We start from the raw sequence: 110,264 nt of genomic DNA, 5'->3' as shown, positions 1-110,264 counted from the left end.
ATCCGAGCTCTTGGACGTAGAGCGTATCCGCGAGGACTTCCCCATCCTCCAGCGCGAATTCGACGGCGAGCAGGTGGTGTACCTCGACAACGCGGCCACAACGCAGACGCCCGAGCCGGTCGTCGAGACCATCGCTGACTACTACCGGACGACGAACGCCAACGTCCACCGCGGCCTCCACCAACTCAGCCAGGAGGCCAGCGTCGCCTACGAGGACGCCCACGACCGCGTCGCCGAGTTCATCGGCGCGTCGGGCGAGCGCGAGGAGATCATCTTCACCAAGAACACCACCGAAAGCGAGAACCTCGTCGCCTACGCCTGGGGCCTGAACGAACTCGGGCCAGAAGACGAGGTCGTCCTCACGGAGATGGAACACCACGCCTCGCTGGTCACCTGGCAGCAGATCGCCAAGAAGACCGGCGCGACGTGTCGGTACATCAGCGTCAAGGAGGACGGCACGCTCGACATGGACCACGCCCGTGAAATCATCACCGACGACACGGCGATGGTCAGCGTCGTCCACGTCTCGAACACGCTCGGCACGGTCAATCCGGTCTCGGAGCTGGCGGACATCGCCCACGACCACGGGTCGTACATCTTCGTCGACGGCGCGCAGTCGGTCCCGAACCGCCCAGTCGACGTGGAAGCCATCGACGCTGACTTCCTGGCCTTCTCGGGCCACAAGATGGCCGGTCCGACCGGTATCGGCGTCCTCTACGGCAAGAAGCACCTGCTTGAGGAGATGGAGCCGTACCTCTACGGCGGCGAGATGATCAAGAAGGTCACCTTCGAGGACGCTACCTGGAACGACCTCCCCTGGAAGTTCGAGGCCGGCACGCCCGTCATCTGCCAGGGCATCGCGCTGGCGGAGGCCTGTGACTACCTCGACGACATCGGTATGGAACGAATCCAGCGCCACGAGGAACAACTCGCCCAGTACGCGCTTGAACAACTCCGGGACGAAGGCGACGTGGAGACGTACGGCCCGTCCGCGGGAACGGAACGAGGCGGTCTGGTCGCGTTCAACCTCGATTCGGTCCACGCCCACGACCTCTCCTCGATCCTCAACGACTCCGCCGTCGCCATCCGCGCCGGCGACCACTGCACCCAGCCCCTCCACGACAAGATGGGCGTCCCCGCCTCCGCACGAGCCTCGTTCTACATCTATAACACGCGTGAAGAAGTGGACAAGCTCGTTTCAGCTATCGACGACGCCCGCCAGCTGTTCGCGTAATCCCACTCGCAGTCTCCGTCGGAGTTGCGGAGTGATTTATTGGCAATTTTTTACATTACCGCGGTGCACGCCACCTATATGACACACCGCCGATAACTTTCGGCGGAACAATGACTGATACCGATGAAGCGGAGCGGCCGCTGACGCCGGAAGCCCTCGATTACACGCACCTTCCCGATCAAACGATGTACAAGGTGTCGCTCGACGACGCCAGCCACTTCGAGCAGGGTGGGGACGACATCCGGACGTACCCGGTGTGTATCACGAACGAATTCAAGTTGCTGTACTTCGAGATGGACCCTGGCGCGGTCATTGACTGGCACACGCACGCACCCAGTTTCGACGAGGTGTGTCTGTGCCTCGATGGTGCCGCCAGATACACGCTGAAACGCGAAGACGGAAGCGAGCAAGTAATCCGGGCTGAACGACGCGAGTTCGTCTATCTACCCGGTGGGGCACGACACAAGATAGAATCTGTGGGAGAAACCAGTCACGAGGGACTGGTCGCAATGCCGTCGGACTCGGTCGGACGCCTCGAATTGCTCGAAGGGAATGAGCCGTACCAGACAGAGGACTGGCCGGTTGCGCTGTGGGTCGACCAAGTCCGCGACGAAGTCGTCACGAAAGACGAGAACGCCGTCACGGAGTAGGTCCAATAGGTACGTATCGGGAAATCACGGGTCCGTAGCGAGGTAAATGACAGCTAGCTCATAGAGAGCGGGGTTCGGCGTCGCAATCGGCCGGGCCTCCTGTACAGCCGCCAGCGCGTTCGAGAGCGGGCGGTCCTCCTCGGCGGCGATGGCCGTCGCAAGCAGCGTCGAACTCCGGGAGACGCCAGCCTTGCAGTGAATCAGTGCCGGACCGTCCGCTCGGACGAAGCGCCGGGCGGTATCGACGGCCGCCTCGAACGCCGCCCACTCGTTCCCCGGGCCGTCAGTGAGCGGATGGTGGGCGGTCGTGAGCGGGTACGCCTCGCTCGTCGCTGAAAGCACGTAATCGAAGGACTGGTCGTGTGTCTCGGGTCGTGCCGCGTGTTTGTTTCCGAGATACAGCGACCGGTCGCCAATCTGTCGGATTACCGGCGCATCGCTGACGAACCCCACGGGTCGGACAGCACAGTCGGTAGAAGCCGAAGCGTCGTTCTGCCCCATGTGTTGACAGAACGAGCTGCGATAGTAAATACTGCCTACTGACGGGAGAGCGTCGGTCAGTGCTCACAGACCGTCGGGGCGGTCCCTGGCGAAGGAAAATACATGCGAACCGATACCTCGGAACGCTTTTCCGACTGACAGCCGTATCATAGTTCAATTATGGGTATCGGTGGCTCGGACATGTACCGGCAGCAGATCCTCGATCACTACAAGAACCCGCGGAACTACGGGGAGATCGAGGACCCGACGTTTACCCACATCGGCGAGAACCCGATGTGCGGCGACGAGATACGGATGGATGTCGTCCTCGACGAGAGCGAGGAGACCATCGAGCGGGTCGCCTTCCAGGGCGACGGCTGTGCCATCTCTCAGGCTTCGGCGTCGATGCTTTCACAGGAGCTAGCTGGGATGGCGGTCGAGGACCTGGAAGCGATGGACCGTGACGACATCACAGAGATGCTCGGCGTCGACATCTCGCCGATGCGGGTGAAATGTGCCGTCCTCGCCGAGAAGGTGGCCCAGGACGGAGCGGAGATCTACTTCGGCGAGAAGGACATCGACCGGACGACGACCGAAGACGACGACTGAGACGGAATCACACACCGGCAGTACGCTTTTCATTCCACTCGGGTGATAGCCCAGTCAATGCCGGAAAACGAGTGGGACCCCGACGACTACGACGGGGGACACAGCTTTGTCGCCGAGTACGGAGCGGACGTGGTCGAGTTGCTGGACGCGCAGCCGAGCGAGCGCGTCCTCGATATCGGCTGTGGCACGGGCCACCTGACGGCCGAAATCGCCGACCGGGGTGCGGCTGTGGTCGGCATCGACGCCGCCGAAGAGATGGTCGCTCAGGCTCGCGAGCAGTACCCCGACCTGACGTTCGAGGTCGCCGACGCCCGGGACTACGACCCCGGCACGTTCGACGCTGTCTTCTCGAACGCCGCACTGCACTGGATACCCAGCGACGACCACGACGCCGTGTTGTCGATGGTCGCCGAGGCCTTGGACGAAGGCGGTCGCTTCGTCGCGGAACTTGGCGGCCAGGGGAACGTCTCACAGGTCGAAACAGCGGTCCGTTCGGTACTCGCCGAACGGGGCTACGAGACCGGGAACCCGTGGTATTTCCCGAGCCTCGGCGAGTACACGTCGCGTCTCGAAGCGCACGGACTGGAGGTCACCGCAGCGTGGCTGTTTGACCGTCCGACACCGCTTGAAGGCGGTAGCGCGGGCTTGAGAGAATGGCTCGAAATGTTCGGCGATTCGGTGCTGGCTCCGGTCCCCGAACGCGACCACGGAGCCGTTCTGGACAGTATCGAGGACCGGCTGCGACCGACGTTATACGACACCGAGACTGAGACGTGGACCGTCGACTACCGGCGGCTGCGGTTCGTCGCCAGTCACTAACGAACAGTTGGCCTCTGATTCAGGCCAGGAAGACGTGCCGCGGTCGGTCAGCCAGTACGTCGCGACCCCAGTCGACCGTCTCCGAGAAGTCGTCCGAGCGGAAGAACGCCATCGCATCCTCCTGTGAGTCCCACTGGCTCGCGATGAACATGTCGTTCGCGTCGTCGTGGTTGAACAGCAGCGAGGTCTCGCGGTGGCCGTCCATCTCTTCGAGCAGGCCGCCGACAGTGTCGAACTTCTCGACGAAGTCGTCGTGGTACTCAGGCTTGACCGTGTAGAACATCCCCATCGTCCCGAACCCGTCGCCCTCGCCGTGGCGGCCGACGACACCGGGCAGGTCGGTGAGGTAGTCGCTGGCGGTCTGGGCGGCGTCTTCGGTGTCCCACAGCGACGCGACAGCCGCGACATCGCCGTCGGTGTCGCCGTACACCGTCGTCTGGACGTGGGTGTCGTAGCGGTCGAACGCGCTCCGGAGGTCTGCGACTTCCTCGTCGAGCGTTTCGGCGTCAGCTTCGGAGTATACGACCAGTGCGTACACGTCCTCACCGTGCGGTTGCCCGGCGTAGACGCCCGCCGATTCGAGCGTCTCGCGGATCGACTGCGACGACTCGGCGGTCTGGGCGTCGCTGTTGGCCTCGGTCTCGCTACTCTCGGCACCCTCGCCGAGCGGGCCGCCGAGTTGCTCCTCGACGCCGTCGATATCGGACAGGAACCCGGCCGCCGTCTCGGCGGCGTCTTTCGCCGTCCAGATGCTGACGACGTAGGTCTGGCCGCTGTCGGCGCGCACGGCCGTCCGGACGTGGCGGTCGTAGTGGTCGAAACTGCTCTCGAGGTCGGACACGTCGTCGACGATGTCCTCCGCATCCGCCGAGGAGTGAAACACCAGCGCGTAGTCCCCGGCGTCGTACGCCTCACCTTCGTGCAGTCCCAGCCGACCGAGCCGCTGTGCGGCGTCGTCGACCTCTTCGAAGTCGGCCGAGACGTCCGGCCGGCCGCCCGAACTGCTCGACGACCCCGAGTCATCCCCGTCGGACGATTCCTCCGAATGCGGATGGTCACCCTCGCTGGCGCTGCCGGGGTGGGCACCGCCGTGACTATCGGTGTCCCCGCCGGCGTGTGCCCCGGCCTGTGCGTCGCTCGCCGTCGGCTCTTCGGCGTGGCTGTGACTCGTGCCGGCATCAGTCGGAGCGTGCTCGTGTTCCGCAACGTCCGCCGGCGTCTCCGGAACCGACTCGTCGTCGGTCGGCACCCGCTGGCCGGCCAGCACGGCCGGCAACTCCGAGGGATCGAACCGCCGGCCGACGTAGAAGGGGCCGAACTCGGCGAACTGCGAGGTCGAGGGGTCAAAGCGCATCTCGGTCAGCAGCTCCTTGATGTGGCGCATGTCGTCGCTCCAGAGCGTGATGCCCCACTCCCAGTCGTCGAAGCCGATGGAGCCGGCGATCATCTGGTTCACGTCGCCGCCGTAGGTGCGGCCGATGTCGCCGTGGCGTTTGATGTGGGCCGCCCGCTCCTCGAAGGAGGTGTCGTACCAGTTCTGGTCGGGCTGGCGGCGCTTGCTCATCGGGTAGAAGCAGACGAACTCGTCGTCGGGCACGTCGGGGTGGAGTCGGGCCTGGATGTACTGGGCCAACCCGGAGTCGTCGTCTACCTCACCCTCGAAGTACTCGCGGGACTTCTCGGTGTAGCCTGAGGCCTCCGTCACGGAGACGTACGAGAACTCCTGTTCGGTGAAGGCGGCGAACTCCGTCTGCTCGAAGTGCCGTTCGGCCGCGTCGAGGTCGCCCATCGTCGGCCGCAGGTGGAGGATCATGATGTCCGCCTTGTGACCCATGACGGTGTACACTGCCGTCTGTCCCTCCTCGGCGTCTTCGACGGCTTCGTACGCGTCGAGGAAGCCGATCCCCTCCGAGAGCGCACGGTCGCGGACTCGCTGGGGGGCCTCGCGCCAGGCGTCCCAGTCGATACTCCGGCAATCGTGCAGCGCGTACCAGCCCTCTTCCGTGGCTGGCGGCTTTCGTTGATCCATAGATATCAGTTGCAGGTCGACAGTAAGGAAACTTCTCATGTCGTTCCGGTCCGGCGACTTCTGACCCAGCAGTTCAGGCTATGCTTTTATTAGGCTAACGTGACAGCGAATCTATGTTGTCGCATGAACAACCCAATCGATAGACGGGTCGCAACTGCCCTCCAATCATATACGGTACTTGCGGTTATCGCCATTCTCATTGGTGCCGCCGTCGTGCCGTATGCGGCGTCGGTCGCCGAGGGTGACGAACAGTACGTCGCTGTAGTGAACATCGACGAAACAATCTCCGGCTCTAGTTCACAGGACACGATACAGGAGCTCCGCGAACTCCGCAGCAACGAGTCGGTCGAAGCGGTCGTCCTCCGGGTATCGAGTCCAGGGGGAAGCGCCGCCGCCAGTGAATCGATGTATCTGGCGGTCAAGCGGCTCTCGGCCGAAAAACCGGTGTATACGAGTGTGAACCAGTACGCCGCTTCCGGCGCGTACTACACCGCGGTCCCGAGCGACCGCATCTACGTGACGCCGGCCAGTCTCGTCGGCCACGTCGGCGTCATCGGAACCGCGCCGAGCGACGGTCTGAGCTCCGCCGCCACCACTGGACCCGACAAAGCCCATCGAGGTATGACGCGCGACCAATACTACGCCAGTCTCGAATCAATGAAGCGGGCCTTCGTCGGGGCAGTCATGACCGAACGCGGTGACAGGCTCAACGTGTCCCGCGAGACTGTCGCTGAAGCGTCAGCCTATCAGGGCGGTCGCGCGGTCCAGACCGGCTATGCGGACGAAGTCGGTGGACTCGAAGCCGCGATAGCCGGCGCGGCCGAAGCCGCCGACCTCTCGGAGTATCAGGTCGTGTACCGCAACCCCGCGGACCCACGGGGGCTGTTCCTGCTCAGTGGCGGGAGTGAAGCCGGTGGGAACGCTACCGTCGCCGCCGAAGGCGCACCGTACACGTTCCAGGGCGTCGACACAGTCCACTTCCTCATGATATACGGCACGCCGGAAAATCAGCAAGTCGTCTACAACAGCAGCGCACAGGGAGGTGCCTGAAATGGCAGCCAATAGCTCAAGTACGGTCGTTCGAGCAGGATTCTTCGTCGGTATCCTCATCCTCTCGGCGGTCGTCGGCACCGTAGCAATCGGCGGTGGTGGTGGCAGTCAGGCGGCCCCCGATGTAACCCAGGTGAACGCCCCGTCGTTCAACAGCGACGAGTCCGTCGCGACGCCGGCAGCCGAGAGCGGTGACCTCTCGATGTCGGCTGACGCGTCCGGGAAGGTCGTCGTTATCGACGTCGCTCACGCCGGCGACATCGACCGCGAAGCGCTCACACCGCTCGTATCGACCCTGACCGAGAACGGAGCGACGGTACGCTACCACGTCGGTGAGCGACAGAGCGGAAGCCCGCTCAACGAGTCACTGCGTTCGGCTGACGCCTTCGTCGTTCTCGGCGCGGAACAGCGCTACACCGAGAGTGAGATGAACGGTCTGACCGAGTTCAGCGATGCAGGCGGTCGCGTGCTCTTGCTGAACGAGCCGTCACAGGCGAGTCCCGCCGGACTGGGGCTGTTCGGCCCGGTTCGCTCCGATAGCGTGACCATGCCGATGGCCCCACTGGCGAGTCAGTACGGCCTCTCGTACGGGAACGGCTACCTGTACAACATGCACGAGTATGACACCAACTACCAGAACGTCTACGCGACGCCGACGGGCGATACGGAACTCACAGAGGGCGTCGACCGAACGGTCTTCTACGCCGCACTCCCCGTTCAGGGTGGCGACACCGTGGTCACTACGACGGAACAGACAACGCTCTCGAAGACCCGGCGACAGGACACGTACGGCGTCGTTGCCCGCTCGGGGAACGTCGTCACCGTCGGTGACACGAACGTCTTCACACAGGAGTTCCTCTACCGGGCCGACAACGAACAGCTAGTCGGGAATCTGCTTGACTTCCTCGTTACAGGCGAGAAATCACCCGCAGACGCACCACAGCCCGCAGACTCCGGCGAGTCCGGACCTGGCGGCTCGCTCCCTGGTGCCGGAACGGGCGGTGGCGGCGCACTGCCGTCCGAGCCGGATTCAACCCCAGCGCCCGAACCGAACGAGACCATGAGGGCCGACCAGTAGGGCGTCACCGCCCGCTCTCGTCGGAGATACCGGCAGAACAGGAATAACGCAGCAATTGCCGAACCGCGGCGAGTGCAGTCAGTCGTCGATGTCGAAGACGCGGCGCAGTTCGCGCTCAATCTCGTCGACGTATTCGGAGAGCACGGCGTCGAGTTTCTCGTCGTCGACGATGATCGCCGAGAGCCGCTCGGTCGGGTTCTCCGGCAGTTCGACACTGAACTCGCCGTCCTCGTAGAACGGCTCCGACTCGTTGAGGACCTGCTGGTCGATCGCGTGGACCAGTTCTGAGTCGTACGCGTCGTTCATCCGCTCGAAGGCGTTCTTGTAGGCCTTCTGGAGCTCCGGGAAGTAGTTCGCGTACTTGTCCTCGAACTTCTCGGGGTCGAACTCTGTCATTGTCAGAACGGTACAGGGCTGGGGATAAAGATGGCCCGATGTTCATACTGTCGGCTGTACGTCTGTGACGAATTTCGCCTCCCAGGGGTGGCGACTATCCAGACATAGTTACGGCCGACAGTATCACCGTTGTATCGTGCGTGCGTCCTTCTGGGGGAGATACATCGTGAGATACGCGACGAAGCAGATGCCGAAGATGCCACCCAGGACGAGAAAGACACGGATGTCCAGCCTGGCGATAGCTGCGATAATCTCTTGCAGCGTCGTCCGCGGATTCGCGAAGCCGAACGTCTCAGTGTAGGCTAGCAGGCCGGCGACGACGACGAGCGCGATATCGAACAGGCCCCGAGAGTCCATCGTGGGGTGTTCGGAGAAGCGGACGTATAGCTTTTATTGCTGATACTGGTGGCAGCGTCGTCAGTCACCCTACCGCGCTGTTTGTGACGGCTTGGTTACGATACCTGCTCGCTGATAATCTCGTCGGCCGCCTCGATGAACGCCGATTCCTCGCCGGTCGGGATAGTCGCGCCCGCCGCGATGTCGTGCCCGCCGCCATCGCCGCCGACGGCCTGGGCGGCGTCGCGCATCACGACCGAGAGGTCCACGCCTCGGCCGACCAGCGGGCCGGTCGCCCGCGAGGACACTTTCGTCTCGTCCTCGTCGGTGCTGGCAAAGGCGATGATTGGCTTGTCCGAATCGACGCCGTCGGTCCCCAGCGCCATCCCGGCGACGATGCCGACGATGGTCTCGCGGATGGCGTCACCGGCGTCGAACCACTGGACGGTCCCGGCCTGGGTGACGCCGCGCTCCTTGACGAGCGTGAGTCCCTCCGAGAGGTTCCGGCGGTGGTTCGACAGCAGTGTCCGCGCCCGCTCCAGCGGTGCGTCGCGCTCGCCGAGACAGACCGCCAGTCCCACGTCCGCTCGTTCGTAGCGGGCCGTGGCGTTCAGGAGCGTCGAGAACTCGCTCGCATCCCGGAGTTCCGTGCCGCGCGGTTCCGCAGTCAGCGTGTAGGTCGTGCCGATGAGCGTCTCGATCTTGTCCGCCGGGACGCCGCGCTCGACGGCACGCTGGACCAGCCCGCTGGCGACGGTCTGGCGCTCGTCGTCGGAGAGGTCCGCCCACGTCCGCCAGTCTCCATCGGCTTTCAGGTCCAGACCGAGGCCTTCGAGGAACCGCGTCGCGCCAGCCTGATCGTTCGAAATCCCTGGAATCGGAACTTCCGTGGCGTACTCAAGTAGCTTCGGCAGCGGTCGGGTCTGTTTGCCATACAGCGAGAGGTCGGTGCCCTCCTCCAGCACGTCGGCGGCGATGCCCTCCTCGACGAGACCGGCGTTGGCTCCGACGAGTTCCCCGCCGACGGCCTGCATGTCCCCGACTGCGCCGACGACCGCCAGCGCGGCGAGGTCGCGGTTGTCAGTCTCCCCGGTCGAGAGCGCGCGGGCAAGGACGTACGCTGCGCCTGCACCCGAGAGCTCCGACGCGCCGTTGATACCTTCGAGTAGCGGATTGAGATGCGTCTCGAAGTCGGCGTAGCCGTCGGTGTCGACGACCGCGTCGGAGTGGCAGTCGTCCGGGGCCGACGGCTGGTGATGGTCGGCAATGATCGCCTCAAAGTTGCCCGCGGCGACGTGTTCGGAGATCACGTCGAGCTGGCCGGACCCGAAGTCCGTGAACAGCACGGTGTCGTACTCCCGAGCCGCGATGCTCTCGATCTCAGCGGCGTCGAGTTGCTTCTTGAACACGGTCTCGACGGGGATGCCGGCCCGCGACAGCGCCGCGGTGGCGATGGCGGCGCTGGTCAGCCCGTCGGCGTCGATGTGGGAGGCCAGCAACACGCGGTCGGCCGCCCGGAGTCGGTCGGCGCAGGCGGCCGCGCGGTCGGCGAGCGCTGGAACGGGGCCGGTCGTAGTCATCGTACCGAGGATAGGTGCGCTCCGGCATAAAAACGTTCAGACGCGCAGTCAGTCGTCCCGGAGCGGCCTGCCCCGTCAGGCGACCTTCCGCTGGTCGCTGAGCGTGACGGTCCGGTCGGCCGTCTCGACAGTCGTCCGGATGGTTATCCAGCCGTCCGCCTGTTCGATAGCGTAGGCGTCGCGGAACGACAGGTCGACGCGCCGGGTCGTGGTGTAGGACTCGTCAGCTTCGAGCGTCCCCACGTCCTCGGAGCCCTCCCAGACCACGTCACCGTCGTCGGTGGAGTTCCCGGCGTAAATCCGCGTGTAGACGGTGATTTCCGCCGCCGTACTGTTCTGCTGATTCGTCAGCGTGGAAGTCACGTCACGACAGGTCTGGCCACACTCCTCGATGGAATCGACGGTGAACGCAAACGGCGGGGTACTGGCCGCGCCGCCGTCAGCATTGGTTCCGTCCTCAGTGCTGGCGGTATCGCTATCAGGCGTCTCCGTCGGGAACTCCGAGAGGTCCTGCCCGCTGCTTTCCGCCTGGAACGGGCCGAGGCCGGCGACGAACGCGCCGCCGACACCCGCGAGCAGGAGCACGACAGCGCCGCCGACGGCGAGCAGCTTTCCGTTCATCGGTCTACGTCCCGGCCCCTGTCGCCGCCCCACTCACGTCCGAGCCGGGGCTGTCGTCGCTCCCACCGGCGAGGAACTCCTGAATCGCTTCGATGATCGTTGTCACAAAGTCAGGGACCTGATCCGGGAGACCGCCGGGCGGGCCGACGGCGTTCGTCCCGTCGTCACCGTCCACCGCGGGCGCAGCCGCGGCCGCCGCTGTGAAGAGTGTCAGCGCGAGCACCAGCGTGCCGACCGTGCGCAGTAGGGTTCGTGTCATCGTCGTCCATCGATTGATTCCGGCACCCCATCAAGTAGTCAGACGGTAAGCTCGAATAACCGCGGATTTCCGTCGTTTTAGCCGATTAACCCCGTATTAAATCGAGTAATACCCTGTTATTATAATGGCTACAGTCATACGAGGTGACATGAGTGTTGTCACGACCGAGCCGCAGTCGGTATCGCTTCGAGTTCCTGTCCGACCGGAGCAATCCCGATGAGTCTGCTCCAACGGTTCGCGTTCGCCATCCGCGCCAAGCTCAACGCCCTGCTCAGTCGGACTTCGGACCCGGCGGCGGAACTTGACTACTCATACGAACAGATGCGGGACGAACTGCAGGACGTGACCCGCGGTATCGCCGACGTGACGACCCAGAAGAAACGGCTGGAGATACACCGAACCCGGTTGCGGTCGAACGTCGAGAAACACGACACACAGGCCCGGGCCGCCCTGCAGGAGGGGCGCGACGACCTCGCGCGCCGGGCGCTTGAGAAGAAGCAGGTGAACGTCAGCCAGATAACAGATCTAACGGGCCAGATCGACGACTTACAGGAGACCCAGGACCGGCTGGTCGGCAAGCGGGCCGAACTGAGCAGCCAGATAGAGCAGTTCCGGACGAAAAAAGAGACGATGAAAGCCCGCTATCAGGCCGCCGAGGCGTCGGCGCGGGTTTCGGAGGCGTTTACCGGCGCTGGCGACACGATGGCCGACGTGCACCGCTCCATCGAGCGCGCGACTGAGCGCACGGAGCAGATGGAGGCGCGCGCGGCCGCGCTCGAAGAACTCGAAGAAAGCGGCCAGCTCGAATCGGTACTCGACGACGGTGACTCCATCGACCAGGAACTCGACCGGCTCTCCAGCGAGCGGGCCGTCGAGAACGAACTGGCGACGCTGCGGGCCGAGATGGACGAGCGCGAGGCCGTCGAAGAGGCCGCAGAATAGCTCCGAAGAAACGCCGAAACCGCCGTCCGAGTCTCGTTACTCGTAGTGTGTCGGGGCCGCCGCCTCGACGGCCTCGCAGGCCAGCGCCTCGAAGTCGGCCTGGTCGGGGACGACGTCGACCGAGATGCCGGCGTTTTCGGCCGTCTCCCGCGTCGGCTCGCCGATTGCGCCGACGGTTGCCTCGTTCAGCCCATCGATTGCGGCCTCGCGAACGCCGCGGTCCGCGGCCGCATCGAGGAAGTGCTCGACAGTGAGCGAGGAGGTGAACAGCGCGGCGTCGAGGTCGCCGCTGGCTGCCAACTCCGCGGACTCGCCCGATCCCGCTGGCCGGACCAGCCGGTACAGCACGGTCTCGTGGACGTACGCGCCGGCCGCCTCCAGTCCGTCAGTCAGCACCGCAGAGCCGTGGTCCGACCGGGCGACTTCGACTTTTGTGCCGGCCACCGCCCCGGACAGCGTTTCGACGAGTCCCGTCGAAGAGTACTCCGCGGGGATGATGTCGACGCCGTAGCCGGCCTCGTGAAGCGCCTCGGCGGTCGATTCGCCGATGGCACATACCGTCATCTCGCCGGGGTCCCAGCCGGCTTCGGCGGCGAGTTCGACGCCGGTCTTGCTGGTCAGGACGACGTAGTCGGCGTCGGTGCGCGGCGTGACCGGGCCGTCGTCGCCGTCACCGTCGGTGTCGCCGGCCGCCGCTGGTTCGACCGCCAGCATCGGGTCCGGGACCGGGTCGGCGCCGAGCGATTCCAGCAGTTCGACCGCGCTATCGAGGCGGTCGTCGGCAGGCCTGAAGGCAGCCACGCGGAGGCGCGGTTCCTCGCGCATCAGTACCCCTCCAGGAACTCCACCACCCGCTCGCGCTCGCCGGCCACCTCGCCGATGACGGTGATCGCGGGGGGTTCGATATCGGCCTCATCGCGGACCGAGACGATACTGTCGAGCGTCCCGGTAGCGACTTGCTGGTCCGGCCAAGTGGCACGTTCGACGAGGGCGACCGGCGTATCGGGGTCCATCCCCGTCTCGCGCAGGGCCTCGGTGTACTGCGGCAGTTTGCCGACGCCCATCAGGACGACGAGCGTGCCGCCGGTCGCGGCCAGGGCCTCCCAGTCGACGGCCGATTCGTCCTTCGTTGGGTCCTCGTGGCCCGTGACGAAGGAGACCGAGGAGGTGTAGTCCCGATGCGTGACCGGAATCCCGGCGGCTTCGGGGCCGGCGATAGCGCTCGTAATTCCCGGAACGATCTCGACGGGAATTCCGTTCTCCGCGAGATGGGCCAGTTCTTCGCCGCCGCGGCCAAACACCATCGAGTCGCCGCCTTTCAGTCGGACAACGGTGTTACCCTCCTCGGCGAGTTCGACCAGTCGGGCGTTAGTGTACTCCTGGGGCGTCCACTCGCCGCCGGCGCGTTTGCCCACGTCTTCGCGTTTCTCCTCGGGAATCATCCCGATGATTTCGGGGCCGGGGAGCTTGTCGTGCAACACCACGTCGGCCTCCTCCAGCAGGCGCTTTGCCTTGACTGTCAGCAGGTCCGGGTCGCCGGGACCGGAGCCGACCAGATACACCTTGCCGGGTGCAGCGTCCGTCATTCCTCGTCTTCCTCCCGTGCCGTCGCGGCGTCGTCGTCGGCGCCCGTCGAGTCCCGCTTGGCCTCGGCGATGAGATCGTCAGCACCCTGCTCGGCGAGTTCCGCCGCGAGGTCCTGTGCCGCGTCGATATGGTACTCGGCCGGAATGTCACGGCCGACCGACACCTCCTCCGTCCCGTCCTGTGAGAGTACGCGCACCCGCGTGTGGACGACACCGCCCTCCAGGTGAGCGTGGACGCCGATAGGTGCGACACAGCCGCCGCCGAGCTCTTCGAGGATCGTCCGCTCGACGGTCGTCTCGACGCGCGTCTGGGGGTCGTCCAGCCGGTCTTTGATGTCCAGCGCGAGGTCGCCGTCGACAGCGGTCACCGCTAGTGCGCCCTGTCCCGGAGCCGGCACAAACTGGTCGGGGTCAAGGTCGGACATCCCGACGTAGCGCGTGAGACCGGCCCGGTGAAGGCCTGCCTTCGCCAGCACGATGGCGTCGTACTCGATGTCCGGGTCCCGCTCCATCGCCCGCCGTTCGAACTCGGTGAGGTCGTCGAACCACTCCTCGACCGTGCGGTCGTAGGGGTGTTCTTCTTCTTCGTCAGTGTCGGGGTCGCCAGCGTTGCCCTTCCGCTCCTGTTCGGCCTCGTGGCGCTCCTGATGTTCCTGCTGGAGCGACGGGGCCAGCAGCTTCGCGATGCGCGTGTCGACGTTGCCCCGGAGCGGTTCGACGGTGAGGTCGTCGTGCTCGGCGAGCAACTGTGCCTTGCGTCGCAGGCTCGACGTGCCGACGGTCGCGCCTTCCGGCAGTTCATCGAGCGAGCGGCCGTCCGGCGTCACCAGCACGTCCTCGGCGGCGGCCCGCTCGGGGACCGCCGCGACGACGAGGCGCTCGGGCCGTTCGGTCGGCATGTCCTTCATCGAGTGGACCGCCGCGTCGAGTTCGCCGTCGAGCACCTTCTCGTCGAGGCTGCGAACGAACGCGCCGGTCTTGCCCAGTCGGTGGATGAGTTCATCCCGTATCTGGTCGCCCGTCGTCTCCACCTCGACGAGTTCGACCGACAGCCGGCGACTGCTCAGCGAATCCCGGACCGTCGCCGCCTGGCGCAACGCGAGGTCAGAGCCCCGCGTCGCTAGTTGCAGTGTCTCCCCGCGTGTTGTCATACCCGACACTCCACGGTCAGCGCGTAAAAACGCACTTCTTCGTCGATTCGATGTCGTTACGCAGTCGTCTCGGGGAGCACAGTTCCGAGCACGCACTGCGAAACGAATCCCGCGGCGAACGTCGTCGCGCCGCCGGCGACGAGGGCGAAGTCGATCAGTCTGTTGAGCGTGTCGACGGGACCGACGCTTACCGTGAGGACTACGTACGCGTGCAGGAGCACGTACATGATCGGCAGAAAGACCGCCGTACAGAGCACGCCAGCAGCCGTCGCACGTCTAATGGTCGGCGGGGCACGTCTACCGACCGGGAGGGAGGTGGCCAGGGCCATCGAGTGTGCGTTGTGGGCGATAGAAGTAGTTCTATTGGAAAACGCCACGGGCCGCTACAACTGTTACCACGGCTCGTTTTTCAGCCCGAGCAGGTAGGCGAGACCGTTGGTGACGACGTGTAACACCGGCGTCGCGACGACAACGACGACCAGCGCCGGGAGCGTGAACGTCTCGGTGAACCACGACGGCGCGGCCACAAGCGCACAGAGCAACGCCCCGACGACGAAATCCAGTTGATCCAGTCCGGGGAACGCGGCGCCGCGCTCGCGGCCCGTCCGGCGTTTGAGGAATGACGCGCCGATGTCCCCGAGCATCGCGCCGAAGGCGAGTCCAAGCCCCGCACGGAGCGGAAACGTCGGGAGGTCGGTTCCCAGGGCAGCGCTCACGCTGGGCGCGGCCTGTGTCAGTCCGAGCGCGAGCAGCGTCCCGGCGGCGGTTCCGATCAGTGTCCCGCGCCAGGTCTTGCCGTCGCCGAGCACCCGCCGCCCGCCCCAGGTCCGACCGCCGTCTATCGGTCTGCCACCGCCAGCGAGTACCGCGGCGTTGTTCGGGATGTACGCCGGCAACATCGCCCACAGCGCCCAGACGACCGTATCGACCGTCTCCATATCCCCGCCGTCTGGCCCCGTCGTCTTAATCTGTGTGACTCGCTGCTGCAGTGATGGTTGCTTGCGCTGGTTCGGATGCGACGAGCCAGAGACGGCGACTCACAGAGACGCTTCCACACCTGCGGCTAGCCACGAATCTAAAAAAGATCGAGAGCTGGCCTCAGAACGGCGCTTCGGGGCCTTCGTCTTCGTCGCCGCCGACGTCGCCGCCGCGGGACTCGCCGGGGAACGAGGGACTCATGCCACCGCTGCCGCCGGACATCCCTTCCTGCTGTTCCATTCCGGTTCGGGCGGTGACCTCGTTTATCTCCGGAATCTCCTTGGTCATGCGCGTCTTGATGGCCTGAATGGTCATCGGCGAGATGCCACAGCCGGAACAGGCGCCGCCGAGGCGGATGGTGACGCTGCCTTCCTCGCGGTCGATCTCCTCGATGGCCGCGCTCCCGCCGTGCATCTGGATCTGGGGGAAGTTGCGACGCAGGAAGTTCGTGATTCGCTCGCGCAGGTCGTTGGCGTCCTCTGTGTCAGTGCTCATAGTGAATTGTATTCCGTCCCGGGAGGGCTTAGACCTTTGGACTAACATCTATATGACGGGCGAGAAACCGCGACCCGCCGGCACCCGCCCGTAGTTACTCCGACCATACCTGAAGCTTCTACCGGCGGGGTGAGTAGCCCGTCGTATGACACCCTCCGCCGACGAACCGCGACTGTTCGAGTGTGCGACCTGCGGCGGCATCGGTATCGGCGAGAACCGGCCGGAGTGCTGTGGCCAGCCGATGGCGGCGACCGAGGCGACGGACGCGGCGGTCAGCGAGCCGTCGCTCGAAACCCTGCTGCAGACCGTCTTCGAGATGTCCGGTACCGAGCTGGACGTCTGTCTCTGCGTGATGGAGGGCGGTGAGTTGACCGTGGCAGCACTGGCCGAACAGATCGGTTACGACCGGAGCGTCGTCGCGCGCCATCTCAACCATCTCGCGGAGTTCGGCGTCGTCGAGAAGCGCCGGCGAATCAGGCCGGAGGGCGGGCATGTGTACGTCTACACGCCACAGCCGCCTGAAGTAGTGCGTGAGCGGCTCCGCGGGGAGTTCCTGTCGTGGATTCGGCTGGCGACTGCGCAGTTGGACGACCTGCAGCGCGAGAAGGTCGAGGCGATAGCCGACGCCAGAACCGACGAGCGACAGTGGACCGTGTTTCAGGAGCAGTAGCGGCGACCGCGACGGCTCAGGTACGGCCGATCTCAGATGCGGTCCGCGGTCACGGCGTAAACGACCGCGAGGACGCCCCCGTAGACGACGTGCCACAGCAGCGACGGCGGCGCGAAGTTCGGGAACGGCGGGGAGGCCGGCGAGCCGACCGCACCGAGCCAGACTGGCATCAGAAGCGCGGCAAAGAGCACCCAGGTGGCGACGCCCCAGCCGACGCCGAGCCCAAGCAGTTTGCCGGACGATTCCAGATTGAGGACCCTCGCCAGCCCGGCGAACATCACGCCCATCACGGCCCCATGGGAGAGGTGGACGACGAGGCCAGCCGCTGGGCTCGGCGGCGGCGCGAGCCCGTACAGGGACGGGATTGCGACGGCGAGCGTCGCGGTGTTCATCACGAGAATCAACGCGCCCATGACGGCGCTCCCGGCGATACCGCCGAGCACGCCGGCTTTCCAGTTGCCGGTACTGACGTCGTACGTCTGTGTCGTCTCTGTCGTCGTTGACATGCATACGAACGGTCGCGCCGCCTAGCAAAAGAGCCGGCGTGGCTGTTCGACCTCGTGCCACGTCCCCGGAAGAACTATACACCAGCTCTCGCCAGCCATGGCCAGACAGGCAGCTAACTTTCAAGCCGCGGCCGGACGGACGTGTGGTATGGCAGACTCCGACACAGTGATGGCTCGGTTCGAAACCCCCGACATCGACGACCTCCCCGAAGACCTGCAGGAACGCATCGAAGAGGAGACCGAACGCGCCGGCTTCACGCCGAACATCTTCCCGGCGATGGCCTATCGTCCCTCGCACTTCCGGGCCTTTTTCGCGTACCACGACGCGCTGGTCGAGCAGACGGCGCTGGAACGCGAGGAAGTCGAGCTGATAATCGTCGCCGTCAGCGGCGTCAACGACTGCCTCTACTGTATCGTCGCCCACGGTGCGCTGCTGCGTATTTACGCCGACGCACCCAAGCTCGCCGAACAGGTCGCCGCGAACCACCGAACTGCGGACATCAACGAGACGCACAAGGCGATGCTTGACTTCGCGGTGAAACTGACCGAGTCGCCCGCCCGTATCGAGGACGCAGACCTCGAACGGCTGGGGGACCACGGCTACAGCCGCCGCGCGATCTGGGACATCGGCAGCGTCGCCGCCTTCTTCAACCTCTCGAACCGGCTGGCACAGCTCGCCGACATCCGTCCGAACGACGAGTTCTACGATCTGGGCCGCTGACTCGGGGCTTAGTGGCACCCCAACCTCACGCTGCTTCGGCCGGCCGCACCGCCCCAGCGCCACACTCCGGACAGGTCAGGTCCTCGACTGTCGCCACGCGCTGTGCGAACTCGGTCCCGCAGTCGTCACAGCGGAACCGGTAGTGCTGGTCCCCGGAGCCGAACAGCTCGGAGACCGTGTCAAGCACACCCATACTATGTACTCACTATCCGGAGCCCCCAAAATCTTCCGGCTGAGATACATCTCCGCCGGGATTTGATACATATAGCATACATCACAGCGCGTATCTATACACCTAGTAGTTCTGGTCTTGCCTATCAGGGGCATCCACAGGTGTATGAACAAAACACTCTATCTGATGCAGAAGGACAGCGAAACCCGAATCGAAGTTGACGACGATGGCTACGACCGGATCATGGAGAACGGCAACGTCGTCGGCCACCACATGAGCAACCCCATCGTCAAGCTGACGTAAGTTGCCACACGCGGTCCGAGCGTATCGTGACTGACGCGCAACATCCGGGAGTTTTTGCCGCTGGCTGTTGAAGCCGACAGCAATGAGTGACGCCGACGGCGGTCCGAAGCAGGTCTCGGACCCGGCCTACCACAGCGAGAACCACACGGCCGCCCAGACCTGCGGCTGGACGAAAAACGCCCTTCGCGGCGAAGGGAAGTGTTACAAGTACATCTTCTACGGTATCGAGTCCCACCGCTGCATCCAGATGACGCCGGTCGTGAAATGCAACGAGCGGTGCGTGTTCTGCTGGCGGGACCACGCCGGCCACGCCTACGAACTCGGCGACGTGGAGTGGGACGACCCCGCGGCGGTCGCCGACGCCTCCGTGGAACTCCAGCGGAAACTGTTGTCGGGCTTCGGGGGCAACGATGAAGTCCCGCGCGAGGTGTTCGACCAGGCGATGGAACCGCGCCACGTCGCCATCTCGCTGGACGGCGAACCCACGCTCTACCCGCACCTGCCGGAACTCATCGAGGAGTTCCACGACCGCGACATCACCACCTTCCTCGTCTCCAACGGGACCAACACGGAGATGCTGGAGCGGTGTGACCCCACGCAACTGTACGTCTCCGTCGACGCCGCCGACCGCCAGACGTTCGACTCGACGGTGCAGGCGATGGAGGACAACGCCTGGGACTCGCTCATCGACACGCTGGACGTACTGGCCGAGAAAGACGACACCCGCACCGTCATCCGGACGACGCTGGTCAAAGGCCACAACATGCACCACCCCGAGTGGTACGCGGCGATGTGTGACCGGGCCGATGCGGACTTCGTCGAGATGAAGGCGTACATGCACGTCGGCCACTCGCGGGGCCGTCTCGACCGCGACTCGATGCCCGACCACAGCGAGGTCCGGGAGTTCACACGAGAGATGGGCGAGTACCTCCCCGACCACGACGTGCTGAAGGAGGTCGAAGACTCCCGCGTGGCGATGCTCGCCGAGGACGAGAACACATGGGTTCCGAAACTGGAGAAGTCGAGCGAGTTCTGGGAGCAGGATTCGCTCGTCGAGTACTGAGTGCCATGTACGACATCGGGACGCAAGTCGAGCGGAGTGGGACCACAATGCGAACAGCGAAACCGTGAGCGAAGGCAGTCGCTTTTTCGCCTGCTCCGTTGAATAGCGGTTAATCCGCTTGTTCTTACAGATCCAGAGGAATGGAACCGGTGGGTTTGATTCTGTCCTATCGAGAGCGCTCTTTTCGAGTTTGCGTAGGAGTGGAAAGAACTGGCCAGACACCACTCAGGAGTGCCACTCGTAGTGAAAGATCGTAGTCCGAAAGAATAGTATTAAATACATAAGGGGGCGTATTTTCAATCGCGTGAATATTAATGGATCTAAAAAGTAAGCGAAAAGTAAAGGAGTTTCAGGAAGAAGAAATGCCGTCGCTAAAGGATTCAATTGACGACGCAGCGGGTTTTGAGGTCGATCTCGATATCCAGTGGGAATCACTTATCGACGAGAGAGTCAACGAAGAGCTCTGGTTCGAAGGGTGGACGAAAGTCTATTTTCTACCGACAATCAGTGCCTTCGAGGCAATCTGTAGCGACAAATTGGGGCGGGAAGCGCTTGAAGCAGAGCTGGAGTCGGTCGTGTTCAAGAACGTCGCAGGGATGACTGGTGAGATCAACTACAGCGATGGAGTCCTCACGGTTGATAAAGAGCCATGCACCAACATGGACAAAGTCGACAAACGGACAGAGTCCATTGTCTCGTTGCTCGAAGGCAGCCTCTGAATAGCCCAATCGAAACGAATCGGGGCCGATACCCGGTTTCGCGGTCTCATGATGCATTTTCGACCAGTGTCTCCCAGCCGCGTCTTATCATCTATCACAGCAGTGTGATAGGGCCGAACGTGTTAGGCAGCGGCTTGAATTGTATCCAGTAGAAACGGTAAGACGCGCTTCTGCTACCAACCCCGTACCAGTTTTTCTCCGTTCCAAAAGTGGAATGCATTCCACCTTCGGTATGCTTATCCGGCGGGAATCCCTACTGCAATGCATGGCTGAATCAACGGGACAGGGCGTCGGTCGGGACGAACTGGCGACGCTGAAACTGCTCGCCCTCGACGGTGCGCTCGATGAGTCGGCAAAGGTGTCCTGTGCCGATCTCGCGGAACGGCTGGACGCCTCGAACCAGACCGCCTCGCGGCGGCTCCAGCGGCTCGAAGACGCCGGGCTACTGGCCCGGGACATCGTCAGCGACGGGCAAGAGGTCGAACTGACCGGGGACGGTGAACGCCGCCTCCAGTCGGAGTACGCCGACTACCGGCGGATCTTCGAGTCCGACGCCAGCGTCGACCTGACCGGCGTCGTCACCTCGGGGATGGGAGAGGGACGACACTACATCACGCTGCCGGGCTACATGGAGCAGTTCATCGAGCGACTGGGGTACGAGCCGTTCGCGGGCACGCTCAACCTCGAACTCACGGCCGAGAGCGTCCGCAAGCGAGCGCGGATGAGCGCCATCGAACCGGTCACCATCGAGGGGTGGGAAGACGACGAGCGGACGTACGGTCCCGCGTACTGCTACCCCGCCTCGATAGAAGGGAGCGATGGCGAGTACGAGCCGGCCCACGTCATCGCCCCCGAGCGGACCCACCACGGCGAGGAGCAACTCGAAGTAATCGCGCCCGAGAAGCTCCGCGAGGTACTGGAACTGGCCGACGGTGACGAGGTGATCGTCCATGTCTCGGAGTGAGGAAACCGCCGTCGACGCCGACAGCGTGGCCGACGCCGTCGCCGCCTTCGCTCGCGGCGAGCCGGTGCTGATCCACGACGCCGCCGACCGCGAAGGCGAGACCGACCTCGTCTACCCGGCCGGTGCCGTCACCCCCGAAGCCGTCGCTCGGCTGCGGAACGACGCCGGCGGGCTCGTCTGCGTCGCGCTCTCGGACCGCGTCGCCGAGGCGCTGGAACTGCCGTTCATGCAGGAGGTCCTCGACCATCCGACGGCGGCCGACCACGACCTCGCCTACGACGAGCGCTCCTCGTTTTCGCTGACGGTGAACCACCGCGACACGTTCACCGGGATCACCGACGACGACCGCTCGCTGACGATCCGAGAGTTGGCTGCCGCCGCGACGGACCCCGACCCAGAGGCGTTCAGCGAGGCGTTCCGGTCGCCGGGCCACGTCCACCTCCTCCGGGCAGCCCCGGACGGCCTGGCCGACCGCGAGGGCCACACCGAACTCGCGCTCGAACTCGCCGACGCGGCCGACCTGCCAGCGGCCGCCGTCGTCTGTGAGATGCTGGACGACGAGACCGGCGCGGCGCTGCCCCCGGCGGCGGCGCGGGCCTACGCCGAGCGCGAGGGCCTCGTGTACGTCGAAGGGGCAAGCCTGCTAGAGCGGTTCGACTGATACTGGTGGCTGTAGCTGAGACAGAGTAGTCGCCACTCCGTGCCGCAGAATTATTGAGAGAGCAACGTCCGACAGTGTGGGAAGCAGACAGCCAGTGTTTATTTCCAGCAATCACGGGACTGGACCGGTTTGCGAGTCAGAAGGGAGTATCCGCCGCCGCTGCAAGTTGTCTGAGACCGCTGGCGACGAGGTACAGCGTCGCTCCAGTGAACAAGGCGATACCCACGGCCCGAGAGAGCCCGGGCACCGGTGATTCGACGACGCCGGAGAGATTTCGCGTGATGACCTCGGCCTGAATCAGGAGCAGGCCCAGCGGAAGCAACAGGACAGCGACGCTGCGGTGGAGCGACCGCTTCAGGGAGGACATGTGCGGTGCGGACGGCCAGATTCCACTAAAGCGTTTGTGCTCGCCGGGGCAGTGCTCCGTACTGGCCGTACGAGACAACGCGACCCTGACCCGCGGGGGTATCGTCAACACTCTTAACCAAGGGAATCAATGGGGTAGATATGACACACGACGAGACAGCAGGAGGCATCACCCGCGGGCATCACGACTGTCAACTCACCGGAGGGGTCGTGCGATGAGCGACCGTCCAGAGATGTTCGAGGGAACCGACCGCATCTGGATGGACGGCGAGTTCGTCGACTTCGAGGACGCTCAGACCCACGTCCTCACGCACGCGCTGCACTACGGGACCGGCGTTTTCGAGGGCGTTCGCTGTTACGACACCGAACAGGGGCCGGCCGTCTTCCGCTGGGAAGAACACCTCGACCGCCTGTACAAGTCCGCGAAGCCCTACGACCTCGACATCGAGTTCAGCAAGGACGAACTCACCGAGGCGACGACGGAACTCATCGAAACGGAAGGGTTCGAGTCGTGTTACATCCGCCCCATCGTTTACTACGGCTTCGATTCGCTCGGCGTGAGCCCGAAGGACTGCCCGACGAAGACCACCATCGCCGCGTGGCCGTGGGGCGCGTATCTGGGCGAGGAAGCGCTGGAAGAGGGCGTCGACGTGATGGTGTCGTCCTGGCGCAAGCACGCCTCCAGCCAGATTCCGACCAACATCAAGACGACGGGGCTGTACGTCAACAGCATGCTCGCCGGCGAGGAGGCCCGCCGGAACGGCTACACCGAAGCTATCGTCCTGAACAAGGAAGGCAACGTCGCCGAAGGGCCGGGCGAGAACATCTTCATGGTCCGGGACGGAGAAATCTACACGCCCGGACTGGCCGAGAGCATCCTCGAAGGCATCACCCGCAACACCGCAATCACGCTCGCCGAGGAGATGGGCTACACCGTCCACGAGGAAGCGACCATCTCCCGCGGTGAGCTATACACCGCTGACGAGCTGTTCTTTACCGGCACGGCGGCGGAGGTCACGCCCATCCGAAGCGTCGACGACAACGAGATCGGCGAAGGGACCAAGGGACCGGTCACCGACGAACTCCAGTCAGCCTTCTTCGACGTCATCGAGAGCGGCGACCGCGAAGAGTGGTTCCACTACGTCTGAGCGGGTACTGAACCGCGCGGCTAATCGTCCGCGAGGTCTTCCTCGTCGGCGACCGGAATCGGCGTGGCGGTACTACGGTCCGTATCGCCGAACCCGGCGCTGAGAATCCGTGTCAGCGCCTCTTCGACGCGCTCGTCGATTTCCTCGTAGCGGTGCGGTTCGACCTCGACGACGTAGCCGGTCGTGATGTTCGGCGCTGTCGGCAAGAAGAGCACCTCGCGGCCGTCCTCGGTCGTCTGGCCCGTTTTGAACGCGGTCATCCGCATCCCGTCCCACACTTCGAGTTTCACCGGCGCCTGGAGTTCTTCGGTTCCCCCGACAGCCGTCTCGACCGCCATCTTCGAGGCGTTGTACACCACCCGGAGCCCGGGGACGTGGTTCATCGCGTCGTCGATGGCCCGTTCGACGATGTCGCCGAAGGCCGTCCGCATCAGATAGCCGATAGAGAACACGATGAGGATGAAGATAATCAGCGTCGTGAACACCCGTGCGAGTTCGACAGACGACGTTCCCGAGGGGAGTCCGAGCGCCGCTAGCAGTTCGCCGTCAATCGCCGGGATGACCGCCGCGGACGCGAGGATAGAGTAGAGATAGATGATAACGTAAACCGTCACCAGCAGCGGCAACAGGATAATAAGGCCGCTCGCGAAATCGCGCTTCCACGACGTTGAGGAGGCCATACAGGTACGTATCGGGCGCGGAATATGAGCCCTTTCCTTTGGTGCGTGTCCGTGCTGCCGGTCTCACAGTTGTCCGGTGAGAGAGTGCGAGAGGATAGCCAGTTACCGATGGGGAGCCGCCGAGCTACCACTCGGCGACGCTGCCGTCGTCGTGTCGCCAGACGGGGTTGTGCCAGTCGACGTCCTGCTGGGACTGCTCCCGGAGGAACGCCTCGTCGATGTCGATAGCCAGTCCGGGGTCGGTGGGGACAGTGACGAACCCGTCCTCGTAGTCGAACACCGACGGGTCGGCAAGGTAGTCCAGCACGTCGGTGGTTTCGTTGTAGTGGATGTCGATGCTCTGCTCCTGGATGAGAGCGTTGGGCGAGCAGGCGTCGACCTGAACACAGGACGCCAGCGCGACCGGGCCGAGCGGGCAGTGCGGGGCCATCGCCACGTCGTAGGCCTCGGCCATCGACGCGATCTTGTACACCTCGGTGATGCCGCCGGCGTGGGAGAGGTCCGGCTGGATCACGTCGACGGCCCCGTCCTCGAACACCGCCTTGTAGTCCCAGCGCGAATACATCCGCTCGCCGGTCGCAATCGGAATGTCGGTGTGAGCCGCAAGCGCCGGCAGCGCGTCGTTGTGTTCGGGCAACACCGGTTCCTCGATGAACATCGGTTCGTAGGGCTCCATCGCGGACGCCAGGCGCTTGACCATTGGCTTCGTGACGCGGCCGTGGAAGTCGACGCCGATGTCGACCTCCGGGCCAACGGCCTCCCTGACCTCCCGGAGTCGCGTCGCGGCGGCCTCGACCGTGGCCGGGTTATCGACGCGCTCGATTTCGGGCGTTGCGTTCATCTTCAGCGCTGTGAACCCGGCGTCGACCTGTTCCCGAGCGGCGTTCGCCACGTCGGAGGGCTCGTCACCGCCGATCCACTGGTACACCCGAATCCGGTCCCGGGCCTGCCCGCCCAGTAGCTGGTGGACCGGCGCGCCGAGTTGCTTGCCCTTGATGTCCCACAGCGCCTGGTCGATGCCGGCGATGGCAGACATCAGGACCGGGCCGCCGCGGTAGAAGCCACCGCGGTACATTGCCTGCCAGTGATCCTGAATGTTCTCGGGGTTTTCGCCGACGAGATAGCTGTCGAGCAGTTCCTCGACAGCCGCACGCACGGTGTGGGCCCGTCCCTCGACGACGGGTTCGCCCCAGCCAACAGTACCGTCGGCCGTCTCCAGTCGAAGGAAGAGCCACCGGGGCGGCACCTCGAACAGTTCGTAGTCGACGATGCGGTTCCCGGCCGCGTCGTCGGCTGTCATGCCAGTGGTCCCCTCGCTGTAGTACACGAAGCAGTCCCGCTGGGAGCACTACGCGGCGCGTCGAGCCGCGCTCCGTCGGTCTGTGGAGTCATGTGAGATACACATAGGAGACGTGTATATAGTCGTTGTGTGATTCCAGAACCTACCGCTCGCGGTGTCGCTCCCACGTACGGACGAGCCCGGCAAGCGTCTCGTTGACCGGGACCCGCTCGGTCGCAGTCTCGGCGACATAGCCGTTGATGGCATCTATTTCGGTTTGCTGACCGGCCGAGATGTCCTGATACATCGACGAATGGTTGGCGGCGGTGTCGTCGACCACACGCTCGACGAGCGACACCGCACGCTCGTCGGGGAGGTCGATGCCCTGCTCCCGGGCGACAGCGGCCGTTTCCCGTACAGCGTCCGCCGCGATGTTGTCGGCCGGCGAGTCGGCCAGCGCGCCGTTCGCCACGCGGGCGAGCGCGGTCACAGCGTTGATACCGGCGTTGACCGCGAGTTTCTCCCAGAGGCGGGTCGGCATATCCGCTGCGACGGTTGTCTCGATACCGGCCGCACGGAACGCCGCCCCGACGTCGTCGGCGGTTGCGGACCGGCCGCCGTTGCGGTCCCCGAGTACGATGTCGCCGCGGCCGGTGAACGCCACGGTGCCCGGTTCCCTGAGCCGCGCGCCGTAGGAACACGTCCCCGCCAGCACCGGACAGTCGAGTTCGGCGGCTAACCGCTCCTCGTTGCCCATCCCATTCTGGAGCGAGAGGCAAGCGTCGAGCGTGCAGTCCGCGAGGTCCGCTGCAACGGCGGCGGTGTCGTAGGCCTTGACCGTCACCAGCGCGAGGTCGGCACGCTGTGGAATCGTCGTCTGTGCGCCCGGACGGACCCGGAACTCCTCGGTTCCCACCACCGACAGACCGTTCTCGCTAACGCTGCCGGCGTGTGGCTCGCGGCCCACGAGCGTCACGTCGTGTTCGCGGGCGAGCAAGCCACCGACGAGGCTGCCGAGGCTTCCGGCCCCGACGACGACGATATCCATACCGACGAGCAGGGACGGCCCGAACAAAAACCTACCACCGGCGTGCCGGAATCAGCACGCACTTGACCGGGAGCAACGAACGAGCGGCCATGGGCGACTCCGACGACGCCGAGGCGGTAGTTCGGGCCATCGACGAGATCGGTATCGACCGGCTGACCGAGACAATCGTCACGGCGTGGGAGGGCATCGGCGGCGGCGTCGAACCGGGACCGACCTGGCCGGAAGACGAAACCAGGCGTCGGTTCGAACTGTCCGACCCGGACGAAGCGGTCGGGCTGGACGTGCTCGCGGCGGTGCTGGACGCGTCACCGCGGTCCTCGGAAAAGGCGTTTGTCCACCTCGGTGTCGGCCGGCGAGACACCCCCCAACACGAACGGTTCGCTGTCGAGACGCTCGCGGGCCACACCGACGTGTCGGCTACCGACACCCACACGACCGGAACGGTGCCGATGACGGCAGAAACGTTCGACGCGCTGGCGCGCGTCTACGGGGGGACGCTGGTGTACGTAGTCCTCGGTGATGCGGACGGGCACGCGGTTCTCGAACTCGACTGGACGACACTTCGGTTCTCGCTCCCGCCGTCGGCCGTCGAGACCGTGCGGGAGTCAGTCGGACCGGCCGTCGCCGAGCGATTCGAGCGGGCGTAAGCCCGGCCTGTCACGCGGGCGTCGCCTCAGTCCTCCTGCCAGTAGTAGATGTCTTCCTTGGGCGCGTTACAGGACGGGCATTCGTCGGGGATGTCCTCTATCTGGCCCATCTCGCCGCATTCCCAGCAGCGCCACATCAGTTCGGCCTCGCCCGCGGCCCCGGCGCTGAGATGCTCGCTCGACAGCGACTCGATGCCGTCCTCGACCGTGACGTAGAAGCCGTGTTCGTCGAACCCGCGGATGGTCCCGAGTGCGTCCCCGTCCTCGTCGTACACCGTCTGGCCGAACGAATACTCCTCGCTTTCGATGTTCGTGGTCATGTCAGCCATACATAGAGCTAGTCGTTCCGAAATATGTTAAATGCTACCGTAAGACAGAATATGCATGATTGACGAGCCGAATCGGGGCCAGCGAACCCGCCTGTCGGCGAACGGCACTCGCGTCGCTACTGCGAGAACAGGCTGTTGTGGACGGGTGCGAAGTCACTCTCCTGGCTGTCCTCGACCACGGAGTCGGTGACGGCCTTGCCCGCGACGCCGTCGTCGAGGAAGTCCGCGAGCGGCGGCCCAACGTTGTCTGGTTCGACGAGGAACGCGTCGTGGCCGTGGTCGGAGTCGATGACGTGGTGGGCGACGTTCGCGTCGGCCGCCCGGAGCGAGTCGGCCAGCGCCTCCGCCTGCTGGGTGGTGAAGTGCCAGTCGGCGGTAAAGGACATCACCAGCGCGTCGCCGTCGAACGCCGCCAGCGCGTCCGCGTCGGACTCGAACCCGGCGGCGAGGTCGTAGTTGTCCATCGCCCGCGTCAGGTAGAGGTAGCTATTGGCGTCGAAGCGCTCGGTGAACTTCTCGGCGTTGTAATCGAGGTACGACTCCACGTCGCGGTACGGGAAGAACGCGCCCGCGGCGTCGGTGGGGAACGTGCGGACGGCGTCCCGGCCGGCGGCGCGGCGGCCGAAGCGGCGCTCCATCGACGCCTTCGAGAGGTACATCACATGGCCCAGTTGGCGGGCCAGCGCCAGCCCGTCGCTGGGCGGGTCCTGGTCCTCGCCGTAGTAGTGGCCCTGGTTCCAGTTCGGGTCGGTCGTGATGGCCCGTCGGGCGATGGCGTCGAGCGAGAGGCACTGTGTGTCCAGTCGCGCGGCCGCGGCGATGGGAACGATGCGGTCGACGTGGTCCGGGTGGCGCTTGGCCCACTCGATGACGTTCATGCCGCCGACGCTGCCGCCGACGACCGCGTGGAGGTGGGGAATCCCGAGTTCGTCGAGCAGCGCGCGCTGGGCCTCAGTCCAGTCCGTGACAGTGACCGGCGGGAAGTCGGTGCCGTAGGGCTCGCCCGTCTCCGGGTTCTCGCTTTTTGGCCCCGTCGACCCGTAGCACGAGCCGGGCACGTTCGCACAGACGACGTAGTACTCCGTGGTATCGATGGCCTTGCCCGGGCCGACGATGTCGTCCCACCAGGCGCGGGCCTGGTCGGCGCTGTCGACCCGGTCGCGGCCCGCGACGTGGGCGCTACCGGTCAGCGCGTGACAGACCAGCACCGCGTTGTCGCCGTCGAACTCCCCGTAGGCCTCGTAGGTGATTTCGAGATCCGGAATCGTCTCGCCGCAGTCGAACTCGAACTCGCCCAGCGAGACTGTGTTGTGTTCGACGTTCATGTGATTCGCTCGATTGTGTCGTCGATGTCCGCGATGATGTCTTCGGGGTCTTCGATGCCGACGCTGAACCGGAGGAGGTCCGGCGTCACGCCGCTGGCGCGTTGCTCTTCCTCACTGAGCTGGGCGTGGGTAGTCGAAGCCGGGTGGATGACCAGCGTCTTGGCATCGCCGATGTTCGCAAGGAACTGGGCGAGGTCCGTCTCCTCGCAGAACCGTCGACCGGCATCGTAGCCGGCTTCCAGCCCGAACGTGACGATGCCGCCGAACCCACCGGAGAGGTACTGCTGTGCCAAGTCGTGGGTCTCGTGACTCTCCAGTCCGGGATAGGTGACCCAGGCGACATCGGGGTGGTCGTCGAGGTGCTGTGCGACGGTCATCGCGTTCTCGCAGTGGCGCTCCATCCGCAGGGAGAGCGTCTCGACCCCCTGAAGCGTCGCCCAGGCGTCGAACGGTTTCTGGCCGTCGCCCAGCGAACGGAGGGCGCGCTGGCGGGCGGCGACGGAGAAGGCGCGGTCGCCGAATGCCTCGGTGAAGTTCTTGCCGAAGGCCTCGTTCTCGCCGCCCAGTTCCGGGAACTTCTCGGGGTACTCGTCCCAGGGGAACGAGCCACCGTCGACGAGGACGCCGCCGACGGTCGTTCCGGAGCCGTGGATCCACTTCGTCGTCGACTCCCAGAGGAGGTCCACGCCGTGGTCAAGCGGGTTACAGAGCGCCGGCGTCCCGAACGTGTTGTCGACGAAGACGGGGACGCCGTGGTCGTGAGCCACCTCGGCGATGTCTTCCATCGGCGGGACCACGAGCGAGGGGTTCCCGATGGTCTCGAAGTGGACGTAGGCCGTGTCCTCGTCGATGGCCGCGGCGTAGGCGTCCGGGTCGAGCGTGTCGACGAACCGCGTCTCGATGCCCCGCCGGCTGGCGGCCTTCGAGAAGTACGAATGCGTGCCGCCATAGATAGAGGAGGCCGTCACGATGTTGTCGCCGTTGGCCGCGAGGACGAACGTCCCGGCGTCGAGCGCGGCCATCCCCGACCCCGTCGCGACGGCGTCGACGGCGTTTTCGAGGGAGGCGATGCGGTTTTCGAGCATCCGGACAGTAGGGTTGTCGAACCGCGAGTAGACGTTGCCGTCGTCCTCCAGCGCGTACCGGTCGGCTGCAGTGTCGGCGTCCTCGAAGACGTACGACGAGGTCTGATAGATGGGCGGCGCGCGAGCCCCCGTCGCCGGGTCCGGCTCCTCCTGGCCGGCGTGGACACAGCGCGTCCCGAATCCGTAGTCGTTGGTCATGTGCAGTATGCATATATCCCTAGCTATCTATAACTCAGAGTTACGGCAATACTCTCTTATTGTGATAAGATGGCATGGTATCGGTACGCCGACCGGTGGACCCGAGGGAGAGGGTATTTGTCGGTGGCTGTCTACACGCCGGTATGGACCACGACACTGCCGGACGAACCAGCCGACAGATCCTCGACGCGGTCGGCAGTGCCGTCATCGCCGACGACCACTTCCTCGAAACCGTCATGACCGGGGTTCTCGCCCGGGGGCACGTCCTGCTGGAAGACGTACCCGGCACGGGGAAGACGCTCACCGCCCAGTCGTTCGCGACGGCGCTCGATCTCTCCTTCAAGCGGGTGCAGTTCACGCCGGACCTGCTGCCGTCCGACATCACCGGCTCGAACGTGTTCAACGAGGCCACCGGCGAGTTCGACTTCCAGCCTGGCCCCGTCTTCGCCAACGTCGTGCTGGCCGATGAAATCAACCGCGCACCGCCCAAGACGCAGGCCGCACTGCTCGAAGCAATGGGCGAGAAGCAGGTGACCGTCGACGGCGTGACCCACGACCTCCCCGAGCCGTTCTTCGTCATCGCCACGCAGAACCCCGTCGAACAGGAGGGGACCTTCGGCCTGCCCGAGGCCCAGCGGGACCGCTTCATCGTCAAGACGTCGATGGGCTATCCCGACTTCGGCGGCGAGCGGGAACTCATCGACCGGCGGGCCGACCGGACGGCACAGGCCCCGAGCGTCACCAGCGTCATCGACGGCGAGCGCCTGCCGGCGCTCCAGCGGACTGTCGAATCAGTCACCGTCGACGGCACGCTCCGGGACTACGTCGTCGAACTCGGCCGGGCCACCCGCGAGGACGACCGCGTGGACGTCGGCGTCTCCCCGCGTGGTATTCAGCGACTGTTCGAGGCGACTCGCGCCGCCGCGGTCCTCGACGGCCGCGACTACGCCGTCCCGGACGACGTGAAAAGCGTCGTCGGGGAGGCGTTCGCCCACCGACTCGTCCTGACCGCCGACGCGGGCGTCCGCGGCGTCGACCCGTCGACGGTCGTCGATGATGTGCTGGACCGCGTCGAGGTGCCTGCAGTCAACCCTGGCCGCTGAGACGGGGGGCCGTCAGTCGGTTCCGGATTACCGCCCCAGCAACGGCTCCGCCTCGACCCACAGTCGCTCGAAGCGGGCCTCGAACGCCGCCGCGACCTCCGAATCGGTGATCCCGACCACGCCGAGCCTGTCGGCGGGCGAGAGCGGATCCGGAACGTCGACCGTCACCGCCGCGGCGTCGATCACGTCGAAGGAGACCCCGACCGTCGGCACCGCCCGGACCGCCGCGTTGCGGTCGGCGAGCAGGTCGGGGAGCGACTCGGGAAGCACGTCGAGTACCGCCTCGCTACAGAGCAGGTCGACCCGCACGTCCTCGCCCACACCGTCGAGGAACGCGTCGACCTCGGTCTGGAGCGTCTCCCACGACGCGCGCTCGTACGGCGGACCGACGGTCGCCCGGACGTGCTCTCGGGCGGTCCTGACGTGCCGGCTCATCGCCGCCCGCATCTCCTCGCTTCCGAGCGATCCGAGCCAGAAACTGCTGTCGACGGGCGGCGCGGGCAGGAGGTCCGCCCTGACGGACGCGGCGACGGACCGGTACCGATCGAACTCCGATGCCAGTTCGCGGGTCCGCTCCGAGAGCAGCCTGTCGACGACCGTCTCCGGGTCGACGGGGGTGTACCGCGTCGGGTCAGTCGACTGGGTCCGGACTATCCCGCGGGCTTCGAGGCCGTTGAGCACGTCGTAGATCCGCCCCCGGGGGACGCCGCTCGCGTCGGAGAGGTCGCTCGCGGACACCGCACCGGTCACTAGCAGCGTCCGATACGCCGTCTCCTCGTAGTTCGAGAGCCCGAGTTCGGCCAGTTCGGTCATCGTCGGGTGGTCGAGCGGCCGGTACAAAGGTCCACAGGACCGGACTCGACGCGGGTGCGGCCGGCGCGAGGAGCGCCCCCGACGTGGGTTCCCTGCCACCGGAAGCGCCGCCAGGGCCGCCGAGCGGCCGAAACACACCGAAAGTGGCGGGGCGTTTCAGTACGTTCATCCCACCGCCGGCCGGCGTTCTCACTATGAATCCGTACGTGTTACTCGGGGCCGCAATCGCCTCGGAACTGCTCGGAACGACCGCGCTCAAGCTCTCAGAGGGGTTCTCGAAGCCCGTTCCCAGCCTCGGCGTCGTCCTTGGCTACGGTGTGGCGTTCTACCTCGTCTCGCTGACCCTGGAGGAGCTCCCCATCGGCGTCGTCTACGGGACGTGGGCCGCCCTGGGTATCGTCGGTGTCGCGGCCATCGGAACCGTCGTGTTCGACGAACCGGTCGACCCCGTCGGCGTCGTCGGAATCACGCTCATCGTCGCCGGCGTGTACTGCCTCAACGTCCTGTCCTCGATGGCCGCCCACTGACTCATAGGCGGCGGAACCCATCGCTTTCGCCGAGGAAGTCGATGCCCGGCACCCGCTCGGCGTGAGAACGACACCGACCGGCGACGCTACTCACACTCAGCTCCGCTCGAACTCCCGTTCCCGCTCGTCCCGAGTCGCGTCCTCGACGTCCTCCAGCGTCTCCGTCTCCAGCAGCCGCTCCAGTTTCCGCTCGAACTGCTCGTCGGTCAGCTTCCCCTCGGCGTACCGGCAGCGCAGACGCTCCAGCGGTGTTTCGTCGCCAGTATCGCTCGACGGTGCTGGGTCCGCTTCCTCGATATCTTCCACCTCCTCGTCCGCATCGCCGTACAGCAGTTCGGTCAGCGGAACGACCACGACGTAGCCGACGAGCAGCGCCACGAGCCACCACTCCTGCCCGGTGAGGAGAGCAACGAGCCAGAACCCGGTGACCGCCAGAGAGGCGAGTTCCGTCACGTTGTCTCTGGCTCGCTCCAGCGGGGACCGGTCGGTCATACTGCTTGCTTGTCACCACACCACAATGGATTGTTCGGTGCGCCCTACCGTATCGCACCCACGAGTGCCAGCACGGCGACGAGACAGACCACGAGACCAGCCACGGCGACCGACGGCTCGACAGCGACGGAACCCCGGGCGACGCCGGCCAGACCCAGCGTCGCCGCCGCGCCGACGCCGCCGACCGCGACGGTTCCGCCGGTGTGGACGAGTTCGGTGCGGCGCGTCGCGGCCCCGGTGCCGACCTCGTGTCCCAGCGTCGTCCCGAAGGAACCGGCATCCCAGACGACGACCGCACCGACCAGCCCCGCAAGCACCAGCCACGTCGAGGTGTCAAGCGTCGCGGCGAACGCGCTCGCACCGAACAGGCCGGCCGCGGCGAGCGTGACACCGGCCGTCCGCTCACGCAGATAATTCGTCGCCAGCGCCAGCCACAGCTGTCCAATTGCGCCGACGACGGTAAACAGCGCCACGACGGCCAGTGACAGCGTGACGGTCTCGGGGCCGTACACGTCCAGTATCGGAACGAAGAACTGTTCGACGGCCGCCGCGGCCGGCGTCGCCCGGAGCGCCGTTTCGATGGCATCGACTGCCGGCCCCGCGACCACCACCGCGGCGAGCGTGATGACGCCCCCGCCGACGTACGGTGCGAGAACGGTCCCGACGCGGTCGGCCGAACTCTGGACCGTCCGCCGGAGGAACCAGACAGCCACCGAGACGGCCGTCCCACTGAGGAACAGCCACCAGAGGAGGCCGCGGAGGCCCGGCGCGGCCGTGACTGTGACGAGCAGGTCGTACAGCCCGACAGGGAGTAGTTCGGCCATGGATTCCTGGCCGAGGCCCAGTTCGAACAGGCCGGCAACCGGAGCGACCAGCAAGGCGAGTCGGCCCGTCCACCGGAGCGTTCGCTCGGCGGCGGCGACGGCCCTGTCGATATCGGGTGCGTCGCTCGTTTCCGGGACGAGTTCGGCCAGCGGCAAGGCGTCGAGCCCGTGAGCCAGCGCCGCCGCGGCGAGGGCGAGCAACAGACTGAAAATGGCGATATGCGTTCGCCCCGGAACCGGGTCGAAAATCGGTCCCAGCACCCGAGTGAGGAGTTCGCCGGTCAGTTGCTGGACGCCCGGCGTCCCGGTGTTGGACTGCAGGAAGTCGACGGCCCCTCGCGTGAACAGCACGAGGGCAACAGCGAACGGAACGGCGGTCGTCCGCACGACGAGGCCGCCGTAGGCCCCAACCCGCTCAGTGTCGACGACGCCGCGGGTGGCCGCGGTCGCACCGAAGACGGCGGTCAGGCAGCCGAGGACGACGACCACCTGCGACAGCAGTGTAACGACCGCCGGGCGGACGCCAGTCTGCGAGGAGACGGGAAACAGTTCGGCACCGAGCGAGGCGACCGTGCCGCCGGTGGCGACCATGAGCCCGACGGCGACCGGCAGCGCGAGGGCGCTGGCCAGAACCGTCCCGACCGCCTGCCAGTGATCCCAGCCGCTCAGCCACAGCGACAGCGCCAGCAAGACGCCGGTGGCCACACCGACGAGCGCGGCCCGGTCGGCGGAAACGGTTCCCAGCAGTCCCGCGACCAGCAGCGCCGTCACGCCGACGACGGTCACGAGGCTGGTCCAGGGCATCCGGGTCGGGAGCGAGATTGTGTCGTCCATAGTTACACGCTGAACAGGTCCGCGAGCGAGGCACGGAGCGCCACGTCGATGGGGCTGTCGAGGTCCCAGTCGATGACGGTCGCGCCGGACAGTTCGGCCCGCTGGAGCCGAGCAGTGCGTTCGGTGCCGGCGACGGCCGCGCCGAGCGAGTCCCCGCGGGCCAGCGACGGACTCACGAGCGTCGTCGGATAGTCACGGACCGCGAGCGACGACACCAGCGAGACGGGCCAATCGTCGGCGGCCGGCGAAAACACGACTACCTGCGCGGTCGGCGGGAGCCGAGCGAGCACGGCGAGCAGGCCCGGGTCCTCGATGGTCCCGCCGTCGGCCGTCGTCACCTGCGCGTCGCCCCTGTGAGGCTGCTGTGGGGACTCGTCCTCGGACGCGCCAGCGTCACCGGCCGCGTCGGTGTCCGACTGTCGGGCCGCGGCGCGACCCACGCTATCGAATATCTGTCTCGCGTGGGCGGCCGCGTGGCCACCCGAGGCGTCGACCCACGCCAGTCCGTCGGGGCCGAGCCCGCCGGGGACGTCCTCGGGGGCCAGTCCGACGGCACAGACGCTCGCGACGACGCTGGTCCGGGAGAGGGCATCGAACAGGCGCTCGGCGGCGTAGGCCGACAGTTCGGCTCCGGTCGGGAAGCCAGGCTCCGGTGTCACGCGGGCCGGCGGCCGCGCGTCGACGACCAGCACCGTTCTGACGGCCTGTTCCTCCCGGTAGTCGATGGTCGTCAGCTCGTCGGTCTTTGCGTAGCGCCGCCAGTCGATGCGGTTGACCGGGTCCCCGGACTGGTAGCTTCGGGTCGAGTGGAACTCAAGGCCGCTCCCGCCAGTATCGGTGGGAAGCGTTCCCGCCCGTGGGAGCGTGGCGTCGGCCATCGGCACCTCTGAGACGGTGTTCGAGCACGTCAGCGACCCGTCGCCGGCCACGGGCAAGTCGACGGTCACTTCATCGCTGGCCGACAGCGTCCGTACCCGCACCGCGGCGGCGTCGAACGTGTAGGTCCCGCGCTTGGCCATCACCGCGTATGACAGCGTCACGCTCTCGTCGGGCCGCAGTGAGGTACAGAGCCGCGGCGACCCCTCGACGACAGCCAGTTCCTCGGGCACGCCGTCGATGACCCGCACGTCGGTCAGCGAACTGCTGCCCGTATTGGTCACAGTGAATTCGACCTCGACCGGTTCGCCGGGCGTCGGCTGGGCGTCGGAGACGGACCGTGCCGCCTGCAAGTCGGTTCCCGTCGGCATCCGCGACAACGCGCCGTAGGCGACGTAGATGAGGGGGATTGCGGTCGCCGCGAGCAACAGCGGCTCGGCTGTCAAAAGCGAGACGCTGACGAGAAACAGCGCGGCCGCGAGGCCGCCGCTCCAGCGCCGCACGCGGCGATGCATCGTCAGCGCCCACCCCCCGACACCCGCTCGATAGCGTCGACCGTCCGGCGGATGCGGCGGCGGCGCTCGCTCTCCGGGTCGAGCCACAGCCGGAGTCGGGCCAGCAGCGACTGCGGCTCTGTCGGGGAAAGGAGTGCCGCCGCGACGGCGTCGTCGGTCCACGTCCCTGCGCGTACTGCCTGGTGGGCGGACGCCTGCGAGACACTGCTGCCGACAGCGTAGGCCGTCGTCGCCGCCGCGGCGAGTCGCTCGGTGACCGTGTCCATCGCCTCGTCGTCGCCCGCAACCGCGTCGTCGATGGCCGCGTCGATGTCGGCGGCGAACAGCCGACTCTCCGTGGCCGTCACGTCTTCCGGCGGGCTGTCGATGGCCACGTCGAAGGCGGTCGGGGAGCCACCGCCGAGGAGCCCACCGAGCCAGCCGGCAAGGACCGCACAGAGCCCGACGGTCAGGCTCCCGGCGAGGAGGGCGGTCGTCGGGGCAACACTGCCGAACACGGCGACCAGGGACTCGCCGGCGGCCGTCGGCGCGAAAACGAGAGAGGCCGCGACCCCGGTCGCCAGCAGCCCCACAGTTCCGAAAACGACCGTTCGCAGGCGCATCAGGGCCGCCCCTCCGTCCCGTCGTCAGTGCCGTCGGTCGCACTGGACTGCTGTCCGGCGGCCGCCTCGATAGTCCGAATCGCGTCCTCGACGGCCGCGACGTGCTCCTGTGGGTCTCGCTGACCGTACTCGACCGCCCGGAACGCGTCCCGGACCGTCCGAACCGCGGCCGGCGGGAGGCCGTCCCGTTCGATGGCATGGGTCGCGATTTCGCCGGGTGTCCGCGTCCAGTACCGCCGGAGGGAAACGTGGGTCAGGAAGCGCGTCCACGCCTCGCGGATGGTGACGCGGGCGGCGGGCGTTCCGTTGTCCCCGTTTGATTCAGTCGTAGAGACAGCCGCCACCGCATCGCTGGCTGCGTCTTCGGCCGCTGCAAAGCGTTCAGAAATCCACGCTCGCAACGCGTCGAGCAGCGCCGCTGGCGACCGGTGGCCGGCGAGCAGGTCACGGAGCGCCGTGACAGTGAGTTCGAGTCGTGTTCGGAAACGGCCCAGTAAGTCATCGGCCATCACCGCGATGCCGACGAGCGCCCCGACGGCGAGTTCGCGTGCGGCCCGAACCCAGCCCCATACCGTCCCCGGCGTGACGTTTCTCCGACGAGCACCGATGACCGTCCCAGCGACGAGAACACCGAGAGCGAGCACGACGCCCGCGGCGTTGACGAGCAGGCCACCGACCGTCGTCGTGGCCGTCTGGCCGTACTTCGAAACGGAAATTTCGGCGCTGGCCGCAAACGGCATCCCGACCGTTGCCTGACCGGCCGCGCCGGTCCGTGCTGTCGGCTCCCCGCCGACGGCGACTGTCGCGTTCGTGACCGGGTCTCCGCCCATCGTCGCGTTCACCGTCTGGCCAGCGACGGGCAAGGCCAGCGGGAGCGACGGCGACGTTGCCACGGAGAGCTGTTCGAGCACGACGGTCGTGTTCCCGCTGACAGCGTCGCGCTCGACGGCAATCGAGGCGTTGCCCGGCTCGGTCGGGAGCGTGACCGTTGCCCGCCCCTGTCGGTCCGTCGTCGCCACCTGCTCGCCGTCGAGCAGCACGTCGCCGTCCCGCACCGGCACGCCGTCGACGGTCGCGGTGACGGTCACCTCGCCGCCGGTGACCTGTTGGCCGGTGATGCTCACCGACGCGTTCGTGTTCAGTTCGTAGCTCGCGTTCGTCGACTGCTGGGTCTGCGGGCCGGTCACAGCGAAAGCACGAGTGCTGTCACGCGGGACCGACGGAGCGATGAGTGGGTCCGCATCGCTGGCTACATCGACAGTAATCGTCAGTTCGGCTTCGTAGGGGACCGTCCCGGAAACGGTGCCGGCCGGCCCCGTCGTTCCGACCGGCTCACCGTTGAACGAGACCGTCGCGCCTTCGACCGGTGCGCCGTCGCGGGTTACCGTCGCGGCCACCGCCGCGCCCGGCGTCGCCGTCCGATTGAGTTCGACGATGAACTCACCGGACTGCGAGACCGTCTGTCCGTCGCCCGAGTCGCCAGTTCCGTCGCTGTCACCGGTCCCGTCTGCACCGGTCTCAGTGCCCTCAGTTTCGTCACCGCCAGACTCCTGTCCACCTCCGTCGGTCGGGGTCTCGGTCTGTGGCTCGCCCGCCGGCGTCCCGACGGCGAACTCCTCGTCGGGGCTTCCGGACTCCGCGGCGCTGTAGTCCTGACTGCTGTTTTGCATCGCCTGCTGTTCGGACGCAAGGCGCTCCTGTCCCGGCGTTGGGTCAAACTTCACCCAGCCGACGCCCTCGAAGTACACCTCGACCCACGCGTGGGCGTTCATCCCGCGAACAGTGTACTGGTTCTGGCCGGTCCGCTCGCCAGTCGAGTAGCCGACGACGTAGCGCGCCGGGATGTCCTGACTCCGCAGCATCACCACCATCGACGTGGCGAAATACTCGCAGTACCCCTTGTCCATCTGGAAGATGAACTCCGAGGCCACGTCGTCCTCGGGCGGCTGGCTGACGTTCAGCGAGTAGTTCTTGTTCGCCTCTAGCCACTGCTCGATGGTCGCCGCGGTCTGATAGGGCGAGTCGCTGTCTTCGGTCAGCCGGTCGGTGAACGGGCCCACCTGCGCCGAGGTTGACGCCGGCACGCTCGTGTAGCGTGATTCGATGTCCGCAGGGTAGTCGCGGCCACTCGTCCGCAGCACTTCCGGGTCGTCGGGCGGCGTGACGCTGGTCGCGCTGTAGGTCGTCCCGGCAGGCAGCGGTCGCTCGGAGGTGACCGCGCCGTACTCGGTAACCATTACGTCGTCGCGCGAGACGGATTTCGGCCGCCAGACGGTCGGCAGCGACGTGGCGGGCTTGGCCAGTCGCACCTCGTAGTCGACTGTCGTGTCGGACATCCCGTCGACCGCCATCGGCCCCTCGTAGGCCTGCAGTTCCGCACGCCCGTCCCACCCCGTGCCGGTGTAGGTTTCGTACGCGCCGGTCCGCCAGTACGCCGGTTCCGAACTCGTGACGGTGAAATGTGGCTCCGTGTCCTGTGACTGGTACGGGCTGTCGCCGCTGTCGCCACTATCGAGCGAGCCGCCAACGCTGGTCTGGCTTCCCGGGTTCAGCGCACCGAGTTGCCCGCCGCTGCCGCCGGTCGAGGTGCCCCCTGCTGACCCGAAGGGGTTCTCCTGCGGGAGCGGAATAAGAGACTCCATCGGGCTCTGTGTCCCACCGGGTGCCAGAATCGGGAGCGTCGCCGTCGCCAACACCACGGCAACGACACACACGGCAGTGAGGAGGACACGGAGGTAGTCCCGGTCTGCCGATACATCGTCGAACGGCGAGTCGTCGGAGCCCACGTCGGATTGTCGTACTGTCCCGTCGCTGTCGGCATAAATCTGCTGTCAGCGGCGGGGACGGTGAGGCCTGGCGTCGCGTTCCGGTGATTGGAAACCCGTGTCGCCACCAACCGCACTCCCGGAGATTTGCCAGCTATGTAGGACTGACAGTTCAGGTATGGACGAGTACGTACGGGTCAGACTGCTATTATAAGCGGTTATTGCGAGCGGCCGGGCAGCCATACTTGAATGACTGTTGACACAAATGGAGCTAGTACTGGGTCGCGACAGTCGGACTGGGGCGCGTCACGACGGTCCGTTCTGTCGAGTATCGGTGCCGTAGCGGGCATCGGACTGTTCAGCGGAACCGGGCAGGCACAGACGGGCGCTGGACTATCGGGGACAGGGGCAGTGTACGTCGTCACGACGGGAGCCGGCCAGTCGAACGGGAACGGCAACGGTACGGAGTATCTGGTGCTTGACGGCAGCGGCAGCGTCGCGTTCTCGACCGGCGGTACTGCCGATGAGGCGTTCCAGTATGCATTCGACAACGTGCCGGACAGCGGCGGGGCCGTTATCGCGAGCGCCGATACTTTCCGATTTGGCGAGCCGGCGACGATGGGCGACAACACCACACTGACCGGACAGCAGGGAACCCGGTTCGTTGCGTCACAGACGGGAACGGGCGAGGACCCCGCACCGTCCGAGTCCCAGTCGAACCCGCTGCCGGCCGGCCACGACCTCGTTCGCGTGCGCGGTGACAACGTCGCCGTCACCGACATCGAGTTCGACGCCAACGGGACACAGCTGAACAACCAAGCCATTCAGGCCGATCAGTGCGACGGCGTCTACATCGCTCGCAACCGCACAGTGAACGGTTTCCAGATGGCGCTGTCGTTCACGCGGTGTACCGGCGTGATGGTCGGGCACAACGAGGTCGTCAATCCGAACTGGTACGGTATCACCAGCCGGGCCGCACCGACCGGCAGCGACCGCGACCTCCGGCAGTCCAGCGATGTGGTCATCGCCGGGAACCGCGTCGTCGGCGTGAAGTTCAATAACATCGCGCCGTATAACGTCGCGAACTTCGCCGTCATCGGTAACGTCACCGTCGACGGCGGCCACAGCCTCATCGCCTGCTCGCCGGCCCAGCGCGGAACCATTGTCGGGAACGTCTGTCAGGACCTGACGGAGTTCGCACCCGACCCTGGCGGCGAGGCGGGCATCGAAATCGAGTACAAGCAGACCCACCTCCGGGACGAGGTAGCCGGGACCCCCAAAGCCCGGTCGTCCGACATCACTATTTCGGGTAATCAGGTCGACAACTGTCCGGTTGGCATCCTTGCGCGAACGGTCCCAGCGGATGCGGACAACACCGACGCACGGAGTGCAGAGCGACCGTACAGTTTCACCATCACGGGCAACACGGTCAGCAACGCCTCAGCGGCCGGCATCCGACTCCGGTCGGGCAACGCGGGCGTGGTCGCGACGAATACGGTCCGGAACGCCGGGACTGCGGTCGACATCGACGAGGAGTTCACCGCGGACATTGAGCAAGGGCTGAACGTGACCCGGTGACGGCGGTCTGGAGCGTTGTAAGATATAAACCGCCGGCCCGCAAACGACACAGCAATGACCGACGACGAGGAGACGGTCCAGTGCTGGCTGGTCGAACGCTCCAGTTTCGGCGACGAGCGGATGGTGACGCTCATCTACGCGCCCCCAGAGGGCGACCGCCACCTGACCAAGCAGCTCTCGCCGAACCTGCTCAGACGGAAACGGATTACGGCAGCGACGGATGTCGAGGTCGACAAGCTCGAACCCGTAACCGACGAGGAGACGCGGGAGCGCTACGCCACGGAGGCCCAGCGGATGGCCGAGCGCCACGACCCCGACGCTGAGGTATAACCGACCCTGAGACGGTGTGTAGCCGCGTTCTGACTTTCTTGCGTGATAACTGGAACACGAAAGACTATACAGGCGGCCGTCACAAACCGGCCGTATGGCAGCGATAGAACTGGATGGCGTCACCAAGCAGTTCGGGAGTCTCACCGCGCTGCAAGGGGTCGACCTCACCGTCGAGGAGGGCGAAATCTTCGGCTTCCTCGGCCCGAACGGGGCCGGGAAGTCGACGACGATCAACATCCTCCTGGATTTCGTCCGCGCGACCGACGGGTCGGCGACGGTGCTCGGCCACGACATCCACGAAGAACCGAAGCGAATCCGTGCCCGCACTGGAGTCCTCCCCGAAGGCTACGACGTGTACGACCGGCTCACCGGTCGCCAGCACCTCTCCTTTGTCATCGAATCGAAAGACGCCGACGCCGATGCCGACGAACTGGCCGAACGGGTCGGCATCGCCGACGCCATCGACCGCAAGGCCGGCGGCTACTCCAAGGGGATGCAACAGCGGCTTGTGCTCGCAATGGCCATCGTCGGCGAGCCCGACCTCCTCATCCTCGACGAGCCGACGACTGGGCTCGACCCGAACGGCGCACGGCTGATGCGTGAGATCATCCGCGAGGAGAACGAGCGCGGCGCGACTGTCTTCTTCTCCAGTCACATCCTCGGCCAGGTCGAGGCCGTCTGTGACACGGTCGGTATCCTCCAGAACGGCCGCCTCATCGCGAAAGACAGCGTCGCCGGGCTGCGCGAGGCCGCCGCCGGGGACACCGTCCTCCGCGTGACGCTGGCCGACGGCGATGGCACTGACGACGTGATTGCAGCAATCGAGGGAATCGATGCGGTGTCGGGGGTGACCGCGGACGGAAATACGCTCTCAGTCACCTGCGACGGCGACGCGAAGATGGCGGTCCTCAACGCCGTCGAGAAGAACGGCCACGAGGTCGCCAACTTCGACACTGAGGAGGCATCACTCGACGAAGTGTTCGCCGCATACACCGAGACAGAACAGAGTCAGCAGGAGGTGGACGCATGAGTCCCGAGCAGAACCCCGTCAAGCGCTTCATAAGCGACGTCGATACGAGCATCAAGAACTCAGAATTCGCCGATTGGTACCCAATCGTGAAAAAAGAGTTCGCAGACATGATTCGCACGCGGGCAGTACTCGTATTAGCCATAATTTTCCTTACAGGTCTCGTACTGTTCCCGATTATTGCCCTCTACAGCCCATTAGGGAGTAACGCTAAAGCAGCCTCTGGAGTGCTTAATCTGGTAGTTACGTCTCCCCGAGTTCTCTCTGTTATCATCCCAATTGCCGCTATTGGGTTTACTTACACTGCGATTTCAGGAGAACGCGAACGCGGTTCGTTAAAGATCCTCATGTCGCTCCCATATACTCGTAAAGATGTAATTATAGGGAAGTTGATTGGGAGGTACCTTTCAATTGCGACGACGCTGGTAGTCATATTTGTGTTGCAGATACTCGTTTTCCTTCCAGAGGCTGGCAGTGATATTGCATTGGGGTTCTATAGTAAGCTCTACGGATTAACCCTAGTGCTGGCCCTGACATTCATCGGTTTCTCTCTCGGTGCCTCAGCCGCGACCGCAACCGCAAAACGGTCGCTTATGGTAGCAGCGGGAATCTTCTTATATCTCTTTGCGCTCTGGGGAAGGGCTGCAAGGGGTACTGGAAGCCTTCTTCAAGAGCATGCAAATGTTGCATCCGCGACTAGCATAAAAATCGAGCTATTTCTGAAACTTCTCAACCCGACGAGAGCGTATCAGGTGTTAGTTCAGTCAACTACCAACTCCGAGGCCACAGTTGCACAAGTGCGTGCACAAATGGTAAGCGGCGGAATCCTTTCAGCAGGAAGGGAGCAACAAGCATTCAATATCCTTGAAGGGGCTGTCCCGTGGTATCTTTCTGATCCGTTTGCATTCGTTATACTCTTAGCCTGGTGTATTGTCCCGCTCGCTATTGGCTACCAGCTATTCAATGGGGCTGATTTATAGTACGTTCTGCTGTTCCAACAGCTCTTCAAACGCTCGCTCGCTCAGCGTTTCCACGTCGTGTTCTTCCGCGTCATCGCGTTTTCGCTGGCCGGGATTGTCGCCAAGCACCAGATAGTCCGTGTTGCCGGAGACACTGCTCGTCGCTGACCCGCCGTTGCGCTCGATTAGGTCCTGTGCGTCGCTGCGGGTGTAGCCGTCGAGCGAGCCGGTGAAGACGAACGTCTGGCCCGACAGTGCATCACCGCCCGTTTCTTCGGCGGCCTGCGGGTCGACGTGGTCGAGCAGACGGTCGATGACGGCGCGGTTCCCCTCGCCCTCGAAGAACTCTACGATTGAGCGCGTGACGGTCGAACCTACGTCGGGCACGGCCTCGAAGGCGTCGGTGTTGCCCTCGTCGGCAGCATCCAGTATCGCCTCGAACGTGCCGAACTCCTGGGCGAGGTTTCGTGCGGTGACGGTGCCCACTTCGGGGATACCCAGCGCGACGAGGAAGTTCGCAAGCGGCGGCTCGCGGGCGTCGTCCATCCCTTCGACGAGGTTCCGGGCGCTGGTCTCGCCCCAGCCCTCCAGGTCAGTGAGGTCCTCGACGGTGAGTTCGTACAGGTCCGCGGGGTCCGAGACGAGGTCGGCGTCCAGCAGTTGCTGGACGGCCTTCTCGCCCAGGCCCTCGATGTCCAGCGCGTCGCGGCTGGCGTAATGTTCGACGCTGCGCTCGCGCTGGGCGGGGCAGGTGAGGCCGCCGGTGCAGAACGCCATCGGGCCATCGCGCTCGACCGGGCTGTCACAGGCTGGGCAGGTGTCCGGGAACTCGAAGTGGCCGTCGCCGTCGTCGTCGAGCACTTCGACGACGTCCGGGATGACGTCGCCGGCCCGCTTGATGCGGACACGGTCGCCCACGTCGACGCCGAGGTCGGCGATGAGCGAGGGGTTGTGCAGCGAGGCGCGGGAGACGGTGACGCCGCCGACCTCGACGGGGTCCATCAGCGCGACGGGGGTGAGCCGGCCGGTCCGGCCGACCTGCACGACGATGTCCCGCACCGTCGTCTCCTCCTTGCGGGCCGGGAACTTGTAGGCGAAGGCCCACCGCGGGGCGCGCGAGGTCGAGCCGAGTTCGTCGCAGGCGTCCATGTCGTCGACTTTGATGACGACGCCGTCGATCTCGTAATCGAGGTCGTCGCGGGCCTGCTGCTGGTCGGTCCGGTAGTCGATGGCGGCGTCGATGTCGTCGACGACAGCGGTCCGCTGGCACACCCGGAGGCCCCACTCGGGGAACCGCTCGTGTATCTCGCTGTGGCTCTCGAAGCTGACCGAAGCGTCAAGGACGCCGAAGAAGAACACCGACAGCGGGCGTTCTGCGGTCACCGCCGGGTCGAGCTGGCGGAGCGTCCCGGCGGCGGCGTTGCGGGGGTTCGCGAAGGGGTCCTCGCCGCGCTCGACGCGCTCGCGGTTGAACGCCGTGAAGGCGTCCCGCGGGATGTACACCTCGCCGCGGACGGCCAGGAAGTCGGGGTAGTCACCGCGGAGCCGCTGGGGGACACTGGAGATGGTCCGGACGTTCTCGGTCACGTCCTCGCCGATCTCGCCGTCGCCGCGGGTCGCAGCGCGCTGATAGACGCCGTCCTCGTAGACGATCTCGATAGAGAGGCCGTCGAACTTCGGCTCGCAGAAGTACTGAACGGCGTCGGTTCCCAGCCCGTCGCGAACCCGCTCGTCGAACTCCCGTACGTCCGCTTCCTCGCCGCCCTGGTCGATAGAGCCCATCCGGGCGACGTGTTCGACGTCGGGGAGTTCGTCCAGTGGCTCGCCACCGACGCGCTGGGTCGGACTGCCGTCGGTGTCGAGGTCGAACGCCGATTCGAGTCGCTGGAGCCGGGCAAACAGCGCGTCGTAGGCCCGGTCGCCGATGACCGGGTCGTTCTCGACGTAGTACCGGTAATCGTGGTAGCGGAGCGCCTCGCGCAACTGGTCGGCTTGCTCGCGGGCCGTCGCTTCGTCGAGAGTCGTTGTGTCCTCGAACTCGGTCGGGGGTCCCTCGACATAAGGGTTGTCCGCGAGATCAGCGTCGTCGGCTACAGCCATTACAGTCTGTTCTGGGTGCCGACCACTAAGCAACTCCGTCTGGGATTGCAGAGTGTTATACCAACAACAGCGGCCCTCGTCAACCAGCGCGCTGAGCGCCAGCCGACTCCGATGCTACGTCGGCAAAGCCGGTCCGGTCGACCGCGATAGCATCGACGTTGGCAAACAGGAACCCGGCGAAGCCGACGCGGATCAGGAGCCCCATGTACTCGCTGATGACGGTCAACACGAACGGGTCGAACACGTCCGCAACCGCAAGCAACGAGTAGGCGATGAGCATCCCGATGAGGAACAACAGGAGGTTCCGGGACTTCCAGTGCAGGAGCCGCTGGTCGTCGGGCAGGTCGGCCGCACGACGCCAGACTGGGCCGAGTAACAGGTACGCAAGCAGGAGCTGGCCGATAACGAGGACGCCAAAGCCGACGAGTCCGATAGCGCCGCCGACGATCGTCCCGCCGTTGAAAGCGATGACCTGTACCGCCGGGATGGCGGCGGCGACAGCCAACGTTCGGCGGGACGCCCCGGCTATCGCGACCGTGAGCGTCCACAGCACCGTGTACGCGACGAAGTCGTCGACGATGTTCGGGACAGTGAGCTGGGACCCGGGCACTGACAGGACGCCGGCCGCCGTCAGCGCGGTCGTCACGGCCGAAATCCCGACGACGGCCACCACCGGGTAGCAGTAGTGTCGGTGGGACGACGGAATGCGCCTGAGCCACCCAGAGAGCACGACGGCCGCGACGGCCAGCAGGACCGCGGCGATCTCGTAGACGGCCGACCCGCTAATCATCGTCGCCCCCGACGCGCTGTTGTCCGGCGGTCGGTGTCGCCCCGTCCGTTCCACCGTGACCGACTGCCCGCGTCTCGAACGCATCGAGTCGATCGATGAGTTCTCGGGTCCGTGTCGAGAGGTCCTCTGCCCGCTGCCGGACGGCACTCATCGTTTCGGCGGTTTCCTGGGCCGTATCGGCCAGGTCGTGGGACTGTTCGGCGACGTCGCTGGCGACCTCGCCGACGGTGTCGATAGTCGCAGCCAGTTCCTCGGTCGCGCTGGCACCGTCGTCGGTCGCCCGTGAGATCTCGGCCATCGCAGCGTCGACATCGTCGACAGTGTCAGTCAACCGCTCGACGGCGTCACCGACCTGATTGACCGTGGTAACGCCCGCGTCGATGCGCTCTCTGGTGTGGTCCATCTCGTCGGCCACCTCGTCGACTTCCCCGCGAGCCCCCTCAACGATACTCTCGATCTCGTCGATCGCCGCCTGGGTTTCCTCCGCGAGCGTCTTGACTTCCTCGGCGACGACAGCGAACCCGTCACCGCCGTCACCGGCGTGTGAGGCCTCGATGTTGGCGTTCAGTGCGAGCATATTCGTCTGCTCGGCGATATCATCTATCAGCCCGGTCGTGGCCGCGACGTCGTCCATGCGGTCATCCAAGTCAGTCACCAACTCGTCGAGGTGGGTCACAGCGGTTTCGATTCCTTCGATGGCCTCAATGGCCTCTGCCGTCCGGTCTGTCCCGGTCGCGCCTACGTTCGCGGCTTCCCCGGCCTGTCGAGCGACTTCGTCAGTCGTCGAGGCGACTTCTTCGACGGTCGCGGACAGGTCGTTCGTCTCTTCGATGGCCGTTTCGAGCTGGGTTGCCTGTGCTTCGATATCGCCGGCCAGTTCCCGGATATCGACGGCAAGAGACTGATTGAGTTCCTCGACCTCTGTCGCGTCGGCAGCGACGGCCGTGCTTGCTTCCTCAACATCAGTTGCGAACTGCCGGATATCGACGACAGTTTCCGAGAGGCCGTCGGCCATCTCCTCGTAGGCGACCGAGATCCGTTCGACGGCATCGACACCGGTGTCTGTGTCGAGACTTCGGGTGAAATCGCCGTCAGCCGCGGCCGTCATTGCGTCACCGATGTCCGTCGCATGATCAAGGAGCGTTTCGTTGAACTCCTCGGCCTCCTGTCGCGCCGCCTGTGCGTCTTGCTTGGCCTGTTCGGCCTCCTTACGTGCGGTTTCGGACTCGTCGAACGCGTCGCTGAGAGAGCGGCGCATACTGTCAAAAGCCGATGCGAGGCGACCGAACTCGTCCGCGCGGTCGACGTCCGGACTAGTCTCAAGGTCGCCGTCCTCGATAGCTGTCGCGGCGTCGGTCAGGCGCCGGAGTTCGACCGCCGCGTTCCCGGCCAGAACAATCGCGAGCAGTCCGAGATTGAGCGTTACCACGAACAGCGTCCCAGAAATGGCCGCGAGTCCAGCCCCCTGATTTGCCGCGTGCGCGGCAAACACAGCCCCGAACGCGAGCGTGACTGCGAGCGTCACACCGATTGCGACCCCGATTCGTCGGCTGTAGTGGGTCACAACCCTCGCTCGCACGTTCGTCCCAGTCATACGTACGAATTTCTGACCTCCTGACTTATGCCTACCTTTTCGAATTCAAACACTGATAATTGGGGTGTCGAGGCCTAAAAACGGTTTTTTTATAGATATTCGGAACTGGGAGTTTCGATCCTGCACAAGCACAATCGCTATGAGGGGAAAGCAGGAGAGGAAGAGCAAAAACTCTGCAAATCGAAAGTTATCGGCCAATACTTGCGCTTGGTGCCTTGATAACGAGTTCCCCGTCGCTTCGGACAGTGACCGAGTGACCGGCATATTCAAACGAGATACTGACAGGCGTCGAGCGGTTCGAGGAGGCGACGAGTGAGTCGAGCGCTTCGGGGTCGACAGTCTCGTACAGCGGTGCGAAGTCAGTTTGTCCCCGGCCGGTCATGGCGGAGATGTACTCAGTCACTGCCGCGCTCGGTCGCGTCTCGCTCCAGTCGAACTGTTTTCTGGTCACGTTCATCGGTGTTGAGGAGTCGCTGTCCCTACTCCGCCTGTTGCTTTTACTCATATGGTTTGTCTATCTACATCAAAGTAGTCGGCAGTAATATAGTCTTCCCAGCATTATCAAACTGTGAAAACGCCAAGTGGTAGAAGCGAACCGCCCCAGATCGGTCTATAGCCTCGGCCTCCGTCGGTTATTGCTCAATTTACAGATCGGCGACGTCCTCGATTGCGGCGGTTAGTTCTTTGATACTCTCGACGGTGTGTTCGCCCATGTGCCCGATGCGGAAACTCTCCTCGCTGATGTCGCCGTAGCCGCTGGAGAACACCATGTCGTATTCTTCGGAGACGGCCTCGACCGTCTCGGCGACGCTGATGTCCTGCGTGTTCTCGATGCAGGTCACCGTCTGGGACTCGTAGCCCTCCTCGGGGTAGAGGTCGAAGTGTTCGCGCGCCCACTCGCGCGTGTACTCGGCCATCTCCTGATGGCGCTGGTCGCGGGCGTCGTGGCTCTCATCAAGCATGTGTTTCATCTGCTTGCGGTACGCGAGCATGAGCGGAATCGCCGGCGTGGAGTGGGTCTGGCCCTTCCGGTCGTAGTAGTCCAGACAGCGCTGGAAGCCGCCGTACCACGACGCCGAGTCTTTCTCCAGTTCCCGCTCGTAGGCCGCGTCGCTGACGGCACAGACCGCGAGCCCCGGCGGCATGGCGAAGGCCTTCTGCGTGGACGTGAAGATGGCGTCGATGCCGTGTGCCTCGATGTCGATCTGGTCGCCGCCGAGGCAGGAAATCGCGTCGACGATGAAGTAGGTGTCCGGGTACTCCGCGACCACGTCGCCGATCTCCTCGATAGGGTTCCGGACGCCGGTCGAGGTCTCGTTCATCACGGCCCCGACGGCGTCGTAGTCACCGGATTCGAGCGCGTCACGGATGTCGCCGGGCTTGACCGCCGTGCCCCAGTCGTACTCGATGCGGTCGACGTCCTTGCCGAGGCGCTCTGCGACGTTGGCCTGGCGCTCGCTGAACGCGCCGGAGGTCGGCACGAGCATGCTGTCCTCAACCAGGTTGAGCGTCGTCGACTCCCAGAACTCCGTGCCCGACGCCGTGAGCACGATGACGTCGTTGTCGGTGCCGAGGAACTCCTTCGTGTCCTCGACGATGGTGGTGTAGAGGTCCGTCATCCGGTCCATCCGGTGGCCGAACATCGGTTCGGCCATCGCCTCGATAACGTCCTCGCGCACCTCGGTCGGCCCCGGAAGATACAGCGTCTTGTCCTGATAGTCGTCTTTGTATTCGCGTTTTTCGGTCACAGAACCACCTGTAGTAGATGACCACTCGAATCCGGGAGGCATGGTAGTTTTGATACCGGGCGAAGCGAACCGGCGTGCGGCCTGAGAAGAGCGGACCGCTCACGAGGAAAAGACACAGATGGCGGTTGTACCTTCCACGAAGTATTTATCAGTTGAATAACCACATTCGTCCATGGGCCGCCACACCCCGCTCACGGATGCCCAGCGAGCGGCCGTCGCGGATAGAGCGGTCAAGCAAGTCGCCGACACGCTGGTCGAGATGCACGCCAACTCGGGTTCGGGTCACCGCAGACCGCTCAGCGACGACGATACCAGCGGACGCCGTACATGACCAGACCGGCGTAAATTGCCGGGCCGAACAGAACTGTGGCACTGGTCGCTACCGCTCCGCTGAACAGATATCCGAGGAACACGTCGAGAAACACCAGCAGGAAGGGAGCGAGTGCGAGTGCCTTCCCGCCGGTTCTGAGCGCCGCGTCGAACGTCGACTGTGTCGCGGCAATTGCCCCGACACCGGCGACGACGAGGAGATACAGCGCGGCACCCGGAGGCGAGACGAGTGGGAGGGTAAACAGCGCGATACCGGCGAGTACGACACCGACGAGTGTCGGCCCGTTGTCGCTCTGTGCGAGTGCGTTCTGGATACCGTCGACGTCGCCGGCGTTAAGGGCCGCTTCGAGGTCCGACGTGGTTTGACTGCCGCCAGCGTCGAGGACCGTTGTCCCGGTTCCGGCATCGACCGGGCTCTCGAAGTCCCGGCCGCAGTGCATACACCACGTCGCGGTCGCACTGACTTTCTCCGAGCAGTGAGGGCAGCGGGGATCGGCGGTCATACTGTCATGTTCGAGGGCGCACAGTTAGCGGTTACGGGGGGAGAATATACAGGTGTCCGCGGTAAACGGGGTGTATGGATTGGGTCGCACGGGCCGAGAGCCTCCTGTACGATGGCGAGGTGATCGAAGCGGACGTCAGGCTGGACCGTGGCGGGGTCGTCGTGACGAGTCACCGCATCCTCGTGTTCACGCCCGACCGCGAGGGGTCGAACTACCGGCAGGTCGACCGCCCCAACGTCGAGGGCGTCGACGTCACCACCAGCGGCGACTGGTCGTTCCTCGAACTCGGCGTGAAGGCGCTGGTCGTCGGTGTCGTGCTTGTGGCCGCCGGGATGACCGTGAGCCTCGACAGCCTCGTGGGCAACGTCTCGCTGGACAGCGGCGGTGCCGCGAGCGCCGTCGGTATCGGGGGCATGCTTGGAATGCTCCAGACGATGCTGACGCTGATGGCGCAACTGGACGACCTGATGCGACTGTTCGGCGGTCTCGCACTGGCCTTTGCCGCCGTCGTCCTCGGTGTCTACCTCTGGAGCCGCGACCGACTGCTCGTCGTGCGCGTCGCCGGCGACGACGATATCGAGCTGACTGCACCGGACGACGAGAGCGTCGTCGACCGGATCGAAGCTGCCATCGTTCCGGAGGCTCCGCCTGCCGATGCCGGCAGTGCGGCCCAGTCGGCGCCAGACGACCCGCTCCCGTGACGTTCAACCCCGCCGAGCGCCAACCCCGTGCTAATGGACGCCGACGAGGTTCGAGAGCGCGCGGGGTCGTTGCCACGGGAGCCCGGCGTGTACCTGTTCGAACAGGGCCGGGACGACAAACGCCGGGTCCTCTACGTCGGGAAGGCTGTCGACCTGCGAGACCGCGTGCGCTCGTACGCCGACCCGCGGAGCGAGCGCATCGCCAAGATGGTCGAGCGAGCCGAAACCATCGACTTCGCCGTCACCGACACCGAGACGCAGGCGCTGCTCCTCGAAGCGAACCTCATCAAGCGCCACCGGCCGCCGTACAACGTCCGGCTGAAAGACGACAAGTCCTACCCGCTGGTCCAGTTGACCGACCATGCCGTCCCCCGAATCGAGGTGACCCGTGACCCCGCAGACGGCGCAACCGTCTACGGGCCGTTCACCGACAAGGGGCGGGTCGAGACGGTGGTGAAGGCACTGCGGGAGACGTACGGGCTCCGGGGGTGTTCCGACCACAAGTACAGCAACCGGGACCGGCCCTGTCTCGACTACGAGATGAGCATCTGTACCGCACCCTGCACCGGCGAAATCAGCGAGGGCGAGTACGCCGAGGACGTCGAAGCCGTCACGCGGTACTTCGAGGGTGAAACCGGTGTTCTGGCGGACCCGTTGCGCCGCGAGATGGAGGCCGCTGCACAGAACCAAGAGTTCGAACGCGCCGCAAACCTCCGGGACAAGCTCGGGGCCGTCGAGGCGCTCCACGGCGAGGGCGACACTGCCGTCAGCGACTCTGGGGGGTATCAGACAACAGACGTGCTTGGGGCTGCCATCGAGGGCGAGCGCGCCATCGTCGCCCGGCTCCACGCCGAAGGCGGCAAGCTCGTCGAACGGGACCGGCATACACTCGAAGCACCGGATGGCGAAGGGACTGCCGGCGTGTACCGGGCGTTCATCCCGCAGTACTACGCCGAGCGAGAGCTCCCCGACCGGATTCTCTGTGCCGAAGCCCCTGCCGACCCGGACATCGAAGCGTGGCTTGAGAGCGAGGGCGTCACGCTCGGCGTGCCCGGGGCCGGTCGGGAGGCGACGTTGGTCGACCTCGCGCTGAAGAATGCCCGCCAGCGCGGTGGGACCGACGACGAGAGCGGCCGTCTAGCCGACGCACTGGGTATCGACCGTCCGGGCCGTATCGAGGGCTTCGACGTGAGCCACGCACAGGGTCGGTCAGCCGTCGGTTCGAACGTCACCTTCGTCGACGAGACGCCCGAGAAGAGCGACTACCGGCGGAAAAAGCTCACCGAACAGAACGACGACTACGCGAACATGCGCGAACTCCTCCGCTGGCGGGCCGCGCGCGCCGTCGAAGGACGGGACGACCGGCCGGACCCGGACCTGCTACTCATCGATGGCGGCGACGGCCAGCTCGGGGCGGCCCGCGACGCCCTCGCCGAGACCGGCTGGGACGTGCCGGCCATCGCACTGGCGAAAGACGAGGAACTAGTTATCACGCCCGACCGCGTGCACGACTGGGACGACGACGCCCCGCAGCTCCACCTGCTCCAGCGGATTCGCGACGAGGCCCACCGATTCGCCGTGCAGTACCACCAGACGCTCCGGGACGAGGTGTCGACGACGCTCGACGACGTGCCCGGCATCGGCCCCGAGACGCGGAAGCGGTTGCTCCGGCGCTTTGGCAGTGTGGACAACGTCAGGACAGCCTCTGATGAAGAACTGACGGCTATCGACGGTATCGGCGAGCAAACCGCGGAGACGATTCGGTCCCGGCTGCAGTGATTTTGTATAGCGTTTAGTGGTTTATCGAGCCATAGCGCTCAGATTCACTAATCTGTCGAGAAGAGGCTAAAGAAGGCCGCTATATGGCTATTCCAGCGTCTTAATGCCGTTATATCGAAACGACCGAGTTCCGGAGCGTCCCGACACCCTCGTAGGTTATCTCGATTGTGTCACCGGGCGCGACCGTCCCCGGGTTGGCCGGACTGCCGAACGCAACAACGTCGCCCGGACGGAGCGTGAACCGCTCGGAAAGGTACGCGACCACCTCGTGGGGACCGAACAGCATCTCGCTGGTGTTGGCAGACTGCCGGCGCTCGTCGTTGATATCGGTGTACATGTCGATACCGGTGGGGTCGACATCAGTCTCGATCCATGGCCCCAGGGGCCCGGACCCGTCGAAGGCCTTGCGTGCGGTTCGGCCCTGCTGGTCCAGCGCGTCGACGTCGTTCAGGATCGTGTATCCCGCGACTGCGTCCGGAACATCAGCTGGGTCGATATCGTGGCACCGCTCGCCGATGACCGCGGCAAGCTCACCGGCGTAGGTCAACTCGTCAGTAAACGGCGGGTAGGAGATGTCCTGCTCGTGGGCGAGCAGTGACGTCGGCGGCTTGATGAAGAAGTCAGGCTCCTCGGGCCGGTCGTAATCCATCTGGTCGTTGGTCGCGGCGTAGTTCCGACCGACGCAGTACAGCGCGGTCGGTTCACACGGCGGGAGCAGTCGTCCATCGCGACCGACCACGTACTGGCCGTCGTCAGCGTGGACGACGCCATCGACGTATTCGCCGGTGAGCGGTCCATCCTCGGTCAGAAGTCGTGCGGTTCGCATACTGAGTGGTCCGTGTGGCGGTGAAAAAGGCGTGTCGGCTACAGTGTGCGCTGCTTCGTATCTATCACCGGCAGCAAGGCCTGAAACGCTGATTTGTCGCCGGTCCGGCGAAGTAGGTATTCCGTTTTTGGAGCCGAAGTAAATTTGATATCGCTATATCAAATCCTCGATGGCCGCGAAACTGGCATCGCAGTATTCGAAGGACGGAACAGTGGTGACGCCACCGAAGCGATTTTTTCGCACAGCGGCGTACCGACGAACATGGCTGTGACCCGACGGCTCCTCATGGCCGTCGTCGGAGTGTTGTCGTTGCTGGTCTATCTCTCGGCGGCATACGTGGGGTACGCGCTGCTTCTACCAGTGTGGGACAGCCGTCCGTCGCCGCTGATAGCCGCCCTTGTCGTTATCGTGACGGCAATTGTTTTCGGCATCGTGAACTACTGGGCTGCTACGGCGCGGCTCAAGCGGTCTCTCGACGCAGTCGAACTCTCGCGGGCGCGTGTGCCGGAGGTCTACCGCCGCCTCGACACGCTCGTCGATCAGATGGACGTCGAGACGCCGACGTTGCTACTGGCGGAGCTGCCGATCCCGAACGCGTTCGCCATCGGCGGCGGCGCTGGGGTCATCGTCGTCGACCGGCGGCTGTTCCAACTGTTATCCGTGACGGAGTTCGAGGCGCTGCTGGCACACGAACTCGCACACTTAGAGACCCGCGACGCGCTCGTTCAGACTGTCGCGTACAGCCTCGTCCAGACGTTTGTCGGGCTCGCTGGCCTCGTGGTGTTCCCCACCGTGGTGCTAACCGGCGGTATCGCCCGTTCGCTCGCGTTGCTTCGCGGCGACCCGTCGTCGTGGTCGCGTTCCTGGCTCGGGCGGGCACAGCAGTACGCGCTACAGGTCGTTGCTGGTCTCGGGTTCGCGGTAACGCTGCTGATACTCGGCTACTCCAGGCGTCGAGAGTTGGCAGCCGACGACCGCGCGATCGAGATAACGGGGAATCCCGTTGGACTCGCCCGAGCCCTCACGAAAATCGAGCAGGCGTCGAAGCCGGAGACCGGTCTCCTGCGACAGTTATACGTTCACAGCGAAGCGGACAGCGAGCTTTCACGTCTCCTATCGACGCACCCGCCGATAGACGAACGGATACAGCGGCTACAGGAGATCGCAGCACGGTAGTTCCGCGAGGGTGAGTGAGTCGTCAGGCAGCCGTCGGTAGCTGCGTCGTTCAGCGACGGTCGGTAGCGCCGTAGTATATGCAAACGATTACTTATAGAGATGGACAAACCCATTCAACAAACATATAGGAGATATATGACTAAGAATCGGTATTCTTCGTGGTAGATACCGGTCGAAACACGTCGGTTTTGGCGGGCGTGTCTGACCAACGACAGTCTCGTTTGAGGCGTGAGAGGGATACGAACATTGTACACCAATCTCGTCGAGGTGAGTGAGCAGCCGGATGTGTCGCGTCTGAGGCTGACACGGGGAGAGTCTCTATATGCACATTGAGAGCAACATAGCGGTCCTAGAAACCGCTATGTTCGGCAAGACCCTTACATCCGCATATGCAAGCCAGCATCCCGCAGCGAGCGACCGAGGGGGCAAAGAGCCACACATACGGATGCCCGCTGTGTAACTGTGGTGCGGACAGCGAAGACGACATTTACTGCCATCTGCTGGTCTCACACCGGAAGAGCGCACTTGTTGACGCCCTTCTCGAAAGAGTGGACAGCGACGAGTTGGCCCGGGTTTAATTTCGGTACGGGCGTCAGTATCATCTGGTAGTACTAAATAGTTAATTCTGGAGAGAGTAGTACAGTATTTGTGTTCACACTTGTCCACTTGTTACCCATATTCTGAAATCTGAGGGTAACACCGGCACCGTTCGTGTGGTAGATTCGACCCGGTTCAAGAGCCTTTGGGCGTACTACAGCGCATTGGCTGATATTTTTTCGTCGGTGCTGTTTATCGCTATAAATTAAATACCGCTATATCAAATGTCGGGAGAGCGACTCGGGCGGCGGCCAGTCCAGCAACTACCAGCAGCGGATCAATAACATACATACACATGTTATACTATGAGATGGATTTATATACTAGGAGGAGGCGCAGCAGCGATCAGTCGTAGCGACACGGCAACAGAATGCGAATAGCTCAGGGAGACCGGTACGGACCGACGAATAGTAATTTCCAAGCAACGCAGATACCGCAACGCGGCCACGCTGACGTTGTGACAGATCTGGCAACACACAGATCGTATTGTCGTGCTGTTTGACAGCGGTAGCTATTTTAGTGCCTTCAATTGCGGTTCCGCTGTGAGTCGGGCATCGCGAATTCGAGGTTGGACCGGCGACGCTGGGTACACTGGCTACGGTGCCTGTTATCCAGCATTCCCCCGTGACCCACCGGTCGTTCCATACCGTCGAACGACGCGGCACAGCGAAGGATGGGAAACGCGTAAGTATTGGGAATGAGATGAATCAAGCGTATGACGCAGACGTATGAGAACTATATCGGCGGTGAGTGGACCGGGAGCGGAGAGACACAGGATGTCACGAACCCGGCAGACGAGACTGACGTCGTCAGCACGGTTCCGGTGGCCTCGGCGGCGGACGCCGACGAAGCGGTCGCGGCCGCGGCGGAAGCAACAGACGAATGGGGCGGAATGCCTGGCCCGGAGCGCGGCGCGCTCCTGCGTGAGACCGGTGAAATCCTGAAGTCCAGGAAAGACGAGCTTGCGGAGACGCTGACCCGCGAAGAGGGGAAACCGCTCGGCGAAGCCGAGGGCGAGGTACAGCGTGCGATTGATATCTTCTATTACTACGCGGAGAAGGCCCGCGACTTCGGCGGCACTGTCAAACAGCCAAGCGGTGGCCGTGCCGGCCTGCAGACGAAGAAGGAGCCGATGGGCGTCGCGGCGCTTATCACGCCGTGGAACTACCCCATCGCGATTCCGGCCTGGAAGATCGCCCCGGCGCTTGCGGTCGGCAACACCGTCGTCATCAAGCCCGCGATGCAGGCCCCGACCGTCGGCGCGATGATCGTCGAGGCGCTGGACGAGGCCGGGATTCCGGACGGCGCTATCAATCTCGTCTGTGGCCCCGGTAGCGAGGTCGGCGAGCGACTGACCACCCACGAGGATGTCGACGTAGTGTCGTTCACCGGCAGCGCGGCCGTCGGCGAGCACGTCTACGAACAGGCGACGAGCAACGGGAAGCGCGCGCAGGCAGAGATGGGCGGGAAGAACCCGACCGTTGTCATGCCGAGCGCCGACGTGGACAAAGCAGCTGATATCGTCGGAGCGGGGGCCTTCGGCGGCACGGGCCAGGCCTGTACGGCCACGTCCCGGGCCATCGTCCACGAGGACGTGTACGACGAGTTCCTCGACGCCGTCGTCGACTATGCAGAGTCGCTCGAGATCGGAAACGGCCTCGACCGGGCCGGCATGGGTCCCCACGTCAGTGAGGATGAGCTCGCGGGGAGCCTGGAGTACATCGACATCGCACAGTCGGAGGGAGCAACCCTCGAAACGGGCGGCGAAGAGCTCGCTGGTGGCGAGTACGACGCCGGGAACTTCATCTCGCCGGCCGTCTTCTCCGACGTCGAACCTGACATGCGCATCGCACAGGAAGAGGTGTTCGGGCCGGTGCTCGCCGTGATTCCTGTCTCCGACTTCGACGAAGGTGTCGAGGTCGCCAACGACATCGACTACGGGCTCTCGGCCAGCATCGTGACCGACCGAATCGAGGAGGAAAACGAGTTCATCGAGCGCTCCGAGTCTGGTGTGGTCAAGGTCAACGAGAAGACGACCGGACTGGAACTGCACGTTCCCTTCGGCGGCCTCAAGCGCTCCTCGACGAACACCTACCGCGAGCAGGGCGACGCCGGGCTGGAGTTCTTCAGCTACATCAAGACGGTGTACCGCAACAGCTAATCGAGGCGGCCACCGTCGCTGACGGTGGAGTGTAGTTTCTGTTACAATAAAGTTATATAGTATTATTCTTAATATCCTGTTGCTCTTGTCCACCGCAAGAGCGAGCGTACAAAGTCATGGTCGTAGCCCAACCGGCCGACGATGGTGGAACGGTCCCAGCATCGACACTGTCTGTCCCGTACAGACGTTCCACTCTCGTTATTAGCGCCCCGGCATCCGAAGCAAGTTTCACTACCGCGAAGTGCCACTAGCCGGCCCGGTCAGAATACGGCGAGAAACGGGACCGGTATCCGATTGGGCGCAGCGCCGTTCTGTCGTTGGCAGTCATTGTAGACACCCCGTGTGAACACAGCGAGCGGGGCGGAGCTTCGAAGCGGCCCCCTTGTCAAACGAACCGTGGCGCTCCACCCTCGACAGTCCGTTCAGTATTATGGAATGTTCCCGTAACGGTTGTACTGTCGTTATTCTCGATACGGAAACCGGAGAGCGTAGACGAAGACAGTCCACAGACGGCCCGTGAAACAGTATTTTCCGCCCGGATTATCGACGGGTCGCTGTAGAATATATGCGGGTGAGACTGTCATATCGTTCCATAATACCAAACATCTATGTCATCTGCTGGGACTAGTTTACTCAACAGACGAACTACCATTCGCTACTCTGGAACAGCGGGAGCTGACACGGGCGTGCCAACACAAAAGATAATATCCAGCCAGTCGATGGCAGTGGCATGAACGTTGACGCGCTCACGGGAGGATTCGACCGTCGAGACTGGCAGGAACAGACAGAGACCAACGATCCAGTACGGTTCGCGATGATCGGCGTCGGCTGGTGGACCACCGAACAGGCGATGCCCGCCGTCGACGCGGGGGACCTCTGTGAAACGACTGTGCTGGTCAGCAGTGACCGCGAGAAGGCGGCCGATGTGGCCGCTGATTCGGAGACAGTCGAACACGCGATCACCTACGAGGAGTTCCACGACGGGGCTGCGAGCGACGCGTACGACGCCGTCTACATTGTCACCCCGAACGCGCTCCACCTCCCCTACGTCGAGACGGCGGCAGAACTGGGGAAGGCAATCCTCTGTGAGAAGCCGATGGAGGCCACCATCGAGCGTGCCGAGCGAATGGTCGAGGTCTGTGACGAACACGACGCGACGCTGATGATCGCCTACCGGATGCACACCGAGCCAGCCGTCCGGCGGGCGAAAGACCTCATCGACGAAGGGTACATCGGCGAACCGCTGTTCGTCCACGGGAATATGACCGAGCCCATCCTCGAACTCGTCCCCGACCCCGACCAGTGGCGGCTGGACGGGGAGCTTTCCGGCGGCTGTGCCGTGATGGATATCGGCCTCTATCCGCTGAACACGAGCCGATTCCTGCTGGATGCCGACCCCGTGGCCGTCCGGGGGACTGTCGCATCGGTACAGGAAGAGTTCGCCGACGTGCCAGACGAACACGGCGCGTTCCAGTTAGATTTCCCCGGCCACATGTACGCGATGTGTACAGCCAGCCAGAACGCCCATCTCGACAGTCACATCTCCGTACTCGGAACCGAGGGCAAGGTCCGCGTCGAACCGGCCTTCTATCCCTGGGACGACCGCGCGCTCCAGCTTTCTCACGAGGGAACGACGGTCGACATCGACTTCGAACAGATCGATCAGATGGAAGAAGAGTTCGAGTACTTCGCCCACTGTCTGCTGACCGACACTGAGCCCTACGCCGACGGTGAACACGGCCTCGTCGACATCAACACGATCAAGGCAATCTACGAGGCCTCCGAGACGGAGTCGACAGTCACACTCGACTGAATGCGGTACGAGATTTTTTGACCCGGCCAGGCGTAGTTCGGCGCATGGTTCAGTCAACGTGGGACGACTGGTTCGTCCACGACGAGATAGAGGCGACAGACCCCGGCGATGGCGTCGTAATCTGGTATCTCGGCTGTAACGGCTTCGTACTCCGGTCGCAGTCGACGACGCTGTACATCGACCCCTACTTCGGGACTGGCGATCCGCCGAACCTCATCCGCATGATTCCGGTACCGATGGACCCCGCCGACGCGACCCAGTGTGATGCCACGCTCGTCACACATGAACACATCGACCACATGCACCCGCCGTCGTACGGCCCGCTGGTCGAGGACCTCGGAGCGGACCTGTATGCGCCGTCGGCATCGTACGACTCTCCGGACTACGACGGTGAGATGCGGGTGCCCGACGAGCAGCGCAACGAAATCACCGTCGGCGACGAGTTCGCTGTCGGCGATTTCACCGTTCACGTTACTGGCACCAACGACCCCGACGCCATCGAACCGGTGGGGTACGTCATCGAGCACGACGCCGGGACGTTCTTCCACGCCGGCGATAGCCGGCCTGCCGAGGCGTTTGCCGACGTCGGCGAACAGTTCGACATCGACGTGGGCGCGCTGGCGTTTGGCACCGTCGGCTCTATCTACGAGCCCGAGCCGGACTGCGGTGTCAGAACGAAGTGGTACATGGACGAAAACGAGATTATCGAGGCCGCAAATCAGCTCCAGCTATCCCGGTTGCTCCCCTCACATCACGATATGTGGCAGGGCGAAGCCGGCGACCCGAAGGTGCTCCACGAGCACGCGGTGTCGTTCGACTACCCCCGAGTCATCGAGCCGCTGTACATCGGCTGTTCGGTTCGGCTGGGTGAGGCCGGTATTCGCCGTATTGACGCGCTGGACTGAGTGAGACCGTGGTTCCGGTCGCTGCTGTGCCGGCCGCTCAAACAGAGACGGCGTATCTGTCGCGGGGTAGCTTTAATATCCCCACCACAGTATGTCCGGCAAATGTCGCCAACGATAACGAGGATCGAAAGCCGAGAGTTCGAGTACCCCCTTAATGACGTCGGGACCGACAAGCACGGCTTCAATCTGGTCTATGCGCCGGGCGAGACAACCACGCGGAAACTGTTCGGCGTACAGATTCACACTGACGAGGGAATCACGGGCGAGTACGTCGGCGGGAACTCGCCGGCAGCCGCCCAGTACAACATCATCGCGAAGTACCTCATCGGCAAGGACCCGCTGAAACGCGAGAAGCACTGGTCCGAATGCAAGCGCGCGCTCCGGAAGTACGACCGGATGGGCATCGGCCCAATCGACATCGCGCTGTGGGACTTCGCCGGCAAGTACTACGACGCACCGATTCACGAACTGCTGGGGACCTACCGCGAGCGGATTCCCACCTACGCGTCGACGTACCACGGCGACGACGCGGGCGGGCTGGACTCGCCCGAGGCCTTCGCCGACTTCGCCGAGGAGTGCCGCGACGAGGGCTTCGGCGGCTTCAAGATTCACGGCTGGGGCGGCGGCGACGACGCCCGAAGTCTCGACCGCGAAGTCGAGGCAGTCCACGCCGTCGGCGAAGCGGTTGGCGACGAGATGGACCTGATGCACGACCCCGCCTGCGAACTGGAGACGTTCGCCGACGCGCTGGAACTGGGCCGGGCGCTCGATGAACAGGGCTTCTTCTGGTACGAGGACCCGTTCCGCGACGGCGGTATCTCACAGCACGCCCACAAGAAGCTGGCACAGAAACTCGACACGCCGATCCTCCAGACTGAACACATCCGCGGACTGGAGATCAAATCCGACTTCGCCGCCAGCGAGGCAACCGACTTCCTCCGAGCCGACCCCGAGTACGATGCAGGCATCACCGGCGCGATCAAGGTGGCTCGCATGGCCGAAGCGTACGGCCTCGACGTGGAGTTCCACGCGCCCGGCCCCGCCCAGCGTCACTGCATCGCCGCCTGCCGGAACTCGAACTACTACGAGATGGCGCTGGTCCACCCGGACTGCCAGAACACCCAGCCGCCAGTGTACGAGGGCGGCTACTCCGACCTGATGGACGCCGTCGACGACGACGGGACAGTCGGTGTCCCCGACGGCCCCGGCCTGGGCGTGGAGTACGACTGGGACTACATCGAGGACAACACCACCGGGAGCGTCCACATCTACGAATAGCGCCGCAAGCAGCCGTCACAGACCAAGGGTATGAGTCATTCCGCCGCGTACGCTCTGATGCCAGTTTCGAGAACCTCGCGGTAGCGGTCCACGTCGATGTCGACAGCGACACGATTGTTGGGGTCGTTGTCGGTCGTGCCGTGCTCGTCACAGATGACGGCCCCGTGGCAGGGACCGCCAGTCGTGTCTACCTCAATGTGGTACTCCTCGAAGGTGAGTACCGATTCGTCGATGAGATCGGCGACGACGGCGGCGTCGTGGATAGCCGGTGCGTCGGCCAGCGGGTAGGTCCCGGAGTCGGGTCGGTAGTCGAGCCACTCGGCGATGGTTCCGCGGACGCCGTCGGCCGTGCGGAACTCCTCGATGAACTCGGGGGAGACGGTGGCGCGGTTGGTCACGTCCAGGCCGACCATCCGCGTGTTGGCGTCCTGCAGGACGCGGCTGGCCGCCGCGGGGTCGTTGTGGAAGTTGGCCTCGGCCATCGGCGTCACGTTCCCGGTCGTCATCGCCGCCCCACCCATGAGATAGATGTCCTCGACGAGGTCGGGTAACCGGGGCTCCTTGGCCAGTGCGATCGCCAGATTCGGAAGCGGACCGACGGCTGCGATCGTCAGTTCGTCCCCGTACTCGTGGGCGGCTTCGACGATTGCGTCGGCCCCGTGGATGTCCCGCGTGTCGCCGTCGGCGTCGGGGATGTCGCCGTGGAGCCCGTTCTCGCCGTGAATCCACTCGGCGGTCGTGAGATCGTCGACGAGCGGACGCCCACAGCCCCGGGACACCGGAACGTCATAGCCACCGAGGCCCAGTATCGCGTGGGCGTTTCGCGTCGTGTTCTCGATAGTCGTGTTCCCGCAGACAGTCGAGAGACCGACAACGTCGATTGCATCGTGACCGAGCGCCATCGCCAGCATGACCGCGTCGTCGCAGCCAGGGTCCGTATCAAAGAAGACTTTGCGTGACATACCTCCGAAGTTCCGCCCATCGGGTCTTAAAAGCTGGTACGTACCGGTTGTGACACGGACACCGCCGGAGACAGACCTGTGGGCGATCTGTCGGGCCGTCGTCGCTACCACAATCCGTGTGTCGGAATGTGTGGCCGACAGACCAGGTGTGTCCGCCAAAGCCGTCTTATACTGCCCAAGCGGTGCGATACTGGGGGACAGCTGAGGGTTCATCCATCCCCGAAGTCCGGGCCACAGCTCAGGGGGAAAGTCGATCATTCGTTACGGAGAACAGTCAGTATCCGGCAACAGTGCGTCTATCATAAATTTTAACTATATAGTCACAATACCGTACAGGAAGTGATGGATAGAAATCACATACGGCCAGTACTACTCAGCGTACTACTCGTTTTGTCGGTTGTCAGCACCGGCTTCCTCGGAAGCGCCGCTGCTGCACCGAGCGAACAAAACGAGCTAGCAACGGCGAACAGTCAGACAGCAACACAGACGGCTTCGGCTGGTGGGGCGACCTGTCAGCTCGACGGGAGCTGTCCGGTTCCTGATGATTCCGTCGATCTCAACAACAGCGGTGCCGGCGTCGACGTGTTGATCGACGGGAGTCATCAGGGCTCGACGTTCACGAAGTTCGCAAACCGACTCAGCGAACGCGGGTACGACGTCGACACGAAACGGTCGACGACCGGCGGGCTGACCTCGTGGAACAGTTCGGCCGCGAACGGGCTGTCGGACTACGACGTGGTCATCATTCCCGTCCCCCAGACGGCCTATAGCGAGGCCGAGCAGGATGCAATCGACGAGTACGTCAGAAACGGCGGCAGCCTGTTCGTCGTCGGGGACTGGACCTCACCACTACAGGGCCACGCCGGCAAGCTCAACGACATCACCGACCCGTACGGCCTCCACTTCAACGGCGAGAGCGACAAGTGGCTCCGGAACGTTCAAGATCCGACCAACAAGACCGTCGAGGACTACGAGTGGCGGGTCATCCTGCACAACACGGGCCGCCATCCGATAATGAACAACGTCGACACCGTAGAGTACGACGGGGTCAGTCTCAACGTCACCGACACGGAAAACGGGACGCAGGCCCCGCTGCTGTACGGTGACAGCGATACCTACGAGTACACCTACTCCACGACAGAGAAAGAGTACCCCCGCGGCGAGCGCATCGTCGGTGCGGCCGCGACGTGGGACATCGGTGACAACGGCCGCGTCGTCGCCTTCGGCAGCCAGAAGTCGCTCACGACGTATCTCACCGACGAGTGGCAGGCCGAACACCAGCAGACCGATACGCGGCCGTTCCTCTTCCGAACGGTGAAGTGGCTGGCCTCGTCGGGCCACGTCGAGCGACCGGACAGGCCGGTCGCCGTCACCGGCGAGCAAATCAAGGGCGGCGAGACGCCGGCGAACGAGACCATCGTCCTGAAAAACAGCGAAGTCGCCGCCGCTATCGGCACTGAAACTAACGGTCCTTTCGGCACGTTGCCGGGCGGTATCTACGACGCCAACGCGTACGGGCTGACGACCGACCAGATCGGCGTCGCCGAGTTCGCGTTCAACAACTTCGGAACGTGGCCGAACTACGAGTCCTTCGAGCGCCAGAACGCAACCGGTCCGAACGACGCAGCAGTCGTCACCGCGACCGGCCACGTCAGTACGAACCCGAACGTTTCAGTCACGACGACGTACACGCTGCCGGCCAATTCCAGCCACATCTGGATCAACACCACGATGGAGAACGGCGGCGACCAGCGCCTTCCGGTCAATGATTCCGAGCGTCTCCAGAGCGGGGCAGCACTGAGTTCCGAGGGACAGTCGACCTGGCTCCCCGGTTCGGGGAGAATCGAGGAGACGCGCTCGCCGCCAGTGAGTGCCGACACACTCGACCAGCCCTGGGCCGCGCTCACTGGTGACCGCGTGAGCTACGGCGTCTGGGGCGGGAACGACTCCTTTACCTCGTACACGGGTTCCACGACCTGGATTGACCCGTGGCTCGAACACCGTCTCGACCCCGGCGAAACGCGGTCAGCGGAGTTCGCTCTCTTCGTCGGCGAGGACGGTTCAAGTAGCGCGACCAGCGAGTACTACAACAAGCAGCAGGGAACCGAGACAGGGACGGTGACCGGCAGCATCGAGAGTACGGACAACGAGTCCGTCTCACAGGCCACAGTCACCGCCTCGAAGGGCGACCGCGCGTTCACCTACACCGTCGGGTCGGAGACCGGAACGTACGAACTCGAACTCCCCGCCGGTGAGTACACGCTGACGGCCGATGCCAGCGGATTTGCGGCATCAGAGCCGAAGTCCGTCACCGTCAGCGGCGGCGAGACGGCCACCGCCGACTTCGACTCGCTGGAGGGGCCGGCCCCCGTCAACGTCACCGCAACGATAGACGACGAGGGCGAGGTCAGTCCCGCCGATGCCCGGATTACGGTGCTCGACGGCGGCACCGCGGTCCAGACCGTCTACACCCGGACGACGCCGGCCGGCACGGCCTCGTTCCAGCTCCCGCCCGGCAACTACACGCTGGTGTTCAACCACGGGACCGGCTACATCGCCGAACCAGTCGAGAAGAACATCTCGGTGACGCCCGGCGAGAAAGTCAGCGTCAACGCGACGTTCACCGAGGAGCTGGACCCCAGCGAGCGCAACTGGGTCGGCATCGATCCCCACGCCCACAGCAGCGTCAGCTTCGACGGCAAGACGCCCATCGACAACTTCGTCGCCATCCAGAAATCGGCGGGCGTCGACGCGGTGTTCATTTCCGACCACAACGCCATCGGCGGCTGGGGCTCGATGGAGTCACAGGCCGCAGAGCGCGACATCATGTTCATCCGGAGCGAAGAGATAACCACCGGTGACCTCGGGCACTTCAACCCCTACCCGATGCACGGCGAGGAGATGGTCGACTCCGACGGGACCCTCGTGGAGTTCATCGAGGAGTCCCGGAACCGACACAACGCAACGGTGTTCCAGATCAACCATCCGGGTGACCGCTTTGTCAGCCTCGACAGTGCGCCCGGCCAACACGAGGAGTACCTTCCGATGGTCGACGCCATCGAGGCGTACAACGGTCCGTACGGCGAATCCGACGCTGCCAGCGTTCAGGGGCTGTTCACCCTCTGGAACGAGGGCTACGAGATCACGGCGACCGGTGTCAGCGACGACCACTGTTCGCAGTGCTTCCCGGCGAAATACGGCACCGCCCGCACGCGGGCATACGTTGAGGGACCCGTCACGCCTGAGAAGTGGGCCCAGTCCGTGAAAGACGGACATACGTACGCGACGTACGGTCCCGCCGTCGAGTTCACCGTCGACGACAGGATGCCTGGCGAGACCGTGAACACGACCGCCGGGTCGTCCGTAGAGGCGTCCGCAACGGTCCGGAACCTCGACGAACTGGCCTACGCCGAGGTCATCCGGAACGGCACGACGGTCTCGAACGTCACGCTCGACGGGACGAACGACACCATGAGCACTGACGTGGACATCGACGGGAACGCCTGGGTCGCCTTCCGCGTCGTCGACGAGGACGGCGACCGAGCGCTGACCAGCCCGGTCTGGATTTCGACCGACCAGCAGGCCGAATCCGGGACTGACGGCAACGGCGAATCCGGCGGCACTACGGGGACTGCGACGCCGGCGGACACCGAGGGCGAGTCAGCGGCAACAGCAGCGGATGACACTGCAACCGCGGAGTCGGAGACGACCGCCGCGTCCGGACCCGGGTTCACCGCCGTCGTCACACTGTTCGCGCTCATCGGCGCGGCGCTGCTCGCAACACGACGGAGGACCTGATCCATGCGGGACACCAGCCAGCGACGGAGTCGGCGTGGGTTCCTCGGAACCCTCGCGCTGGCTGCGGCGACCAGCGCAGGCTGTAGCAGCCTCGGCGGGACGCAGAACAGCCAGTCGGACGACATCGGGGCCGGCGGCTCGACGCCAACGCCCGCGCAGGGAGACGATGGGCCACATCACGACGAGGCGCACGGCCACACGCACACAGACGGCAGTCACGACCATGGCGAGGGACACAGCCACGGCAACGAACACGCAGGTAGCGACGACGAAGCCGACGGTACTGCCGACACCGAACTGGCCGCGTTCGAGTCCAACCTGCGGAAGTGGTTCGTCGACATCGACTCGCTCGCCGTCGAAGACAGCCGCGTCAGGCTGACGTACGTCACGAAGAGCACGCGCGGCCACGAACTCGCGGCCGGCATCGAGACGGTCGTCGTCTCGTTCATCCAGGCGTACACGGACGACTGGGGGGTCGAGGGCCTCGACGCGGAGGTGATCGAGCCGTCCGGCGACGTGATGGGCTACTGGCGAACCGAATCGCGGTGGGTCGAACCGGTCGTCGAGGGCCACGAGACGCGGACCGCGCTCCTCGAACGGACGCTCGACACGTACCACGGCCGCCTCACTCGCGATCACGATCACGGGGAGGCTGGAACCGACCACGGCGAGAACGAAAGCACTCACCAGCACCACAACGGAACCGAGCACGCGGACCACTGACGGCGGCAGTGTCGTCACTGCCGTCACTGTCGTTCTGGTAGCGAGAAGCTAGGACGCTCAGGTCCGAAAAGCGCTCTATCGTCGTCAGACCTTCAGCAACGACAGCAGGCTGACGCCGACGTCGAAGTACTCGATGAGGCGATAACCGACGAGGATTCCGAGGATACCCATGACACCGGCGAGATTCGGTGGGGCCGGAATGGGAACGTCAAGCAGTCCGAACACGACGCCGGTTGCGACGCCAGTCATCGTCGCGACGATAACGAGTGAGAGATTCATCGGTCGGTCACCGCTGTCCCACAGCGAGGAGCCACGCAGTCGCGTGTCGGAACGGCCCGAGAGCGACCAGTGGGTGTGTTTGATGTGTGTGTCATTGGTGCCGTAGAGAACGGGTTCGAGCGATAAGTATGCTCCTCATCGAGCCAGCAGTGGTGAGTAGTAGCACACACCAAGCCCAGACAGTGTTGCAAGGCCGAGAAGGACGCTCGGATATCTGAATTAGCGTCTTTTGTGTTTTTATCTCCAGATATCCACAGTATCTCAGGCTGATATGGCCGCATATACGATAGATAATAATAGAAGTCGGCTAGATAGAGAGAAGATGTGTATTCTGTAACCATACAGTGCATAGACAGAATAGAATAAGCAATAGACACAGATTGAGCGGCGCTGGTAGACCGAACACTGGCGACGACAACCAGAATAGCCTCCGGGAGGCTGGCGTTTATAAGCGAGCCACGGGAAGTGATGACGATGCAAGCCGTTCAGTTCGACAGTCACGGCGATCGTGATGTGCTCGAGTATGGCGAGTTTCCCGACCCCGAACCGGGCCGCGACGAGGTCGTCATCGACGTGAAGGCGGCCGCACTGAACCACCTCGACATCTGGACCCGTCGCGGGCTCCCCGGCATCGACCTCGATATGCCACACATCCCGGGGAGTGACGCCGCCGGGGTCGTCGACGAGGTGGGCGACGGCGTTTCGCGGTTCGAGCCGGGCGACCGCGTCGCCGTCCTCGCCGGCAAGAGCGGCGGTGGCGACGAGTTCACGCGGAAGGGCGACCCGACGCTCGCGCCTGATTTCCACATCATCGGCGAGCACGTCCGGGGTGTCCACAGCGAGTACGCCGCCGTGCCAGCGGAGAATCTCACGCCAGTCCCGGAGGGCGTCGACTGGGAGACGGCCGCCGCGTCGCCACTGGTGTTCCAGACCGCCTGGCGTATGCTGCGCGACCGCGGCGACCTGAAGGCCGGCGAGTCCGTTCTCGTGCTCGGGGCGTCCGGTGGCGTGGGCCACGCGGCCGTCCAGATCGCCGACCACGCCGGCGCTGAGGTGTTCGCCACTGCCAGCAGCCAGGAAAAGCTCGACTACGCCGAGGAGTTGGGGGCGGACCACACCATCAACTACGAGGAGGCGGACTTCGCGAGCGAGATTCGGGACCTGACCGACGGCCGGGGCGTCGACATGGTCGTCGATCACATCGGCGCACAGACCTGGCAGGACTCGCTCAAGAGCCTCGTCAAGGGCGGCCGGGTCGTCACCTGCGGCGCGACCACCGGCGGCAACCCGGAGACGGACATCAACCGCATCTTCTGGAACCAGTTGCAGGTCATCGGCTCGACGATGGCCACCCCGGGGCAGGCCGACGAAGTGCTTGATCTGGTCTGGCAAGGAGAGATGGAGCCGCGAGTCCGCGAGACGCTGCCGATGAGCGAGATCGCTCGGGCACACGAGATAATCGAGGACCGCGAAGGCTTCGGGAAGGTCGTCGTCGTTCCCGACAGCGAACTGTAGGGCCGCCCCCACATTTTTCTCGTTACTCCGCCCCGAAGCGGGCCGTTGCAAAGTCCTCGAAGGGAGCAGAGTACTGCATCAGCATCGTCCCGAGAATACTCATCACGAGCACGTAGGCGACAGTAAAGGAGTAGACGGCGTTGGCTAGCTCGGACGACAGCGACGTGCCTGCGCCGGTCAGTGCGACGGCAGCGATGATCAGAGAGAACTCGCCGCGAGTGACCATGCCGAGGCCGACGCGTATCGACCGACGGGGGTCGAGGTCGTACGCGCGGCCGCCCAGATAGCCCGACAGGATTTTCGTCGGCGTGGTGACGACGACAGCGGCGGCGACCAGCCCCGCGACGCTTGCGAACAATCGGGGGTCGGTCTCGACGCCGATCCAGAAGAAAAACACCGCCGCAAACGTGTCGCGGACAGGCTCCAACAGGTTCTCCAGTTTATGTGTGTGGGTGGTCGAGGCGAAGGCCATCCCGACGAAAAAGGCAGCGACAGCTTCGCTGACGCCGATATCGAGGGCGATGCCGGAGACGAGAACCGTGATGCCGACGGCTCGTATCACTGTGAACTCATTCGAGTTCGTCTGCAGGGCCCGCTCGAACCACGGCGTCCCGTAACGGGCCAGCAGCAGGAGCGCGACGATGAACGAGAGCGCGACGCCGACGGAGGTCACGGCGGCCCCCACGTCGGACCCGCCGGCGACGAGAGCGGCGGCTATCGTGAGATACACTGCGATGACCAGGTCCTCGAACACGAGCGTCCCGAGCAACGGGTCGGCCTCGTCGTTGGCGATCCAGCCGAGGTCGATGAGCGACTTCGTGATGATGGCCGACGAGGAGATGTAGACGATGCCGGCGACCAGAAAGGCCGCGAGCGGGTCGCGAAACAGCGCGAACCCGAGCAGGAGACCGGCACCGAAGTTGATGGCGAGGTCGATGGTCCCCGCTCTGGTGATGCGCTCCCAGCGGTCCAGCAGCCGGTCGAGATTGAACTCAAGCCCGAGGAAAAACAGCAGGAAGACGATACCGAGCTCCGCGCCGAGTTCGATGAACTCGGAGGACTCGACGACGGGGAGGCCGTAGCCGGCGACGGAGAATTGCCCCGCAACCGACGGCGACAGCACCATCCCGATGATGATGTAGAACGGAATCACCGACTTGTTCAGCCACACGGCGACGAGGGTAGCGACCGCGACGGCGGCGAACAACACACCGATACCGAGCAGGTCAGCCACGGCGGTAGCCTCCCAACGAGCCGGCTACAGACATCTGTCTACAGCTCTCCGCCAAGGAGCTGCTCGAACCGCTCACAGTTGTCGCGTTCGCCGATGACGACGATTGTGTCACCGGCCTCGATTTCGGCGGTGGACGCGGGGGCGGCGATGACGTCGTCGTCGCGCTGTATCGCGACGACAGTGACGCCAGTCCGCTGACCGACATCAGCGCCGGCCAGCGTCTCACCGACCAGCGGTGAGTCGTCCTCGACTGCGTACCACTCGAGCAGCGTGCCCTCCGACAGCATCGTCTCGACGTGATTGGATTCGACCGGCTGGAAGTACGCGCCTTCGAGTATCGTGCCGACTATCCGAGCCATCCGGTCAGAGAGTTCGAGCAACTTCACAGAGTCGGCGTCCTCGCTCTCTCTCAGATACAGTTCGCGAGTGCCCGTGTTGTGGGTCACGACGACCAGTTGTTGGCCACCGCCGATGTCCACCTCGTGTTTCTTTCCCACGCCGGGCAGGTCACTCTCGGTCACGTCCATAGCCCGAGATTGCGGTCCAGCATCCATAAGACCCGGTGCCCGCTGCGCTGCACAGACGGTCGTCGATAGCCGGTACGACGGGGGACCCAAAGGTATTAGTGGGTTCCTGCCAACGTTCAGGCAAGCCAACTTTCGCTAAAACAAGCTGAGTTGTTTTAGCGTTAGGAGCTACCAATGCCACACGACACACTCCTGCTCATCGGTCGGGACACGTCACGCGCTACGCCCTACGAGACACACGCTCGCCGTCTGCGCGAGCGCGGGGTAGCCACCGACGTGAGGGTGCTGACCTACGACCACGAACCCCGTCGGGAGTTACGCGACGAACTGGTAGCCATCGATGCGGACCGGGTGTTTGCGCTCCCGATGACCGTCGCTCACGACCACACGACAGTCACGGACGTTCCGGCGGCGCTCGAGGAGGTCGACGCCGAGACGCATTACTGCGAACCGGTTGGGCGAAGCCCACTGCTGACCGAAGCGCTCCGTGATCGTGCCGCCGCTGCGGTACCGGAAGCTGCCGATTCGTCCGTCGCACTCGTTGCCTTCGGCTCCAGCGGCAAGCCGTATCAGCGGCAGGTGACGGAGTACCACGCCGAGCGCCTGCGCGAGCGGTCGGCCTTCGGCGAGGTCGAACCGTGCTATCTGCTGCAAAACCCCGCCGTCGAATGTGTCAGGTACAACCTCACCCACGACCACGCCGTCGCCGTGCCGCTCTTTCTCGCGCCGACCGACGCAACTGAGACGCAGATTCCCGCCAAGCTCGACCTCGACAGAGGCGGGCTCGCCTACACTGACACGCTGGGCGACCATCCGCTCGTCACCGAGGCCGTCGCAACCGCCGTCGAGACGGCACGGACGATGGCCGACACGCGCACGCCACAGACGTTCGAGGCGACGCTGGCCGCCACAAACCGGCCGATGGCGACCGACGGCGAGGGCGATTAGGGCTGTCGCGGCGGCAGTGCCGAGCTCCCGTCGACGAGAGGAAGCGATTTGTACCCACGGTACATTCTGGCACGTAGATGGTTCGCCGACGAGTAGCGCAGACGCGGGAACAGGTCAAAGAGAAGCTGGTGACCGCGCTGATAGAGGACCACTCTCCGCGAGAGGTCGCGATGAGCTTCAGCGTCGGTGTGTTCCTCACCGCGCTACCGACGCTTGGCACTGGGTTCATCGCCTTTTTCGTCCTCGCGTACCTGTTCAGACAGCTCAGCAAGGTCGCGCTGTTTGCCTCGGTGCTGATACTCAATCCGCCAGTCAAGTGGGGCGTGTACGCGTCGAGCTTCTGGCTCGGCAACCGGATTCTGGGGCCGATACCCGGGCTGTCATTCGACGGTGTGTCGATGTCGATGGGCGGCGACGTGCTGGTCCGACTGTGGACGGGGAACATCATCCTGGCCATCGTGTTCGCTGCTATCGGGTACGTGCTGGCGTTCCGTCTGATAAACGAATACAGGCGGCGGCAGCAAGAGCCCGCCGCAGTTAGCTGACCGCAGTAAAACGGCCTCAGTCTCGCCGCACGACGAACACCGACAGGTCCGAGAACCGCGTGTCGTCCCTGCCGCCACCGCCAGCATCTTTGGCAAGATCGCCGAGCGTCGTCGCGGTCCGGTCCTCGTCGTCGTGGGTCAGTCGCTCGTAGACCAGCACCGGCAGCTCGGGGTTGCCGCCAGCGTCCAGCAGTTCGGCTGCGACGTCTTCGGGCATCAGGTCGAAGGGGCGCGGCAACACGAGCAGGTGTCGGTCGCCCACGTCGCTCCGGAGCCGGTCGAGGTCGGTGGAGAGGTCGCCGCTCTTGTGGAGCGTCACAAAGGTCGTGTCCTCCATTGGCGTCCGGGCGCGACTGGCAGCCAGTTGCAGCGAGGAGATGCCCGGCACGATACGAACCGGCCGGTCGACGGCACGCTGGACCTTCCCGACGAACTGGTAGCCCGAATGGTTCGGGTCACCCATCGCCACCGCAGTCCCACGCTCGCCGTCGGCCACGCGTTCGGCGAAAGTCTCCAGCGTGTCGAGTTCGTCCCGGTAGCCACAGGTCAGCAGGTCCGCGTCGGTCCGGTCGGCGACGAAGTCGACGACCGTCTCGAAGCCGACGACTACGTCAGCTTCGCGAATCGCCTGCTCACCGCGCGGCGTCAGGAAATCGAGGTTCCCCGGGCCGATGCCGACAGCGTGGACCGGCCGGTCGGCGTCGGGGTCCTCGGGCGCGCTCGCCGCGATGGCCGCTGGGTCCGGCCTGCTATCGAGGTCGTAGTCGTCGCTACTCATCGAGCGTGAGTTCCCCGTCTCGTACGTCTGAGGCTACGTGCACCAGTTCGTTCGTCAGCCCGGCGGCCAGTCCGCTCCCGCCGCGGCGGCCGACGTTCGTGATGGTCGGCACGCCGTGCTCGGCGGCGACCTCGCGGAGCCGCTCTCGGCTCTCGGCGGCCTTGACGAAGCCGACGGGCGTGGCGACGACGACCGCCGGGCGCGTGCCGTCCTCAATGCAGTCCGCCAGCGCGAGCGCGGCGGTCGGCGCGTTCCCGACGACGGCAATCGCCCCGTCGTAGACGCCCTGCTTGTCGAGTTCGAGGACCGACGCCGCCGTGCGAGTCATCCCGGTTTCGGCGGCCAGTTCCGCGCCGTTACCGATGGCCTTCTGGACCGGACAGTCGTGACCGCGACCGGTGATGCCGGCCTTGACCATCGTGATGTCGGTGACGATGGGCTGTTCATCGAGGACAGCGCGAGCCCCCGCACGGACCGGTTCGTCGTCGTCCGTCCCGGTGAACCGCATCAGGTGCTGGAACTCGGGGTCACCGGTCGCGTGGACTGACTTCTGGCGAATCCGGTCGGCCAGCGTCTCGTCCGGCACGAGTTCGCGCACGCGGTCCATCGACGTCTCCGCGATGTCCATCGCGTTCGAGGTGGTCGCGCCGAGGTCGGCGTACTCCTCGAAGTCGTCGTCGCTGTTCGTCTCGTCGTCTGTCACGTCGTCTGTGTTAGTCGTCATCTGAGGTCACCTCTGTCGAATCGTTGCTGGAGCCAGCCCCGGCACGGGCCTCCAAATCACCGTCCACCTCCAGGTTCAGATCCCGCAGGCGGTCCCGCGTCTCGTCGTCGGCGTCCCAGAGCCCGCGGTCGATAGCTTCGAGTAGGGTGTCGGTGATCGAATCCAGCGCCCAGGGGTTCACGTCCCGGAGCCACTCCTGTCGGTCCGCGTCGAAGGCGTAGCGCTCGGCCACGTCCTCCCACAGCGTGTCGCTGACCACGTCGGTCGTCGCGTCCCAGCCCAGCACCACGTCAACCGTCGTCGAGAGGTCCCCGGCTCCTTTGTAGCCGTGTTTCTCCATCGAGTCGAGCCACGAGGGGTTCAGAACGCGGGCGCGCATCGCCTTCCGGACCTTTTCCTCGTTGGTGTAGACGTCGACGTTGTCCGGATCCGAGGAGTCCCCGACGTAGGAGTTCGGCTCCTCGCCGGCGATTTCCGTGACTGCGGAGATGAAACCGCCGTGGAAGGCGTACCAGTCCGAGGAGTCGAACTCGTCCTGTTCGGCGGTGTCCTCGATTTTGACCGTCGCGTCGACCGAGGACAGGCGGCGCTCGAAGGCGTCGTGGGCGTCGCTGACCCGGCCCCGGGACCCCATCGCGTAGCCGCCCCACTGGACGTACACGTCGGCGAGGTCCGAGCGGTCGTCCCAGTTGCCCTCGTCGACGGCCTTGTTGGTCCCGGCACCGTAGCCGCCGGGGCGAGTGGTGAACACGCGGTGTTTCGCCGCGCTCTCGGCGTCGCCCTCGTCCATGCCGTCGGCCACGAGGTCTTCCGTTTCTTCCTCGACGTGTTTCTTCACGTAGTTCATCTCGTGGGGTTCGTCGAGGTCGACAACGGCGTCGACGGCGTCGTGGACGACCCCCGCTGCCGCCGGGAACGCATCGCGGAACAGCCCGGAGACCCGCGTCGTCACGTCGATGCGCGGGCGGCCGAGTTCCTCGAGCGGAATCGGCTCCACGTCCTCGACGCGGCCGGCGTCGGACCAGACCGGTTCGACGCCCATCAGCGCGAGCACCTGCGCAATTGTCTCGCCGCGGGTCCGAACCGTCGGCGTGCCCCAGACGACGACGCCGATTTCCTCGGGGTACTCGCCCTCGTCGGTTTCATGGCGCTCCAGTACACCGTCGGCGACCTCGCTGCCCACGTCCCACGCCGTCTTGGCCGGGACCTTCCGCGGGTCCAGTGTGTAGAAGTTTCTGGCTGTGGGGAGCAGGTCGACACCGCCACGGGTCGGCGCGCCGGAGCCGCCGGGCGGGACGTACTCGCCAGCCAGAGCATCGGCGGTGCGGGGAATCTCGTCGGCTGCGCCGGCCACCCGGGGGGCCGCCTCCTCGCAGATGTAGGCCAGCGCCTCGCGGAGGTCCTCGTGTGCGCCAGACCGCACGCGGGCATCCCCGAGCGGTTCGATGTCGACCACGAGAAGGTTCATATTCACCTCCGAGGTGTTGTCTTCGAGTTCGCTCTCGGGCACGTCGAAGTCGTGCTCGGCCAGCGTCCGGACGAGGTCTTTGCTGGTCTCGTGGACGTGGTCGGCGGCCTCGGCGTAGGTCATCCCCAGCGTCTCGTCGTACTCGCCGGGGGCGTTGCGGAGTTTGTCGTAGTCGACACCGAGCACGGCCGCGACGCTCTCGCGGAGCGACGGCGCACCGGGGTTCTCCAGCCGCGTAAGCGCGACCAGATAGTCGACGAGCCGGTCGTCCGCCGGCGGTTCGCCCATCGTGTGCAGGCCCTTCCGAATCTGGGTCGTCTTCACGTCGGTGAGGTACTCGTGGACGCGCTCGACGAGGGCGTCGATGTCGAGTTCTTCACCGTCAACGTCGCCCTCCGCGAGCGTCGACCCGGCTTCGTCAGGGCCACGTACGTCGGCCTTCTCGTCAATCTCACCAGCGATGCCCAGCTCCACAGCGAGGTCCAGTTCGTCGACGGTCTGGCGGAGCTGCTCGGCGAGGTGCTCGCCGTCGTCGGTCCGAGCGTCTTCCATGCCGGCCTCGCGGTAGCGGTCGGCCAGTTCTTCCAGGTCGGCCAAGTCGTCGTAGGTCCCGGCATTAGCCATCACCGGGGTCAGGTAGTCGACAATGGCGGCGTAGGAGCGCCGCTTCGCCTGGGTCCCCTCGCCGGGGTTGTTGACGATGTAGGGGTAGACGTTCGGGATGTCGTCAATGAGCTGGTCCGGTGCGCTCTCGCCGTCCAGCCCGACAGTCTTGCCCGGCAGCCACTCCAGACTGCCGTGGGTCCCGAGGTGAACGACAGCGTCCGTCTCGTAGCTGTTGCGGAGCCAGCGGTAGAAGGCGACGTAGTCGTGTGGCGGCTGGAGGTCGGAGTCGTGGTACACCTTCGAGGGGTCCATGCCGAAGCCCCGTGGCGGCTGGACTGTCACGAGCACGTTTCCGAACTCCACGCCGGGAATTGCGAACGGGCGCTCGGGCGGGTCGCCCCACTCCTCGACGACGTTCTCACGGAAGTCGTCGTCAAGCATCTCGAACCACTCGCCGTACTGGGTCGGCGAGACGGTGTCGACGCTCAGCTCGCGCACGTCTTCGGCCGCAACCCAGCGGTCGTCGAGGGTCAGTTGGGCGGTGAGGCGTTCGACGAGGGACTGGCCGCTGTCGGGCATCGTGTCGCCCAGGTCATAGCCCCGACTGTCCAGCTCTTCCAGCAGATTCACCGTGCTCTCGGGCGAATCCAGCCCGAAAGCGGTCCCGATGCCGTCGTCGCTGGGCGGGTAGTTGTGGAGGACGACGGCGACCTGCTTCTCGTCGTTCGGGGTGTGGCGCAGTTCGGCCCAGTTGACCGCCAGCCGCGCGACGTGGTCGATGCGGTCGTCGATGGGGAAGTGCTGTTTCGGCGCGCTACCGATGCCGGCGTCGTCGTCGGTCCGCTCCTTGCCCGAGATGGGGTGCGTGATGACGTTGCCGTCGAACTCCGGCAGCGCGACCGAGAGCGCGAGTTCGAAGCCCATCACGCCCGTGTCGCTGCTGTCGTACCGGGACCGGGACCGCATCGTCGTCACGGTCTGGATGACCGGGACGCCGAGTTTGTCGAGGAACACGTCCTCGGCGCTCTGGCCTTCGTCGTCGGCGCTGCGGCCGCGTTCGTCCATCGACAGCGAGAACATGAACGACGAGCAGACTGCATCGACCAGCGGGTTGCCGTCGGCATTGAGGAGCCACTCCTCAGTGACCTGTTCGGCGTTCCACTGGCCCTCGGCGTCGGTCGCCGGTTCACAGAATATCGGGAGCGCGTTCGCCCCGTGGGCCTCAATGGCCCGGACCTGCGCGTCGACGTAGCGGGTGTTCTCGTGGGTCCAGTGGGACTCGTAGAACCAGACGGCGACGGTCGGTTTCGCCGGGTCGAACGTCACCCGCAGGTCGTCGATGCTCGCGCCCGGATGGTCGGGATGGTAGACGCCCTCCGTCGGCAGCGTCACCGGGTCGTCGTAGGATGGGTCGGCGTGCCCGTACTGCGCCACCAGGTAGCGCACGCAGTTGGCGACGTTGCTCGCCCCGCCCTTCTCGAGGTAGTCGTAGACTGTCTCGCGGTGCTCGTCAGGAACCGACGTGTCCTCGAAGGCGAAGGCGTCGCCCGTCGCTTTCACCACGAGCGGGACGCCGGCCTCGCGCAACCGCTCGACGGCCATCTCGTAGCCGGGCATGCTGTCCTCGGCTCCGTGGAGCCACAGGATTACGGCGTCGGCGTCTGTCAGTTCGTCGACGAACGCCTCGACCGCTGGCTCGTCGTCGAGGTCGCTCTCCGAGCGCACGACGAGGTCGGCGTCGACCTCGTCCGCGGCCCGCTGGACGGCCCCGAGTTCGTTCTCCGTCGCGGTGTAGAGTCCTAGCTGTGGCATAACGTTATTAAATCTCCGTTTGCACTAATACAAGTATGGTTGTACTCGGCGACGGCAAAAAAGCTTCGCAGGAGGCCTCCTTCGCAGCCGTGGTGGGCCAGCGGGACCTCAAAGACGGGTTGCTGGCCGTCGCGACAGACGACGACCTCGACGGCCTGCTGGTCCGCGGCGAGAAGGGGACGGCGAAATCGACGGCCGTGCGCGCCCTCGCCGACCTGCTGCCCGAGCAGCGCGCGGTCGCGGACTGTCCCTACGGCTGTCCACCGGACAGGCCGGAGGCCCAGTGTGACGACTGCCGGACGCGGGCGGACCCACCCGTCGAGACGCGGTCGGTGCCACTCGTCACGCTCCCGCTGGGCGCGACCCGGGACCGCGTCGTCGGGACGCTGTCGGTGGCCGACGCGCTCGACGGCGACCACGAGTTCGACCCCGGCTTGCTGGCCCGCGCGAACCGCGGCATCCTCTACGTGGACGAGGTGAACCTGCTGGACGACCACCTCGTCGACGTGCTGCTCGACGCTGCTGCGAGCGGCCAGAACCGGGTCGAGCGCGACGGCGTCACCGTTTCCCACCCCGCCGAGTTCACCCTCGTCGGGACGATGAACTCCGAGGAGGGCGACCTCCGCCCGCAGTTGCGGGACCGATTCGCCCTGCAGACCGAGGTGTCGGCCTGCGAGAACCTCGATGACCGTGTCGCTATCATCGACCAAGCACTGGGAGAGGACGGCGACGAGGAGATGCAGAGCGAACCCGACCGCGACCCGGGCGAGCGCCTGCGGACCGCCCGCGAACTGCTGCCCGAGGTCGCCCTCGCCCGCGAGTTCCGCGAGCAGATCGCCGAACTCTGTCGGGACGCCGGCCTCGACGGTCACCGCGGCGACATCGCCACCGCGCGGGCGGCCCGGACGTTCGCCGCGCTCGACGGGCGGACGACGGTTCTTGAATCAGACATCGAGCGCGCCGCCGAGTTCGCGCTCCCCCACCGGCTCACCTCCCGGCCCTTCGAGGACGCGCCGGACGTGGACGACGTGCTCGACGACCATTTCGAGGACGGCGAGGACGAATCCGAGGAGCAGTCCGACGACGACGGAGAAAACGGTGACGAGGAAGGTGACGCGGAAGACGATGGAGAGGAAGCGGGGGCCGGCGACGAGTCAGTAAACGACGGAGCCGATTCCGAAGGCGGTGAGGACGGAAGCGAACAGCAAGAACAGCGGCCGGACGACAGCGGTGACGCCGGCGAGGGCGGCGACGACGAGTCAGGCGAGCGCGGCGAGCAGCCAACGCCCACCTCGGCCGACAGCGACGGCGAGCGGCAGGAAGCAGAGGCCGGCGACGGCGAAGGAGCGGCCGGAGACGACGGTGGGGAGGGAGAGTCCAACCAGTCCGACGACCCGGAAAACGCCACCCCGCTGCTGCCGGGCCAGTCCCGCGCCACAGTCGGCGACAGCGGCGCACCCGACGTGGATGCCCCGTCGGTCGACACCGACGGTGGGAGCGCAAGCGGCCGTGCGAGCGCGACAGGGACGAAACGCGGTGCAACGGTCCGAACCGAGCGCGCCGGCCGGGACGATGAGGTCGACGCCGCAGCGTCGGTCCGGGCGGCGGCCAGTCGCGGGAGCGGCCATGTCGAGTCACGTGACCTTCGGAAGTCCGTTCGTGCAGGCGACGCCGAGACGCTGGTCGTGTTCGCCGTCGACGCAAGCGCGTCGATGCGCCCGGCGATGAAAGCCGCGAAGGGGACTGTGCTGGAACTGTTGAAGGACGCCTACCAAGCCCGCGACCAGGTCGCCTTTGTCACCTTCGCCGGCGAGGGCGCGGACGTGGTCCTCCCGCCGACCGAGAGCGTCTCGCTGGCGGCCCGACACCTGAAGGACCTCCCGACCGGCGACCGGACGCCGCTGCCGGACGGGCTGGCGGCCGCTCGGGAAGTGCTCGACCGGGCGGACCCGGACGCCGGCGTTGTCGTCGTCGTGACCGACGGCCGGGCGAACACCGCCGACGGGAGTCCGGTCGCAGCGACCAGAAACGCGGCGCGGACGCTCGGCGAAGCAGCCGACCGCACCGTCGTCGTGGATGCGGGCGAAGGGAGTCGCGCCGGTCTGCTCGACCTCGTTGCTGACGAAACGGACGCGTCGGTCGTCCCGCTGGACGCGCTGACCGCCGAGCGCGTCGACGCCGTCGCCAGCAAGCGATAACCCCCGGCCGGAGCTGTCTCAGGCGGAAGTTTTACAATCTTACTTGTTCTTAAGACAAACGAGATTTCAATGCAGGACGACACTGACACCGCACGCGCTACGGACAGCGTGCATGACCGTATCGAACGCGCCAGAGCGTCGCTGACCGGCCCGCAGATCGCCATTGCCGTCGCGCTGGTGGCGGCGCTCGGCTTCACGCTGCTGTTCGTGCAGGACCCGATGCTGCACGACTCGCTGCACAACTTCCGACACAGCGCCGGGATCACCTGCCACTGATGGCGACTGACTACCTCGAACGCGGCGCAGTGGCCGGCGTGGCCGGCGGGCTGGTCTACGGCCTGTTCGTCGCGACAGTCGGGAACAGCTTCACTGCCGGACTGGAGACGTTCGAACACGGGCACGGCCACGGCGGCGGCCCCGTCGTCTCCGGGCTCACGACGGCCGTCGCGAGCATCGGCGGCGGCGTCCTCTGGGGTATCCTCTTCGGCGTCGCAGTGTTCGGGATGGCGTATTTCTTCCTCGAACCCGCGATTCCCGGCTCGGGCGCGACGAAGCGACTGGCGCTCGCCGGAGCCGGCTTCCTCACCGTCTCCGGCGCGCCGTGGCTCGTCCTGCCGCCGCAGCCGCCGGGCGTCGAGCAGGCGCTCGGAACGGAGACGCGCCTCGCCTGGTACGCCGGCCTGATGACGCTTGGCGCGCTGGTCGCGGTGCTCGCCGGACTCACGTATCGACGGGCCGAGGGACGCCACGCGGCAGTTCGACTCGGGGCGACGGCGCTGCCGCTCGCGCTGCTCGCGGTTCCAGTCGCGCTCGCACCCGCGAACCCGGTCCACGGCGACGTGCCCGCCGCGCTCGTCGCAGCCTACCGCTGGACGGTCGTGTTCGGCCAGTTGCTGCTGTGGGCCACAATCGCAGGGGTTCACGCCTGGCTCGGGGACAGTGATACCCCAGTCGCGGACGACCTGGACTATCCCGCGACCGCGGACTAACGACGACGCGGCTCAGATTTTTCCGGCAACCGTTCCGAGATTCAGCGCCAGGCCGACGATAGCGACGACGGCGGCGATAGCGAGGTTCGTCGTCGTCCCGCCGACGCCGAACGACGCCGTACCGGCCGAGACCAGCGCGCCGAACCCGATCCCGGCAACGACGAGCGCGACACCGGTCAGCCCGACGAGCATCGTGCCGGTCGGACCGAACCGACCGGTCGACCGACTCGCCTCGTACTGGTCGAGCGCGTCGTGCATCGTCTCCCCGACGGCCTCCTTGACTTCCGCCATCTGCCCCGAGAGGTAGGTGTTCAGTGTCTCCTCGTGCTCGTCGAGTTCCGCGGCGCGCTCGGATAACTGCGCGTTGTACTCGGTCAGTTCGGCCTCGCGCTCGTCGAGCGCAGTCTCCCGGTCGTCGAGAGCAGCCTCGCGTTCGTCGAGCCGATACTCCCGCTCGTCCAGTTCCGTCGCTCGCTGGTCGAGTTCCTCCTCGCGGGCGTCGACTTTCTCCTCGCGCCGGTCGAGTTCCGCGCTCCGCTGGTCGAGGCCCATCTCCCGCTCGTTGAGCCGGCGCTGCATCTGCGCGAACTCCCGCTCGCGCTCGGTTGGGTGGTCATCGACAGCAGTGCTGTCGTCGTCGGCCTCGGAGTCCGCGTCCGACGGTCCCTCCTCGTGATCCGCGTCTGTGTCATTGGCCATACTCGGCTCCCATACCGAGGCGCTACGACTAGCGAACGGTTAGTTTGACACCCCATAACACAGTAACCGGAGCCAAACCGGGAACAGGACATCTGAATCAGAAATCGTTCGCCCGGACCGTTACCGGCCCAAATCGCTACCTCGGCGCGTCAACGACGCGGTCGGCCGGTGTCGGTTCCCATCTCGACTCGGTGCAACCGGTACGCCCCGCGCTCGCGGCCCTCGTCGTGGTAGACGACCGGCTCCTCGACGGCGACAGCGGTCCCATCGGAGACTGCGGCCGCCGTCACGACGCCGTCGGTGTCCAATATGTCGATGGGGCCGTCTGCGACATCGAACAGCCGCAGTGCGTGGTCGTCGGCGTCGCGGTCCCGGAAGTTCTGCGCGCCGGGGACCGCGAGTAACGAACCGTCGGTGCCGAGCCCGCTAGCGAAGCCGCCGACGGGCGCGTCCCAGCGACGGTCGCCATCGGGCGAGACGCCAACGACAGTGTGCTCGGTCGGATGCCGTGCCTCTGTCTCGCGGCCCTCCTCGGGGTAGGTGTTGCCGGTCACAAACACCGCGCCCACCTCTGTCGCGTGAACGTGGTTCGGGTACGCGTAGACGATGTCGCCGTCCACGTCGGTCGGCGTCGCCAGCGGGACACGCCAGCGCTCCCGGCCGCCGCTGTCGAGCCGGTAGCCACAGTAGTCGCCGTGGCTGGAGACGACAGCGCCGTCGTCCAGCAGGGCAACGTCACCGACACGCCGCTGGCCGTCGGTGCCGGGGTCCCACATCCAGCGCGGGTCACCGTCGGCGGCATCGAGGACGACGAGGCCGTGCTGGTGGTCGCCGGGACAGCGGTTGTACGCGACTGCGACGCGGCCATCGTCGGCGTCGAGGGATATCGGCGAACCGTCGGTCCGGTACGTCCAGTCGACGGTGCCGTCGGGCGAAAAGGCGTGGACGACGCTCTCGAAGTGGCGGAGGTCGTTCCCGTCATCGTCAGTCCGTCGCTCGTACCGTCTTGCGGCGGCGTACAGCCGGTCACCGTCAGTGGCGAGGGACGCGACAAAGGGGAGCAGGAAGCGCGTCTCCTGCTGAGCCGCGCCGAGGTCCGTCCTGGTTTCGTACCGCCAGCGCAGCGTCCCGTCGGTGTCATGACACCGAATTTCGCCACGGGCGCTGCGTTCACCGACGACGACACCGCCGTCGAACGGTACCGCCGCGACGACGCTGGGCTCCCCGTCTGTTTCGTACTGCCAGCGCCGACGTGGAGGGCCGGAACCTGTCGACACGTCGAACGCCTGCAGGTCCCCGTCGGCGGTCCCGACGACCGCGAGCCCGTCGGTCAGCGTGACCGCCGAACGGCGGCCCTGATGGCGCGAGCGGGCCGGCACTACGTCTCCGAGGTCGGCGGTCGGAGTGCCCTGGCTACTCATCGACCGGGAACGCCTCGTGGAGGACGTCGTGGGCCTCACCCAGCCCGTCGAGGACGTCCTCGCCCTGCATGGTGATGCGCGACACCGCCCGCTCGGCGTCGCGGACCGCCACGAGTCGCCCCCGGAGGTAGTCGTACTCGGGGTCGTCTTCGGGGGTCGCGGCGATCTCCTCTTCGAGGTCCACGAGCGCGGCGTCGAGGTGGCGCTCGATGGCGGCCAGCGTCTCCGCGCCGGCGAGGGCCTCGATGGGGCCGGTCATGTGACCCTCCAGCTCCTGTTCGGCGTGCTGGCGGGCGTGGTCGTCTTCGGTACCGAGAACGTTCATGAGGCCCAGTCGGAGGGCCTCGATTTCGTAGCAGCTCATGGTTGTAGTGTTGTAAGGGTGTACTCTCAAAGCGTCTGGTCGACGAGTTCGCTCACGATGCGGTCGCGGTCAAGATGCGAGGAGACGATGTCGGCGGCGTCCTCGTCTTCGACGCCGCCGTACCAGACACCGTCCGGGTAGACGGCGACCATCGGCCCCTCGCCGCAGCGGCCGAGACACGACGACCGCGTGATGCGGGCGTCGCACTGGTCGCTGTCGCGGGCGGCCTGGCGCAGTCGTTCGAGGACCGCGGGTGCGCCGTCCTGTGCGCAGGTCTGGTTCGTACAGACGGCGACGTGTTTCTCGGGGGCGTCGTGGACGTGGGGGTCGTCGTCGACGTTCTCGCGGTCGGCGTGTTCGGCCTGGTGGGTCAGCGCCCGGAGCATCGCGCGAGCGCCGCCCTGGTCCTCCTCGTAGCCGTCCAGTTCGACCTTGTACTTGCAGGTGTCACAGGACATCTCGACGCTCCCGGTCCGAGCTTCCTGCCAGCGGTCGCCCAGCACGTCCAGCAGGCGCGTGTCGGTCCCGAGCGGTTCGCCCGGCGCGGCGTCGACGTAGGGGTATTCCTCGTCGAACTCGCGCGCGCCGTCCTTGATACGGCCGGTCAGCACGCCGTCGCCGAGCATGTACGGGATGACGACGACGGCGTCGGGCCGGGTCTTGGCGATGTCGTGCAGGGTGTCGTCGAGGAGCGGCTCTGTAACGCCGATGAACGACGCTTCGACCCGCGAGAACTCGCGGCCCTCGTACAGCAGGCGAGCGAGCTTGTGCACGTCGGCGTTTGCGTCCGGGTCGCTGGAGCCGCGGGCGCAGACGACGGCAGCCACCTCGTCTTCTTCGCGGTCGACGCCCAGTTCGGCCTCGACGGCCGCCGCGCGGTCGTCCAGCAGGTCCAGCAGCGCCGGGTGGACGCCCAGGTGCGCGCCGTTGTTGATGGTCAGTTCCGGGTGGGCCTCGCGGGCCTGCTCGACGGCCAGGGGCACGTCGTTTTTGACGTGACTGGCGGCAAACAGGGAGAGGTGGACCACCGATACCTGCGAGACGGCTCTGGCCAGCCCCGCGATGGCCTCGTCGATAGCCGGCTCGGCCAGTTCGAGAAAGGCCGCGTCGACCGGGATGCCGAGTCGGCCCTCCAGTTCGACCGCAAGGTCGCGGACCTGTTCGTTCGACTTCTCGCGCCGGGAGCCGTGGCCGACCAGCAGCACCGCTTCGTCGTCCAGCGTGTCGGGGGCGGTGATGGCTTCGCTCATCGGACTCGTTCGACGCTTTTCTGGAGCTTGCGCCGGCGGCTCGGCGCGAACAACCCCGTCTCTTCGCTGCCCTCGTACAGCCAGTCGCCGAGGGCAGGTGCCGCGTCGTCGGCCACGCCGAACCAGTAGCCCGACGATGTCTCCGAGAGGTCGTCGTACGGCGCGTCGACCGGACAGCGGTCGAGCAGCGTCTGTATCGTCCGGAGGAGTCGCTCGTCTTCGTGGACAAAGGAGATGCCGACGGCGTCGTCGTCGGACTTGAAACAGACCGTGCCACAGCCTTCGAGCAGCCCCCGGAGGAGTTGCCGGTCGTAGTCGGCTAGCGCGTCGAAGCGGTAGCCGCCCGAGTCGCCCTCGAACGGCAGGCCAAGCGCCGCGCTGGCGCGGTCGGCCAGCCCGCCGACGACTTGGACGGTGAACTCCTCCTCCTGACGGGTAATCGAGGTGTCGTGGGCATACGCCCGCTCGACGATGCGGCGGTCGGCCCGCTCCGCACCAGCGATGGAAGCGAGCCGCCGAGCGGCCGTTTCGTCGTTCGTCCGGACGGTGATACAGCTGTCCTCGCACTCGCCGTCGCCGGTGACCCGACCCCAGAAGTACGCCGTCTCGGGGTGGGCTGCGAGCATATCGTTTGGCGCACCCGTTTCGACGCTCATGGCTGGACCTCCTCGGTGTCACTCGCCGGGACATCGACGGCTCCTGCGCCATCCTCGACGGATTCGACGTGAATCGCGTCCAGCGGACAGGCCGCGGCGGCCTGCTCGGCGTCGTCTCTCCGGTCGTCGTCGAAAGTGGCCTCGATTGCCGTCTGGTCGTCCGTCTCGATAGCCGCCAGTCCCTCGCTATCCTCAACGAAGCGGTCGTCGCGGACGAGACAGGCGAAGATACCGTCGCAGGCCTCACGGTCGATAGTGATTCGGTACATTAGTAGTCGTACTTGGTTTCGTAGCCCCGCGGGGTCACCATCCGGTCGTCCCAGACGTAGGTGTCCTCGTTGCCCACGAGCAGGGTGGTGGTCATGTCGACGAGGTCCGTTTCGCCGAGTTCCGGCAATTCGCCGAGTTCGACGATTTCGACCTGTTCGTCCTCGCGGCCGGCGGCGTGGACGACGCCAACGGGCGTCTCGGGGTCGCGGTGTTCCAGCAAGATCTCACAGCACTTCTCGTAGTTGTCCCGCCGTTTCCGGCTCCAGGGGTTGTAGATGGTGATGGTAAAGCCCTCCTTGGCGGCGGCGTGGAGCCGCGACTCGATGGTCGGCATGTCGGTGAGGTGGTCCGACAGCGAGATGGAGACGGTGTCGTTGACCAGCGGCGCGCCGACGCGGGCTGCACAGGACTGGGCGGCCGGGACGCCCGGAACCACGTCGAAATCGAGCATTGTCGCCGTCGCGCCCTTGGACTCGATGATCTCCAGCGCGAGGCCGGCCAGCGCGTACACGTTCGGGTCGCCGCTGCCGATGATGGCCACATCGTTGCCCGCGAGCGCGCGGTCGATGGCCTCCTCGGTTCGGGACACCTCGCCACACATCGGCGTGTTGTAGATGTCGTCGGCTGCGTCGGTCACCTCGTCGGGGAGCAGTTCGACGTAGGTCGTGTAGCCGACGATGTGCTCGGCGTCCATGAGGGCGGAGCGGGCGCGGGCGGTCATCCCTTCGGGCTGGCCGGGGCCGAGGCCGACGGCGATGAGCTGGCCCGGCTCGGCGTCGAAGTCGTCGACGGTCGCGCCGACCTCCTCCTCGTCCGAGGAATCGGACGACGAGGACGCGCCACAGGAGCTACTGCTGGAGGAAGACGAGGAGCCGGACGACGATGAGGCCCCGCACTTCGAGGCGGTGTCGTCGCCCGTGTCCGGACTCGTCTCTGTCGACGAACTCGCGCTCGCACCGCATTTCGAGGTGGTATCGGTCTCTACTTCGCTCGCGCTCTCGGAGGCGCTTCCCGCCTCGCTCGCCCCGCATTTCGATTCTGTCTCGGTACTTGCGTCAGTAGTGTTGTCAGTGCTCATTGTTAGAAATCGTCGACGTCACGCCCGCCACGCGGGGTGACGAGGAACTCCTGATAATCGTTGCGCCAGACTTCGGTCTCGTGAGTGCCGACGACAATGGACGAACCCATGCCGCCGACCTTGTCGTCGTGTTCGGACAGTTCGCCAAGCGTCGTGATCGTCTCCGTCTCGTCGTCGAGGTTCCGGCCGGCTTCCCCGCGGCCGGAGTCGTTGACGATAGCGGCGGGCACGTCGTCCGCTCGTTCCTCCCGCAGAACATCGACGGCTCGCTCGTAGTCGCGCCAGCAGTTGTAGAGGACGACGACGAAGCCGCTGATCGCGGCCGCCCGGAGCTTCTCCTCGATTTCGTCCCAGCCGCGCCATTTGTCCGACAGCGAAATCGTACAGAAATCGTTCGACAGCGGCGCGCCGAGGTTCGCTGCCCCCGACAGCGCTGCGGTCACACCGGGGACGATTTCGATGGGGACATCGTCGGCGTCGTCGGCATCGGCCATCGTAAACAGCAGGTCGGACTTCCCGTAGACGTTCGGGTCGCCGCCGGAGACGTGGGCGATGTCCTCGCCGGCCCGAACCCGCTCGAACGCCTCGCGGGCGAGTTCGACTTGCTTCCCCATCGACGAGCGGATGAGCGTCTGCTGGCGGCCGTCGGGCCGCTCCAGTACAGTCCCCTCCTCGTCGGCGATTTCGCCGTCATCGGTTTCGCCGTCGAGTTCAGCCGATTGGGGCGGGAGCGTGCCGTCCTTCCGGAGGAACTCCTGATAGAGGTTCGAGGCGATGATGCAGTCAGCGGTCTGGATGACGTCTTTCGCCCGCTGAGTCATGTCGTGGGGTAACCCCGGTCCGATGCCGACCACGTACAGCGTCCCGTAGTCAGCGGGACGCGTCGCCTCGGCCGCGGCCGCTGTCGACTGGCGTCCGTCGCTGCTCATCCTGGGTCTCCGAGAGCCGCCGGTCGAATCTCGATACTGTGGCGCATGGTGAGTACAACGCCGCTTTCGCATAAAACAATTGTGCTTGTACTAGTCCAAGCGCAGGCGTTGAGAGGTGGTAGTTCAGTTGTATTCGAGTTCAGAAAGGAGCCGAGAGCAGTGACTGTTCGACCGTACTCGCGTCCGCGAATCACACCGCAGACAGTTCAATAGCCCCAATTAGGTGTTGGTCAGCCCCCCATCGACTACAACGCTCTCACCGTTGACGTATGAGGCCATATCGCTGGCGAGGAACGTCGCTACGTCGGCGATCTCCTCGGGTTCGCCGAAGCGGCCCGAGGGGATGAGTTCCTTCAGCATCATCTTCGTCGTGTCGTCGATGCGCTCGTCCTCGAACATCTGGGTCTTGCTGTAGCCCGGATGGATGGCATTGACCCGGACGTCGTAGTTGCTCAGGCGATCCGCAAGCGCGTACGTGAACAGTCGGACTGCGCCCTTCGAAGTGCAGTAGTTGACCAGCAGGCCGGTGCCGCGGATGCCGCCGGAGCTGGACATATTGATGACAGTGCCACCGCCGTTCTCCCGCATCGCCTCCGTCGCGACCTGCGCGCCGAAAAACACCCCCTTCGTGTTCACGTCCATCAGCCGGTCGTAGTCCTCCTCTGTAGTCTCGTAGAAGTCCGCTATCTCGGAGATGCCGGCGTTGTTGACCATGATGTCGATACCACCCAGTTCCTCGGCCGCGGTGACAGCCACCTCCAGGTCGTCGGGGTTGGTCACGTCGCACTCGACGAAGTGTGCTGTTTGGTCTGTCTCGGCTTCGACCAGTTCGTGGGTCGGTTCGCCGCCCTCGCGTGGTTCTTCCTGCAGGTCCGCGACAATAACGTCCGCACCGTTCTCGGCGTACGTCTTGCAAATGGCCCGGCCGAACCCGCTCGCGCCGCCCGTGACGACCGCCGTCTTGTCTTCGAGTAGTGTTGTCATGCGCCATTTGTCACCACAGGCCCACATAATAAATAAGTTTAGAGTTGTACAGTGGCAAGAACTCGGAACAGTTGTGGAGTCGCGGCCAGAGATGGTTCAGTAGCTGCTCGGTTGCGAAAAGCTGGAACCAAAACCCAATGCCTGAGAAAAAGCGAGATTAGCGCCCGATAGCGACGGTCACAGCTTCGTCATAGCGGGTCTTCTCGGCCAGCAGATCGTGCTCGCTACCGGCGGCGATGGCCGACGCCTCCGCGATGCCCGGCCAGCCGATGAGTTCCTTCGACCGCGAGGGGGTCGGTCCCTCGAACTCCTCCAACGTCTCCTTCTCGAAGGCAATGACACCTAGCCCCCACTCCTCAGCAGCGGCGAGCATGCCTTCCTCGTCGGCTTTTCGGGTGCCAGTCGCGATGAACTCCACGTCGTCGCGGTCGAGGTCGGCCTCGTCCAGCGCCTGTTCCCAGGCCGCGTGGAACTGCTCGACATCCGCGCCGGCGACGCTGCCACACCCGAGCACGACGCCGTCGTCCTTGTTGCGCTTGAGCACCGTCACGTCGTCGTCGACCAGCACGGCCTTCGGCCCGTCAAGGCGCTCGATAGGGCCGAGTTCATCGTCCAGCACGGCGAGGTTCGTCGCGACCGTCGAGTCCCCGTTGACGACGTGGGCGTCAAGCGCCTTGGCCTGCTTCTCGACGCCCTGCTTGTCGGCGGCCTCGCTCGCGGTCGTCATCGCCGGCACCGCGCCCATGCTTGCGAGGTCGTCGGCGACCTGATTCGCGCCGTGGTGGCCGCCGGTGATGGGGATGGCCCAGGTGAGCTCCTCGTCGACGACACAGATTGCGGGGTCGTCCCACTTGTCGTCGAGCAAGTGGGCCGTCTTGCGCATCGCGATGCCGCTGGCCATCAGGCCGATGAAGCAGTCGTACTCGCCCCAGTGCTCCTCGAACACGTCGCCGTAGTATTCGAGGATGTCGATGGACTCGTAGCGGTCGCCGATGCCGTCGACGATGTCCTCGGCGGTGTCCATCTTCCGCTCGAACGCGACGATGGCGATGTCTTCGGCTACCTCGCCGTCCGAGTCGGGCGCTTTGCAACTGTTCGAACTCGAATCGCTGTCGGTGTCAGTACTCATGAATTACGTCCGGCCGGTGAAACTGCCCCAGGCGACCGGCCGGGCAGCCGCGTGGGTGATGTCTGTGAGTCGATACTCGACTGCGAGGTGACGCGAAACTGTTGTCGGCGCGCGCTGGCGCGCTCGGATGGCGCGCCAGAACTGTGCGAGGGACGAACGACCGACGGCAGTCGGGAGTGAGTCGGTTGGGGAGGCGTGTGGCTCGCGGTGCAGCGCGGTGCTGTCGGGTGGACTGAAAGGGGCCGGTCGCTCCGGAAAGACGGCCGAAGCAAGCACGCGAGCGAAGCGAGCGCGCACAGCGAGGCCCTCGACCGGAGCGACCGGGGGCTTTCGAATTGTGCTTGACCAATTTGACGAGCCATCCTAGTCGTCGGCTTCCTGCGTTCCGTCAGTCGAGTCACTTCCACGGTTCGCCCAGTCGCCATAGAGGAAGGAGCGCTCGTAGTCCTCACCACCAACAGCGTCACCAATCACAACCATCGCAGACGCCCGATACCCGGCGTCTTCCAGTTTCTCGCCGATGGTCGCAATCGTGCCTTCGATGACGTCCTCGTCGGGCCAGGAAGCGTGATAAATCGCCGCAACAGGCGTCTCTGGGTCGTGGCCGTCTTCGAGCAGACGGTCCATCGTCTCGCTGACGGCGTGGGTTCCCAGATAGATACAGGTCGTCACGTCGCCCATGCCGACGAACTCGGAGATGTGATCCTCGTCCTCGTCCAGTGTCTTGCCCTGCGGGCGGGTGAAGGCGACGTGGTTGGCGACCTCGTTCAGCGTCAACTGCGTGCGCATCGTCGCGCTGGCGGCGAACGCCGAGGTGACGCCGGGAACGATGTAGGTCGGGACCCCCTCGTGTTCGAGCGCGTCCATCTGCTCCAGCGCGGCTCCATAAATCGCGGGGTCGCCGCTGTGGAGCCGGACGACGGTGTCGCCGGCCTCGTAGGCGTCGCGCATCAGCGGAATCAGCTCCTCCAAGTCCTTGCCGATAGAGGAGACCGTCTCGGCGTCGTCGCAGTACTCCTCCAGCAGTTCGCTGTTGACGAGCGAGCCGGCGTGGACCACGAGGTCGGCGTCGGCCAGCAGTTCGCGGCCGGCGACGGTCAGCAGCCGGGGGTTGCCCGGCCCGGCCCCGACGAAGGGGATGCCCTCCTGCTCGTCGCCGGCGCTGTACTCGTATACGCGGTCGTCCCGGTTCCCGGCGACGGAGTCGATTGCCGTCTGTGGGTCCGTCTCGTCAGTCTCGCCAGCCTCGTTCGGTTCCTCAGTCATGCTGCACCTCGTCGCCACAGAGAGCGGCTTCGGAGCGCTCCTGTCGCACTACCGCCCCAGACCCGTTTTCGCCGCCGTCGGTCACGACGCCGCTCTCGTCGGCCGCTTCGAGGAAGGCGTCGGTCGCCTGCTCGACGCGGGTCTCGGGCTTCTCGGCGTAGGCCAGCGTGTAGTAGTCTCGCTCGTCGATTTCGCTTGGGTCGTCCGTGACAACTGTCTCGCCCTGTTCCATGAACAGCCGGCGGCCGTACACAACGTCGTAGCCGGCCTCGACCAGCCCCTCGTGGGTCGCCGGCGCGTCGGTCACCTTGAATAGGATCATCCGATCGGGGCCGGTCGGCGACGTGCCGCGGTCGGCCTCACGCAGCGCTAAGCTTGACCCCGCGGTGATTTCGACGCCGAGCGCCGTCGCGAACGCCGACATGGCGCTGACGCCGGGTACCACTTCGAGGTCGACCTCGGGGTGGAACGCCGCCAGCGTCCGCCGGAGATGGCCAAAGGTCGAGTAGACGTTCGGGTCCCCGAGCGTGACGAAAGCGGCGTCGCCGTCGCGGGCCGTCGGCGCGATTTCGGCGGCGGCGTCCTTCCAAGCCGCCCGGAGTTTCTCCTCGTCGCGTGTCATCGGGAAGTCGAGGTCGCCGATGCGCTCCTCGGGGACGTGTTCGGTCGCGACCGAGCGCGAGAGCCGCCCCGGCGAGTACACCACGTCGGCGGATTCGAGGGCGCGCTTCCCGCGGACGGTCACCAGGTCGGGCTGGCCGGGACCGAGGCCGATGCCGTAGAGCGTCATCGGTCGCCTCCGTCCTGCGCCGCAGATTCGGCCGGCGACCCGCCGTCGGCAGCAACGTCCTCACTGGCGCTGCCGACGAGCATGTACACCGGGTTCTCCGAGTTGAAACTCGTCGCGCCGGCGAGTTCGTAGCCGTGGCTCACCTGGAACTGGACGACCTCCTCCAGAATGTCGCGCTCGCGGAAGGCCTCCGTCGCCGCGCCAGCGACTTCGAGCCGCGAGACGTTCATCACGATTCGGTCGACACCGGTCTCGACCGCGTGGTCGAGGATGGCCTCGTAGTTGCGCGACCCGCCGAGGAAGAGGGCGTCGGCGTCGTCCGGCAAGCCCTCCGGGGCCTCGGCCTCACGCAGTTCGACATCGGCGTCGACGTCGTTAGCGGCGAGGTTCTTGCGAGTCACGTCGAGTCGGTTCCCCTTGCGTTCGAGCGCAGTGACCCGCCCGGCCCGGCGCGCCGCCGTGATGGTGACGGCGCCGGTACAGGAACCGACCTCCGCGAAGTGGTCGGACCCGGTGAGAGCGAGTTTGCTAGCGAGAACGGCCCGGACCTCCGGCTTGGTGGGACCGGCCTTCGCATCGTGTGGGAGCGAGACGCGGGACATCACGCTATACAACTGCAGTAGCGCGTAAAACAATTTTGGTTGTATTAATCCAAGTCGAGATGACAGCGGCATCGGTGCCGGACAGGGGCGAGTCAGCGGGCCGATTGACAGCAGCGCGAGCGGGCAGTATCAGAGCGGTGCCCAGAAGCCGGGTCAGACCAGAGTCTAGATTCCGGGTCAGAACTCCGGACCGGGTGCCGGCACGCCGTCGCTGTCGTCGCCGCCGTCCAGATCGAACTCCTCGCGCAGTTCGCGGATGCGGTCTCTGATGTCCGCGGCCAGTTCGAACTCCAGGTTGTCCGCGGCCTCCTGCATCCGTTCTTCCAGTTGCTCTATCTGGCGGGCGGCCTCGTCGGCGTCGCTCGCGCCGTCGCTGGAAATGCCGCCGGTGTCGGTCTTGCTCCCCGGCAGGTTCGTTTCGCCGACTTCCTTCTCGATAGTCGTCGGCTCGAAGCCGTGTTCCTCGTTGTACTGCTGCTGGATGCGCCGGCGGCGCTGGGTCTCCTGGATGGCCGACTGCATGGCGTTGCTGCGCTCGTCGGCGTACAGCACGACCTCGCCGTTGACGTTCCGGGCGGCCCGGCCCATCGTCTGTACCAGCGTCGTCTCCGACCGGAGGAACCCCTCCTGGTCGGCGTCCAGAATCGCAACGAGCGACACCTCGGGGATGTCCAGCCCCTCCCGGAGGAGATTGATGCCGACCAGCACGTCGATGTCGCCAAGCCGGAGCGACCGGATGAGTTCGTGCCGTTCCAGCGTGTCCGTCTCGTCGTGCATGTATGCCACGTCGACGCCGGACTCCTCCAGGTACTCCGTGAGGTCCTCGGCCATCCGCTTGGTCAGCGTCGTGACGAGCACCCGTTCGTCGCGCTCGACACGTTCGTCGATGCGCTCCAACAGGTCCTCGACCTGGCCCGTCGCCGACGCGATCTCGACGGCCGGGTCCACGAGGTGGGTCGGACGGACGATCTGCTCGACCACCTGATCGCTGTGTTCGCGCTCGTAGTCACCCGGCGTCGCGCTCACGTACAGCGTCTGGTCGGTCTTCTCCTCGAACTCCTCGAAAGTGAGCGGGCGGTTGTCGAAGGCCGTCGGCAGGCGGAAGCCGTTCTCGACGAGGCTCTCCTTGCGGCTCTTGTCGCCCTCGAACTGGCCGCGGATCTGGGGGAGCGTCTGGTGGGACTCGTCGACGACCGTGAGGAAGTCATCGGGGAAGTAATCCAGCAGGGTGTAAGGGGCTTCACCCGTCTCGCGGTCCGAGAGGTGGACCGAGTAGTTCTCGATACCCGAGCAGTAGCCCGTCTCCTGCATCATCTCGATGTCGAACGTGGTCCGCTCCTCGATGCGCTGGGCGGCGACGTGGTCGCCCTGTCGCTCGAAGTAGCTGATACGCTGGTCCAGCAGTTCCTCGATTTCGTCGATGGCCCGCTGGAGCCGCTGTTCCGGAATCGAGTAGTGCTCCGCCGGGTGGAGCAGGGCGGCGGGCTCCTCGCTTTTGACCTCGCCTTCAAGCGGGTCGACCTTCAGCATCCGGTCGATCTCGTCGCCCCAGAACTCCACGCGCAGGGCGTAGCGGGCATACATCGGGTAGATTTCCAGCGTGTCCCCGCGCACGCGGAAGGTCCCCTGCGTGAAGTCCACGTCGTTGCGCTCGTAGTTCAGGTCGACCAGTCGACCGAGCAGGTCGTCGCGCTCGATCTCCTGGCCCACCTCGAGCGAGAGGGACATGTCGATGTAGTTTCGCGGGTCACCGAGGCCGTAGATGGCCGACACCGACGCGACGACGATGACGTCGTCCCGGGTGAGCAGTGAGCGCGTCGCGGAGTGGCGCAGCCGGTCGATCTCGTCGTTGATGGAGGCGTCCTTGTCGATGAAGGTGTCCGTCTGCTCGACGTAGGCCTCGGGCTGGTAGTAGTCGTAGTAGGAGACGAAGTACTCGACGGCGTTATCCGGGAACAGCTCGCGGAACTCCTCGTACAGCTGGGCCGCGAGGGTCTTGTTGTGGGCGATAACGAGGGTCGGTTGCTGAATCTCCTCGACGACCCAGGAAACGGTGTTTGTCTTCCCGGAGCCAGTCACACCGAGCAGGGTCTGCCGGTCCATCCCCTGGCGATAGCCCGACGCGAGCCCTTCGATAGCCTCGGGCTGGTCGCCCGCCGGCTCGAACGGGGCGTCGACACGGAACTCGCGGTCGACATCTGGTCGGTCGATAGAGAGTGGTCCGCCGGTGTCGCTCATTACCCACACATCGGGCTGGACGGACTTGAGCCGCGTGGTTTGTGAAGCGTTAGCAGACCGGCTTCGGGTTCACGCCGAGATCTTCGAGCGTCTCGAAGTATTCGTCGTAAGCCGTCGAGATGACATCGATAGCAGCAGCCTCCGCGGCGTCCCAGTCGTCGTCGCTCTCACACACCGCATCGAGCAGTTCGGCGGCCTCGTCGCGGAGGTCCACCACGTCGCTGCCGGCGCTGCGGAACGTACTCGCCGTCTGTGGGTCCGCTTGGCCGGTGAAGAAGCCGGTGTACTGCTCTTTGACCTTCTTGTCGACGAGCGACCAGCCGACGAAGCCGCCGAGGCGTTCGACGGTCCCATCGAGGTCAGCGAGCACGCCGTGCATTGCCGGCGTCCGGTCGACCGGATCGGCGTCGATGCTATCGCGGCGCTCAGCCGTCTCGCCCGCCGCATCGGCGAACAGCACCGCCGCGTCGTCGTGGCCGTCGTCGCTCCAGGCGTCGAACGTGTCGTGAGCTGCCTGCTCGCGGGCGGCGGCCGCCGAAAGCACTACGTCCGGTTCCATCTCGCCGCGGGTGTCAGCATAGAGCGTCTTCGAGGAACCCAGTCGGGAGAGTTCCGTCTGCTGGTCGTCACGAACTGCGTCGATAAGGTCGGCTGCGGTCATACTCTGGCCTGTGGCCGGCGCGGGCTTGTAACCATCGGACCCGCCGCTCGAAGGCTCGTATGGCTGCGGGGAGTAAGCCCCCTTCTGTTCGGGCCAGCATTCGGCTGAGCGGCCACGTCCAGCGCTTGCGCGCGGCGTCGGACTACCTGTCGACGCGGCCTTGCACCGGTGAGGTTTCGCCGTTCCATCGGTCCGTCGCCGGAAGCGTGGGGCGTTTGCGGCCCACGGAATGCGTGGGGCGTCTGCGGCCCACGGGTGGAGCACGGATGTGGTCCACAACTGCGCGCCCCGGAGTCACCGGGTCGCGACTGCCCTCGGTGGGTTAACTCTCCCTCGCTTTGGCCGCGTGCCACACCGTCTGGTGGGGCACGACCAGCCTCGCTCGGGATTCGCACACCTCATCGGTCCGGCAACGACGTGTCGTTGCTGTTCCAGAGCCGACGGTCTCCCGCCCCGGGCTTGCGCCCGGTCACCTGTCCGACAGGTGGGGGGACTTTCCTCATGGCTTGCGCCACGGGAGCCGGCCTCCCGCTGCCACTTACTGCTACGCCAGTGCCGCGAATAAGGCTTACCAACGACCTTTTTCTGCGTCGGGTTCGCGCGAAGCGCGAACCACTCCTTGAAAAACGTCGACGAAAAAGGCCGGACTCGCCACACCGCGGCGAGTCCGGGGAAACCGCTCGCTTCGCTCGCGGTATGTTCACGGTGACTTAAATTGTGTCTCATCCTCAGGCAGACCTGCCCTCCCCCGGGTCGCGCGACAGAGCGCGCTCCCGGCCACAGCGTCGGGAGAAACTGTGTGAGAAAGGCGGGTCACAGCGCAATTCGACAACAGTCGAGACGCGAATGCCCAGCAGTGTGACTTAGTCGTCAGAGGGGAGCGGCTCGCCGGCACCATCGGTCGGCGCAGGCGAGGACTGCATGTCGTCGTCCTCTGCGTAGGGGTACCACGTCATCTTCGTGTTGTGCATGTACGGGTCGTGGTAGTCCGTCTCTTCGGGCTCGACCATCTCGGCCAGCGTCTCCTCGTCGCGATCCTCGACGAAGTCACGGAAGGTCTCGCCGCCCTCGCGAGCGTCCTCGAAGTTGTTGACGAGGTTCTTGATCGCGCCGGGGACTTCGTCGGCCGGGACGCGCATCTCCACCCAGTCGGCGAAGCGCGGGTCGTCGCCGAGACCACCGCCGAGGCCGATGTCGAGCGCTTCGACTGGTTCGCCGTCCTTGCGGGTCTTCATGCCACGCAGGGACACGTCGGCAATCTGGGGCTGCGCGCAGGAGGCCGTACAGCCCGAGAGGTGGATGTGGAAGTCCTTGTGGTCCGCGGGCAGTTCGACGTTGTCCTTGAGCCAGCGGGCGTAGCGGACCTGACGGTTCTTCGTCTCGACGATAGAGAGCGAACAGAACTCCGTGCCGGTACAGGCGATGGAGCCGCGCATGAACGGCGACGGGTCCGGGGAGTAGTTCTCCAGGAGGGGTTCGCTGGTGAACTCGTCGAGGTTCTCCTCGGGGACGTCGGTGACGATGATGTTCTGGCGCTGGGTCAAGCGGACCTCGCCGGAACCGTACTCGTCGGCGAGTTCCGCGAGTTCGAGCACGTCGTCGGCGCCCATGCGGCCGACCAGGACGTTCAGGCCGACGTAGTAGTTGCCGTCCTTCTGTTCGTGAATCCCGACGTGGTCGTTGTGCCCGTCCTGGGACCCGGTGTTGTAGCTGTACTGGTCGCGCATGTCCTCGCCGGCGGTCGGCAGTTCGAAGTCGACGTAGTCGTCCTGGAGGACCGAGCGCATCTTTTCCGGCCCCCACTCGTCCATGAGGAACTTGATGCGGGCGTTGAAGCGGTCCTCGCGGTCGCCGTGGTCGCGGAAGAGCGCGGACATGCCGTGGGCCACGTCGGCGGCCTGCTCCGGCGGCACCCACACGTCGATATCGCGGGCGAGGCGCGGTTCCTTGCGGGAGAGGCCCCCGCCGATACGGACGTTGAAGCCGAGTTCGCCGTCCTTCTCGGCGGGCTCGAAGGCGAGGTCGTTGATGTCGCCCTGGCCACAGCCTTCGTCACAGCCGGCGATGGCGACCTTCCACTTGCGCGGGAGGTTCGAGTAGTCGTCGTTGCCCTTGAACGTCTCGTGGAGGTCCTCGGCGACGGGCCAGGCGTCGACGTGCTCGTGTTTGTCCTTGCCGGCGACGGGACAGCCGACGATGTTCCGCCAGGAGTCACCGCAGGCCTGCTGGGTGCCCAAACCGACGGCTTCGAGCTTCTCGAAGATCTCCGGGATGTCCTCCAGTTTGATCCAGTGGAGCTGGATGCTCTGGCGGGTCGTCCAGTCACAGTAGGCCTCGCCGAACTCGGGGTTATCGACGGGGCCGGTCGCGTACTCCTTCGCGACTTCGCCGATGACTTCGAGCTGGCCGGGCTTGATGACGCCGTTTGGCGTCCCGATGCGCATCATGAAATACGACTCCTGGCCGGAACGCTGGTGGTACAGCCCCCACCATTTGAAGCGCTCGAACCAGGCGTCGTGCTCGTCTTCCGGAATGGCGTCCCAGCCCTTCTCTGCGAACTCCATCAGATGCTCTCGAATCTCGTTACCGTAGACCTCGTCCTTCCATTTCTCGACTTTACTGGGCATAGCTAATGTGTTCTTCCACAAGTCTCACAGACTTATACAACACACTTTGCCGTCAACCGTCGCCACCACTCCCCGAAACAAGAAATTGTTGCCTATTCATCGGGACGGGCAAGCCGGGTTCGCTTCTCCGGAAAATGGACGCTCTCGTGGACGACACCGTAGAATTCGCCGGAATCGGGGTCTACGACGCGGCCGACCGTCAGCCAGTCGGTAACACCGCTTTCACCGCAGGCGATACACTGACCGGCTATTCGCGCCTGAATATCCGGGTAATCCACGCCCACTTTTACGAACCCCTCGGCGAGGAAATCCGTCGTCTCACACCCACAGAAGTCGCTTCGAGCCAACAACCACAGGTCCGAGACGTTCACTTCCCGCGAGTCGTTGACGGAAATCCAGGCCCCGTCGTCGAGCTGGTGAACGTCGGTCGTCATTACATATCATTAGATTCCAGAGATACCTGAGAGCATCGGCGGTCACAAGTATCACCGGATCGGGTCGAATCCACCGCAGTCATGCGGTGAGTGTATCAGAACATAATGACCCACTATTTGGTGGGATCTGTACGAGATACAAACATATGTTGCCTGTAAGTCGCAGTGCGGGCCAAGCTTACAGGAGAGTCCGTGTTTAAGATAGTGGGGGCGTTACGAAGGAGTACGACACCACGCGGCGGCCACGCAGGTCGCTGCTGTGACAGAAACGATGACGAACGCACAACAGACCCACGACGACGACGCCGAACGCGAAGAGCCGACCACAGACCACCTCGACAACGTCGAGGATGGCTGCGGTTGCACAGAAATCTGGGAGCACATGAGCGAAGAGCGCGAGAGCGCCTCTGACGACTGATACAGACTGTTGTGACTGCGTATTAATTGCGCCGGCCCGGGTCGGCGCAATCCCGGAATGACTTACAATAGCCTGTATGACACCCCTGTACGGGATACTTTTGTGCGGTGCTCCCCAAGCACGTATCGATGCCTGAGGGGCCCGACAATTACGTTCCATCGACCGACCGTGAATCACCGGTCGGTAAACCGGTCATCCGCGGGGACCCGGCACTCACTGGCCAGCGGCCCGAGGAGGCCATCGAGTTCGATCCCGACGACTCCGAGAGCCTCGAGCTCGCCGCCAGAACGGTCGAGAAGTTCTCCGAGAACACCGCCGGCGCCGATGACAACGTGTTCATTCTGCGCGGCGCAGCCGCGTGTGCAGCCCTGGTCCGTGGTGAGGGGTCCTACAAGGCCGCTGCCGAACGGGCCGGTGGCGAAGCCTCGGTCTCGTTCATCCGGAAGTGGTCCCGCGTGCACGACCTCCCCCGGTCCGTCCGGATTCACGTCGCCAAGGGGGAAATTGCGCCGACGGCGGCCAAACACATCGCCAGAGTCTCCGGCGAGTCCCGCCTCCTGCTGGCGTGGGCCGCCCTCGACCACGACCTCACCGTCCGCCAGATCCGGTCCGTTGCCAGCAGTGTCAATGACGGCGCGTCCGTGGACGCGGCGCTCGCCAGAAACGGGTACGCGCTGGGCGAGTTGCGGACACAACTCGGCCGCGACGCCTACTGTCGACTCCGCCGGCAGGCCGCACTCGATGGGGCCTCCCCCGGAGAAGTCATCAGCGAGGCTATCGAATCGTACTTCGACGACGGACCGTAAGGTCTTAATCGCCGCTCCCCCGAGCGAATAGCGAGGGCCGGTAGCTCAGTTAGGCAGAGCGTCTGGCTTTTAACCAGATGGTCGGGGGTTCAACTCCCTCCCGGCCCGTGCAACGAACCGACGAGCACCGCGAGTCGGTAAGTGAACCGGCAGGAAGGAGTTGAACTACGGCACGAGCGAACGTAGTGAGCGAAGTGCAGGTGGTTCAATTCCTGCCCGGCCCGCTGTTCTGTGTACAAGAAGCAGCGCGACAGGACAGAGTTCGAGACCGGTTCATTTACCACCGAGACGGCGGATGGCACCAGTATGGACGGAAATACCGGTACAATTCAGCGCGCACTCGCGCAACCGCTGCGCCCGTTGGGCGTGACTGTGGGCGTACTGCTCGTCGTCGCCACGCTCGCTGCGATTGCCAGCACGCCGTGGCAGACGTACGCGTCGATGGGCGCGGTAATTATACAACTGGCGGCAGCGGTCGTGATGGGGTTGATCGGTGTCGGACTGGCGTACATCAGCTGGGCAGCCGACGCGTAAGTCAGTCGCCGAGAACAGAGCCGAAAACAGACGTCTTGTTATCCGCGGACGGGCATATACGCCATCCCTAGCATCAGCACGGCAGCGATGCCCGAGAGTATCGAGACGCCCCAGATGCCGTTCTTGCGCTCGTGGAAGTAGTCCTGCTGGTCGAGCGTCGTCTGGTACTGGTCGTACTGCTGAATCGGGACGATCTGGACGGTGCTATGGTCTGGGAAGTGCGTGAAGAACTGCTGCTCGTTCAGCGTGACGTTCCCACCCTCCGAAAGTTCGATTGTGTTCTCGCGCGGTGCGAACCATTCGAGGGTCGCGCCGTCGTCGGTCACTTCGGAGATCGTGGTCTCCTGGGTGCCGCTATCGGTCGCGTGCGGGTAGGTATCGCCGGTGGTGAACGACACCGTCTCCGGCTCTGGGAGCCATTCACTCAGCGGGACTTGCGTGTTGTTCGACCGGTAGACTACGTACTCGGTCCCGTTCTGGGTCGCCAGCGTGTTCTTGACCGAGGTGTCCTCGGCGAGGAGCGCACTGACGTTGAGTTCTTCTTCGAGGGTCACCGTACTCTCGTTGCTGTCAGTGTGCACGCGGTAGGTATCGTTCTGGTAGGTCGTCGTGGCGTTGTGCTCTAGCGTCGCTGTATACCGTGACGATTCATTCGTCCACGAGAGGTCAGCTGCCATGCTGCCACCGCCACCGCCGCCGTGGCCGCCACCGCCGCCGCCGGACATGTGGATGTTTGTGACTGTGTATTCCGTTCCGTCGACAGTGAACGTACTCTCGTTGGTCAGTTCGGCGTCAGCGTCGAGCGACACCGCCGGCCGCTGACTCTCCGCGACGCCGATGTAGGCGTACGCAGCAACACTGATAACGAGGAAGAACGCGAAGTACGCCGCCGCGGCTCGTCGTTGCATATCAGGAGGGTCAGTCGCCGCGCCGTTTAATGATTACTTTTCGAGTGTCTTGATAGACGGGTGGTAGGGGCGTCTCGCCCCAGTAACGGCGGTGTCGATGTATCGCATCGATCAGGCTATATCGGACTCGCCAGCGAGAACGTCGTAGCTGTCGAGCGTTCCTGCCATCGACGGGGCATCCGGATCGTCTTTCCGCTGCGTACCGTAGTCCATCCACACGCCGCTCGTGTAACTGTACATTTCGAAGGCAGCCTCGGTCTCGACGACAATGTCGATGACTGCGTCCTCGGGGGCGTCATCGAGAACGACGGCCGACCGAACGTCGTTGTCGTGGTGCATCACCCAGACCGCGACAGCGCCATCGATGTCTTCCAGCAAGGCACTGGCTTCCGTCGGCGAGAACGGGCGGTGGGGCCAGTCGTCGACGGGTTCTGGTTTGTCCATACCAGTCGGACGGGCCGGAACGGCATCGGTGTTCCCCTGTTCAGAGAGTCGTCCGACCGTCAGTCGGCGAAGTAGCTGGTGAAAAAGCCGGACAGGAACGACGAAATAGCGACGGCCATGGCCATGTCAGTCAGGCTCCACGGCGCGTCCTCGTCGTCGGCCAGCCAGACAGTGATACCGACGCTGACGACCAGTGAGACGATCCCGTTGAGGAGGTGCTTGCTCTTGAGCAAACTCATACACCTATCCGTTGGTGCGGGGTTCGTATAGAGATTACCCACGAGCGACGTGTCGCTGACCGAAACGCGGCCGCTGAATTCGCGTGATGGGTAGTGCTGGCGCTGGGACAGTTAGCCGTTACAGCAAACCGTGTACCGAACCTCTGAGTGAACGAGCGATTCGACCTGCTCGACGACGCCGTCGACCGTCTCGAACGGTCCGAACTTGCTCACGACCGCCCCGTCCGCGCGTAACACGACTGTCCACCGGTACCCATCCGGGCTATCGTTCCGCTCGAACGCGAACTCGCGGTCGGGCAGTCGAGCGACGACTGGGCCGTCAGTAGTGACCGTCCACGACACGCTATCGGCAAGCGCGCTCTCCAGTACTGTTTCGAGTCGCCGGGCGAGTCTGGTCATCGGTTCGTCCCGTGCGTCCATACAGAAACGTAGAGGGACAGAAGCATAAGCCGTTGTGACACTACACAACGTTCAAACGGCCCAAACCCGTACAGGGGGTGTGACTCAGTCGCTTCTCGTCTACGACGGCAGTACCGACCTGTTCCGGCGCGCTGCCGAGACGGTAACCCGCTGTGCCACGGACATCACGCCGGTCCCCTGGGAGTCCGACGCGATTCAGGCGTTTCTCCAGGCACAGTTCGACGACCTGCCGTTTGCGTTCATCCTGATCGAAGGCGAGTCCGTTCACGTCGGCGAAGCGGCTGTGAAGGAAGCGCTGGAAGGCCTCGATGTCGCGGCCCCTGTCGCCCGGTTGGCCGAGCAGGTGTATCCCACCGCCGCCGCGCCGTTCGGGCGTGTCGTCCACGGCCAGGTCCCGGCCGACATCCACGGGACCTTTCCACTGGACGAGGCGGCGAAAGCACACATCGCGCCGCTCCGGCAGGTCCACACGATCCCTGTCGAAACAGAGTGATCGAGACGGTCAGTGATATGGTCGACCAGAACTGGCCTGCCACGCGGTCGCCATACGACAGTGCGTCGCGCGCAGAGACCACATGCGCCGATTTCGTACGCTTCGGATAATGAGCGACTGCGTCGACTGCTCCGCTGTTCGGAGGGTTGAAAACCTGTGACCGGCTACTGCAGGTATGCTGCGGCAGGCCGTCGAGGACGCGTTCACCCTGCTTGCTGTCCTCGTCGTTCTCTCCCTCGTTATCGGGCAACTCCTCGGGCAGCCGATCCTGCTGGGGTACGTGACCTCAGGGAGTATGTCGCCGACGCTGAATACGGGCGACGCGTTCGTCGCCGTTCCTGCACCCGTCGCTGGCGAGATTGAGCCGGGGGACGTCATCGTGTTCGAAGCGGTCGAGCTACAGGGCGGCGGACTGACGACACACCGGGTCGTCGCGGAGACCGACGGCGGCTACATCACGAAAGGGGACAACAACCCCTTCAGAGACCAGAGCGGAGGTGAGCCGGTTGTCACGGACGACCGAGTCGTCGCGACAGCACTCCAGATCAACGGACAGGTCGTCCGGCTCCCCGGTCTCGGCACCGCCATCAGCTCCGCTCGAACGGCGGCAGAAAGCGGCTTGGTATTGATTGGCGGGCCGGGCAACAGCGACCTGACGAGCGGGCAGGGCCTCAGTGGACTGTTCATCTCTATCGGGCTCGGGCTGTTTCTACTCGTCTTCGTCGACAGCTTCCGGGCCAGCGAGGAGCGGACCAGAGAACGGACTCGTTCGCGCGATGGGGACGCCATCAATGGCTGGACGGTTATACTCGCACTGGCAGTGTTGATTCTCGTCCCAGCCAACGCGGCAATGGTCGCTCCGAGCGGCACTCACAGCGTCACCATCGACAGCACTAGCGAGGATGTCACGCCCGGGGAGACCGTCGAAAGCGAGTTCACTGCCGAAAACGGCGGACTGGTAACGATGCTCATCATCCTGGAATCGTCGCACCCGGACGCGGCGATGGACCGTAACCGGCTTGTCGTCCAGCGCGGCGGGTCCGCGACGGCAACGCTGTCGGTGCCCGCCCCACCACCGGGCGAACAGGCGGTCGTGACCGTCGAAGAGCACCGGTACTTCCTGTTAGCACCGCCGGGCGTCATCGCGGGACTGCACCGAGTCCACCCGCTGGTGGCAATCGGGGCGTTCAATCTCCTGGTGTTAGGAAGCCTCACAGCGGCAGCTGGGGCGACCTTCGGGTTCGGAACAACGCGCGAGCGGAGCCGAGACCGGTCGGTCCCGCTGAAGCGACAGGTACGCCGCCTGCTTGGGCGTGAATGATCGCGGGTTCAGCCGGTGATATCGCCGCCGCCACCACCTGCGCTTGCCGTGCTTGAATTGTAGAGATTGCTCACCTGCTCGGCGGTGAGCGCGGCGTCGTACACCTTGGGTTCGTCCATGGCACCGTCGAATCCATAGATAGCGTTCCCGCCAGAATTGAGTCCTGTACCGATTCGAAGCGGTTGTTCGGACGCCTGCGCATCGGGGAGCGAAAACGTCGGCCCCTTTTGCGCCCCGTTGACGTACACCCTGTCCTGTGATCCGTGGGTCCACACGACGTGTGCCCACCGGTTCTTCGTCAGCGAAACACCCGTGAGTTTGTTATCGTCGGTGGTCTCGATGAGCAGTTCTCTGTCGTCCGAACCCTTCCAACCACCACCGAAGCCGAACTGATAGCTATCGTCGCCACGGGAGTTCCACTTGCTGAACAGTCGTGTGAGGCCATTCTGGCTTCGGGGGAATACCCAGGCAGAGAGCGAGAAATCATCAGTCAAGTCGAGCGTATCGTCGTCAGGAACGGTGACGGCATCGTCACCATCGAAATTGAGCACTTCGCCGCGGCCCAGACTGGATGTCGCTAGGTCTGGTTCATAAAAGCGGTCGCGGTCCCTGTCAAAACTAAACTCCCGTTCGCCATCGTTGCCAGCGGCCCAGGAATCCGGGATATCCGTTCTGCTAACATCTTCGAAGTGCCACCACGACACCTTGGGGTCGCGACACTCGACTGAAACCGATCGGCTCAGTTCGATACGCTGGTCGTCGCCGGTAGCAGTGATATCAAGGTTGACAGTGGTACTCCCTTCTGAGTCACAGGCGAGCGTCGTTGTGACATCGCCGCTCTCGCCCGGCAGAAGCCTGTTCGGCGTCTGGACAGTTTCGAACGGTGGAGCGGGACCGGGGCTGACACGAACACTCGTAAGTTGCTGGTCGAAGTTGTTGGTGAGCGTTAGCAGTGTCACTTGCTGGCCGTCCATTCCACTGACTGGGCCGATGTCGATACCAAGCAGTGCATCGCTGCCGTCGGTCGCTTTCAGGTTACTGGACCGCTTTGCGTCGATGGTAGTGACACCGGATGTTTCAGCAGCGAGCAGGCCTGCCCCACCAGCGATGAACGCGAGTGCACCACGTCGGGTCCACTTCTTGTTCATTCCGACAACTCCGGTGGCTTATCGGCTGCGCCGAGTTGCAGCCGGCGAGTCTCCGTGACGTGGTACGCCGCAGAGACGAGAAACAGCAGCGTGATGACCGTCGGCCACACGAGCGACGGAACCGACGGTGGAAAGACACCGACCCAGACAGCGACGACGAGCGCTAGCGAAACAGCGGCGAGTCCGAGATAGTACTCCGCCCACGGAATTGAATCCCCCGGGACGACATCAAGATACACGTCAAGGCTGTCAGCTGTATCGGTCATCGTAACTGTCCCGTTGTCGTGCGTGATGACGCCCGCGCGTTCAAGTGTCGGGAGGTGTGTCTGCTGCATTGACGTGTACACGCGGTGTCGCTCCGTGGACGTGATCTCCTGAATGCACTTGTTGTTTTCCCACGCAGCGACTTGCTCGGCAAGGTCAGAGAGTTCGGCGCACTCGTCCTCCTGTTTTATCGCGTGTAAAGCGTACCGGCGCCGTTGGTTGCTCAGTATGTCGTATACGTCATCACGCGATAGCTGTCGCTCTTCTGGCCGGCTAACCCCCACCTGTCCCATGTTTCTGTTTAGACTGCACTACTTGATAGATTTTTTGTTCGTATTTGATTGTAAATGGTAAGTAACTGTGTTTTCTACGCTAGACATCCACCGCCAGGGACGGGCGTCCGCCGGCAGCAGGGCATGGGTAGGTGAGGGAGTCGGACAGCAGAGCCAACCCGTTATACTTCAGTGATTGTGATTGTCAGGTCTTCGGTTTCCTGGGCGCTGTCGCCCGTTTCGAGGGTTGCAGAGAGATCAGAAACCCCGCCCGCAGACACCTCTTCGCTGTGGGTATCGCCGCTCCCGTTGATATCGGAAAGAAGGCCGCTGCCGGTGCTCAGATCAACACTGAACGTCGTCGAGTTTCCGTCGTCGTTATTGACCAGTTTGAAGAACCCACTGTCATAGTCGTACGTACTGTTTGGCATCAGCCGTTCGTCGGTTCCACCGTCCTCGTATCCAAAGACGACAGATACGTCGTTCGCGATGAGGCTTACGTAGTCGGTCGAAACAGTCGTGCCACCATCGGTAGCAAGAGAGTCAGAACTCGTCGGAAACAGGGTCGTGGCATCGGTAACGAGATCGTCGTTGCTATTCCGAAGCGCAACCTCATCGGCGGACGCGTCGACAAGCACGTCAGTAAATTCGGTTGCGATCTCGGAGCCGTTGCCGTCAGCGCCAACGACGTTGACTTCGACTTCACGCGTTGCGCTGACAGTGCTAAATGCACCAGAGCCGAACGCCGCGCCAGATCCGATACCGACTGTCCCGATGAGACCGAGTACGCTTCTACGGTTCAGTTTCATGTTCAGTTCGCTTATCGAGAGGTTACCACTTACTATTTTGTTGCATTAGCCCGGCTAAAGCACTCATTGAAGCCGCTAACGCTGTTCAGTACTAAGCCACTATGCCGTGAACTAGCTTCCAATGAATCGGCGTGGCTTTCTCCTTAGTATTGGTGCAGCCAGTGTGGGGACGGGTGCGGTGTTTGGATCCGGTGCGTTCACCTCTATCGAAGCAGACCGGAACGTCAATCTCGAAGTCACCGGCGATACCGGATCGGCACAGGTGGGGTTCAGCCCGGGGAGCGGTGCCACGAGCATCGTCGGGACGGACACAAACGAGTCGGTTGATATCATCAACTTCGAACAGACGAATCTCAACGAACAAGCGAAGACCAGCTTCGAGAACGCTTTGGAGGTCGACAACAACAGCCAATCCAAGGTCAACCTCTATATTGATGACAGCACTACTGGGGTTGGAGATGACCCCACAAACGGTGAAGTTCTGGACTTCCGGGAGGGGTCCGCTGGCGTCTCGATTGTCGGCCCGGACCAGGCTATCACGCTCGACCCCGACGGCGGGAGTTCAGACGGCGGCTACAGCGACACCGTGGAACTGGACATCGTTGTCGACCTCCGAGATGACGGCGTCGATGGCGACGATCTCAGCGAGATCAGCGACGTGACCTTCGTCGTCGAGGCGGTCCAGCAGTAAGTGAAACGCGATTCCGGCGCTGGCCGCCGACCAACAGGCCCAGATACAGGCACACACGAAGATCCAACGCAGTCGGCACGACACAACCAACTATGAATCGCACTCTCATCGCTGTCATGGCAGCGGTCGTCCTCCTCGCAGGGACCGCTATGGCGACAGGTGCCTTCATCGACGGCGACGAGGTTGCACCCGACCGGAACTCCGGCGTCTACTTGGCTCCCGCTGACACGGTAAACGGGGACCAGTACGTCGAATACGACGAGACAGGGCAGCTACGCATCAGTCTTTCACCAGTGCTCCCGAACGGTCAGACCCGCGTCGATGACCTGTTCGTCGTCGGGTTTGCGGGCTACGAGGGGACTGATAGTGCCGCTACCGTCGAACTGGACAGCGAGCCGGAAACAGTTCGCATGTACCGGATGGACACCGGAGCACAAGTCGCCGGCGACACTGTCTCGCTGGAGCCCGACGAATCAGTGCGCTTTGGGCTGGCAGTGACGCCAGCGGAGCGCAACTTCACTGGCACGATATCGATCACCGCCCCTGTTCCCGAACAGCAGTCAACCGAAGGGGACGAGAGCAACGGTGGGAGCGGCGGTGGGTCAACCGGTGGCGGTGGTGGCGGTGTGCCACCCAGTAACGATGATGGGAGTGGTACGCAGGGCGGGGGCGATCCCACGACGCCGACGCCAACGCCGACGGACAGTAACTCGACGAACGAGACCGTAAACGATGACGGGAACGAGACTGAAACAGCCGCTGGCGGCGGAAGCGGTGGCAGCGGTACTGGTGTCGGGACGTCGACCGACGAACCGGCTGAGACGCCCACCACCAGCGAAGAAGAACCCGAAACCGTGGCCGGCGGTGGCGCTGAGCCCGTGCCGACGACACCCGAAAGTCAACAGTCAGCCGAACCGAACGGATTCACGCTCGGCTTCGAGCCGGCATTCGGAATTAGCTGGGGGCCGTGGGCGTTCATCGCTGGCCTGCTCGTCGTAGTGACGAACTACCTCGTGCAGACGCGATATCACGATGTCCTCCCGGTACTCCAGACGCAACCGGGTGACCGCCGTCGCCGGTTCCGGCGCGTCGCTGTCCGCGAGACCGCGATCGGTCTTGCCGGAATCGTACTCACGGTTCTTGTCGTGGCAGCTGCCTCAGGCGCTGGCTTCGGCCCAGTCTCGCAGCTGGTTGCGGCGCTCGCGTTCTCCGCTGCAGTCGGCACGGTGACCGGGTACCGGCTGGTCCCTGAACTCGATGCACTGCCCGAACTGCAAGCCGACGACGACGGCACCGAAAAGCAGTAAAACAATCCGGTCAGTCCGGTGTCTCAGCGTCACTGTTTCCCACAGTCGAATCAGTTCCGGGTTCTGGCGGAGGCGCGTACCGAAACAGTCGGTCACCAGTGTACACGATGAGTTCAGAATCGCTATCTGACTCGATGATACGTTCCTCGGTGTCTATTGCGACGTCCACGAGCCCGACGAGCGAATCAACTGAAGTCGTCCAGACGTCGTCGTCGACTGGATCAGCCCGGCCGACGGTTATCCAATCGTCAAACTCCTCACGGGCGGACTTGTATGCGAGCCATCGGCGCTCGGCGTCGGTCAGTGTGAGATAGTCGGTCGTGCGCCCGTAGACGAGGGCAGCAGCACCACTAAAGCTACCAAGCAGGAGCACTGGGCCACCGAGAGTCCAGATCGGTCCATACGCTTTTTCGACCTGCGCTTCGACGGTTCGGTCACCACTGTTCGGCACCGGGCCAGCGTTTTCGACCCGGTAGCTGCTCTGCCTCGGGATAATCGGGAGGCGATACGTCCGAGTCGTGTCGACCGACTGCCCGTTGCGCGTCCCCGAAAGAGCCACCTGAGAGACCACCGCCATCTCAAGTCGACCGGACGTCTGACCGTGTTCCGAATCGATACGTCGAACGGTTTCGGCTGCGTGACTGACATTCAGCGAAAACGGAACCGTCAGACGCTCACCCGCGGCCAGCGACTGTACAGTGCCTTGTGTCAGTGGTCGTTTGACCTCCCAGTAGACGAGCTCTCCGTTCTGGGTTGATTCGACGGAGCGATACTGAACAAACACGTCAGCCGAGGCCGTAAGGTCGCTTTTGTTGCTGGCGCTGTACGTGTACATGAACGCGCCGTCCAATACGGGGGCGACCGTCCGGAGATACACAGGTTGATCTTCGAGCACTTCATCCTCTGGAAACGCCGAGGTACCGTTGCGAACTGTCGCATTGTGGGAGAACGATCCGGACGACTGCCACGACGACACCTGACGCGTAGTCGTGTCCGTTCCCGGAGCAACGTGGCCCGTATACGTGAGATATCCGCCAACCGCAGCGATGGCGATCAGACAAATCAGTAGCAGTTCGTAGTTGTCGACGACTGTCCGCCGTATTTCCCGTCCCAACAACCCCATTGCAACTGTAATACTGGTGCCGACAAATAAGAGTTGATACCGGGTCAGCAGCGTCATCCATCTTTCTCCGCCGCCCCCATCTCCGCTAACTCCAGCTTCGAATGTCCCGGGAACCAGTTTGTGGCCGTACACTATAGTAACAATCGAAACGATTTACACACTGATCGCACGACGGCAGTGCGATCAGGTGTGCATTGATTTTCAATGGCTACTATAGTTCGTGCGACCCCGATAGGTCGGGCGTTGCCCCGTCGAAAGCGGATTCCATGAGCGGCCTGCCCGTACTGTATTCTTCGATAGAGTCTTGATTCTGTGTGCAACCGTTTTCGAGCAACAGTTCACAACGTCGAGTCTATAGAGAAAGGCAGGTAACAGTTACATACCGGCACTTCTCGGGGGTGTAAGAGACGAGGAAGCCAAGGGCCGGATTTGAACCGGCGATGGGCGGCTCTGCAGGCCGCTGCGTTAGGCCAGACTCTGCCACCTTGGCGCGAATAGAGGTAGTCAACTCGGTCGTTTAAGCGTAGCGAATTCGATTAGCCATTGCCTGATCCAGATCACCGTTCCCTCGACCGGGATAGTACTGTAGATTGATGATTGTCCCCGTCCAAAGAACCAAACTGCTCGCGTTGGCAAGTAGTGCGACCCGCGGCGGAATTAACGGCATACACGAGCCGTACATCGTCAAGATCCGCTCGGACCATCTCGACAGACAGCAGGTGCGACACCGTCGAGGAGTGCTGTGAATTCGTTCAATTCGACTTCACAAGTCTGCGAACTCTCGATCCAGCCACGTAGCTCTCGGTTTGTACAAATACAGAAAGCCCACTCGGGAGAGAT

114 protein-coding genes, 2 tRNA genes and 1 other RNA gene (1 of these 117 running past the window's edge) are annotated in these 110,264 nt (G+C 64.6%); 47 read left to right on the top strand and 70 right to left on the bottom strand.

From position 1 onward, the window contains the following. Together AV929_RS02450 and AV929_RS02445 are read left to right on the top strand one after the other, a co-directional pair. Positions 1-1,234, top strand: the 3' portion of a protein-coding gene (locus tag AV929_RS02450) for an aminotransferase class V-fold PLP-dependent enzyme (RefSeq protein ID WP_064287339.1). Its footprint begins 14 nt before the window's first position; only the last 1,234 of its 1,248 coding nucleotides appear in the window; the start codon falls outside the window, past its left edge; its stop codon occupies positions 1,232-1,234. A gap of 110 nt (positions 1,235-1,344) precedes the next feature. Next, positions 1,345-1,884 carry a cupin domain-containing protein gene (locus AV929_RS02445; RefSeq protein WP_050037468.1) on the top strand — a complete coding sequence of 180 codons (540 nt, stop codon included), beginning with the start codon at positions 1,345-1,347 and terminating at the stop codon, positions 1,882-1,884. A 24-nt stretch (positions 1,885-1,908) separates the two neighbouring features. Here the strand turns inward: AV929_RS02445 and AV929_RS02440 are convergent, their stop codons facing one another. Further along, positions 1,909-2,385, bottom strand: a complete 477-nt coding sequence (locus AV929_RS02440; RefSeq protein WP_064287337.1) for a dual specificity protein phosphatase family protein — start codon at positions 2,383-2,385, stop codon at positions 1,909-1,911. A 159-nt stretch (positions 2,386-2,544) separates the two neighbouring features. Here AV929_RS02440 and AV929_RS02435 point away from each other — a divergent pair, with 159 nt between their 5' ends. Both AV929_RS02435 and AV929_RS02430 read left to right on the top strand, forming a co-directional pair. Next, a complete protein-coding gene (locus tag AV929_RS02435; RefSeq protein WP_014039348.1) occupies positions 2,545-2,973 on the top strand; it encodes an iron-sulfur cluster assembly scaffold protein in 429 nt (142 codons plus the stop codon). 57 nt (positions 2,974-3,030) lie between these two features. Next, positions 3,031-3,792: a trans-aconitate 2-methyltransferase gene (locus AV929_RS02430; protein ID WP_050037467.1), complete on the top strand. Its 762-nt coding sequence runs from the start codon at positions 3,031-3,033 to the stop codon at positions 3,790-3,792. Between the two features lie 19 nt (positions 3,793-3,811). Here AV929_RS02430 and AV929_RS02425 read toward each other — a convergent pair whose 3' ends face one another. Then, on the bottom strand, positions 3,812-5,821 hold the full coding sequence (locus tag AV929_RS02425) for a heme-binding protein (RefSeq protein ID WP_064287336.1): 2,010 nt from the start codon (positions 5,819-5,821) through the stop codon (positions 3,812-3,814). Between the two features lie 123 nt (positions 5,822-5,944). On the opposite strand from AV929_RS02425, the gene AV929_RS02420 reads away from it, so the two are divergent. After that, positions 5,945-6,871, top strand: a complete 927-nt coding sequence (locus tag AV929_RS02420; protein WP_014039345.1) for a S49 family peptidase — start codon at positions 5,945-5,947, stop codon at positions 6,869-6,871. Position 6,872: 1 nt separating this feature from the next. Further along, the gene (locus AV929_RS02415) at positions 6,873-7,949 is read left to right on the top strand and encodes a DUF4350 domain-containing protein (RefSeq protein WP_014039344.1); all 1,077 of its coding nucleotides are present in this window, start codon (positions 6,873-6,875) and stop codon (positions 7,947-7,949) included. Between the two features lie 78 nt (positions 7,950-8,027). Here the strand turns inward: AV929_RS02415 and AV929_RS02410 are convergent, their stop codons facing one another. The 5 genes from AV929_RS02410 to AV929_RS02390 form a co-directional block, all read right to left on the bottom strand. After that, entirely contained in the window at positions 8,028-8,345 is a 318-nt protein-coding gene (locus tag AV929_RS02410; RefSeq protein ID WP_014039343.1) for a DUF5783 family protein, read from the bottom strand. A 123-nt stretch (positions 8,346-8,468) separates the two neighbouring features. Further along, on the bottom strand, positions 8,469-8,702 hold the full coding sequence (locus tag AV929_RS02405; protein WP_014039342.1) for a hypothetical protein: 234 nt from the start codon (positions 8,700-8,702) through the stop codon (positions 8,469-8,471). Between the two features lie 95 nt (positions 8,703-8,797). Continuing rightward, positions 8,798-10,261 (bottom strand): DHH family phosphoesterase, encoded by a 1,464-nt coding sequence (locus tag AV929_RS02400; protein ID WP_014039341.1) that lies wholly within the window; start codon positions 10,259-10,261, stop codon positions 8,798-8,800. A gap of 75 nt (positions 10,262-10,336) precedes the next feature. Then, positions 10,337-10,882, bottom strand: a complete 546-nt coding sequence (locus AV929_RS02395; RefSeq protein ID WP_014039340.1) for a hypothetical protein — start codon at positions 10,880-10,882, stop codon at positions 10,337-10,339. 4 nt (positions 10,883-10,886) lie between these two features. Beyond that, positions 10,887-11,141, bottom strand: a complete 255-nt coding sequence (locus tag AV929_RS02390; RefSeq protein ID WP_023843099.1) for a hypothetical protein — start codon at positions 11,139-11,141, stop codon at positions 10,887-10,889. Between the two features lie 216 nt (positions 11,142-11,357). Between AV929_RS02390 and AV929_RS02385 the strand changes: the two genes are divergently transcribed. Next, positions 11,358-12,083, top strand: a complete 726-nt coding sequence (locus AV929_RS02385) for a PspA/IM30 family protein (protein WP_050007731.1) — start codon at positions 11,358-11,360, stop codon at positions 12,081-12,083. 36 nt (positions 12,084-12,119) lie between these two features. Here AV929_RS02385 and AV929_RS02380 read toward each other — a convergent pair whose 3' ends face one another. The 6 genes from AV929_RS02380 to AV929_RS02355 all read right to left on the bottom strand — a co-directional run bounded on the left by AV929_RS02380 (position 12,120) and on the right by AV929_RS02355 (position 16,293). Beyond that, positions 12,120-12,908: a uroporphyrinogen-III synthase gene (locus AV929_RS02380; RefSeq protein ID WP_064287334.1), complete on the bottom strand. Its 789-nt coding sequence runs from the start codon at positions 12,906-12,908 to the stop codon at positions 12,120-12,122. Then, complete coding sequence (gene cobA, locus AV929_RS02375; protein ID WP_014039336.1) at positions 12,908-13,669, bottom strand: uroporphyrinogen-III C-methyltransferase; 762 nt, start codon at positions 13,667-13,669, stop codon at positions 12,908-12,910. The genes AV929_RS02380 and cobA overlap by 1 nt, the downstream gene beginning before the upstream one ends. Continuing rightward, a complete protein-coding gene (gene hemC, locus AV929_RS02370) occupies positions 13,666-14,820 on the bottom strand; it encodes a hydroxymethylbilane synthase (RefSeq protein WP_064287332.1) in 1,155 nt (384 codons plus the stop codon). The genes cobA and hemC overlap by 4 nt, the downstream gene beginning before the upstream one ends. Before the next feature lie 56 nt (positions 14,821-14,876). Continuing rightward, positions 14,877-15,149, bottom strand: coding sequence for a hypothetical protein (locus AV929_RS02365; RefSeq protein WP_050007730.1), 273 nt, complete (start codon positions 15,147-15,149; stop codon positions 14,877-14,879). A 63-nt stretch (positions 15,150-15,212) separates the two neighbouring features. Then, positions 15,213-15,758 (bottom strand): CDP-2,3-bis-(O-geranylgeranyl)-sn-glycerol synthase, encoded by a 546-nt coding sequence (locus AV929_RS02360; protein WP_050007729.1) that lies wholly within the window; start codon positions 15,756-15,758, stop codon positions 15,213-15,215. A gap of 160 nt (positions 15,759-15,918) precedes the next feature. Then, the gene (locus AV929_RS02355; RefSeq protein ID WP_014039332.1) at positions 15,919-16,293 is read right to left on the bottom strand and encodes a NifU family protein; all 375 of its coding nucleotides are present in this window, start codon (positions 16,291-16,293) and stop codon (positions 15,919-15,921) included. 145 nt (positions 16,294-16,438) lie between these two features. On the opposite strand from AV929_RS02355, the gene AV929_RS02350 reads away from it, so the two are divergent. Beyond that, the gene (locus tag AV929_RS02350) at positions 16,439-16,963 is read left to right on the top strand and encodes a helix-turn-helix domain-containing protein (RefSeq protein ID WP_014039331.1); all 525 of its coding nucleotides are present in this window, start codon (positions 16,439-16,441) and stop codon (positions 16,961-16,963) included. 32 nt (positions 16,964-16,995) lie between these two features. On the opposite strand, the gene AV929_RS02345 is transcribed toward AV929_RS02350, so the two are convergent. Continuing rightward, positions 16,996-17,469, bottom strand: coding sequence for a DUF6789 family protein (locus AV929_RS02345; protein WP_050037459.1), 474 nt, complete (start codon positions 17,467-17,469; stop codon positions 16,996-16,998). Positions 17,470-17,617: 148 nt separating this feature from the next. Here AV929_RS02345 and AV929_RS02340 point away from each other — a divergent pair, with 148 nt between their 5' ends. Beyond that, complete coding sequence (locus AV929_RS02340) at positions 17,618-18,190, top strand: peroxidase-related enzyme (RefSeq protein WP_064287330.1); 573 nt, start codon at positions 17,618-17,620, stop codon at positions 18,188-18,190. A gap of 25 nt (positions 18,191-18,215) precedes the next feature. Here AV929_RS02340 and AV929_RS02335 read toward each other — a convergent pair whose 3' ends face one another. Further along, a complete protein-coding gene (locus tag AV929_RS02335; RefSeq protein WP_014039328.1) occupies positions 18,216-18,383 on the bottom strand; it encodes a zinc ribbon domain-containing protein in 168 nt (55 codons plus the stop codon). Between the two features lie 144 nt (positions 18,384-18,527). Here AV929_RS02335 and AV929_RS22170 point away from each other — a divergent pair, with 144 nt between their 5' ends. The 5 genes from AV929_RS22170 to ribB all read left to right on the top strand — a co-directional run bounded on the left by AV929_RS22170 (position 18,528) and on the right by ribB (position 22,072). Beyond that, positions 18,528-18,665 carry a hypothetical protein gene (locus AV929_RS22170; protein ID WP_004964745.1) on the top strand — a complete coding sequence of 46 codons (138 nt, stop codon included), beginning with the start codon at positions 18,528-18,530 and terminating at the stop codon, positions 18,663-18,665. 82 nt (positions 18,666-18,747) lie between these two features. Further along, entirely contained in the window at positions 18,748-19,728 is a 981-nt protein-coding gene (gene twy1, locus AV929_RS02330; protein WP_064287328.1) for a 4-demethylwyosine synthase TYW1, read from the top strand. Positions 19,729-20,042: 314 nt separating this feature from the next. Then, on the top strand, positions 20,043-20,447 hold the full coding sequence (locus tag AV929_RS02325) for a hypothetical protein (RefSeq protein WP_023843095.1): 405 nt from the start codon (positions 20,043-20,045) through the stop codon (positions 20,445-20,447). A 265-nt stretch (positions 20,448-20,712) separates the two neighbouring features. Further along, complete coding sequence (locus AV929_RS02320; protein WP_008311261.1) at positions 20,713-21,411, top strand: DUF120 domain-containing protein; 699 nt, start codon at positions 20,713-20,715, stop codon at positions 21,409-21,411. Further along, entirely contained in the window at positions 21,398-22,072 is a 675-nt protein-coding gene (gene ribB / locus AV929_RS02315) for a 3,4-dihydroxy-2-butanone-4-phosphate synthase (protein WP_064287326.1), read from the top strand. The genes AV929_RS02320 and ribB overlap by 14 nt, the downstream gene beginning before the upstream one ends. A gap of 136 nt (positions 22,073-22,208) precedes the next feature. On the opposite strand, the gene AV929_RS02310 is transcribed toward ribB, so the two are convergent. Further along, entirely contained in the window at positions 22,209-22,439 is a 231-nt protein-coding gene (locus AV929_RS02310; protein WP_008311264.1) for a hypothetical protein, read from the bottom strand. A 214-nt stretch (positions 22,440-22,653) separates the two neighbouring features. On the opposite strand from AV929_RS02310, the gene AV929_RS02305 reads away from it, so the two are divergent. After that, positions 22,654-23,586: a branched-chain amino acid transaminase gene (locus AV929_RS02305; protein WP_014039324.1), complete on the top strand. Its 933-nt coding sequence runs from the start codon at positions 22,654-22,656 to the stop codon at positions 23,584-23,586. A gap of 20 nt (positions 23,587-23,606) precedes the next feature. Here the strand turns inward: AV929_RS02305 and AV929_RS02300 are convergent, their stop codons facing one another. The 3 genes from AV929_RS02300 to AV929_RS02290 all read right to left on the bottom strand — a co-directional run bounded on the left by AV929_RS02300 (position 23,607) and on the right by AV929_RS02290 (position 26,593). Then, positions 23,607-24,266: a DUF502 domain-containing protein gene (locus AV929_RS02300; protein ID WP_014039323.1), complete on the bottom strand. Its 660-nt coding sequence runs from the start codon at positions 24,264-24,266 to the stop codon at positions 23,607-23,609. Positions 24,267-24,390: 124 nt separating this feature from the next. Next, positions 24,391-25,566 (bottom strand): galactonate dehydratase, encoded by a 1,176-nt coding sequence (gene dgoD, locus AV929_RS02295; RefSeq protein WP_064287324.1) that lies wholly within the window; start codon positions 25,564-25,566, stop codon positions 24,391-24,393. 142 nt (positions 25,567-25,708) lie between these two features. Beyond that, complete coding sequence (locus AV929_RS02290; protein ID WP_044951620.1) at positions 25,709-26,593, bottom strand: ketopantoate reductase family protein; 885 nt, start codon at positions 26,591-26,593, stop codon at positions 25,709-25,711. Between the two features lie 89 nt (positions 26,594-26,682). Between AV929_RS02290 and AV929_RS02285 the strand changes: the two genes are divergently transcribed. After that, complete coding sequence (locus tag AV929_RS02285) at positions 26,683-27,240, top strand: hypothetical protein (RefSeq protein WP_064287322.1); 558 nt, start codon at positions 26,683-26,685, stop codon at positions 27,238-27,240. A 26-nt stretch (positions 27,241-27,266) separates the two neighbouring features. On the opposite strand, the gene AV929_RS02280 is transcribed toward AV929_RS02285, so the two are convergent. The 3 genes from AV929_RS02280 to AV929_RS02270 all read right to left on the bottom strand — a co-directional run bounded on the left by AV929_RS02280 (position 27,267) and on the right by AV929_RS02270 (position 30,177). Further along, the gene (locus AV929_RS02280) at positions 27,267-27,569 is read right to left on the bottom strand and encodes a rubredoxin-like domain-containing protein (protein WP_008311270.1); all 303 of its coding nucleotides are present in this window, start codon (positions 27,567-27,569) and stop codon (positions 27,267-27,269) included. Between the two features lie 116 nt (positions 27,570-27,685). Next, positions 27,686-28,894: a homoserine O-acetyltransferase gene (gene metX / locus AV929_RS02275; protein ID WP_050007728.1), complete on the bottom strand. Its 1,209-nt coding sequence runs from the start codon at positions 28,892-28,894 to the stop codon at positions 27,686-27,688. Continuing rightward, positions 28,891-30,177 (bottom strand): O-acetylhomoserine aminocarboxypropyltransferase/cysteine synthase family protein, encoded by a 1,287-nt coding sequence (locus tag AV929_RS02270; protein WP_064287320.1) that lies wholly within the window; start codon positions 30,175-30,177, stop codon positions 28,891-28,893. Before AV929_RS02270 ends, metX begins: the two co-directional genes overlap by 4 nt. Positions 30,178-30,320: 143 nt before the next feature. On the opposite strand from AV929_RS02270, the gene AV929_RS02265 reads away from it, so the two are divergent. Further along, entirely contained in the window at positions 30,321-31,280 is a 960-nt protein-coding gene (locus AV929_RS02265; RefSeq protein WP_050007727.1) for a MoxR family ATPase, read from the top strand. A gap of 27 nt (positions 31,281-31,307) precedes the next feature. Here AV929_RS02265 and AV929_RS02260 read toward each other — a convergent pair whose 3' ends face one another. After that, positions 31,308-32,093, bottom strand: coding sequence for a TrmB family transcriptional regulator (locus AV929_RS02260; protein ID WP_044951617.1), 786 nt, complete (start codon positions 32,091-32,093; stop codon positions 31,308-31,310). A gap of 194 nt (positions 32,094-32,287) precedes the next feature. Here AV929_RS02260 and AV929_RS02255 point away from each other — a divergent pair, with 194 nt between their 5' ends. After that, positions 32,288-32,620: a multidrug efflux SMR transporter gene (locus tag AV929_RS02255; RefSeq protein WP_014039315.1), complete on the top strand. Its 333-nt coding sequence runs from the start codon at positions 32,288-32,290 to the stop codon at positions 32,618-32,620. A gap of 96 nt (positions 32,621-32,716) precedes the next feature. Here the strand turns inward: AV929_RS02255 and AV929_RS02250 are convergent, their stop codons facing one another. From AV929_RS02250 to AV929_RS02230, 5 genes are read right to left on the bottom strand one after another with little or no spacing between them, the layout of a single operon-like run. Then, positions 32,717-33,112 (bottom strand): hypothetical protein, encoded by a 396-nt coding sequence (locus tag AV929_RS02250; protein ID WP_014039314.1) that lies wholly within the window; start codon positions 33,110-33,112, stop codon positions 32,717-32,719. Positions 33,113-33,156: 44 nt separating this feature from the next. Further along, entirely contained in the window at positions 33,157-34,770 is a 1,614-nt protein-coding gene (locus tag AV929_RS02245; protein ID WP_064287318.1) for a hypothetical protein, read from the bottom strand. Between the two features lie 2 nt (positions 34,771-34,772). Continuing rightward, positions 34,773-36,161, bottom strand: coding sequence for a DUF58 domain-containing protein (locus tag AV929_RS02240; protein ID WP_064287316.1), 1,389 nt, complete (start codon positions 36,159-36,161; stop codon positions 34,773-34,775). Between the two features lie 2 nt (positions 36,162-36,163). Then, positions 36,164-36,763, bottom strand: coding sequence for a hypothetical protein (locus AV929_RS02235; protein WP_064287314.1), 600 nt, complete (start codon positions 36,761-36,763; stop codon positions 36,164-36,166). Next, positions 36,763-39,549 carry a transglutaminaseTgpA domain-containing protein gene (locus AV929_RS02230; protein WP_064287312.1) on the bottom strand — a complete coding sequence of 929 codons (2,787 nt, stop codon included), beginning with the start codon at positions 39,547-39,549 and terminating at the stop codon, positions 36,763-36,765. The genes AV929_RS02235 and AV929_RS02230 overlap by 1 nt, the downstream gene beginning before the upstream one ends. Before the next feature lie 228 nt (positions 39,550-39,777). On the opposite strand from AV929_RS02230, the gene AV929_RS02225 reads away from it, so the two are divergent. The 4 genes from AV929_RS02225 to AV929_RS02210 all read left to right on the top strand — a co-directional run bounded on the left by AV929_RS02225 (position 39,778) and on the right by AV929_RS02210 (position 43,443). Continuing rightward, positions 39,778-41,106, top strand: coding sequence for a right-handed parallel beta-helix repeat-containing protein (locus AV929_RS02225; protein ID WP_064287310.1), 1,329 nt, complete (start codon positions 39,778-39,780; stop codon positions 41,104-41,106). 54 nt (positions 41,107-41,160) lie between these two features. Continuing rightward, positions 41,161-41,436 (top strand): hypothetical protein, encoded by a 276-nt coding sequence (locus AV929_RS02220; RefSeq protein ID WP_008311289.1) that lies wholly within the window; start codon positions 41,161-41,163, stop codon positions 41,434-41,436. Between the two features lie 94 nt (positions 41,437-41,530). Next, entirely contained in the window at positions 41,531-42,466 is a 936-nt protein-coding gene (locus AV929_RS02215; RefSeq protein WP_050037447.1) for an ABC transporter ATP-binding protein, read from the top strand. Next, positions 42,463-43,443, top strand: a complete 981-nt coding sequence (locus tag AV929_RS02210; RefSeq protein ID WP_050037446.1) for an ABC transporter permease — start codon at positions 42,463-42,465, stop codon at positions 43,441-43,443. Before AV929_RS02215 ends, AV929_RS02210 begins: the two co-directional genes overlap by 4 nt. Here the strand turns inward: AV929_RS02210 and ligA are convergent. The 5 genes from ligA to AV929_RS02185 all read right to left on the bottom strand — a co-directional run bounded on the left by ligA (position 43,438) and on the right by AV929_RS02185 (position 49,654). After that, a complete protein-coding gene (gene ligA, locus AV929_RS02205; RefSeq protein WP_064287308.1) occupies positions 43,438-45,522 on the bottom strand; it encodes an NAD-dependent DNA ligase LigA in 2,085 nt (694 codons plus the stop codon). The two genes, AV929_RS02210 and ligA, sit on opposite strands and share 6 nt — an antisense overlap. Before the next feature lie 79 nt (positions 45,523-45,601). After that, positions 45,602-46,312 (bottom strand): bacteriorhodopsin, encoded by a 711-nt coding sequence (locus AV929_RS02200; RefSeq protein ID WP_064287306.1) that lies wholly within the window; start codon positions 46,310-46,312, stop codon positions 45,602-45,604. Next, positions 46,305-47,906 carry a methyl-accepting chemotaxis protein gene (locus tag AV929_RS02195; RefSeq protein WP_014039302.1) on the bottom strand — a complete coding sequence of 534 codons (1,602 nt, stop codon included), beginning with the start codon at positions 47,904-47,906 and terminating at the stop codon, positions 46,305-46,307. The genes AV929_RS02200 and AV929_RS02195 overlap by 8 nt, the downstream gene beginning before the upstream one ends. Before the next feature lie 187 nt (positions 47,907-48,093). Next, complete coding sequence (locus tag AV929_RS02190; RefSeq protein WP_064287304.1) at positions 48,094-48,363, bottom strand: HalOD1 output domain-containing protein; 270 nt, start codon at positions 48,361-48,363, stop codon at positions 48,094-48,096. Between the two features lie 187 nt (positions 48,364-48,550). Next, on the bottom strand, positions 48,551-49,654 hold the full coding sequence (locus tag AV929_RS02185; RefSeq protein WP_064287302.1) for an alanine--glyoxylate aminotransferase family protein: 1,104 nt from the start codon (positions 49,652-49,654) through the stop codon (positions 48,551-48,553). A 172-nt stretch (positions 49,655-49,826) separates the two neighbouring features. On the opposite strand from AV929_RS02185, the gene AV929_RS21640 reads away from it, so the two are divergent. Further along, complete coding sequence (locus AV929_RS21640) at positions 49,827-49,985, top strand: hypothetical protein (protein ID WP_154020793.1); 159 nt, start codon at positions 49,827-49,829, stop codon at positions 49,983-49,985. Here the strand turns inward: AV929_RS21640 and AV929_RS02180 are convergent. Next, positions 49,951-50,424 (bottom strand): hypothetical protein, encoded by a 474-nt coding sequence (locus AV929_RS02180; protein ID WP_050007531.1) that lies wholly within the window; start codon positions 50,422-50,424, stop codon positions 49,951-49,953. The genes AV929_RS21640 and AV929_RS02180 overlap by 35 nt on opposite strands. A 137-nt stretch (positions 50,425-50,561) precedes the next feature. Between AV929_RS02180 and AV929_RS02175 the strand changes: the two genes are divergently transcribed. Both AV929_RS02175 and AV929_RS02170 read left to right on the top strand, forming a co-directional pair. Continuing rightward, a complete protein-coding gene (locus tag AV929_RS02175; RefSeq protein WP_064287300.1) occupies positions 50,562-51,188 on the top strand; it encodes a hypothetical protein in 627 nt (208 codons plus the stop codon). 33 nt (positions 51,189-51,221) lie between these two features. After that, positions 51,222-52,967: an excinuclease ABC subunit C gene (locus AV929_RS02170; protein WP_064287298.1), complete on the top strand. Its 1,746-nt coding sequence runs from the start codon at positions 51,222-51,224 to the stop codon at positions 52,965-52,967. A gap of 109 nt (positions 52,968-53,076) precedes the next feature. On the opposite strand, the gene AV929_RS02165 is transcribed toward AV929_RS02170, so the two are convergent. Beyond that, positions 53,077-53,793 (bottom strand): fumarylacetoacetate hydrolase family protein, encoded by a 717-nt coding sequence (locus tag AV929_RS02165; RefSeq protein WP_064287296.1) that lies wholly within the window; start codon positions 53,791-53,793, stop codon positions 53,077-53,079. Positions 53,794-54,054: 261 nt separating this feature from the next. Between AV929_RS02165 and AV929_RS02160 the strand changes: the two genes are divergently transcribed. The 6 genes from AV929_RS02160 (at position 54,055) to AV929_RS02140 (ending at position 61,723) form a co-directional block, all read left to right on the top strand. Further along, on the top strand, positions 54,055-54,969 hold the full coding sequence (locus tag AV929_RS02160) for a M48 family metallopeptidase (protein WP_064287294.1): 915 nt from the start codon (positions 54,055-54,057) through the stop codon (positions 54,967-54,969). 389 nt (positions 54,970-55,358) lie between these two features. Beyond that, on the top strand, positions 55,359-55,547 hold the full coding sequence (locus AV929_RS21185; protein ID WP_014039293.1) for a hypothetical protein: 189 nt from the start codon (positions 55,359-55,361) through the stop codon (positions 55,545-55,547). Positions 55,548-56,281: 734 nt separating this feature from the next. Then, complete coding sequence (locus AV929_RS02155) at positions 56,282-57,727, top strand: aldehyde dehydrogenase family protein (RefSeq protein WP_064287292.1); 1,446 nt, start codon at positions 56,282-56,284, stop codon at positions 57,725-57,727. Positions 57,728-58,457: 730 nt separating this feature from the next. Then, positions 58,458-59,540 carry a D-xylose 1-dehydrogenase Gfo6 gene (gfo6, locus tag AV929_RS02150; protein ID WP_014039291.1) on the top strand — a complete coding sequence of 361 codons (1,083 nt, stop codon included), beginning with the start codon at positions 58,458-58,460 and terminating at the stop codon, positions 59,538-59,540. Between the two features lie 44 nt (positions 59,541-59,584). Then, entirely contained in the window at positions 59,585-60,445 is an 861-nt protein-coding gene (locus AV929_RS02145) for an MBL fold metallo-hydrolase (RefSeq protein ID WP_064287291.1), read from the top strand. A 102-nt stretch (positions 60,446-60,547) separates the two neighbouring features. Next, positions 60,548-61,723 carry a mandelate racemase family protein gene (locus AV929_RS02140; RefSeq protein ID WP_064287289.1) on the top strand — a complete coding sequence of 392 codons (1,176 nt, stop codon included), beginning with the start codon at positions 60,548-60,550 and terminating at the stop codon, positions 61,721-61,723. Positions 61,724-61,758: 35 nt separating this feature from the next. On the opposite strand, the gene AV929_RS02135 is transcribed toward AV929_RS02140, so the two are convergent. After that, a complete protein-coding gene (locus tag AV929_RS02135; protein ID WP_064287287.1) occupies positions 61,759-62,685 on the bottom strand; it encodes a nucleoside hydrolase in 927 nt (308 codons plus the stop codon). A 342-nt stretch (positions 62,686-63,027) separates the two neighbouring features. Here AV929_RS02135 and AV929_RS02130 point away from each other — a divergent pair, with 342 nt between their 5' ends. Then, a complete protein-coding gene (locus tag AV929_RS02130) occupies positions 63,028-66,483 on the top strand; it encodes a CehA/McbA family metallohydrolase (RefSeq protein WP_064287285.1) in 3,456 nt (1,151 codons plus the stop codon). A gap of 3 nt (positions 66,484-66,486) precedes the next feature. Continuing rightward, a complete protein-coding gene (locus tag AV929_RS02125; protein ID WP_014039283.1) occupies positions 66,487-67,206 on the top strand; it encodes a hypothetical protein in 720 nt (239 codons plus the stop codon). 84 nt (positions 67,207-67,290) lie between these two features. On the opposite strand, the gene AV929_RS02120 is transcribed toward AV929_RS02125, so the two are convergent. Further along, positions 67,291-67,485: a XapX domain-containing protein gene (locus tag AV929_RS02120; protein ID WP_004518274.1), complete on the bottom strand. Its 195-nt coding sequence runs from the start codon at positions 67,483-67,485 to the stop codon at positions 67,291-67,293. 474 nt (positions 67,486-67,959) lie between these two features. Between AV929_RS02120 and AV929_RS02115 the strand changes: the two genes are divergently transcribed. Beyond that, complete coding sequence (locus AV929_RS02115; RefSeq protein ID WP_044951606.1) at positions 67,960-69,000, top strand: zinc-binding dehydrogenase; 1,041 nt, start codon at positions 67,960-67,962, stop codon at positions 68,998-69,000. Between the two features lie 22 nt (positions 69,001-69,022). On the opposite strand, the gene AV929_RS02110 is transcribed toward AV929_RS02115, so the two are convergent. Then, positions 69,023-70,234 (bottom strand): cation:proton antiporter, encoded by a 1,212-nt coding sequence (locus AV929_RS02110; protein ID WP_064287283.1) that lies wholly within the window; start codon positions 70,232-70,234, stop codon positions 69,023-69,025. A gap of 38 nt (positions 70,235-70,272) precedes the next feature. Next, positions 70,273-70,761, bottom strand: coding sequence for a cation:proton antiporter regulatory subunit (locus tag AV929_RS02105; RefSeq protein WP_014039280.1), 489 nt, complete (start codon positions 70,759-70,761; stop codon positions 70,273-70,275). 174 nt (positions 70,762-70,935) lie between these two features. Between AV929_RS02105 and AV929_RS02100 the strand changes: the two genes are divergently transcribed. Further along, complete coding sequence (locus AV929_RS02100; RefSeq protein WP_014039279.1) at positions 70,936-71,709, top strand: CbiX/SirB N-terminal domain-containing protein; 774 nt, start codon at positions 70,936-70,938, stop codon at positions 71,707-71,709. A gap of 77 nt (positions 71,710-71,786) precedes the next feature. Then, positions 71,787-72,254: a DUF2062 domain-containing protein gene (locus AV929_RS02095; protein ID WP_064287282.1), complete on the top strand. Its 468-nt coding sequence runs from the start codon at positions 71,787-71,789 to the stop codon at positions 72,252-72,254. Positions 72,255-72,270: 16 nt separating this feature from the next. On the opposite strand, the gene AV929_RS02090 is transcribed toward AV929_RS02095, so the two are convergent. From AV929_RS02090 to cobN, 3 genes are read right to left on the bottom strand one after another with little or no spacing between them, the layout of a single operon-like run. Next, positions 72,271-73,032, bottom strand: coding sequence for a cobalt-precorrin-7 (C(5))-methyltransferase (locus AV929_RS02090; protein ID WP_050007529.1), 762 nt, complete (start codon positions 73,030-73,032; stop codon positions 72,271-72,273). Next, positions 73,025-73,756 carry a precorrin-8X methylmutase gene (locus AV929_RS02085; RefSeq protein ID WP_064287280.1) on the bottom strand — a complete coding sequence of 244 codons (732 nt, stop codon included), beginning with the start codon at positions 73,754-73,756 and terminating at the stop codon, positions 73,025-73,027. The genes AV929_RS02090 and AV929_RS02085 overlap by 8 nt, the downstream gene beginning before the upstream one ends. Continuing rightward, entirely contained in the window at positions 73,746-77,642 is a 3,897-nt protein-coding gene (cobN, locus tag AV929_RS02080; protein ID WP_064287278.1) for a cobaltochelatase subunit CobN, read from the bottom strand. Before cobN ends, AV929_RS02085 begins: the two co-directional genes overlap by 11 nt. 35 nt (positions 77,643-77,677) lie before the next feature. On the opposite strand from cobN, the gene AV929_RS02075 reads away from it, so the two are divergent. From AV929_RS02075 to AV929_RS02065, 3 genes are all read left to right on the top strand, one after another. Then, entirely contained in the window at positions 77,678-79,840 is a 2,163-nt protein-coding gene (locus tag AV929_RS02075) for a VWA domain-containing protein (protein WP_064287276.1), read from the top strand. 69 nt (positions 79,841-79,909) lie between these two features. Further along, on the top strand, positions 79,910-80,116 hold the full coding sequence (locus AV929_RS02070; protein ID WP_014039273.1) for a CbtB domain-containing protein: 207 nt from the start codon (positions 79,910-79,912) through the stop codon (positions 80,114-80,116). Next, positions 80,116-80,829, top strand: coding sequence for a CbtA family protein (locus AV929_RS02065; protein ID WP_064287274.1), 714 nt, complete (start codon positions 80,116-80,118; stop codon positions 80,827-80,829). The genes AV929_RS02070 and AV929_RS02065 overlap by 1 nt, the downstream gene beginning before the upstream one ends. A gap of 12 nt (positions 80,830-80,841) precedes the next feature. On the opposite strand, the gene AV929_RS02060 is transcribed toward AV929_RS02065, so the two are convergent. The 19 genes from AV929_RS02060 to AV929_RS01975 all read right to left on the bottom strand — a co-directional run bounded on the left by AV929_RS02060 (position 80,842) and on the right by AV929_RS01975 (position 98,227). Continuing rightward, positions 80,842-81,528 carry an Rnase Y domain-containing protein gene (locus AV929_RS02060; protein WP_064287272.1) on the bottom strand — a complete coding sequence of 229 codons (687 nt, stop codon included), beginning with the start codon at positions 81,526-81,528 and terminating at the stop codon, positions 80,842-80,844. 149 nt (positions 81,529-81,677) lie between these two features. After that, positions 81,678-82,949: a PQQ-binding-like beta-propeller repeat protein gene (locus AV929_RS02055; RefSeq protein ID WP_064287270.1), complete on the bottom strand. Its 1,272-nt coding sequence runs from the start codon at positions 82,947-82,949 to the stop codon at positions 81,678-81,680. Continuing rightward, positions 82,942-83,313, bottom strand: a complete 372-nt coding sequence (locus AV929_RS02050; RefSeq protein ID WP_014039269.1) for a DUF3209 family protein — start codon at positions 83,311-83,313, stop codon at positions 82,942-82,944. Before AV929_RS02050 ends, AV929_RS02055 begins: the two co-directional genes overlap by 8 nt. 26 nt (positions 83,314-83,339) lie before the next feature. Continuing rightward, the gene (locus AV929_RS02045) at positions 83,340-84,563 is read right to left on the bottom strand and encodes a CbiX/SirB N-terminal domain-containing protein (protein ID WP_064287268.1); all 1,224 of its coding nucleotides are present in this window, start codon (positions 84,561-84,563) and stop codon (positions 83,340-83,342) included. Continuing rightward, on the bottom strand, positions 84,560-85,219 hold the full coding sequence (locus AV929_RS02040) for a hypothetical protein (RefSeq protein ID WP_064287266.1): 660 nt from the start codon (positions 85,217-85,219) through the stop codon (positions 84,560-84,562). Before AV929_RS02040 ends, AV929_RS02045 begins: the two co-directional genes overlap by 4 nt. Next, positions 85,216-85,488: a ferredoxin gene (locus AV929_RS02035; protein ID WP_050037427.1), complete on the bottom strand. Its 273-nt coding sequence runs from the start codon at positions 85,486-85,488 to the stop codon at positions 85,216-85,218. The genes AV929_RS02040 and AV929_RS02035 overlap by 4 nt, the downstream gene beginning before the upstream one ends. After that, on the bottom strand, positions 85,488-86,567 hold the full coding sequence (cobJ, locus tag AV929_RS02030; protein ID WP_064287264.1) for a precorrin-3B C(17)-methyltransferase: 1,080 nt from the start codon (positions 86,565-86,567) through the stop codon (positions 85,488-85,490). Before cobJ ends, AV929_RS02035 begins: the two co-directional genes overlap by 1 nt. A 2-nt stretch (positions 86,568-86,569) precedes the next feature. Further along, positions 86,570-87,496, bottom strand: a complete 927-nt coding sequence (locus AV929_RS02025) for a precorrin-3B C(17)-methyltransferase (RefSeq protein WP_064287261.1) — start codon at positions 87,494-87,496, stop codon at positions 86,570-86,572. 219 nt (positions 87,497-87,715) lie between these two features. Further along, positions 87,716-88,480, bottom strand: a complete 765-nt coding sequence (locus tag AV929_RS02020) for an SDR family oxidoreductase (RefSeq protein ID WP_064287259.1) — start codon at positions 88,478-88,480, stop codon at positions 87,716-87,718. Positions 88,481-88,637: 157 nt separating this feature from the next. Next, on the bottom strand, positions 88,638-89,609 hold the full coding sequence (cbiG, locus tag AV929_RS02015) for a cobalt-precorrin 5A hydrolase (RefSeq protein ID WP_064287257.1): 972 nt from the start codon (positions 89,607-89,609) through the stop codon (positions 88,638-88,640). A gap of 3 nt (positions 89,610-89,612) precedes the next feature. After that, entirely contained in the window at positions 89,613-89,906 is a 294-nt protein-coding gene (locus AV929_RS21635; protein WP_155120703.1) for a hypothetical protein, read from the bottom strand. A 66-nt stretch (positions 89,907-89,972) separates the two neighbouring features. Next, positions 89,973-90,875 (bottom strand): cobalt-precorrin-4/precorrin-4 C(11)-methyltransferase, encoded by a 903-nt coding sequence (locus AV929_RS02010; protein WP_064287256.1) that lies wholly within the window; start codon positions 90,873-90,875, stop codon positions 89,973-89,975. Then, positions 90,868-91,665: a cobalt-factor II C(20)-methyltransferase gene (locus AV929_RS02005; RefSeq protein WP_064287254.1), complete on the bottom strand. Its 798-nt coding sequence runs from the start codon at positions 91,663-91,665 to the stop codon at positions 90,868-90,870. The genes AV929_RS02010 and AV929_RS02005 overlap by 8 nt, the downstream gene beginning before the upstream one ends. Continuing rightward, a complete protein-coding gene (gene cbiT / locus AV929_RS02000; protein WP_050037422.1) occupies positions 91,662-92,267 on the bottom strand; it encodes a precorrin-6Y C5,15-methyltransferase (decarboxylating) subunit CbiT in 606 nt (201 codons plus the stop codon). The genes AV929_RS02005 and cbiT overlap by 4 nt, the downstream gene beginning before the upstream one ends. 177 nt (positions 92,268-92,444) lie before the next feature. Beyond that, positions 92,445-94,505, bottom strand: a complete 2,061-nt coding sequence (gene uvrB / locus AV929_RS01995) for an excinuclease ABC subunit UvrB (protein WP_064287252.1) — start codon at positions 94,503-94,505, stop codon at positions 92,445-92,447. Between the two features lie 49 nt (positions 94,506-94,554). Further along, positions 94,555-95,166, bottom strand: coding sequence for a hypothetical protein (locus AV929_RS01990; RefSeq protein ID WP_014039258.1), 612 nt, complete (start codon positions 95,164-95,166; stop codon positions 94,555-94,557). A gap of 61 nt (positions 95,167-95,227) precedes the next feature. Further along, positions 95,228-95,702, bottom strand: an RNA gene (rnpB, locus tag AV929_RS01985) — RNase P RNA component. Between the two features lie 327 nt (positions 95,703-96,029). Next, complete coding sequence (locus AV929_RS01980) at positions 96,030-97,793, bottom strand: nitrite/sulfite reductase (RefSeq protein ID WP_064287250.1); 1,764 nt, start codon at positions 97,791-97,793, stop codon at positions 96,030-96,032. A 92-nt stretch (positions 97,794-97,885) separates the two neighbouring features. Then, positions 97,886-98,227, bottom strand: coding sequence for a hypothetical protein (locus tag AV929_RS01975; protein ID WP_014039256.1), 342 nt, complete (start codon positions 98,225-98,227; stop codon positions 97,886-97,888). A 271-nt stretch (positions 98,228-98,498) separates the two neighbouring features. Here AV929_RS01975 and AV929_RS22165 point away from each other — a divergent pair, with 271 nt between their 5' ends. The 4 genes from AV929_RS22165 (at position 98,499) to AV929_RS01960 (ending at position 99,985) form a co-directional block, all read left to right on the top strand. Beyond that, positions 98,499-98,645: a hypothetical protein gene (locus AV929_RS22165; RefSeq protein ID WP_008311379.1), complete on the top strand. Its 147-nt coding sequence runs from the start codon at positions 98,499-98,501 to the stop codon at positions 98,643-98,645. 128 nt (positions 98,646-98,773) lie between these two features. Further along, on the top strand, positions 98,774-99,451 hold the full coding sequence (locus AV929_RS01970) for a hypothetical protein (protein ID WP_008311381.1): 678 nt from the start codon (positions 98,774-98,776) through the stop codon (positions 99,449-99,451). Positions 99,452-99,485: 34 nt separating this feature from the next. Next, positions 99,486-99,559 (top strand) — tRNA-Lys (locus tag AV929_RS01965). A 198-nt stretch (positions 99,560-99,757) separates the two neighbouring features. Next, complete coding sequence (locus tag AV929_RS01960) at positions 99,758-99,985, top strand: hypothetical protein (RefSeq protein WP_023843081.1); 228 nt, start codon at positions 99,758-99,760, stop codon at positions 99,983-99,985. 38 nt (positions 99,986-100,023) lie between these two features. Here AV929_RS01960 and AV929_RS01955 read toward each other — a convergent pair whose 3' ends face one another. From AV929_RS01955 to AV929_RS01940, 4 genes are all read right to left on the bottom strand, one after another. Then, positions 100,024-100,893: a hypothetical protein gene (locus tag AV929_RS01955; protein WP_064287249.1), complete on the bottom strand. Its 870-nt coding sequence runs from the start codon at positions 100,891-100,893 to the stop codon at positions 100,024-100,026. 111 nt (positions 100,894-101,004) lie between these two features. Next, a complete protein-coding gene (locus AV929_RS01950) occupies positions 101,005-101,337 on the bottom strand; it encodes a hypothetical protein (RefSeq protein WP_014039252.1) in 333 nt (110 codons plus the stop codon). Between the two features lie 59 nt (positions 101,338-101,396). After that, entirely contained in the window at positions 101,397-101,576 is a 180-nt protein-coding gene (locus AV929_RS01945) for a hypothetical protein (protein ID WP_014039251.1), read from the bottom strand. 111 nt (positions 101,577-101,687) lie between these two features. Further along, positions 101,688-101,996, bottom strand: coding sequence for a hypothetical protein (locus tag AV929_RS01940; RefSeq protein WP_050037417.1), 309 nt, complete (start codon positions 101,994-101,996; stop codon positions 101,688-101,690). Between the two features lie 79 nt (positions 101,997-102,075). On the opposite strand from AV929_RS01940, the gene AV929_RS01935 reads away from it, so the two are divergent. Together AV929_RS01935 and AV929_RS01930 are read left to right on the top strand one after the other, a co-directional pair. Next, the gene (locus AV929_RS01935; RefSeq protein ID WP_014039249.1) at positions 102,076-102,489 is read left to right on the top strand and encodes a hypothetical protein; all 414 of its coding nucleotides are present in this window, start codon (positions 102,076-102,078) and stop codon (positions 102,487-102,489) included. 175 nt (positions 102,490-102,664) lie between these two features. Next, entirely contained in the window at positions 102,665-103,810 is a 1,146-nt protein-coding gene (locus AV929_RS01930) for a signal peptidase I (RefSeq protein ID WP_064287247.1), read from the top strand. Positions 103,811-103,818: 8 nt separating this feature from the next. Here AV929_RS01930 and AV929_RS01925 read toward each other — a convergent pair whose 3' ends face one another. The 3 genes from AV929_RS01925 to AV929_RS01915 all read right to left on the bottom strand — a co-directional run bounded on the left by AV929_RS01925 (position 103,819) and on the right by AV929_RS01915 (position 106,303). After that, on the bottom strand, positions 103,819-104,958 hold the full coding sequence (locus tag AV929_RS01925; protein WP_064287244.1) for a LamG domain-containing protein: 1,140 nt from the start codon (positions 104,956-104,958) through the stop codon (positions 103,819-103,821). Then, complete coding sequence (locus tag AV929_RS01920) at positions 104,955-105,515, bottom strand: hypothetical protein (protein ID WP_050007652.1); 561 nt, start codon at positions 105,513-105,515, stop codon at positions 104,955-104,957. The genes AV929_RS01925 and AV929_RS01920 overlap by 4 nt, the downstream gene beginning before the upstream one ends. 161 nt (positions 105,516-105,676) lie before the next feature. Next, complete coding sequence (locus tag AV929_RS01915; protein ID WP_186764098.1) at positions 105,677-106,303, bottom strand: hypothetical protein; 627 nt, start codon at positions 106,301-106,303, stop codon at positions 105,677-105,679. A gap of 163 nt (positions 106,304-106,466) precedes the next feature. Between AV929_RS01915 and AV929_RS01910 the strand changes: the two genes are divergently transcribed. Both AV929_RS01910 and AV929_RS01905 read left to right on the top strand, forming a co-directional pair. Further along, on the top strand, positions 106,467-106,994 hold the full coding sequence (locus AV929_RS01910; RefSeq protein ID WP_230458818.1) for a hypothetical protein: 528 nt from the start codon (positions 106,467-106,469) through the stop codon (positions 106,992-106,994). A 92-nt stretch (positions 106,995-107,086) separates the two neighbouring features. Continuing rightward, a complete protein-coding gene (locus AV929_RS01905) occupies positions 107,087-108,301 on the top strand; it encodes a hypothetical protein (protein WP_064287237.1) in 1,215 nt (404 codons plus the stop codon). A 10-nt stretch (positions 108,302-108,311) separates the two neighbouring features. Here the strand turns inward: AV929_RS01905 and AV929_RS01900 are convergent, their stop codons facing one another. Together AV929_RS01900 and AV929_RS01895 are read right to left on the bottom strand one after the other, a co-directional pair. Then, a complete protein-coding gene (locus AV929_RS01900) occupies positions 108,312-109,424 on the bottom strand; it encodes a DUF5305 domain-containing protein (RefSeq protein WP_050007655.1) in 1,113 nt (370 codons plus the stop codon). 414 nt (positions 109,425-109,838) lie between these two features. Further along, positions 109,839-109,914 (bottom strand) — tRNA-Cys (locus AV929_RS01895). Positions 109,915-110,264 lie beyond the last annotated feature (350 nt).

The sequence above is a fragment of the Haloarcula sp. K1 genome (assembly GCF_001647155.1).
GTDB lineage: Archaea > Halobacteriota > Halobacteria > Halobacteriales > Haloarculaceae > Haloarcula > Haloarcula hispanica.
This window is presented reverse-complemented; position numbering and strand designations above follow the sequence as displayed.

Bases quoted from the DNA above. Each gene is read 5' to 3' on its own strand.
- AV929_RS02445 (WP_050037468.1), top strand. From the start codon at position 1,345: ATGACTGATACCGATGAAGCGGAGCGGCCGCTGACGCCGGAAGCCCTC.
- AV929_RS02440 (WP_064287337.1), bottom strand. From the start codon at position 2,385: ATGGGGCAGAACGACGCTTCGGCTTCTACCGACTGTGCTGTCCGACCC.
- AV929_RS02435 (WP_014039348.1), top strand. From the start codon at position 2,545: ATGGGTATCGGTGGCTCGGACATGTACCGGCAGCAGATCCTCGATCAC.
- AV929_RS02430 (WP_050037467.1), top strand. From the start codon at position 3,031: ATGCCGGAAAACGAGTGGGACCCCGACGACTACGACGGGGGACACAGC.
- AV929_RS02425 (WP_064287336.1), bottom strand. From the start codon at position 5,821: ATGGATCAACGAAAGCCGCCAGCCACGGAAGAGGGCTGGTACGCGCTG.
- AV929_RS02420 (WP_014039345.1), top strand. From the start codon at position 5,945: ATGAACAACCCAATCGATAGACGGGTCGCAACTGCCCTCCAATCATAT.
- AV929_RS02415 (WP_014039344.1), top strand. From the start codon at position 6,873: ATGGCAGCCAATAGCTCAAGTACGGTCGTTCGAGCAGGATTCTTCGTC.
- AV929_RS02410 (WP_014039343.1), bottom strand. From the start codon at position 8,345: ATGACAGAGTTCGACCCCGAGAAGTTCGAGGACAAGTACGCGAACTAC.
- AV929_RS02405 (WP_014039342.1), bottom strand. From the start codon at position 8,702: ATGGACTCTCGGGGCCTGTTCGATATCGCGCTCGTCGTCGTCGCCGGC.
- AV929_RS02400 (WP_014039341.1), bottom strand. From the start codon at position 10,261: ATGACTACGACCGGCCCCGTTCCAGCGCTCGCCGACCGCGCGGCCGCC.
- AV929_RS02395 (WP_014039340.1), bottom strand. From the start codon at position 10,882: ATGAACGGAAAGCTGCTCGCCGTCGGCGGCGCTGTCGTGCTCCTGCTC.
- AV929_RS02390 (WP_023843099.1), bottom strand. From the start codon at position 11,141: ATGACACGAACCCTACTGCGCACGGTCGGCACGCTGGTGCTCGCGCTG.
- AV929_RS02385 (WP_050007731.1), top strand. From the start codon at position 11,358: ATGAGTCTGCTCCAACGGTTCGCGTTCGCCATCCGCGCCAAGCTCAAC.
- AV929_RS02380 (WP_064287334.1), bottom strand. From the start codon at position 12,908: ATGCGCGAGGAACCGCGCCTCCGCGTGGCTGCCTTCAGGCCTGCCGAC.
- cobA (WP_014039336.1), bottom strand. From the start codon at position 13,669: ATGACGGACGCTGCACCCGGCAAGGTGTATCTGGTCGGCTCCGGTCCC.
- hemC (WP_064287332.1), bottom strand. From the start codon at position 14,820: ATGACAACACGCGGGGAGACACTGCAACTAGCGACGCGGGGCTCTGAC.
- AV929_RS02365 (WP_050007730.1), bottom strand. From the start codon at position 15,149: ATGGCCCTGGCCACCTCCCTCCCGGTCGGTAGACGTGCCCCGCCGACC.
- AV929_RS02360 (WP_050007729.1), bottom strand. From the start codon at position 15,758: ATGGAGACGGTCGATACGGTCGTCTGGGCGCTGTGGGCGATGTTGCCG.
- AV929_RS02355 (WP_014039332.1), bottom strand. From the start codon at position 16,293: ATGAGCACTGACACAGAGGACGCCAACGACCTGCGCGAGCGAATCACG.
- AV929_RS02350 (WP_014039331.1), top strand. From the start codon at position 16,439: ATGACACCCTCCGCCGACGAACCGCGACTGTTCGAGTGTGCGACCTGC.
- AV929_RS02345 (WP_050037459.1), bottom strand. From the start codon at position 17,469: ATGTCAACGACGACAGAGACGACACAGACGTACGACGTCAGTACCGGC.
- AV929_RS02340 (WP_064287330.1), top strand. From the start codon at position 17,618: ATGGCAGACTCCGACACAGTGATGGCTCGGTTCGAAACCCCCGACATC.
- AV929_RS02335 (WP_014039328.1), bottom strand. From the start codon at position 18,383: ATGGGTGTGCTTGACACGGTCTCCGAGCTGTTCGGCTCCGGGGACCAG.
- AV929_RS22170 (WP_004964745.1), top strand. From the start codon at position 18,528: ATGAACAAAACACTCTATCTGATGCAGAAGGACAGCGAAACCCGAATC.
- twy1 (WP_064287328.1), top strand. From the start codon at position 18,748: ATGAGTGACGCCGACGGCGGTCCGAAGCAGGTCTCGGACCCGGCCTAC.
- AV929_RS02325 (WP_023843095.1), top strand. From the start codon at position 20,043: ATGGATCTAAAAAGTAAGCGAAAAGTAAAGGAGTTTCAGGAAGAAGAA.
- AV929_RS02320 (WP_008311261.1), top strand. From the start codon at position 20,713: ATGGCTGAATCAACGGGACAGGGCGTCGGTCGGGACGAACTGGCGACG.
- ribB (WP_064287326.1), top strand. From the start codon at position 21,398: ATGTCTCGGAGTGAGGAAACCGCCGTCGACGCCGACAGCGTGGCCGAC.
- AV929_RS02310 (WP_008311264.1), bottom strand. From the start codon at position 22,439: ATGTCCTCCCTGAAGCGGTCGCTCCACCGCAGCGTCGCTGTCCTGTTG.
- AV929_RS02305 (WP_014039324.1), top strand. From the start codon at position 22,654: ATGAGCGACCGTCCAGAGATGTTCGAGGGAACCGACCGCATCTGGATG.
- AV929_RS02300 (WP_014039323.1), bottom strand. From the start codon at position 24,266: ATGGCCTCCTCAACGTCGTGGAAGCGCGATTTCGCGAGCGGCCTTATT.
- dgoD (WP_064287324.1), bottom strand. From the start codon at position 25,566: ATGACAGCCGACGACGCGGCCGGGAACCGCATCGTCGACTACGAACTG.
- AV929_RS02290 (WP_044951620.1), bottom strand. From the start codon at position 26,593: ATGGATATCGTCGTCGTCGGGGCCGGAAGCCTCGGCAGCCTCGTCGGT.
- AV929_RS02285 (WP_064287322.1), top strand. From the start codon at position 26,683: ATGGGCGACTCCGACGACGCCGAGGCGGTAGTTCGGGCCATCGACGAG.
- AV929_RS02280 (WP_008311270.1), bottom strand. From the start codon at position 27,569: ATGGCTGACATGACCACGAACATCGAAAGCGAGGAGTATTCGTTCGGC.
- metX (WP_050007728.1), bottom strand. From the start codon at position 28,894: ATGAACGTCGAACACAACACAGTCTCGCTGGGCGAGTTCGAGTTCGAC.
- AV929_RS02270 (WP_064287320.1), bottom strand. From the start codon at position 30,177: ATGACCAACGACTACGGATTCGGGACGCGCTGTGTCCACGCCGGCCAG.
- AV929_RS02265 (WP_050007727.1), top strand. From the start codon at position 30,321: ATGGACCACGACACTGCCGGACGAACCAGCCGACAGATCCTCGACGCG.
- AV929_RS02260 (WP_044951617.1), bottom strand. From the start codon at position 32,093: ATGACCGAACTGGCCGAACTCGGGCTCTCGAACTACGAGGAGACGGCG.
- AV929_RS02255 (WP_014039315.1), top strand. From the start codon at position 32,288: ATGAATCCGTACGTGTTACTCGGGGCCGCAATCGCCTCGGAACTGCTC.
- AV929_RS02250 (WP_014039314.1), bottom strand. From the start codon at position 33,112: ATGACCGACCGGTCCCCGCTGGAGCGAGCCAGAGACAACGTGACGGAA.
- AV929_RS02245 (WP_064287318.1), bottom strand. From the start codon at position 34,770: ATGGACGACACAATCTCGCTCCCGACCCGGATGCCCTGGACCAGCCTC.
- AV929_RS02240 (WP_064287316.1), bottom strand. From the start codon at position 36,161: ATGCATCGCCGCGTGCGGCGCTGGAGCGGCGGCCTCGCGGCCGCGCTG.
- AV929_RS02235 (WP_064287314.1), bottom strand. From the start codon at position 36,763: ATGCGCCTGCGAACGGTCGTTTTCGGAACTGTGGGGCTGCTGGCGACC.
- AV929_RS02225 (WP_064287310.1), top strand. From the start codon at position 39,778: ATGACTGTTGACACAAATGGAGCTAGTACTGGGTCGCGACAGTCGGAC.
- AV929_RS02220 (WP_008311289.1), top strand. From the start codon at position 41,161: ATGACCGACGACGAGGAGACGGTCCAGTGCTGGCTGGTCGAACGCTCC.
- AV929_RS02215 (WP_050037447.1), top strand. From the start codon at position 41,531: ATGGCAGCGATAGAACTGGATGGCGTCACCAAGCAGTTCGGGAGTCTC.
- AV929_RS02210 (WP_050037446.1), top strand. From the start codon at position 42,463: ATGAGTCCCGAGCAGAACCCCGTCAAGCGCTTCATAAGCGACGTCGAT.
- ligA (WP_064287308.1), bottom strand. From the start codon at position 45,522: ATGGCTGTAGCCGACGACGCTGATCTCGCGGACAACCCTTATGTCGAG.
- AV929_RS02200 (WP_064287306.1), bottom strand. From the start codon at position 46,312: ATGATTAGCGGGTCGGCCGTCTACGAGATCGCCGCGGTCCTGCTGGCC.
- AV929_RS02195 (WP_014039302.1), bottom strand. From the start codon at position 47,906: ATGACTGGGACGAACGTGCGAGCGAGGGTTGTGACCCACTACAGCCGA.
- AV929_RS02190 (WP_064287304.1), bottom strand. From the start codon at position 48,363: ATGAACGTGACCAGAAAACAGTTCGACTGGAGCGAGACGCGACCGAGC.
- AV929_RS21640 (WP_154020793.1), top strand. From the start codon at position 49,827: ATGGGCCGCCACACCCCGCTCACGGATGCCCAGCGAGCGGCCGTCGCG.
- AV929_RS02180 (WP_050007531.1), bottom strand. From the start codon at position 50,424: ATGCACTGCGGCCGGGACTTCGAGAGCCCGGTCGATGCCGGAACCGGG.
- AV929_RS02175 (WP_064287300.1), top strand. From the start codon at position 50,562: ATGGATTGGGTCGCACGGGCCGAGAGCCTCCTGTACGATGGCGAGGTG.
- AV929_RS02170 (WP_064287298.1), top strand. From the start codon at position 51,222: ATGGACGCCGACGAGGTTCGAGAGCGCGCGGGGTCGTTGCCACGGGAG.
- AV929_RS02165 (WP_064287296.1), bottom strand. From the start codon at position 53,793: ATGCGAACCGCACGACTTCTGACCGAGGATGGACCGCTCACCGGCGAA.
- AV929_RS02160 (WP_064287294.1), top strand. From the start codon at position 54,055: ATGGCTGTGACCCGACGGCTCCTCATGGCCGTCGTCGGAGTGTTGTCG.
- AV929_RS21185 (WP_014039293.1), top strand. From the start codon at position 55,359: ATGCAAGCCAGCATCCCGCAGCGAGCGACCGAGGGGGCAAAGAGCCAC.
- AV929_RS02155 (WP_064287292.1), top strand. From the start codon at position 56,282: ATGACGCAGACGTATGAGAACTATATCGGCGGTGAGTGGACCGGGAGC.
- gfo6 (WP_014039291.1), top strand. From the start codon at position 58,458: ATGAACGTTGACGCGCTCACGGGAGGATTCGACCGTCGAGACTGGCAG.
- AV929_RS02145 (WP_064287291.1), top strand. From the start codon at position 59,585: ATGGTTCAGTCAACGTGGGACGACTGGTTCGTCCACGACGAGATAGAG.
- AV929_RS02140 (WP_064287289.1), top strand. From the start codon at position 60,548: ATGTCGCCAACGATAACGAGGATCGAAAGCCGAGAGTTCGAGTACCCC.
- AV929_RS02135 (WP_064287287.1), bottom strand. From the start codon at position 62,685: ATGTCACGCAAAGTCTTCTTTGATACGGACCCTGGCTGCGACGACGCG.
- AV929_RS02130 (WP_064287285.1), top strand. From the start codon at position 63,028: ATGGATAGAAATCACATACGGCCAGTACTACTCAGCGTACTACTCGTT.
- AV929_RS02125 (WP_014039283.1), top strand. From the start codon at position 66,487: ATGCGGGACACCAGCCAGCGACGGAGTCGGCGTGGGTTCCTCGGAACC.
- AV929_RS02120 (WP_004518274.1), bottom strand. From the start codon at position 67,485: ATGAATCTCTCACTCGTTATCGTCGCGACGATGACTGGCGTCGCAACC.
- AV929_RS02115 (WP_044951606.1), top strand. From the start codon at position 67,960: ATGCAAGCCGTTCAGTTCGACAGTCACGGCGATCGTGATGTGCTCGAG.
- AV929_RS02105 (WP_014039280.1), bottom strand. From the start codon at position 70,761: ATGGACGTGACCGAGAGTGACCTGCCCGGCGTGGGAAAGAAACACGAG.
- AV929_RS02100 (WP_014039279.1), top strand. From the start codon at position 70,936: ATGCCACACGACACACTCCTGCTCATCGGTCGGGACACGTCACGCGCT.
- AV929_RS02095 (WP_064287282.1), top strand. From the start codon at position 71,787: ATGGTTCGCCGACGAGTAGCGCAGACGCGGGAACAGGTCAAAGAGAAG.
- AV929_RS02090 (WP_050007529.1), bottom strand. From the start codon at position 73,032: ATGAGTAGCGACGACTACGACCTCGATAGCAGGCCGGACCCAGCGGCC.
- AV929_RS02085 (WP_064287280.1), bottom strand. From the start codon at position 73,756: ATGACGACTAACACAGACGACGTGACAGACGACGAGACGAACAGCGAC.
- cobN (WP_064287278.1), bottom strand. From the start codon at position 77,642: ATGCCACAGCTAGGACTCTACACCGCGACGGAGAACGAACTCGGGGCC.
- AV929_RS02075 (WP_064287276.1), top strand. From the start codon at position 77,678: ATGGTTGTACTCGGCGACGGCAAAAAAGCTTCGCAGGAGGCCTCCTTC.
- AV929_RS02070 (WP_014039273.1), top strand. From the start codon at position 79,910: ATGCAGGACGACACTGACACCGCACGCGCTACGGACAGCGTGCATGAC.
- AV929_RS02065 (WP_064287274.1), top strand. From the start codon at position 80,116: ATGGCGACTGACTACCTCGAACGCGGCGCAGTGGCCGGCGTGGCCGGC.
- AV929_RS02060 (WP_064287272.1), bottom strand. From the start codon at position 81,528: ATGGCCAATGACACAGACGCGGATCACGAGGAGGGACCGTCGGACGCG.
- AV929_RS02055 (WP_064287270.1), bottom strand. From the start codon at position 82,949: ATGAGTAGCCAGGGCACTCCGACCGCCGACCTCGGAGACGTAGTGCCG.
- AV929_RS02050 (WP_014039269.1), bottom strand. From the start codon at position 83,313: ATGAGCTGCTACGAAATCGAGGCCCTCCGACTGGGCCTCATGAACGTT.
- AV929_RS02045 (WP_064287268.1), bottom strand. From the start codon at position 84,563: ATGAGCGAAGCCATCACCGCCCCCGACACGCTGGACGACGAAGCGGTG.
- AV929_RS02040 (WP_064287266.1), bottom strand. From the start codon at position 85,219: ATGAGCGTCGAAACGGGTGCGCCAAACGATATGCTCGCAGCCCACCCC.
- AV929_RS02035 (WP_050037427.1), bottom strand. From the start codon at position 85,488: ATGTACCGAATCACTATCGACCGTGAGGCCTGCGACGGTATCTTCGCC.
- cobJ (WP_064287264.1), bottom strand. From the start codon at position 86,567: ATGAGCACTGACAACACTACTGACGCAAGTACCGAGACAGAATCGAAA.
- AV929_RS02025 (WP_064287261.1), bottom strand. From the start codon at position 87,496: ATGAGCAGCGACGGACGCCAGTCGACAGCGGCCGCGGCCGAGGCGACG.
- AV929_RS02020 (WP_064287259.1), bottom strand. From the start codon at position 88,480: ATGACAACACTACTCGAAGACAAGACGGCGGTCGTCACGGGCGGCGCG.
- cbiG (WP_064287257.1), bottom strand. From the start codon at position 89,609: ATGAGTACTGACACCGACAGCGATTCGAGTTCGAACAGTTGCAAAGCG.
- AV929_RS02010 (WP_064287256.1), bottom strand. From the start codon at position 90,875: ATGACTGAGGAACCGAACGAGGCTGGCGAGACTGACGAGACGGACCCA.
- AV929_RS02005 (WP_064287254.1), bottom strand. From the start codon at position 91,665: ATGACGCTCTACGGCATCGGCCTCGGTCCCGGCCAGCCCGACCTGGTG.
- cbiT (WP_050037422.1), bottom strand. From the start codon at position 92,267: ATGTCCCGCGTCTCGCTCCCACACGATGCGAAGGCCGGTCCCACCAAG.
- uvrB (WP_064287252.1), bottom strand. From the start codon at position 94,505: ATGAGCGACACCGGCGGACCACTCTCTATCGACCGACCAGATGTCGAC.
- AV929_RS01990 (WP_014039258.1), bottom strand. From the start codon at position 95,166: ATGACCGCAGCCGACCTTATCGACGCAGTTCGTGACGACCAGCAGACG.
- AV929_RS01980 (WP_064287250.1), bottom strand. From the start codon at position 97,793: ATGCCCAGTAAAGTCGAGAAATGGAAGGACGAGGTCTACGGTAACGAG.
- AV929_RS01975 (WP_014039256.1), bottom strand. From the start codon at position 98,227: ATGACGACCGACGTTCACCAGCTCGACGACGGGGCCTGGATTTCCGTC.
- AV929_RS22165 (WP_008311379.1), top strand. From the start codon at position 98,499: ATGACGAACGCACAACAGACCCACGACGACGACGCCGAACGCGAAGAG.
- AV929_RS01970 (WP_008311381.1), top strand. From the start codon at position 98,774: ATGCCTGAGGGGCCCGACAATTACGTTCCATCGACCGACCGTGAATCA.
- AV929_RS01960 (WP_023843081.1), top strand. From the start codon at position 99,758: ATGGACGGAAATACCGGTACAATTCAGCGCGCACTCGCGCAACCGCTG.
- AV929_RS01955 (WP_064287249.1), bottom strand. From the start codon at position 100,893: ATGCAACGACGAGCCGCGGCGGCGTACTTCGCGTTCTTCCTCGTTATC.
- AV929_RS01950 (WP_014039252.1), bottom strand. From the start codon at position 101,337: ATGGACAAACCAGAACCCGTCGACGACTGGCCCCACCGCCCGTTCTCG.
- AV929_RS01945 (WP_014039251.1), bottom strand. From the start codon at position 101,576: ATGAGTTTGCTCAAGAGCAAGCACCTCCTCAACGGGATCGTCTCACTG.
- AV929_RS01940 (WP_050037417.1), bottom strand. From the start codon at position 101,996: ATGGACGCACGGGACGAACCGATGACCAGACTCGCCCGGCGACTCGAA.
- AV929_RS01930 (WP_064287247.1), top strand. From the start codon at position 102,665: ATGCTGCGGCAGGCCGTCGAGGACGCGTTCACCCTGCTTGCTGTCCTC.
- AV929_RS01925 (WP_064287244.1), bottom strand. From the start codon at position 104,958: ATGAACAAGAAGTGGACCCGACGTGGTGCACTCGCGTTCATCGCTGGT.
- AV929_RS01920 (WP_050007652.1), bottom strand. From the start codon at position 105,515: ATGGGACAGGTGGGGGTTAGCCGGCCAGAAGAGCGACAGCTATCGCGT.
- AV929_RS01915 (WP_186764098.1), bottom strand. From the start codon at position 106,303: ATGAAACTGAACCGTAGAAGCGTACTCGGTCTCATCGGGACAGTCGGT.
- AV929_RS01905 (WP_064287237.1), top strand. From the start codon at position 107,087: ATGAATCGCACTCTCATCGCTGTCATGGCAGCGGTCGTCCTCCTCGCA.
- AV929_RS01900 (WP_050007655.1), bottom strand. From the start codon at position 109,424: ATGGGGTTGTTGGGACGGGAAATACGGCGGACAGTCGTCGACAACTAC.